Origin of the sequence: Psychrobacter halotolerans (assembly GCF_039680845.1) — a bacterium.
Taxonomy (GTDB): Bacteria; Pseudomonadota; Gammaproteobacteria; order Pseudomonadales; family Moraxellaceae; genus Psychrobacter.
This window is the reverse complement of record NZ_JBDKWD010000006.1, coordinates 57,672-173,014: the sequence shown is the minus strand read 5'-3', so window position 1 is coordinate 173,014 and position 115,343 is coordinate 57,672. Positions and strand designations below refer to the sequence as shown.

Genomic DNA, 115,343 nt, shown 5'->3' with positions numbered 1-115,343 from the left:
CGTCGCGGCTTGGCACGTTTTGAGGCGATTGTGGATGCCTGTCGTAAGCGCGCGCGTCCTATTATCATGACCACCATTGCGATGGGCGCTGGGATGTTGCCCTTGGTATTTGGGTGGGGTGATGCCGATCCGACGTTTCGGCGTCCGATGGCAGCGGCTGTGCTTGGTGGTCTTGTGACATCGACATTATTGAGCTTGGTGGTGATTCCTGTTGTTTATACTTTGATGGACGATCTGTCAGGTTGGTTTGCCAAATGGCTCACGCCCAGCAAGAAAAAAAGCGCCGCCATTGACAAATAAAGGGAACGTATAGATTTAGCGCTGTGGTAAAGCAATGGATTACCCGCACAAGGATGTGATTGACTGAGAAAATACCACCATCAAGGTCGTGTATCACAGGTCATTTATCAAAGGGCCATTTATCAAAGGGTCATTTATCAAAGGAAAGTTGTCATGCGCCTACTGTCATTTTTAAAACCATTATTCTGCTATGGTAAGCCCATGGCAGGTTTACTGGTGAGTACGTTGGCTATCGCTGCTGGACATGCTGCTACCTATCATGTAGATCCCACTCATACCAATGTCCGCTTCGCGATCGATCATTTTAAGACGTCTACCAATACGGGCGGCTTTTATAATTTAACGGGTCAGCTCGAATATGATCGGGCGGCCAAGATAGGCAATATCTCGCTTATCATTCCTTTAAATAGCTTAATGACAGGTGACAAAGCCTTTGACATAGCGCTTAAGAGCGCAGATTTTTTTGATATCGAAAAGTTTCCATTGGCGCGTTTCGAATCCACCAAATGGTATTTTCAAACGGCTAACAATCGCTCAGAAGTGACCAAAGTAGACGGTATGCTCACGCTACACGGACAGACCAATCCAGTCACGTTAACGGCCACAAAATTCAACTGCTATTTGAGCTACGTATTGAAAAAATCAGTGTGTGGTGGTGACTTTACGACGACCATTGATCGGACGAAGTGGGGCATTAGTAAGTATACTTTGTTAGGTATCACAGAAAAGGTGGATTTAACCATTCAGATTGAAGCGGCCAAGCAGTAATGGTAAAAATCGTTTATGTTTATTGAGGCATAAAGCATATAAAAAGGTCGAGACTTAATCCTAGGTCTCGACCTTTTGCTTTTATCTATGAGTGTTGACATACCATCTTGCCAGCGAGCATCCCAATAAAGCCAGTAAACACATTAATAATTAACGTTAATGGTTACCGTGTCAGAATAGCTGGCTGGTTTGACATCCGCGTTCGGGACGGTCACGTAGACAGTATGAGTTTGGGGGTTGCCACTACCTCTACCAATGACGCCATTGGTTAAGGTGTCATAGGTGTTACCATTATTGCCCCATATCGTACCCGCTGGGTTTGAGAGCAATTGGTAAGGGAGCTTATAAGTTTTACTTTGTGTGTCGGTCATAACGCCTTGACCATTGATATCGCCATTAGAGGGCGCTAATCCAATATTATAAGGCGCATCATTGGTACAGGTCATATCAATCGCTTTATTATTGCTACCTGTAAAGTTGGTTGCACTTGCTGGACGACTGCCCAGAAGGATGTCAGAGGTGGTATTGATTTTACAATCATTGACAACAGTCGCTTGTACTTTAAAGGGAAACTGGCTTTGTTGATAAGAGCCGGTTTCGCAGCCAAACGGCGTTGATTCGACATTGGATTGGTAGGCTAGTGTCGTGTGATTACCACTAAAATCACTACTATAGACCCCTTGGGTAGCAAGAGTATTACCAAAGCCTGCTAGTAAAGAGAATTTAATCACCACACTGTCTGTAACCGTTGTATCGGGAGGAATAAGGAAAGGTGGCGGTTGGTATATAGCGTCACGGCTATTTCCCCAAAGTGCGCCATTCGGCAATGTCATGGTGAATGCCAGTTTAGCGTCATTGGGTCCAGTCATATAGCGCGGGTTCAGCGAAGTGCTGTTGTCATTATTACCGACGCCAAGGCAGACCGATGCATATCTATTCGATGGCTCATTATTCGTGCAGCTATAGGTTAATGTGCCTGTAATGCTCGCATTATCAGCGTTAAAAGGCGTAATAGTGTTGCTGATGTTCACCGTATTGGTATTCATGCTTGCTGAGCAAGTAATTTCAGCTTGCGCACTAGCAATAGATAACCACAACGTGACGAGCAACCATAATAAGCTGTAACGCCATTGCAGTAATTTCATCATGGTTGTTCCTGTTGACAGATAAAAGGACCAATGAGCGGAATCTCATCACCCTGCTTGGTATAGTCAAAACGAACCGTGCAAACGTCAGCAGCAGGGGTCGTTACTTCAATAACATTGTGTTCATCGAGCGTATCTAGATATACCTCACCATCAAAACCAACGACGGTCGGGGGTGCTTCTGTGTTGGTGATTAATCGTACTTGACTGCCAAGGGGCAACGGTTGGTTATTCCTGTCTACTAGGATAACAGAGGCAGAACGCACTGGTGTGATGCCAAAAGCCACAAGGACACCCGCACGATCAGTGGGGGTGGCGTCAATACTGACCTTATCAATACGCAGATCAGCTGGCAACTCTAGTGGATCAATACCGATTTTATTATCTTGATAAGCGTTTAGCGGTGAAACCAATAATAGTCCGCGGCTATTGGTCGTACCAATAGGGCTGTTTTGTAATAAGACGGGCACATCAGCGATACCGCCTGTAGATACAACGGCAAAACCACTATTGATTTGACGAGCAGCAAAAAGCCCGCCTCCCATGCTTACCAGCGCTCCTGTCGCACTGACGTAGCTGGCGTGACTGCCACCGTTACTGCTAATACCTGCTTGTGCTTGACCATAGCGCCCAAGGTAATTTATCTCAGCAAGCCCGTCTGTACCGCTTCTTCTGCTCGCGCTATCCTCATCTAAGTTTTGCCGTGCTTGTGCCCGCCAGCCAAAGCCGCCTGAACTTGGTGCGGATCTTGACGCCTCAGCTGCAACAAGGGTGTTGTTATTGGCATGCTGTAAACTGCTGCTCAGAGAGATATTGCGATCCAGTGAGAAGGAAGCGCTCACAAAGGCGCTGTCGTTATCAGAATCATTAATGTCATGATTGTAGTTGGCGTTCACGCTTAATCTGCGGCCAAAAGATTTAGACCAGTAAGTGCTAGCGAATTGGGTGGTTCCAAACTGCGCTTGTGCCACTTGATTGTAACTGATGCCAAAACGGCCCAAAGACTGTGTGCTATAGCCCGTTGAGACCTGCTCACTGCGGCGAGCAGGGGCCAAACCATATTGCGTGCCCACATCACGGTAATCACCGTTAGTGCCCGTCGCACCTATACCAATATTGAAACGATTGTTGTTCCATGAGTAGTTTGCACTATACTGCGTGCCGCTTTGCTCCCGACCTTCACTGCTTGCTAATGAAACAAATAATATCCCACCTGCGCGGCCAAGTAGCCACGTACCCCCAATACCCGCGTTACTAAGGCCGCTTGTGACCTCAGCATGCGTTTCTGCAGTAAAGTGGTCGTTCACGCCATAACGCCACGTACCACTGGCGGCTATATCGCTACCGTAATCGAAAGAGTCGAAACCGTAGTTTTCACGCACAACCCCAAGCTCGGCTGACCAATCAGCGAGTCCGGGTTGTAGTAAACGATGGACATCGTATAAAGAAAAATTAAGGGTGGAGCTTTGTCCCAATGCATCGGTCACGACCAGCTGCGCGGTGCCCGCACCGCTGAAACTAGGTGCTGTATTAAGCTCGAACGGGCCAGCAGGTACCTCGCCACTATATTGTTTGAGACCATTGACGTAGAGCTCTACCGCTGATGGTAACGTAGCGTCGCCAAAAAACAAAGGCAATGGCGTGGTTGATCGATAGGGTTGGAGATCAAAATTGGTGCCAATTTGTAGACCGCCCAAACGCGTGGATCGTGTCCATGAGAGCGCGCCTGTAAGAATATCGCCTGCACGCACCGTCAGAAGTTTGTCAGGAAATGATCGACTCCAACTGGTATCTAAACGTACAGTACGGCTGTCCCAATCTCGACGATTATTGTCATTATTAGCTGAGTGATTGGCAGTGGTTAAGGCAGTAGAGCTAAGCACGCCGAGCTCATTAAATGCACGTAGCTCTGTATAAGCGCTAAGGTTTTTGGCGTTATTTTCAGTTTGAGTACCATAGATATTATAATTGAGCAAGATGCCGGGCGATGCGGTGGGCTTTGGACGCTTATTGGTACGCGTGCTACGGACGGTGGTGTCCAAATTGAGCATGGCTAAAGGTGCGACAAGGTTGAGTGTTTGCCGGCTAGCATTATAATCGATTTTAAGGTCAGGTAGGCTGTTTAGTGCTATGGCATCGGTGGCATCAGAAGGGAGGATAAAGCCAAGCTTTTGCAAAATTTGGGTGCTTGCCCACAGCTCATCTTCACGGTAGTAAAAATGCGTCAATCCTGAACTGGCGCCATTTAGCGTGACATCTAGATACAGGTCTAGTCCAGCCTCATCATCAGGGCTGTAGCTGTCTAAGTTGAGTTGGGAGAGTTCGTTGTCGTCAATATCTGTAGAAGCAATCTCATTCAATTCTACAGCGTGGCTGGCAGATACCGCCACGCATTGTAGAACAACTGCTTTAGCGAATTGACGTATCCATCGTGACGTCTGGTGTCGTCTGAGTACCATTCATCATAACCTTGAATTTACCACCCGATGTCAGGACAGAGGACGGTACATTCAGCGTCCAATTCATAGTGGCACCAGGTAATACATACCCCAGCAGCCCTGAATTAATCGCTGTACTTTTGCCTGCCGTGTTCACAAAGCTTAGACCAGCCAACTGCGCATGACCATTGCCACGGTTACTGACACGAAGTTTTATTTCTTTGCCATCCGGTTGCAAATGGGTACTCCATTGCAGTTGCGGGCTGGTCTTAGTAACGCCAACTGGTTGTACAAAGACGGGAAGAGAGTAGCTTAGGGCAAACTGTAACCCTGTCGTTTGGTTATCAGACTTGATTGGTAACTCATTAACCAAGACACGATAAGCATCCTCTACGGCGCCCGTACCTTGCGGTGGTGCCTTTGCCCGAATGATCCGAATCAGCTGTTTCTCACCCGGATTGATCTCAATCATGGGCGGACTGGCTAATAGCCCTCGCGATGGCGTCAGCTGATCGCCTGTGTCATCCTGCAACCACTGATACACGCGCACTTGCGCACGCACCTTATCGTTACCAGAATTACTCAGCGTCAAACCACTGGCACTCTCGCGAGCTTGTAAGCTTAAGGAGATGGGAGAAACCTGCAAGCCACTTGCCACTGCCAAACCAGACGACAGTAGCAAGCTTGAGATAAGCAAGGGTTTTGCGATATAGCGTAAGCAAAGATCTAGCATCACTATTAGTAAACGATAGAAGCAGTAATAGTATCTGTATAAGTATCTTGCTTCACATCAGTGCTGCTCGTTATTTTGGCATATACAGGATGTAAGATAGGTGTGCTTACGCCTACGCCTATACCAGCAACGCCAGTGCCTTCAGCATCAGTACCAAGGGTACCAGTATTGCCCCAAGCTTTGCCTTCTGTATTAGAGCTTAATTGATAAGTAATCTTGTCACCCAAGGTACCAGTCATAATGCCTTCACCAGTCGTGCTATCTGCGTTGCCAGCGGAGGACAGATTAACGACATACGGTGCGTCATTAGAACACATTACTGAAATATCTCCAGCAGATTGTTGACTTCCAATTTCGTCACCTGTGCTACCAGCAGCAATATCTGTAAAACTAATAGAGGCAGCAGAAGCGCTTATATCGCAGACAGAAGTAATTGTCGTTGTAACACTGAACTCTGATGAATCAGCAGCATTCGCAGAAATAGCGGTAAAGCCACCAACAGTTAATAAAGCAGCGCTGATTAGGGTTTTGTTGAATTGCATTTTATTCTCCAGTGAATATAGATCACTTAACATTGCAGTATATAAGAAGGGTATTTAGTCGATTATTGTCCGATTTTTTTAAATGATAAAACTACTTAAATTGAGAATCGACTGATATAAATTAACGACATAATCTGTTTGCCTACAAACTGTAAACTATTCGTCTTAGAATATATACCGTTTGTCGCTTTTGTTAATTCATTGTAATATAGAATTTCTTGAATTGCACGCTAAACGTTTGATTATTCATGTAAATTTTCAAAGAAATTGTAAAGCTAAAATTTTTTATATTTACAAATAGAGTGTTTACTTTTTTATAAATATAAAAGATTTTAATGATAATGAAGTATATCTTAACTGAAACGTCATTAAGCTATAAATGACAGGAGGTGGCATGACAATAAGGATTAAATCGACGAAGTTATCATCTCATTAATCGTCTTATATTCTCGATTATAGTGATCATAAGAGAGCTTTAGCTGTAATAGGATTAGAATGTTTTTAAATAAATAGGATGAATGGTTGCTCTTAAGCTTATTTTATAACTAGTAGACTTTAGTTTTATTTAAAAATATCTATCAAATGTCTAATAATTTTTTACTATCAAAATAACCAACTTTCTCGCCTCAAAAAAAACGGTGGGCATACATAAAGTACGACCACCGCCGGAGAAAACGAATAAAACAGATCAGTAAGCGATTAAACAGCAGATTTCTTATAACGCTTACGGTATATGCTACGGATGATTGGCATAAATACCATCAAAATAGCTAGGGCCCATAAAGCGATGGTGATAGGGCTGCTCCATAAGATAGACAACTCGCCTTGAGAAATCGATAATGCGCGTCTCAAGTTAGATTCCATCAGCTCGCCCAATACATACCCTAAGATCAGGGCTGATAGAGGGAAGTTTAACTTACGTAAAAAATAACCAAATACACCCAGTGCAACCATAAACACCAAGTCAAAGGTCGTGCTATGAATTGAATATACCCCAACGAAGCTGACAGCAGCGATTGCTGGTATCAATATATAGTTTGGTACATCAAGCAGTTTTGCAAATAAGCCAACCAAAGGAATATTCATCACTAACAAAATAACGTTACAGATGAACAAAGAGGCAATAAGACCCCAAACGATATCTGGCTGCTCAGTAAATAACTGGGGACCTGGCGTGATATTATACAAGGTTAGTGCACCCATCATAACCGCGGTAGTACCAGAACCGGGTACACCAAGGGTTAGCATCGGGACAAATGAACCACAAGCAGACGCGTTGTTTGCCGCTTCAGGTGAGGCCACGCCGCGTAAATCGCCGTCTCCAAACGTTCCGGTGTTACCTGCGATTTTACGTTCACTCGCGTAAGTCATGGCACTCGCGATAGTTGCGCCTGCACCCGGTAGGATACCAACGACAAAACCCATTAAACCACTACGTAGCATGGAACCCAAACTAAACGTAAATTCTTTAAAGTTTAATAAACTGCGCTTACCCTGTTCGATAACTTTGTGGCCAGTCGTGGTCTTTTCTAATAAGATCAAAATTTCGCTGACACTGAAAAAACCAATGACGATGGTCGTAAATTGAATACCATCGGATAAATTAACCGAATCAAACGTGAAACGGTAAATACCCGTAACCGCATCAACACCAACGGTCGCTAGACCCAAGCCGATCAAAGCCGCAATACCGGTTTTAACAGGTTGGTCACCAACTAAGCCGCTTAAGCAGGTAATCGCAAATACCATTAGTACGAAGTATTCAGACGGTCCAAATGAGATTGCCCATTTGGCTAATAAAGGAGCGAATAGTACCACGCCGATTGTCGCGATAGTGGCACCGACAAACGAGCTGACGGCAGACAAAGACAAGGCAATACCGGCCTTACCTTGTTTTGCCAAGGGATAGCCGTCGAGCGTTGTCATAATGGCACCAGCATCACCAGGCACATTGATAAGAATGGCAGAAATACGTCCACCATACTCACAGCCAAGATACACCGCTGCCAGTAAAATTAGCGCGCTTTCTGGTGGTAATCCAAGGGCAAAAGCAAAAGGTAATAGTATCGCCACGCCGTTGATAGGGCCAAGGCCTGGCAACATGCCGACAATCGTACCCAAAAACGCACCGATAAGCGCAATCAATAAGTTTTTTGGTGTCGATGCAACAGCGAAACCATGCATTAAAAAATCAAAAGTATCCATATTGGCTATCCTATTATCCCTGATAACAATCCGAGTGGTAATTTGACGTCTAAAAATATGTCAAACAAGATATATAAGCCAATACTGATTAAAACTGAAAAAATAAGGCTTTTAAGCGGATTACCGGCAAACAGCAAACCGACCGCAAAAGACATCAGAATAGTGGCAAGGATAAAGCCTAAGGATTCAAAGATCAGACCATAAACCAATAAGGCGAGCGCACAGAGTACTAGGTTTCTGATGATGGGTTTGCTCCACCCCAAATCAATAGGCTTGGTAAAACTGGCAGGACGAAAAGCGACGACTAAAGCACCAAACGCCAGTAAAGAGAAGATTAAAATAGGATAAGGTCGAGGACCAATTGGGTCATAAGCAATGGGGGCAACATAACCAATGGCTAAGTATATTAAAAATAAACTTACTAGCGCCATCAGCCCAGAAAACAAACGTTCCATTGTCATAGGGGCATTCCTTGAATGAGGGGAAAAAAGGCTGACAGATAGGGTTCCTGCCAGCCTTTAGAAATACCAAAACATGTAAGATTCAATTAATAAGGGGACTGATTCTTAATGTGCTTATTTGGTTTCCGCTGCAGCGTCAACAAGACCATACTCAGCAGACAACTCACGTAACTCACCAGTACGTTTATAAACGTAGGCTTCTAGCTCTTCTCCAGTCATAGAGAATGGCAGTAATTCTTGCTGCTCACGTATTTCAGCGAATTTTGGATCAGCAAGCATTTTGTCAAAGGCCTCTTTCCACCAGTTATAAGCACCTGGGCTAACGTCTGGACCCATGTAATAACCACGCACCACTGGCCAAGTCACATCATAGCCTTGCTCTTTAGCGGTCGGGATATCGGCCATAGAACCGTCCAATCTTTCATCTGCAAATACCGCTAGTACGCGTAGTTTGCCTGCCGTGGCTTGTGGCATAATCTCAGCGATACCCGCACTAACGACCGTAATATGGTTGCCCATAACCGCTGTAATGGCTTCACCGCCGCCTTCCATCGCCACATAAGTCATGTCGCTTGGATCAACGCCAACGGCTTTAGCCAAAATAGCGGTTTGCATCCAATCCTGACCACCGACACTACCACCAGCACCGAAGCTGATAGATTTTGGATCGGTTTTTAATGCTGCGACCAAATCTTTTAGGTCTTTAATGGGTGAGTCTGCATTGACGGCAATAGCGCCATAGTCAGTACCGACACCTGCCAACCATTTCACATCTTTTTCGGTGAATTTACCAAATTTACCCTGTGATAGATTGAGAATAGAACCGGTAGAAAAGGCAATGATGGCATCGCCATTGTCACGATCATTAGCCACGATTTTGTTATAAGCAACCGCACCAACGCCGCCTGGCATGTAAGTGACGCGCATAGGATCTTCCAAGATACCAGTGTCTCTTAAGCCTGCTTGCGCAAGTTTACAAGTCAAATCAAAGCCGCCGCCTGGTTTTGCTGGTGCAATACATTCTGGACGTGAAGGCGCGGTAAGCTCACTTGAGCCTTCTGCCGCTGCATCCGTACTCGCAGTTTCGTTTGCATTATTACAGGCGGTTAAGGACAGGATAGAGAGACCTAACGCTAGATAGGATAGTTTTTTCACACGACACTCCTTGTGTGTTTGTTTACGAAAAAATCAATAAAATGCGAATAGAGGTAGAAAAGTGATAGGCATAAGACCACAAGACCATCGCACCGTGACATAGCACCGTAAAAGGCACGTGCATTCACAAATTCGTGGCACTATCATTTTCAATGTTATGCAAAAGTAACAGAATATTTTAACAATGACAAGAAACATATGTATGTATGTATGAATATTATTTTGAGGCAGTCAATCAAAAAGTAAAAGAAGGCACGTTGTTGAATCGTTTAGTAGCGTCAAAATTACTGGCAAACACGCGTGTGCTTTTTTCTGTAAGGTACAAAGCATCAGGTATTTGCAGATTATTATTGATGAGCGCTCAATCAGTTAATGACTGGTTTTTTGAGATAAGTTGCGTATCGGCTGTGTCGTTCTGATAATGATGGGAGAAGAGAAGCCAGTTAATTTAGAATTTGAACAAATGGGTATTGTTACTCGTCAAGATTTGCATTGCCAGTTCCTCGTTATTGATAATGGTCTTAAACGTGGTCAGTGCTTTGGTGAAGTTGATGTGACTCTCGTTTTGGGTATGCGGCCAGTCACTTCCCCAAATTAGGCGATTGCTCATATTATGTTGTATCAACAGTTTGATAGCGTCTGTCGCATTTTGAATCCCTATCTTGTTTCCTAACCGATAATAAGCAGAGGCTTTAACCCAGTGTTGATGGGGGTCAAGCATGTCCAATAGCGCACGATACTCTTGATCTTGCACCCCTTTAATAGGATTAAATCGACCGAAATGGTCAATCACGATATCGATGGGATACTGCTTTAGCACGGGCAGTAATTGGATTAAATAGACAGGCGGCGCTTGAATCTCGACTTGCCAATGGATATCGGCCAAATTGGTTAAAAAGCTTTTCCACTGCGGATCGGTTAAGTCAGGACAAGGAACGCCAAACAGATTGATGCGTATACCAACAATGCCTTGCTTATCGAGCGCCTGCAAAGCAGGCATGTCTACGGTATTTGCCAAAACCGCAATACCTCTTAGACGCTCAGGATATTTTGAAAGGGCTTTTAACAGATAACTGTTATCGGTGCCCAAAAAACTTGGCTGAACCAATACGGCTTTATCAAAGCCATGCTGGTCGAGTTGGTCGATATAACTCTCCACGCTAGCGGTGTAATCAGGTCGATAGCGTGCAGTGGCTGGAAACGACTCGTGGTGTGAAAATACATGTGCATGGGCATCCATGTAATCCATATAAATCTCTTTTTTAGTAGCAGTTAAAACACGATTTGGATAAATAAAATCGCTATTATGCCAACAACGATATCTAAAGGTACGGCTTTAAACAACAAAATATGTAAAAGCTTATTTTTATCGATGTGTACTTGTGCTGCGCCCAATATTAGACTGCCGCCTGATGAAAAAGGCGAGATGGATGAGCTTTGAGCCCCCACAACAATACAGATAAACAAGAAAAAAGGGTTTAAGCCGGAGGCCACGGCGAGTGCTGGCACCATCGGAAATAGAGTCGGCGCTACGACCCCAAGCGTGCTGGCAAATATCGACATAATTGCGCTGATAATGAACACCAAGCTCGGTATCATCCAAATAGGAACGTTGGTACTTAACCATTCCGTTAGCTCATAAATGACACCGACCTCCACGCCAAGGCTAATCAACATACCGACGCCACAAATCATAATAAGCGTGTTCCAAGGTATTAAGGCAATCACGGTTTTTTCATCACCCAGCTTCAAAAACAAGCTGACTAAAGCGAAGAAAATAGCGATAAAACCAATATCAATGCGGGCGTTCAAAAACTCAATGGTTTCTACATTTGGTATGAGTAGATTGGTCATTGGTACAATGAGCACCGTGGCCATCATAATGAAAATCAGCATGATAGACTTTTTTTGTTTGCTATCGAAAGGTTCTGGTACGACAGTTTGAATCGCTATTTTGCTAGATTTGGCATTGATAGAACTATAAAGACCTAATAGCACCACAGGCATCAAAAAGGTAGCAGCAAATATCCCTAAACCGTAAGTGAATGTATTGTCATTTGCCACGCCCGCGCCACTCATAAGCTCTCTAAAAATGACCCCACTTTGTGAGGTAACAAAGTTAGCGCCGGCAAGCGCTCCGTAGTTCACCGATAAGGTCGCAATAATGATATTTAAATTGGTTCGTTGAGACAACAATAAAATCATCGGTGCCATAGTCGCAAGCACGGTGTAATAGCCCGCTCCTAAAGCTGCTACAATCGTGGCGGCAAAGAAAATAGCCAAAGGCAAAAATGCGGGAAAGTGTCGACATTTATATATCAAATGTTCACACAGTTTTTCTAAAGCACCATTGGCAAGAGAGAAGTTGTAGAAGAGAGTCACTGCCAAAATAACGAAGAAAATTTTGAGGGGCCACAGTTTAATAACCTCATAAGCGCTAAGCTCCATCCCAAAACAACCAATAAGGTATGAAAAGACAATCGCAAACAGGCCGATATTGATTTTGGTGGTGTAGCCCAGCACAATAGATATCACAATGGCGGCTATAATGTAGAGAGTCATAACTACTCCTTGACCTGAACTGGATGAATTTTAAAAAAATCCAAATCAATTTTTATAGATAAAAGAGCCTGACTATAATATTGACAAATGGTTGTTTGGCTTAGAAAATCACATAAGCTTTAAAAGCGGATTTGATTGAGTAGAATAATAGCAAAAAAGACCATGTGAATTAGATAATATTGCCTATAAGACCATATAAGCTTTAACATTAAACCAATACACATAAGATTTACCCAACGCTTAAGATAGAGCCATCAGCCATAAATATTAAGCATCGGCTATAAATATTAAGCCATCGACCATATACTACTTACTAGGGCCACAACCACGCTTAAAGCATTTAAGATCATGTTTAAAAGCCCTTCCATTGTGGTGAAAAAAAATGATAAAAAATTTCAAGAAATTTAAAATGCCACGCTATGAGCAAGTACGGTGGCACATTCAAACCTTACTCACCGAGAGTCAGTGGGATGAAAGTAAACCTCTCCCAACGGAACAGGAGTTTGCAGATAAGTATCAAGTATCGGTGGGCACTGTCCGTAAGGCAGTTGAGAAGCTAGTAGAAGAAGGGGTTTTGATAAAACAGCAGGGCCGTGGTACGTTTTTAAAACCACCAAACTTCCAGAGTTCATTATCAAGGTTTTTTAAGTTTCGCGGCAAAGATGCTTGTTATGTCACACCAACTGGCGTGGTCAAAAAAGTCATGCAGATTGAAGCTATTGACACAATCAATGAAAAACTAGAAATCGATAAAAACGAAGATCTCATTTATATAGAACGTGTGCGTATCGTCGAAGACGACATCATTTTGAGTGAAAAAATCTGGTTGCCTAAGCGTCTGTACGAACCACTTTTGGCAATCGATCCCAAAGATTTTGGCAATCTGTTATATCCGTTTTACTACAAAGAATGTGGACAGTTCGTCTCGTCTGCCGTAGAAAAACTGTTCTTTATAACGGGTTACAGTGATCATAATTTGGACAATGAAAAGCAAGAAAACCTAGTAAAGGTATGCCGCATCGCCAATAATTTAAAAGGTGATCCAATCGAATACAGAGAGTCATACGGGCTGGCAGAAGATTTCAGTTATGAGATTAATATTATTTAATGGCTAAAAATGATAACTTAATTCAAAACTCCCTGTTTATTGGCTGAAGTAGTCAATCTTAGTAAAAGTAAACGAGTTAATAAGAGGACAGCTTATGTCTCGTTTATATCCAGTCTCTAACAGCATCCTTAGGTTTAGAAAAGTTTTCTATCATTTTTTGGTTTTACTGGCAATTTCGATGCTGGTTTTAGCGGTTTGGCCATCACAGCTCGTTACTGTTTTCTTCTCCGCTGCGCTGTTCGGCGTTACCTACATTATGCTAACTGGTATTTATCTCGTCTGGGGCATTCGAGTTTATGACGATCGACCAGCTATTGGTCTCGGTCTTCCTTTTCTGGTGCTTGCTATTGGTCAGATAATAGGGACGCTCGTTGCTGGTATGCTCATTGAGGCAACTAACCACCTTATAACCTTTATTATATTTGCTGGGATTGGGCTCATACCAATATTTCTAAAATATAAGTCAGAAGTCAGCGTTTAATTAAAGTCATAAAATACTTCCTTATTTTCTGAATAACGTAAGGTCAATAAATAAATATTATAAAGATGAATTTTACTCATCTTTTATTCAAATTAAGTCGTTTTTATTCATGTAATGGTTCAGGCATAATTCACTCATACAACATATTTAGTTTTATCTTAATTATTAGGGTAGCGAATCATTATGAGTAAACAATTTATCTGTTCAACGTCCACCATCCGTTTTGATGAAAACTATCTTCCGGCAGACAGCACCCGTCTGACCACCAACTTTGCCAATCTGGCGCGCGGTGAGCACCGTCAAGAGAATTTGCGCAAAACGCTGAGAATGATCAACAACCGTTTTAACGCATTGGCACATTGGGACAATCCGACAGCAGACCGTTATTCTGTGGAAGTGGACATCGTTTCTGCCAACATGGACATCGAAGGCAATGGCGATGCCTTCCCTGTCATTGAAATGTTGAAAACCACCATCGTTGATCATAAAGAAAACAAGCGTATCGACGGTATGATTGGCAACAGCTTTTCTTCTTATGTGCGCGATTACGATTTTAGCGTTGTATTGTTAGAGCATTTCGATAAAAATCCAGCAACTGCGCCACCAGAGGATTTTGGTGATCTGCATGGCAAACTGTTTCAGCATTTATTGAACTCAGAAGCATACAATGCCAATTTCGATAAAAAACCTGTGATTTGCCTCAGTGTGTCAACCAGCAAAACCTATCATCGCACCACCAATCAGCATCCGGTATTAGGGGTTGAGTACAAACAGGATGAGTATTCATTAACCGATGAGTATTTTCACAAAATGGGTTTAACGGTTCGCTATTTCATGCCTACGGGTAGTGCCGCGCCGTTAGCGTTTTATTTTGCAGGGGACTTGTTGAGTGATTATACCGACCTTGAGCTGATCAGTGCGATCAGTACCATGGAGACGTTCCAAAAGATCTATCGACCTGAAATTTACAACGCCAATTCAACCGCTGGGCAAGTGTATCAACCTAGCTTGAAGTACCAAGATTATTCACTGACTCAAATCGTGTACGACCGCGAAGAACGCAGCCAGTTGGCCGTGAAGCAAGGCAAATTTACAGAAGAGCAGTTTATTAAGCCTTATCAAGACATTCTGGAAGAATGGGCGGCAAGCCAAGAAAATGACAAATATGCGGCTTAATTGAGTGACGTATAGAAAACCCCACATAAGAATGAATAGATAAAAAATTAACATATAAAAGATGAGCCAACATGACAATATTATTACCAACATCAACCGCTGGCAGTTTACCAAAGCCCTCTTGGCTGGCAGAACCTGAAAAAATTTGGTCACCTTGGAAACTAGAAGGGGATGAGCTTTTGCAAGCCAAGCAAGATGCGCTACTGGTCTCATTGCAAGAACAAGTGCGGGCAGGAGTCGATATTGTCAGTGATGGCGAGCAGACCCGTCAGCATTTTGTGACCACGTTTATTGAGCATCTCGATGGTGTCGACTTTGAAGATCGCAAAACCGTGCGTATTCGCAATCGTTATGATGCTAGCGTGCCGTCGGTGGTTGGCGATGTGAGCCGTCAAAAGCCTGTGTTTGTTGAAGATGCCAAGTTCTTACGTCAGCACACCAACCAGCCAATCAAATGGGCGCTGCCAGGCCCAATGACGATGATTGACACGCTGTATGATGGTCATTATAAAAGCCGTGAGAAATTGGCGTGGGAATTTGCCAAAATCTTAAATCAAGAAGCAAAAGAGTTAGAGGCCGCGGGCGTTGACATTATCCAATTCGATGAGCCTGCTTTTAATGTGTTTTTTGATGATGTGAACGACTGGGGTATTGCCACGTTAGAGCGCGCCGTTGAAGGCTTAAAGTGTGAAACGGCGGTTCATATTTGTTATGGGTATGGTATCAAAGCCAATAATGACTGGAAAAAAACGCTGGGTTCAGAGTGGCGTCAATACGAAGAAGCGTTTCCTAAATTGCAGCAGTCTAAGATCGACATTATCTCACTTGAGTGTCAAAACTCACGCGTGCCGATGGATTTGATTGAATTGATTCGCGGTAAAAAAGTGATGGTCGGCGCCATCGATGTGGCAACCAACGACATTGAGACGCCTGAAGCTGTGGCCAAAACGCTACGAGCTGCTCTACAATTTGTCGATGCAGACAAGCTTTATCCCTCGACCAATTGCGGCATGGCACCCTTATCTCGTCAAGTAGCACAAGGCAAATTACATGCACTAAGTGCTGGTGCAGAGATTATTCGTCAAGAACTGACGAGCTAGTCTAAAAATAAGCGATAACAAAAATTAGGACATAAACAATGATTGAAGCCAGCGATTTTAGAAATGCTATGGCGCGACTGACCACAGCGGTCAGTGTGATCACTACAAAAGGAGAGTCAGGCGTACACGGTTTTACGGCCTCCGCCGTTTGCAGCGTGAGCGATAATCCGCCAACCTTGCTGGTCTGTATGAATCAGGCAGCACGCTCGCATGGTCATTTTGTTGAAAATAAAGTATTAAGCGTCAATGTATTGGGCGCGCAGCATGAGATGCTATCTAATACTTTTGCTTCTAAATTGTGCTCCAAAGAGCGATTTGAACAAGGCGATTGGCACACATTAGTCACAGGTGCTCCTGTTTTAGCAGATGCGCTGGTCAGTTTTGATTGTGAGATTGAGCACGTTCAGGAAGTGGGCACGCACAGTGTCTTTATGTGCCGTGTGGTTGCGATCAAACATGCTGAGCAACAGGGCGGGCAAGAGGAGAGTTTGGTTTATTTTAATCGAGCGTATCATCAAGTGGGTCAAATCGAAATCGCTTAGGTCAGTGTTTTATACCTTGTCTTATTTAATTATCATTAAACGGTGAAGTGACTATCTTGTGGAACTAATCTTGTGAAAATAGTCTTGTGGAATTAATCTTGTGGAACTAATCATTTTTTTAATAATAGGGGCGGTAGCAGGGTTTGCCGCGGGGCTTTTTGGTGTGGGCGGCGGCACGATCATGGTGCCACTGTTATATATCGTTTTTACTCAAATGGACTACGGGGCTGACACGACCATGCACTTGGCTTTGGGGACGTCACTTGCGACCATTGTGGTAACGTCTATCAGCTCTTTGATGGCACATAATAAAAATGGCGCGGTCATGTGGCCTGTATTCAAAAATCTGGCCCCAGGCATGGCGCTTGGCTGTTTTTTGGGCGCAGGGATTGCAGGATGGCTCTCTGGCACGCACCTTCAAATCATTGTGGGCGCGTTTTTGCTATGGGTTGCCTTTACCATGCTAACGGGCGGCAAAAAGCGCATAGAAGCCAATGCCAATAGGTCGCTTCCTTCAACCCCGAAGCAATTAGGGGCAGGGGCGGCGATAGGTGTGGCTTCTGCCATTTTTGGTATCGGCGGCGGCAGTTTAACGGTGCCTTATCTCAATCGGTATGGTGTGGTCATGCAAAAAGCGGTTGGCACATCTGCCGCATGCGGGTTACCGATTGCCATTGCTGGTGCGCTTGGCTTTATGATTTTTGGGATGAATGAGCAAGTAAACATGCCCAATACGATTGGCTTTGTGCATATTTATGCGTTTTTGGGCATTAGCATCATGAGCTTTTTTACTGCAAAGGTTGGCGCAAAAGCGGCTCATGTATTATCACCGCAAATCCTCAAGAAATGTTTTGCGTGGCTATTGGTTGTTGTGAGCGTTTTCTTTTTGTTTAAAGGGTTGGTTTGAGGATTTGGATTGGTGTGTTTAAAAGATAGAGCTCATAAATAAGAGTGTAGTGCCTAATGCTGCGAGTCATGTATAGTTTAGTAGTCTGGTATAAGTATTTCTATTATATCAGTCTATTATGAGTGGTCTATTAATGGATTTTTGAGGCTTTTTAGCTGGTTCCGTTGGGGTATACCCTAATTAAAACTTCTTATCAATTTTACTAAGTAATTTGATTATTATATTTTGATATTGCCATTATTGTCCATGATAAACAAAAAAAGCTACGATAGAATTGAGCCTCGTAGCTTTTTAGTTGGGTTTATTTTATTTTTGAGTATCGAAAGCTCCGCCTAACCTACGTACTAATTTATATTTAAAAACAATAGTATTTAGTCTTATTTATTGCAAACTAACTTAATCAGGGTCTATGCCCCAATTCTTTTTGAAATTCAAGCCAAGGTTCAAGCTGTCCTTCAACGATACCTTCATAAGTTTCCCAATCATTCTTTAGAAAATCACAAAGTATAGGATGCATCCTATCATTTAGACCTGCCGATAAATCAACCGTTGTTAGGCTTACGTAGTTGTCTGCTAACACCTCTATGTTATAGACTTCACTTTCCCTATGTGCTATTAGGCCTTGGTAAGTACTACAGCTTGCTAAATAATAAGTTTCAACTTTATTCTCACTATAGTTTTTACCTTCATAAACACTATATATGTATATGAAGTCAGTATCATTCTTACTCAATGCTCTAATCATAATTTTAAATTCTACCCATGTGTCAAATTGAACTATGCTTTCAGTTTTTTAGTCATGAAGTTCATATTTAGAACTACTAGTTCGGTGCCTGTATAGGGAACCGAACCTTTAGCAGCGGTATTTTGGCTTTTTTCACTGATTATTTTAGATAAGTTTAGGCTTAGCACTCTCTACCCAAGAAAACGCTTCCAGTATGCGCATCCACTGTGCATCTAATCCAGCTTTTAACACCAATGGCTCACCTGTGACCGGATGGCTAAGCGCTAACGTCTGAGCGTGTAGCAGCATGCGCGTACAGTCATAATGAGTGCGGAAAAAACGCGTGTGCCGTATATCACCGTGGCTGGTATCACCCACAATATGATGAAATACATGTCTCATATGCCGACGCAGCTGATGTTTGCGTCCAGTCTCAGGTGTCAGGCGCACAAGGCTATAGCGGCTGGTGGGATGCTTTTTTGATACCGCAAATGGTAGCTCAATTTGTGCCAAACTTTGCCAGTGGGTCACCGCTTCTTGAGCAGGTTTGTCCAAGTTGGCAAACTTATCGGCAATGGCATCGGGCTTAAAGCTCAAGGCATAATCAACCACTCCTTGCTCTGGCATAAAACCGCGTACCACGGCCAAGTACTGCTTAGTCACCTCGTGTGCAGTAAAGGCTTCGGTTAGGCTGCGTGCCACCGCTGAGCTCTTAGCAAACAGCAACACGCCCGATGTCGGCCTGTCTAACCGATGTACCGGAAACACATGGCAACCGACCGCATCACGGGTGAGCTGCATGGCAAAGCGCGTCTCACCTTTATCCAGCCAACTGCGATGCACCAATAGACCTGCTTCTTTGTTAATTGCCACCAAAAATTCATCTTCATAGATGATATCTATTTGTTTAGCGGTGTCGCTTTCGCCTTCGATTTCCATGTTTTTGGTGCTCATACTGTAGATGCCACCATTGTATAGATTATCAGTATTTTACTACATCGCTGTGCACAAAAAATCCTTCGTCATCTTGTCATATCAGATGGCGAAGGATTTAGTATTGCATCATAAGATGCTGAGTAAAGACTGAGTATGATAAGTCATTAATAAAATAAAATTATATTAAAAATCAATAACTTAGATTACTCGACCGTCACTGATTTTGCCAAATTGCGTGGCTGATCGACATCAGTGCCGCGCATCACAGCGACATGGTAAGACAATAACTGTACGGGTACACTATAAACGATAGGCGCCAAAACTTCGCAGACATCAGGGACATTTACCACATGCATACGCTCTTCTGCCACCATTTGACTGGTTTCGCTGGCAAATACAAATAGCTCACCGTGACGCGCATGTACTTCTTGCATGTTGGCTTTTAACTTATCAAACATGCTGTCCTTAGGTGCCAAAACCACAATTGGCATATCTCTATCGACCAAGGCCAATGGACCATGTTTTAGCTCGCCTGCTGCATAGCCTTCTGCATGAATGTACGAGATTTCTTTGAGTTTTAATGCGCCCTCAAGAGCGATTGGGAATTGCAAACCACGACCTAAAAACAAGCAGCTGCTCTTATCTTCAAAGCTTTCGCTCATCGCCTTGATAGGGGCGTCAAGGTGTAGGCTGGCATACAACTGACCGGGCAATTGCTTTAAATCGCCAATCAAAGTGGCTAAGCGCTCGCCAGTCATACGCTCTTGAACAACGCCTACCTTTAATACCAATAGCATCAATGCGGCAAGTTGAGTGGTAAAGGCTTTGGTCGAGGCTACGCCAATCTCAGGGCCTGCAAGCGTTGGTAAGAAAATATCTGTCTCACGGACAAGTGAAGAGGTAGGAACATTACATAATGCCAAGCTCACTAAACCAGCTGGCATCTGCTTTTGAGTGTCGCGCAGCGCAGATAAGGTATCGGCCGTTTCTCCAGATTGAGAAATACAAATCACTAATGAGTTATCGACCACGACGGGATTGCGATAACGGAACTCGCTTGCCACTTCCACCGAGCAGGGCACTCGTATGAGACTTTCAAACCAATATTTTGCGACCAAACCTGCATGGTAGCTGGTACCGCAAGCAATGATCTGTACATTACGAATGCCAGACAGCTGAGACTCATGGCGCTGTAAGAAGTCGGTGCGAAGATTGGTCTTTTCGCCATTATCGATACCCATCTCAATCGTACGGGCGACGGCGTCTGGCTGCTCATAGATTTCTTTGAGCATATAATGTTTAAACTCGCCTTTATCAGCATTGTGCTGTGTGGCATCGATTTCATGTATTTGACGCTTTACTTCTACGCCATCTGCGTAAATTTGAATGCTTTTGCGCGTCAGCTTGGCAATGTCGCCTTCTTCTAGATACACAAAGCGGTTGGTGACAGGTAATAGCGCCAGTTGATCTGAAGCAATAAAATTCTCACCAATGCCCACACCAATCACAAGCGGCGAACCCAAACGCACGGTCACCAGCTCATCAGGACAATCGATGTGGACAATACCAAGGGCAAAAGCACCATGTAATAGCGGAATGACGTTGCGTACCGCTTCTAGTAAGTCATTTGTCTGCTTATAAAGATCATGAATCAGATGCGCCACAACTTCGGTATCTGTCTGTGAGGTAAACTCATAGCCTTTGGTCACTAGGTCTTGTTTAAGCTCAGCATAGTTTTCAACGATACCATTATGGACGACAGCGATCTTACCTGAAACATGTGGGTGAGCGTTGCGCTGTGCTGGCTCTCCATGAGTCGCCCAGCGCGTATGGGCGATACCTGTATGGCCATCAAAAAATTCTGGATTAATGGCAACGGCATCGACCAGCGCCTGCACTTTACCCACTTGGCGTTCGCGGTGCAGTTCACCATCACGGATCACGGTCAAACCTGCAGAATCATAGCCTCTATACTCTAAGCGTTTGAGACCTTCTAATAAGATATTGGCGATATTACGCTCAGCAACTGCCCCTACAATTCCGCACATAGTTAATCCTTTTGTTAATTTCTGATAGATGGTGCTGACTCAGATAAGTCAATCATATAAGTGAGTATTCAATATCAAAACATTCATGGTTTATAAAAACGAGGAAGCAGCACCACAAAAATTGCCGCACTGCTTAACCTTGCTAAAGCACAATGATTGACTTAGTAACCGTTTCAGTTGTTCTTTGACGAGTCCTTTTTAATCGGTCTTTGATAATCGTCCTTTTGGGTTTGACGAGCGCGGCCAAATACTAAGGCTTTAGCGTCCACGTCTTTAGTAATTACTGAACCTGCCGCGACCGTTGCAGTATCACCAATGGTGACCGGCGCAACCAAACTGGCATTGGAGCCAATGAATGCATTGTTTTTAATAAGGGTTTTTGATTTATTGACGCCATCATAATTGCAGGTAATAACGCCTGCACCCACATTAACGCCTGTGCCAACGGTAGCATCACCAATATAGCTTAAATGGTTTACTTTGCTACCTTGACCAATAATTGATTTTTTAATCTCAACGAAATTGCCGATTCTACTGTTATCAGACAATACCGTTTCAGGACGCAAATGCGCAAAAGGACCAATATCGACACCAGCACCCACTTCGGCACTATCAATCACACAATAAGGTTTGAGATGACAAGCATTGCCAATGTGGGCATTTTTGATAATACAGCCCGCTTCAATATAAACATTATCTCCCAGCGTACAGTCACCCTCGAATACCACACCGACATCGACAAAAACATCTTGCCCAGCAGTCAAGCTGCCGCGAATATCTACGCGCGTCGGGTCTGCAAACTGGACGCCGGCTTCTTGCAAATCAGCAACCAGCTTGCCTTGCCATGTGCGCTCTAGACTGGCAAGCTGTTGACGGTTATTGACGCCTTCAATCTCAAAAGTGTGCTCAGGTTCAATAGCAGCAATCGTGATACCATCGGCGACGGCCATTTTGACAATATCGGTCAGATAATATTCTTGCTGGGCGTTGTCATTAGACAGCTTGGGTAGATATTTATGCAGTAGAGCATTGTCAACGCAATAGATACCACTGTTGATCTCTTTAATATTTTGCTCATCAATATCCGCGTCTTTTTGTTCAACGATAGCAGTGATATTACCTGCATCGTCACGCTTGATACGACCGAGTCCAACTGGATTATCAACGGTCAATGTCAGCATCGACATACCATCGGTATTCGCTGTTTTTAAGGCCGTTAATGTTTGGCAGCTTACCAAGGGTACATCGCCATACAGAATAAGGCTTTGACCTTCTGTTGGTAAGTCAGACAAAGTAACTTTGACCGCGTGACCAGTACCGAGCTGTTCGGTTTGTGCAACCCAAGTGATGGAAGACTGGGCATACTGATGGGTGATTTCTGACTTTACTTGCTCACCACCAAAACCATGAACAATAATAGTTTCATAAACCGTAAGCTTATGACAGGTATCCAACACATGACCCAATAATGACTTACCAGCCAGCGTTTGCAGCACTTTTGGCTTGGCTGATTGCATACGTGTGCCTTTACCAGCCGCTAAAATAATGACAGAGAGAGGAGATTGCATAATGACTCTTATAAGTGTATCAAGTATGAATGTAACAAAATATAATATTCGATTATAGCGCAAATGTTCGCTCATAATAATTTTATGGCGTTCAAGCTTTGTAACTTAGTGTGGTCAAATGCTATAGCATATTGCTACTTGCTACGCTAAAACTCGCGAAACCATCCCCAATAAATGTAGGACGATTTAGCTCGAATCTTTACCACGTCCCGCGTGGATCATTACCATGCGAATATTGACAAGCAGTCAAATAAACCCTGTCTTGTCACTGCACAGCACCTTTTTTCTTCAATAACAGTAGGTCACTGAGGAAGTAACAAGGGTAGGCTATCAGGAACAAATATCATCACACTGATAAAAATAACCAGCCAAATAGCGGCTGCCATGATACCTGCAATAATGTCATCTAACATCACGCCAAGGCCACCAGCCACTTTTTTATCCGCCCAGCCAATCGGCGGCGGTTTTAAGATATCAAACACGCGAAACAGGATAAACGCTGTCGGTAGCCAACCCCAAAACATCGGCTGTAACAGCATCGATAAGGGGTTATCGAGTGGCGGGAATACATAAGAAAAAATATAAGATAAGGGTAATAAGGTAATCCACATTCCGGCCCATTCATCCCACACAATGTGCGGATCATCGTGTACCTGCATCAACTCAGATGTACGACCGCAGATCCAAATACCAACCAAACAAGATAAAATGGTCAGCACCAAAAAAGGAACAAACCCCAAGCTCATGAGCGGCGCGCCCACAATCAAACCACCAACCGTGCCCCAAGTACCGGGCGCACGGCGGGGTAGACCGCTGCCTAACCCGATACCAAGCCAGTAAAGCAAACGGTCAAGCACACTGGCGTTGGCGGGCAAAGGAGGGCAATCATTGGCTTTACGTATATCGGGTTTAGTGAGGTCGTGATCGGTCATAGGTTAGCCTGTGAAATGTTGGTAACCAGTAAGCGTGGGCCATGTGGAAAACGGGGTAGGGTGAGTGGGTGTGACCAGTTGGCCTTGATAATAAAGTGCAGGACGTAAATGCATAACGTCATTCTTGGAGTTGTCTAAGTTGTCTAAGTGATCTAGGTTGTCTACGCTATCTGTTATCGCAATGACATCACCGATATAAGTAACAGGGACGTTGCTGGTAGGCGGCGTAATATGAGCAGGTAAGGTAAATGCCAATTCGTAATCATCGCCGCCTGCCAACTGGCATAGTAAGCGCTCATTCAAATCAACGACTGATAAAGGCGTACTACTCGGTAGCTGCTCTAGGTTTAAACGCATGCTTACCGCGCTTTGTTGACAGATGTGTCCAAGATCTTGATACAGGCCATCAGAGATATCAATCATGGCTGTGGCACCGATTGTTGCTAAAGTAGCTCCCAATGCAATGCGCGGCGTCGGCATATGCAAACGATGCGCCAGCGCTATGCCTTCTTCGTTATCAGGGTGTTGCAAGGCATAATTGGCATCGCCAAGGGTGCCGGACACATAAACTTTGTCGCCGACTTGCGCGCCTGAGCGGTAGATGGCTCGCGTATCCGCGTCTAAAAACCCCTGCGCACTCACGCTCAGTACCAAATGATCGCTGCGCGTGGTATCACCGCCGATTAAAGTTACACCGAATAGCTGGCAGGCATGAAACAAGCCTTTGGCAAACTCGCTGAGCCATTCGCTTGTTGCCAGACGTTTAGGCAAGGCCAGTGCAAGTAAAATACTGTGCGGCGAGGCACCCATGGCAGCAATGTCTGAAACATTCACTGCCACCGCTTTATAACCGATAGCAAAGGCCAGTGTATTGATTTCATCCCAGTCAGCGCTAAAGTGGCGGCCTTGAACGAGGGTATCAATGCAGCTGACCAAACGCGCACCTGCGGGCAATGCTATCACAGCCGCATCATCACCAATGCCTTTTTCGACATCGCTTGATAGCGTCGTCGCCGCTTGCATTTGGGAAAATATACGCTCGATCAGCTCAAATTCGTTCATGATTAGTCTTGGTTTTTGGCGTCAGCGTCTTTTTTACTCGCCTTAAACTCACTGATATTGGCACTGGCTTTGCTAGCGCTATTGCGCTTGACGCTGGCATTATTGGCACTGATACGCGGCTTATTTGATGCCGTTGGTGCGTTATCGCTATCAGCCTCAATATCGGTATCAGATTTGCTTACTACGTCATCGACCGACGTGGTCTCGGGCTGTTTGGCAGGCACTTTTTGTGACGTACGTAGATTGGCCTTGGTGTCTGCTTCGATTTCAATCACGCGCAGCTCTACCGCCATTTTATCGAGTACGGCGTTAATCAATTTGTGCGCATCCGTCGCGCCAAAATGATTGTTGAGTTTCATTGCTTCATCAAGCACAACTTTGTATGGAATCTCAAAGCGGTTTTGTAACTCATAAGCACCAATCAGCAAAATCGCATGTTCAACCGTGTCCAGTTTATCGATGTCACGATCAAGATGCTGGCTGATGAGTGCGTCCAGCGCTTCAATCTGATCTGGGATATCGCGCATCATTTCATGATAGTAGCCGATATGTACGGTGTGCATGGCATTGGTCGCACGGGTACGAGCAGCGATATCATGCGGGGCATTGGCCTTCCAGCCAAGCTTACCATCGATATCGAAGCGGCGATCGGTGACGAGCCATTCGTATAGGCCTTGCAGGGCAAAGCGACGCGCCTTACGGATAGCCGTATGACTGGTCTTATAAGAAGACTCACTCATATCAAAGGTTTGATCACCCGCACTGCTGCTGGCTATACGGGTAGCTTCAGCTTGTGGATCGTTGGCTTGTGCGGTTTTCGCAGCGCTAATCGCGCGCTTGAGTTGGTCAGTCATAGGGGGTCTGTACCTAAATTTTTGAGATAATACCCAGTCAAAGCATCAATCAGTAAAGGGTCTATTCAAATGTGTTGAGACAAAATACTGTCAGAACACATATGTATTTGCTTTGCTTATTCAAGTCTTCAATGAGTATAGAAATACGGCGAAAAGTTAAAAAATAGCCAATCTTTTGATAGCTGGCTAGAGCTATTAGGTACTGTTACTCAGTGATAGCAGCACCCATAAAACCAGTAAATGCTAGTCTTAGAAATTAAACAGCATCGCTATCGTCATCGATGTCTAGCTGTGACAATACGGCAATCATTTCTAGCACGACCATCGCCGCTTCTGAGCCTTTATTGCCTGCTTTCGTGCCAGAGCGCTCAATGGCTTGCTCGATGCTGTCGGTCGTCAATACGCCGTTTGCGACTGGGATATTATAATCAATTGCCACACTGCTTAAGCCTTTAGCCGACTCGCTTGCGACAAAATCAAAATGCGGCGTGCTACCACGGATAATAGCGCCTAGCGCAATGATGGCATCAAAACGATCAGATTCAGCGGCACGCTGGGCAACCAATGGCAACTCAAACGCGCCCGGTACACGGATGACGGTAATATTGCTACCCAACACGCCGTGACGTAGTAGCGCGTCAATAGCACCATCTACCAATGACTCAACGACAAAACCGTTAAAACGACCGACCACGATACCAATACGGGCATCAGCGTTTTGATGCAAATTACCATCGATATGGGTCACGTCATTGCGTTGCTGTTGTAAATTTGACATAAAAAATCCTTTGCTGATTGGCTTTCAATAGAAGTATAGGAATAAGTGAGTGGCGAAATATAGTGATAGGTTCAAATAACTTTTTTGGTCATAAATGAGTCATCAAAAAAACAGGTATAGTCCGTCCTAAATAAAAGGGAACATACACTACGACGCGCTACTGAAATAAATTTTTCTTGCTTGCTTACTGTGTCGTTGCTGACAGAGGCTACAAAAAGTTTACTTCAGTCGCACCACATGTCTTTTATAGCGGATTTGCTATCGTTAAATGAACGAAAATAAATGGTTAGCGCTATGATAACATTTTTTCTAATTTATTGGCATTTTACCAATGTCTTATAAGCGCATCTGTATGCCTTGTGATGCCATATATTTTTTGGCTTCCATAACCGTATATTCCCCAAAGTGAAAAATACTGGCGGCAAGCACGGCATCGACGCCGCCCTCAATCACGCCTTCAGCCAAATGTTGCAGATTACCAACGCCGCCTGAGGCAATAACGGGTACATTAACCTGATTGGTGATTTGCTGCATGAGTGCTAGATCATAGCCTTTTTTGGTGCCATCACCATCCATCGAGGTGACCAATAACTCACCCGCACCCAGCTCTGCCATTTTACGTGCCCAAGCAACGGCATTAATACCAGTTGGCTTGCGGCCGCCATGAGTAAAAATCTCCCAACGCGGCATAACAATGCCATCGACGCTAATATCGTCGACGCGCTTGGCATCGATTGCCACCACGATACATTGATTGCCGAATTTTTGCGCCGCTTCGCCTACAAATTCAGGCGTAAACACTGCCGCTGAATTGATGGCGACCTTATCAGCACCCGCATTCAGTAAGTTTCTGATATCCGCAATTTTGCGTACGCCGCCGCCTACGGTTAAGGGAACAAACACGGTTTCTGCCATGCGCTCAACGGTATGATAAGTGGTATCACGCTCATCATTGGTGGCTGTAATGTCCAAAAAGGTAATCTCATCAGCGCCTTGTTCGTTATAGCGTTTGGCAACTTCAACAGGGTCACCTGCGTCTTTGATATCGACAAATTGAACACCTTTGACCACGCGGCCGTTGTCCACATCAAGACAGGGAATGATACGTTTTGCTAGCATAAAACCGCCTATTAATTCGTACAAGTACACAAAGATAGATTGCATAAAATGCTATGATACGCGTAACTATTTTACAAAACAAATGCAAAGGTTGCTTATGTGTCAACTGCTCGCCATGAACAGCAAAAATCCTGCTGACATTGGTTTTTCTTTTGCTGGTTTTCGAGCTCGTGGTGGACTGACGGACGATCACATCGATGGCTTTGGAATCGCCTACTTTGAGCCGACAGGATTGCGTCTTTATTATGACAATCGTGCGGCGATGGACTCTCCGCTTGCCGAATTGGTCAGTCAAACTCGTGTGAAAGCGGCCAATACGATTGTCCATATTCGTAAGTCAGATGACCAATTATTAAGTAATGCCCATCCCTTTACCCGCGAGATTTGGGGTGAAGCTTGGGTGTTTTCTCACAATGGCAAAATGACCATTAAAGACATCCCCGATAGCGACCCTATCAAACAAGAGATATCCAAGCAAGGTACGTCGCGTCACTATTGCCCAGTAGGTGATACCGATTCAGAATTTGCGTTTTGCTACTTACTCAATCAGCTCAAAGACCGTTTTGACGATAAGCCCGATGTGCAAACACTGTATGAGTTTTTAACGGAGCAGTGCCGATTTTTAGCGAATTATGGCTTGTTTAATTGTCTGCTGTCCAATGGCGAGTGGATGCTTGCCTATGCCGATACCTTATTGTTTTATGTTACCCGTCAAGCACCATTTGGTTCAGCGGCTCTCATTGATGTTGATGTGACGATGGATTTTGAAATGGTCAATGAGGCAAGTGATGTCATGACAATCCTTGCTACCACACCGCTTACCAGTGATGAGGACTGGCAACAGCTTGCCGTCGATGAATGCATCATTTTTGCAGATGGCGATAGGGTTTATCAAAATGTTCCAAAAACGCCTGTTTATTTGTCGATTGAGAAGGGCTTAGAAATTGCAAAGAATGCTTAATCCATTTTAGATAACTATCGATTGCATGAAGGACATGCCCTAAACTATAGAGAGTAGGTATCGTCAAAGCATCATACCGAAATTTAAAATTTGCTTATGAGCGACATAATGGTCACTATTATTACTTGCCGCCACATTTATTATTGCCCAAATTGAATGTATTATTTCAGCTTCTACTTTTACCATTTAACGATCACAAGTGAGATGTCATGTCCGTCTATACCCAGTTAACCGATGACCAATTTGCCGCCTTTTGCCAAAGCTTTGGCGTGTCGTTTGCGCGAGCTACCCCGATTACGCAAGGCATCAAAAATTCTAACTGGTTTATTGAGACGACTGATGACGTAGCGGGTGCGCCCTCTTACGTGTTTACTTTATTTGAAGAGCGTCCGCCCGCTGATATCGAAAAAATGGCGGTTATCCTCAATCAGTTAGATGGCAAACTGCCTGTCGCTGCACCACTGACGGTGAGCGCGCCGGATACTTTTAAAGCGGATATGGCTAAAGCTGATGCTACTAAAGATGGCAGTGATAAACGTTATGTGATTCACTACGAAAACAAAGCGATTACGCTTGTCCCTTGCTTGGCAGGTACGCATCCAGAGCAAACCACGCAAGCGATGTGTCATGAGATTGGCGCAGCTCTCGCGATGCTGCATGAGACCTTGCAAGCGCTGCAACCGAGCGAGCAATATGGCGTACCGTTGTATCCATGGAGCGAGGTGCGCGACCGTGAAAGCCAATTTATGCCAAGCGATGAGGCAAAATTGATGAGCGACATTTGGCGCGCTTATGCCGATTTACCGCTTGCAAGCTTGCCAAAAGGTCTATGTCATTTAGATATGTTTGCCGACAATACGCTTTGGCATCTGCAAAAAGGCGAAGCCCATCTCACAGGGCTACTGGACTTTACCGAGGTCAGCGTCGAGCATTACGTGATGGATATTGCGATTACGATTAATGATTTTTGTACCACGTGGGGCGATGCTGAGCAGGGCGAGTCGGTGAATTTTGATCGTAGTAAAATGGCTGCTTTCCTGCAAGGATACGAGTCCAAACGTCCGCTGGGTGATGATGAAAAGCGTGCCTTACCAGTGATGCTTGCCAAAGCCGCAGTGATATTTTGGTTATTACGTCTAAATGTGATTCACTATAACCGTACCGAGGGACGTACGGGTGATAACATTATGGTCAAAAACCCAGATTTGATGAAACGTCTGTCTGCTTATCATTGGTCGCACGTCGAAAAAGCACAAAATACGGTTTTTGTATTATTAAACACCTCTGCGGATACCGAGAAAAATAGTCAAATAGTAGGCATTTTTAGTAGTGTTACTCAAGCTGAGCTCGCACGAGATAACTTAAGCAATCGTAGTCATTTATCTATTAAAGCGTGTAAGCTTGATCAATTATTGTAGTCATTGCTTATTCCTCTATTTCTGTATTAAAACTATGAAGGCAACCCCATGACCGATCAAATTGATAACTGGCAAAAACTGGCGCGCTACGATACCAATATGCAAGGCGAGCTGCATGCCAATCTGCTGCGTAATAATGGCATCACGGTGTCCTTACAACCACTGAGTGTGATGCCGGGTATGAATTCAGGCATTGTACTCTGGGTTCAAGATACCGAGCTGGCACAAGCCCAGCGTATCCTAAACAGTATCGATACAGAAGGGGCAACAGCGTCCGACGAGATGTTTGATGAGTCGGCAGACGTTACTCTCAACGCGACTCTCAATCCTGCAAAAGCCAACGATAACGGCGGTACTTTATAAATGTGTCAACTCTTAGGAATGAACTGTAATACACCAACCGATATTGGCTTTAGCTTTGCAGGTTTTCGCAAGCGCGGCGGCATGACCGACAGTCATGAAGACGGCTTTGGTATTGCGTTTTTTGAGCGCGGCGAATGCGCCAATACGGATGACACAGCAAATGCGTCGACGGGACTGCGCTTGTTTCATGACAATCGTCCCAGTCATCTGTCACCTGTGGCAGATTTGGTTAATAACTATCCTATCAAAGCCATGAATGTCATCGCGCACATTCGTAAAGCGACCCAAGGACAGAATTGCTTGGCAAATACCCATCCGTTCGTCCGTGAAGTTTGGGGCGAGCAGTGGGTGTTTGCTCATAACGGGCAGATGAATAGTGAGTTTATTAAACGCTGCCAGCGCTTGCAGGACAACGGCAATGCCTCGCATTGTCAGCCCGTGGGTAATACCGATTCTGAAATGGCGTTTTGTTATCTCGTCAATCGTCTCAAAAGCAGCTTTAAAACCCGTCCTGATGACCAAACCTTGTTTAACTTTTTGACCACGCAATGTCGTTATTTATCCGCAAATGGTTTGTTTAATTGTTTGATATCAAATGGTAAATGGCAGCTAGCGTATGCTGGTAGCTTGTTGTTTTATCTCACGCGCCAAGCACCATTTGGCGAGGCAAAATTGGCGGATGATGATTTGGCGATTAACTTTGGCGATGTCACGACCGATAAAGACAAAGTGACGATTCTGGTGACCGTACCACTCACCGAAAATGAAAAATGGCAGCAGCTAGCGGTCAATGAATGTCTGATATTTAAAGATGGCGACGTGATTTATAAAGACAGCCCAAGTCAGCGCAAGTTTTTGACGATTGACGAAGGCCGCGCGATTGCACGAGCGGTTGGGGCGAGTGTTTAGTTTAAACATTTCTTGCGGGTTTATCGTTTTACAATGAGCCAAGCGCCTAAGAAATAAGAGAGGTTTTTTTTGAAAAATAGTGTCAAATATTTATTAGCATTCACTATTTTAGTCGATATCTGCCTATTTTCTTTTGTAAAAACAGAGTGTGGGACATTTCAGTTTTTTCAAGCGTTTAACTATATACTTACGCAAGTTTTTTGCTTTTTCTTACTTAGCGACATAGAGATTAAAAACGCCTTGGTTAAGATGTTTAGAGTGAATCCAATCACACTCAAAGTAGCCGCAGTATTTATACTGGTAATGAGCTTTTATCTTATCTATCTATCCAGTAGAGGCCTTGTCTTTCAAAACCCAGTGACAGCTTGCTGATGTTGTTAAAAAGATGCGACTCCAAGCAAGTTTAAGTGGCGCAATGGTTTACAAATACTCCCCACAACACCGCTTAAACTTCTCACCCGACCCGCAAATACACGGCTGCTTTTGCGTCACCGTCATTGCGACGGTCGGATCTAAAAAGTACCAATGCGCAGTATTAGTAGCTTTGTCTTTTACCTTTATGAAAGCAGACAATTCATGATGCGCCTGCAATTGGTTAGACGTATCATTGCTGGTATTAAAGTACGCTTTAAACTCAACCTGTGCGTGACGCTTGCCAAGCGTTGGCGTGTGCTGCACGATTTCTAATCCTGCCCAATCCGTCTCTTCTGCCCACGTCTTAATCGCCTTTTCATCCAGCAGTGCTTGCTGCGCGGGCAATGTAGTCTTGACAATGTAGTCTGACTTTACCAAGACAAACGCACTATAGCGCGACCGCATAAGACGTTCAGCAGTCTCCGCGCCTAACTCATCCATATTCTCATGAGAAAGAGCGTCATGATACGGCTGGCAGCACTCTTGATAGGAGAGTGGCGAGTCTACTTTTTCTATTGACGGATTGATCTGGCAAGGGCAGATTTGGGGAGCAGATGGTATAAAAAGCGACATAGCGTACTCTAATTATTCTTATTGATATTAGCAGTGCATGATGTTTTGATCGTCATGCATCATTACGGTCTTTCACGCAGCATATCTTCTATGATATCAGGCAGTATACCGACTTTTAACTGTGCCCACGGTGCTGGATCACGCAGTTGCTGCCAAAATGGATCGAAGGGCGGTGCAAGGTAGATCAATAATCCAAGAATGGTATACAGCAATAGATACCACCATTTGTCTTTAGGTTGATAGAACTTCATCGCCGTACCGGATGAGCGCTTCATTTTCATGTTGGATAAATTGACGCTATACAGCTCATCAAGTGCCAAATGCACCAGCGCTCCGCCAAACAAAAACAAACCATAAAACCAGCTGGCAGTCAGCGAAATCTGCAACACGTAATAGCTTAGACAAGTCAGTCCTAGCCCCAATATTGCCATATAAGGTACGGAATGAATAACACCGCGGTGCACCGTCATATTGGTAAAAATGGAAAAAACGGTATAACGCATAAAGCAGTAGCCTGCCAGCCACAAAGCGATCAGTGCCAGTAAGCTCAAATCATTACGCCAATGCATAATGAGGCCAAAGGCAAACACAAACGAAGTAATGTTAAAACCCAGCTTGATTGGGGTTGAATTATCGGAGTCCAAATCAGGCAACAGCCCGCCGATGGTACCAAGCGCCACGCACATTAAAAATCCCGAATCGTCAACCAACCCTGCTTTATAAACCGTTAAACTTAGCGTACCACTCACCATAAATGCGGTGTTTAAGTGGGTATTAAAATTTGCCATAGACACTCATCAATAAATAGCGCTCAAAAAGACCTTTCGAGCGGCTCATCTAGCTGTAAAAAAGCGCACCATGATACCATAGACCAGCCACACGTCTAATAGAGATAGTTCATATGACCGCGACTGATTTACCCTTAAATACCCCTTCTTCTGTCCTTAACAATGTCTCTTTTGATGATTTGCCTAGGCTGCATCACCGTTTTGCTGACATCAACTGGCAAGCGCCGTGGCTAAGCCATTTAAACCAGCTAAATTATATGAGCGATGCGGTAAAAAGCTTGAGTGAGCCACATGAACAAAACCATCATAGCGCGCGTGACGATCAGCCAATCGATATCGTCGCGGATCTATTAAACAACGCTTTACTGTTGCGATGCGATAATGCGCCAGAGGGTTTGCCCACCACCAAACCAACGCAAGACGCACAAGCGCAAACGCTCACATTCGTCTCGCAAAATGCCTTGCCCGACGGCGAAGCGTACGAGCACTTTATCGCGACGACGGGCAATATACCCACACGCGATAACTTACATGATTTGTTTAATGGCAGTATTTGGCTGACTTTCCCGAAGACTAAGGCGCTGCTAAATTATTACCATATGTTAGAAATTGCAGCACAGGGGGTTGGCGAGCGTCGAGGACGGGTACGCGATACCATCACTATATTTGATGAAAATGGGGCAGTGCTGGTCACGGCTGATGCGAGTATTGGTGAGGCGTTGATTGGTTTTGATTGGCAGGCAAGTTTGGTTAAACCGCGTGCCAAGTGGGATGACCCAAAGCAAATGGATAGGGATGCGCAAGCGGCGGTATATATCTTTGGTCATGCCTTGCTTGAACAACTGGTGCAACCGCGTAAACCCTTATGCGCCCACAGTATCGTCATTCAAGTGACCCAAGACTTTTTTGCGCTACCGTTGTCCGAGCGTATGGATGATTTGGACAATAAGATGGCCGATTATATGGATAGACTGTTGTCAAAAGATACTGTGACCCCGCGCCAACTTGCTCCATTGCCTATTTTAGGCGTGCCGCATTTTTGGTCTGAAAATGAGCATCCTGCCTTTTATGAGGATACTCATGTCTTTCGTTCAGGTCGCCGCAAAAGACCATAATTTTTAAAAAAGGATTTAGTTGTGCGTAAAACCATACCTCAATCGCTGTACACGACTGGGATAAATTTTTCGTAGCCTCTGTGACCGCAGCAAGCAAGGAAAATTGATACCAGTCGCACGGCACAATTTTGAAAGAGGTTACACTTGGACTTATTGGTCTAATGCACTGTGACGTTTACGATTGTGCCACGATTTGACAACGACTAAACGTTAACAAAACCTTATAGGTTTGTTATGGTAGAGAGAGTAATGGTCAATACGTAAAACAAACCAAAAAGACGCTGGTCTTTTATAAAACTACGTTACCTAATGAATGTTGTACATCCAGTTTTGTGCAGCCAAATTCTACGCTTATAATTTTAAGTCATGATGACTCTGCTATAGCATAGATTCATCACCCCATTAGCCACCAATCATCCGCATAAACGTCGTACGGTTTATGTTCAGATTCGATAACTTTGATAAAAACGAAGATAAGGAAGCTACCATGAGTGACATTTTTAATGTGAAAGATACGATCTCGGTCGATGGCAAGGAACACGCCTATTACAGTTTGCCCAAACTGGCCAAAACCTATGAGAATATCAGTAAACTACCGTTTTGCATGAAAATCGTACTAGAAAACCTACTACGTAATGAAGATGGTGGTCAGTCAGTGGGTGAAAACCATATCGAAGCGGTGGCAAACTGGGATGCAGGCGCTGAAGCCTCAAAAGAGATTGCCTTTATGCCGGCTCGTGTGGTTTTGCAAGATTTCACGGGCGTGCCCTCGGTCGTTGATTTGGCCGCCATGCGTGACGCGGTGGTTGAGCTCGGTGGTAAAGCGGAACAGATTAATCCGTTTATTCCCAGCGAGCTAGTCGTCGATCACTCGGTACAAGTCGATGCGTACGGTCGCGAGGATGCGCTGGATCTGAACGAAAAAATCGAATTTAAACGCAACAATGAGCGTTATGAGTTCCTACATTGGGGACGTAACGCGTTTGAGAATTTTGTGGTAGTACCGCCAGCAACGGGTATTGTGCATCAGGTAAACCTTGAGTATCTAGCGCGTGTGGTCATGGCCGCAGAAGTTGAGGGTGAGCTGACCGCGTATCCTGATACGGTATTTGGTACTGATAGTCATACGACGATGATTAATGGTATTGGCGTTCTCGGTTGGGGCGTGGGCGGTATTGAAGCGGAAGCCGCCATGCTTGGTCAACCATCCTCGATGCTGATTCCGCAAGTGGTTGGTTTTGAGCTGACAGGCAAACTGACTGAAGGGGTGACCGCGACCGATTTGGTACTGCGAGTGGTAGAGATGCTACGTGCTCACGGTGTGGTTGGTAAATTCGTCGAATTTTACGGCGAAGGTCTGCATAGTATGCCGCTTGCCGATCGCGCCACGATTGCCAATATGTCGCCAGAATATGGCGCGACCTGTGGTATTTTCCCGATTGACCAAATGGCGATTGATTATCTGCGCCTGTCTGGTCGTGATGAAGCGCAAATTGAGCTGGTTGAGCAATATGCTAAAGCGCAAGGCTTGTGGCATGATGCCGATACGCCAGCAGCAACATATTCAAGCAAGTTAGAGCTGGATTTATCGTCTGTAAAACCAGCGCTGGCGGGTCCAAACCTACCGCAGCAACGTATCAATCTGTCTGATATGCACGAGAAGTTTGGCGAAACGTTAGAGAAGATGAACAAAGACCGTAAGTCAGAAGTCGAAGGTAAAGTACGCTTTGACCAAGAAGGCGGTGAGCAAGTGCAAGCAGACAATCTCGCTGCTGAACCGAAAATCGAAGTTGATACAAGCGATGATAATGTAAAATATGAGCCTGCCAATAACGTGTTCTCAAACGTGAGTATTGATGATAAGCAGCATAAACTGCGCGACGGTTCAGTGGTCATTGCCGCGATTACGTCTTGTACCAATACCTCTAACCCAGCGGTCATGATCGGCGCAGGTTTGGTGGCCAAAAAGGCAGCCGCCAAAGGTCTAAAAGCCAAGCCATGGGTAAAAACGTCCTTAGCACCTGGTTCTAAAGTAGTCACCGATTACCTAGAAAAAACCAAACTAATGGATGAGCTGGAAAAAACAGGCTTTTATTTAGTTGGTTATGGTTGCACCACTTGTATCGGTAACTCAGGCCCGCTTCCTGAAGCCATCGAAAAAGGTATTGAGGAAAACGACTTAGTCGCCGCTGCTGTATTATCAGGTAACCGTAACTTTGAAGGCCGTATCCACTCGCACGTCAAAGCCAGTTACTTGGCATCACCGCCGTTAGTAGTGGCTTATGCGCTGGCAGGTACGGTTGATATCGACATGACGACGCATCCAATTGGTCAAGATCAGGACGGCGATGATGTCTTCTTAAAAGACATTTGGCCCACGTCAGATGAGATCAATGAGCTGATTGCGAACAACATTGACGCGGATATGTTCCGTAAAAACTATGGCGAAGTGTTTGAAGGTAGCAAAGCTTGGAACGCTATTAGCTCAGCCGACAGCCAGTTGTATCCGTGGAGCGAAGAGTCAACCTACATCAAAAACCCACCGTTCTTTGATGGCATGACCATGGAGCCAGAAGGTATCCCAGATATCAACGGGGCGCGCATTCTAGGATTGTTCGGTGATTCAATCACCACCGATCATATCTCACCCGCCGGTAATATTGATCCTGATTCACCAGCGGGCAAGTACTTGCAAGAGCGCGGTGTGATGCAAGCCGACTTTAATAGTTATGGCTCACGTCGTGGTAACGATGCGGTTATGACGCGTGGTACTTTTGCCAACATCCGTATCAAAAATACGATGATGGGCGGCAAAGAGGGCGGCTACACGTATTATTTCGAAGGTGATAACGCGACGCTACAAGATGGCGAAGAGATGCCTATCTATGATGCGGCCATGAAGTACAAAGAAGACAAGCGTCCGCTCGTGGTATTAGGCGGCGCCGAGTATGGCTCTGGCTCTAGTCGTGATTGGGCTGCTAAAGGCACGATCTTGCTTGGCGTCAAAGCGGTATTGACCAGCTCGTTTGAGCGTATTCACCGCTCGAACTTAGTGGGTATGGGTGTATTACCGTTGACCTTTAGAGAAGGTGAAAACGCTGCTACTTACAAGCTTGACGGCTCAGAAGTGCTGAGTATCACAGGCCTGGATAATGGTAATAGCAAGACTGCGACCGTCACGGCTACTCGTGCTGATGGTTCAACTGAGACCTTTGACGTCAACGTGATGCTACAGACACCCAAAGAGCGCGAATATGTGCGTCATGGCGGTGTGCTCCATTATGTATTACGTCAATTGGCGGCTGAGAGCAAAGAAGCAGGCTAGTAGTTAGTTAAGCTAAATCATAAAAAAGCCCAATCCTCTCTAAAATAGGGGATTGGGCTTTTTTATAACATATATTTTTGTCGTTACTTGAGCATTCAACCCTTCTCAGCCAATAACTTAATCCCCAACCCAATAAACACCACACCACTGATTTTATTTAATATCGTTTCAACAGAAGGGTTTTCTCGCAATTTTTTGCTGAACCGAGCGGCCAATAGTGCCAAACAAGTACACCATACTAGACCAGTACTCGCAAAGGTCAGTCCCAATATCAAAAATGACAGCGTGCCATAAGCGTAATGAGTGTCAATAAACTGAGGAAAGAAGGCGATAAAGAACAAGGCAACCTTTGGATTAAACACGTTGGTCAATACACCTTGTTTATAGATTTGCCAATGGTCGACCTTGTATTGATTGAGAGTCACTTTATCCTTGGAAAAAGTATTTGCTATGGCGTTTGATGGTTTGCTTAGTAGCATTTTTAGACCCAAATAGCATAAATAAGCGGCACCAATATATTTTACGATCATAAAAGCCATAGGGGAGCTGGCTAGCAATACGGATAGCCCAAGCGCCGCCAATAAAGTATGTATCAAACTGCCCGAAGTAATACCCAGCACAGAGTAAAGCCCCGCTTTCTGTCCTTGTGAGACACTGCGAGTAATGATATATACGCTATCTGTGCCGGGCGTCAGGTTTAACAGAACGGCAGCTAAGATAAACCCTAGATAATTTTCAATACCGAACATAGCAAACCACTTCCTTCAATACTTCATACTGTAAGCGTAGATAATAGAGAGTCCCTAGAACCTCGATATTAGCCAATATTAAATGCGTTAGCAATGATATCGATAGTGACAAAGCAGTAAAAGCAAATTTAAGACACATTTAAAATAGCACACGTCAAAAAGCCCAGTCCTCATATGAAGACTGGGCTTTTCTTTATCTAAGATAAGTCTTTTATTACTTCAACTTATACTGTCCTAGCGAACATGTTAGCGAACCTATTATCTAACGTTGTCACCTAACGTCACGATAGGCTTGTCTAAGCGATATTTTGACGCGGCACTTCTTGCACCCATTGTCGCTGCAATGAAAGTCAATAGCGTGCTGATTAACCAAAATAAACCACTGTATAGTGCCGCTTTACGAGCCACATCTTCAGCTTGTTGTAATCTCATTTCAGCTTCTTGTCTTGCATCAGCAATGGTCTGCTCAGTTTGTACTCTATATTCGTTAAATGCCTGTTGCACCTCAGTACGGACTTCGATGGCTTGCGCTTCTGTTAAGCCTTCTTGTTGTAGACGCGTGATCATCTCAGGGCCTTCTAGCGTTTGTTCAATAGAGGCCATGCGTTGTTTTGCATAGTCATCAATGTTGCGCCATGTATTGATATCCGTAAAGTCCATGTTTTGAACTTGAGTCTTAGTGCTATTTACCATGTCTTCAACCACACGGCTGGTCGCGGCAACTTGCTGTTGATCCAGGTTCTGCGTGTTTTTTGCAACCATTGCTTGGATATCTGATTCGCTAATGTCGCCTGATACGCGCTGATAAATTTCTTGCGCTCTTTGTTGTACCGTATTATTTTGTGACGCTTGACCCGCAGCAGTTGCACCAACGGTGGCGGTAGTTGCTGCCGTGCTAGCGACGGTACTAACAGTAGAACCTACCGCATTACCCGCGGTTGCCAAGATACCAGTGGCGCTGCTCAAGGTAAAAAAAGTCGTTAACAATACGATCAAAGCCGCAGTTAACATACCAGTCAAGGTGGCATCTTTTGGGTCAATGTCCGTACCATCGCCGAACAAGGCTTCTGGGGCTGAAAATTTGATCGCAAAATGGCCCGCCACAAAGGCACTGACTAAAGCCGTAATCGCGGCATAAATACCGCCAGCAATACTGGTGCCTTTTAGATCAAATGGTAAAAACGAGCTGAGCACCAAAGCAAGTGCAATCATCGCCATGACAACGATCATGCCCATGACAAGGCCGGCAAGCACACCGCGCCACGATGGACGTCGTTGGGGGGTATAAGTAGACAACATAATCCTTCCTCTTTAAGTAACTAATCTTGCATTATGTTTTTGGCATTACGATGGCTTGAAAATAAGATTGCCAGCGGCATCATGCCAAAGATGACCAATAATGAATATAAGGACAGGATAAAGAAAAACAGGCAGCATTTATAATACTGTTAAGTAGAGAAGATTAAGGATTGTGTAGAAGAATGTTAAACTAAGTGACAAGACAGACAGTATGTAAGAATGTGTAATTAAATTATGTTAAAAGTCTTTGTATTGAAGGTTAACTATAGATAAGTATTTAATAACAGACGAGTTTGAGTGATAAAACATGGCAAATTAATTTCTATAAAATGGATAAAGCGATAATATCTTATCTAAACTGCTATCATAATTTTTTAAACCCTAATATTTTAATAGAACATTTGTTTATATAAAGGTTTAAAATGAAACGGTTGGCTCATACATTCTCTTTGTCAGCTTTCGCCATTATTATCGGTATGAGTACCGCTCACGCCGAGAGGGTGTGTAAAGTCACAGATCCGACTGGCACGCCACTCAATATTCGCGAAAAACCCAATGGCAAGATCATCAATAAATTGCGTAATGAGCGTGAAGTTTATATTACAGACGCAGATTACGATAGTAGAGGCCGTCCTTGGGTCTATTTAGAAGGTTATTACCAAGGAGAGTACAGACAATGGGGCTGGGCAATTCGAGAGTTTGTCTCTTGCTATGATCGTTAGTGTGGTGGTGATAAATGAGCTGTCAGAGACTTCTAGGACAATGTTGACGGACAAAAATAACAGCCATAAAAAAGCCCAGTCACCGTATGATGACTGGGCTTTTTTATTGTTCGCTTATTAGTCTGATCTGATGCTAAGCAAAAGTGCTAATAAGTGACGCCGAATAGTGGCGTCCCCAGGGGGATTCGAACCCCCGTTACCGCCGTGAAAGGGCGGTGTCCTAGGCCTCTAGACGATGGGGACGCATAGAGTGTTATAACCAAAAAGGCTACAACGGTACTTCACAATATCAGATAGCTTATCTATTAATAATAGAGCAAGCCTTGCCTAGGTGCTGATATCGTCCTACTAGCGAGTATTTATTATCAATGTTCAGTCAGACTGAGCATTGCTATAAATAAGATGGTGGAGCTAAACGGAGTCGAACCGTTGACCCCTTGCATGCCATGCAAGTGCTCTACCAACTGAGCTATAGCCCCTCGCTAAGAGTGAGCACATTTTAGGGAAGTGACAGGGGTATGTCAACACCTATTTTAAAAAAAACCATAAACATGCAAAAAAATATGCAAAAAGCGAGTTTAACTCCCTAATGAAGCTAAATTAGCGTGGATTTTGCCTAAGAGCGATCTCTTTAATGGCTTTATCGGTATGAAATTCCTCTTCAGTGTCATCAGAAAAAATAATGACACCGCATTCAGTGGGCATATATTGACCACCTTTCTCTTGGATCGTTCTTATACCTTTAAAGCCAACAATGTCACACTCGCTCAATTTATCCAGATTATGCTTGGTATAGCGACAATAAGTGGTGTATATCCATTTCAAATCTTCAAAATCCTGCCCGGTGGTTAGGGTAAGGTTTGCTTCAAAAAGTTCTTTAACGATGTCATCATAGTATCGTTGTGCGTGTTTTAGGGTCGAAAACACGTGGTCTTTACTTTCTATCGTGACGGTTTTGGCAGCCATGTTTATTTCCAGTTAAAATTTTGATGGTATGGGAGTAGTCGTACTTACTAACAACGAAAAAAGGGTCAGAACTGGCCTGACCCTCCTCAATACGACAAGTTTAGCTAATTGAATTTTTAGCAGATAAGTTATTCAGCGTCTAAATTATTCAGCCGCCAAAAAGTCTGGTAATTCTGCCGCTTGCTTCTCTAACTTTTTCAGTTTCTTTTTACCCAGACCGCCAAGTACATCAACCGCGTGACGCAAGCGCGTCAACGTCATATCTGCGCCAATAATTGCCATAGAGTTCATGACGGGCGTCGATGACGTGCTACCAGCAATGGCGATGAAGAATGGTGCCATAAAGTCACGCATTTTGATATCTAAGTGCGCGGCGAGCCCTTTTAGCGTGGTATAGATGTTTTCTTCTGACCATGTTGGTAAGGTTTCCAGCTGCCACAGCGCCAGTTGCAGCATCTCGATGATTTGTTCAGGCGTTAGCGATTTATGCGTAAAACTTTCAGCAGTGATCTCTGGTAGATTTTGGAAATAGAAACCACCCCAGTTGACCGCATCAGAGAGCAGCTCGATACGCGGCTGAATCGCAGCTGCAATGGCAGTTAATTTATCGCTGTCATTGGCCCACGCAAGGATTTTATTTTTCAGCTCTTCAGGCGTGAGGGCGCGTAGCCATTCGGCGTTGAGCCAGTTTAGCTTTTCGATATCAAAGATTGGGCCACCCAATGACACGCGTTGAATATCAAAGCTGGCAATCATTTCTTCCAACGTGAACTGTTCAGCGTCATTGGGCATGGAGTAGCCCATACGGCCAAGATAGTTGAGCAATGCCTCAGGCAACACGCCTGCATCACGGTAGTAAGTGATCGACGTTGGGTTTTTACGCTTAGACAGTTTTGATTTGTCAGGGTTACGCAGTAGGGGCATGTGGCAAAGCGTTGGCATCTCCCACCCAAAATAGTCATACAGCAGTTGATGCTTGGGCGCCGAGTTGAGCCATTCTTCACCGCGCATGACGTGGGTGATTTCCATCAAATGATCATCGACGACGTTGGCCAAATGATACGTTGGCATACCGTCCGTTTTTAGCAATACTTGCATGTCCACTTGCGTCCAAGGAATCTCAACCGTACCGCGTAGCATGTCGTGTACTTGGCAGACGCCGTCGGTTGGTACGCGCATACGAATGACGTGTGGTTTGCCCTCGCTAACCAATTGCGCAGTTTTCTCTGGTGCTAGGTGCGCGCAGCGACCATCGTAACGTGGCGTCTCGCCATTGGCCATTTGCTCAGCGCGCATGGCATCCAGCTCTTCGCTGGTACAAAAGCAGCGAAACGCATGGTCAGCGTCGATCAGTTGTTCAGCGTGTTTTTTATAAATGTCACTACGCTCGCTCTGACGATAAGGCGCGTGTGGTCCACCAATATCTGGGCCTTCGCTCCAATCCAAACCGACCCAATGCAGGGCGTCTAAAATCATCTGCTCTGATTGCTCAGTCGAGCGCGTTTGATCGGTGTCTTCAATACGTAAGATAAACTCACCGCCATGCGCTTTGGCAAAGGCTAAGTTAAATAGGGCAATGTAAGCGGTTCCCACGTGAGGAAAACCCGTAGGCGATGGGGCGATACGCGTGCGCACTGGGCGTGTGTTGTTGGTAGCCGTCGTTGATTGAGTCGATGTTTGCATCATAAAAATCTCAGAATGTGGTGATTAAAGAAAAGGGATCAATAAAAATGTGAATAAAGAAGATGACTAAAAAATACAGGTGAAAGAATAGAAGTCAACATTGAAAAATAGCGTAAAATATCGCCTTAGTATAACAGACAGACGGGTTATTTTTAATGAAAAGCCTGTCTAGAGCTTGACTCGCTGTGTATCCTTGCGATAATAACGATAAGCGAGCCATAACTTGTTTATTTTCATCTGATTTTTTACTATTACTGGCCAATACGGCCGTCATCTACTGAGTTGTTTGTGTCCCTATCTAATTCTAAGTCAAATACTAACGCCAACCTGTCTTCACTTTCTGACGAAAATGATGCTGCTCACACTGACTCGGCGTCAGCGATAGACTCTGTTACGTCTGATACGCCAGAGTTTGTTCACGATGCGGTACTCTTACCAGAAACCGTTGCGGCAGTACTGGGCGTCAAATCCTTACCAACCACAAAAGAGGGCGCCGCTGCTCAAAACAGCTTACAGGCCAGCGGCATCTATGTGGATGCAACTTTCGGGCGCGGTGGTCACAGCCGCTTGTTATTGAGTCAGCTTGCCGATGATGCGCAGCTGATTGTCTTTGATAAAGACCCGACCGCCATTGGTGTTGCCAAAGCGCTGGCTAGCACGGACAGCCGCGTGCATGTGGTACATGACAGTTTTGCGACGTTGACGAGTAGTCTGGCGGGGCTTGGTATCACGCAAGTTGATGGATTGATGGCGGATTTGGGGATCTCCTCACCGCAAATCGATGATGGCAGTCGTGGTTTTAGCTTTATGCGTGATGGCGCAGTGGATATGCGTATGGACACCAGCCGTGGTCAGTCGGTTGCTGAATGGCTTGAGCGCGTTGATGATGAAACCTTGGCCAATGTATTATATGAGTTTGGCGAAGAACGTCACAGTCGCCGCATTGCGCGCGCCATCAAACAGATGGACAGCTATGATTCGACGCTTGAGCTGGCAGAAGTAATTAAAGTGGCGCATCCCAATTGGCAGCGCGGTAAGCATCCAGCGACACAAAGCTTTCAGGCCATGCGTATTTTTATCAACAATGAGCTGGGCGACGTTGATGATTTTTTAGAACAAAGTATTCCAATTTTGAAATCGGGTGGACAGCTGGCGGTGATTAGCTTTCATTCGTTAGAAGATCGCCGTATCAAGCAGTTCTTGCAGCGTCACAGTAAAGGGCAATATCCAGAAGATGAGAATTTGCCGATGCCGCCCAAACGTCCGCGTTACTTTAGCAAACCCAAACGCGTCGGCCCAAGTAGTGCTGAGACCAAGCAAAATCCGCGCGCTCGTAGTGCGTGGCTGCGCATGGCAACGCGGACTGATAGCGAATATTTACCGGATGCGGGACAGTAACTTGTCTGTGGATTAAGTACAGCAGTAGCAGCGACAGTAATAGAAAGTTGGTTTTTTATAGACTTGGTACGACCAAATATTTCAATGATTACGCGGCTGTTAAAAAGCTGTAAACATTATCTGCTAGGCTCGGCAATTACTTTTTTAATTGGTTTTATTGATTGATGGTGCGTATGGCTTATGAGGGTTTTATGACCCACAAACCGTTGTCGCTTTTTATATTTTAACGTTCACTTTTTGAGATCGTCATGGCAATATCTGACAAACCTGCAAACCATCGTACCGCAATGTCCCCGAATGCCGATGTTGGCGAATTATTTGTGCGCCGATTTAATGTGGTCAGTATTTATGTGGTCGTATTATTGCTACTAGCAGCGGCCATTATTTGGAGCGGGATCAAAACTGCTGAAGGCGTTCAACAATATCATCAGGATTATAAAGCCTTGCAAGACATGAAAAAACAAGAGCGCAAACTACAAATTGAACATCAGCGCTTGCTTATTGAGCAGCAGACATTTAGTGCAACCCCGCAAATTGCCAGCCGCGCTGTTGCTGATCTGGGTATGTTTTCGCCCACACTCGAAGACAAGCTGATTATCCAACCTGGGGTAGCAGGCGCCGCCGTACCTGTCGCGCCAGACTCTAATGGCTCGACTGCTGTCGCGGCCAACGATTCAGATATGATCGGTACAGAAAGAGCCAGCAATGTCCCGCCTACGGTATCTCCTGAAAACGAACCTGTTGAAGCCGAATCTGCTGCAATGAATGAGTCTGCTCCAAGCGATGCCGGCCTAACGGAGGCAGGACAATGAGCGATAAAAAATCCAATGGTGGTAAGTCTACCGCAAAAAACACGCCAAAAAAGCCTGCTGCTGGTAAAGTGACCAAGCCTCTAAGGCGGGCAAGTGCCGCCAAATCAGGACAAACCAATAGTAAAGCCGATCCCAAATCCACCAATAATCGCAAAGCCAAGCTGTTTGAGCGCCTAAAAAAGAATGATGAGGCGGGTGCCTATACCAGTGTCAAAAACGCAAAAAGCAAAAGAGGGTTTTTGGGTAAAGCGTCTGGGGCGTCTTCTCGCGGCGGCTTTGAGCAAGACAAAAACCGCTTTCGCCTGATTTGGGTCATCTCTTTGGTCATCTTGGGTCTGCTCATCTCCCGTGCTTACTATCTACAAGTCGCCAATGCTCAGTTTTATCAAGACAAAGGCAATGAGCTGATCACTAGCGTGCGTACGCAAAAATCTTATCGCGGTATGATTACGGATCGCAATAATTTGCCATTGGCCATTAGTGCGCCTTTGGCGACCGTCACCTTTAGCCCGCATGATTACGCCCGCGAGTACTATGAGCTTAAGCGTATTATCCTCACCAACCCAGATAGCCCGCAGCTGGTCGCGCGTATGCAAAAGCGCTTGGACAATATGGATTTAACGCAGTTGGCAGTCGCGGCCAATGTTTCGGTTGATGAGCTCAAAAAAGTAACCGCCATTGATCCTAGCGTCGATGTCACAGACGAAGAAGCGGTCAAGGCGGCGCTACCAAAGGGAGCAGGCTCGCATTATTTGCCCTTATTAAATAAAGTGACACCAGAGATTGCTCAAAGCGTCAGCTCGCTTGATTTTCCGGGAGTTTATGAGAAAAACTTCTTTCAGCGTTACTATCCGCAGCCGCAGCCAAACGCTCAGCTTTTAGGATTTATGGGTCAAAACTCAAAAGATCCTGAAGGCGGTTATGAAGGGCGTGCAGGCATTGAACGTCAACACGAAACTGAGCTGGCAGGCTCAGATGGTAAAGTATTGGTATTAAAAGATGCCAAACAAAACAGCCTCAAAGAAATCAAGCAGGTTGAGCCTGAAGTGGCGGGCAAAGATGTGGCATTGACCATTGATTCGCGTTTGCAGTATTTGCTTTATAAAGAGCTGGAAAAGGCGGGGCGTCTGCAAAAAGCGCGCTGGTCTACTGGTATGATCGTCGATGTACAAACGGGCGAGGTGCTGGCTTTATCAACATGGCCGTCATTTAACTCCAATAATCTGAATGAGATGACGGGTGAAAACCAGCGCAACCGAGCGCTGCTTGATGTGTTTGAACCAGGTTCGGTGATGAAGCCATTTACCGTGGCCACTGCTTTAGATTCAGGAAAATATACGCCGACCTCTTTGATTGACACTAATCCTGGCTCTATTCGCGTTCGTGGTTATACCATTCGTGATCATAACAATTTGGGCGTGATTAACTTGGCAACATTGTTACAGAAATCCAGTAACGTGGCCTCTACCAAGATTGCACTATCGTTACCACCTGACGCCATTAGTAACATGCAAAGACAGTTTGGCTTTGGTAAAAAAACCCCGCTACAGTTCCCAGGGGAAGGTAGCGGTATGATCGTCACGCCAAAAGAGAAAGAGACGGCAAGACGCGCAACCGTCAGTTATGGTTATGGTTTACAAGTGACGTTGGCTCAGGTGGCGCAAGCTTATTCAGCGTTGGCAGCAGGCGGCGTCATACATCCATTAACTCTGATCAAAGGCGATAAGCAGCCAAGCAAACGCATCATGGCTCATGATGAGGCAATGTCTATCGTCCAAATGCTAGAAAGTGTCACCGCAGATGGTGGTACGGCGAAAGCGGCGGCTATCGATGGTTACCGCGTCGCAGGTAAAACAGGGACATCACGCCGTATTAATCCAGAGGGCGGTTACTACTCTGACCAGTACCGTAACGTCTTTGCTGGTATAGCGCCTGCGTCCAATCCAAGATTGGTCGGTGTGATGCTCATCGAAGACCCACGTGGTCAGTTTTATGCAGGTCTAACCGTGGCACCTGTTTTTCATAATGTTATGAAAGAGGCACTGCGTTTATATAACGTGCCTTTGGACAAGCCATTAAAGACCGAAGCTCAGTAGGCAGTAATAGCAGGTTTTTAAGTATGTCGTTATTTAGGTTTAGCCACTCACTCTTTGATTTGTTTTAACCGTTTAGGATTTGCCAATGACCATGTCGACCTCATCGCTAAGCCATGCCAATGCTACTGTCACTTTGCAGCAATTGATGGATGCCAATAGTAGCCACATTGGTAGTTATAAAAACCGTTTGCATCAAGCACTCATAGCGATGACAGAAACTTCCAAAACCTCATCTGTACAAAACCTGCCCAATCAAAAAGACGCAATCGCTAACATTCCATTTCACCAGTTTTGTTTAGACAGCCGCAAGCTAGCGGCAGGTGATGTGTTTATCTTATTAAAAAGCCAAACGTCAAACTGTCAAAAAAGCCGTGACTATCTGTTGCAAGCCGCTAAACAGGCTGCGTTTATTTTGTCAGAAGTCGATCCTGTCGCTTTGCTTACGAGCGCCCATGTGCCTCCGCATACCCATATTGCTTTGACAGAAAATCAGCCACAAGCGGTCGCAGAGCAGCAGCTCGCCGCCTTGCCTTGTCCTGTTTTATACGTTCCCAATATCCGCGACTTTTTGGGCAATTTGGTACAAGTGCGTCTGCAATATCAGCAGCCAGTGATCTTGCCAACCGTCGTGGCAGTGACAGGTACCAATGGCAAAACCACCATCAGCCAGTTGGTGGCACAATTGACGCAATTGACAGGCATGAGCAGTGCCGTAATGGGAACAGCGGGCAATGGTAAGCTTGGCGAATTGGTTCAAGCCAGCCACACGACAGGTGATGCGTTAGCCGTCCAGCAATTCTTATATCAAATGGGCAGCGAGGGCGCAGAGCTGCTGGCATTAGAAGCAAGCTCGCATGGTCTCGATCAGCAGCGTTTGCAAGGTATGCCCGTGTCGGTCGCGATTTATACCAACTTGAGCCGTGACCATTTGGACTATCATGCCGATATGGTAGAGTATGCCGCTGCCAAGGCTAAGCTCTTTGATAAAGCCCATTTTCCAGAGTTGACCCATGCCATTATCAATCTTGATGATGAATATGCCCAGACGATGCTCGATATGGCACATGCCAGTGATTTGACCGTATGGACTTACAGTTTAGACCCCTCTAAGCCTGCTACTTTTGTGGCCGCTGATATTTACCCGAGTTTACAGGGTGTCAACATTGCACTGCGTTGTGATTTTAATGATAGTAATGCTGGAGACGTTGTTAAAGACAGAAACAGTTTTAAAGACAAAGAAGATGTTAAAGACCGAGACGTTGTTAAAGACCGAGACAGTGTTCTTATCAATGAGGCTTCTGATCATACCGAGCAAAAGATTGATAATATAAGTATCATCAGCCCACTATTGGGGCGCTTTAACGTGGCCAATTTGCTGGCGGCGCTTGCAGCGACAGTGGCTCTTGGCACAGATGTAGACAGAGCTATTGAGCGGATGGCTGCTGTTGTTCCGCAGTTACAAGGCGCTGTTGGACGTATGCAGCGCGTGCCCTCTCATGATGGCTGCTTTATTGTGGATTATGCGCACACGCCTGATGCCTTACAACAAGTTTTGGCCAGCCTTAAAACCCATTGCGACGGTCAGTTGTGGGCAGTGTTTGGCTGCGGCGGTGACCGTGACGCAGGCAAACGCCCATTAATGGCACAAGCAGGTTTGGTAGGGGCGGATCAAGTCATACTCACGTCGGACAATCCGCGTACCGAAGACCCCAATACGATTTTGCAAGACATGCAAGCGGGAATGAGTGCCGAGCAATATCAGCGAACGCACATTGAGCCTGCGCGCCAAAGCGCCATTGAGTATGCCGTTAGCCAAGCGGCAGCCGATGATATTGTGGTGATCGCCGGTAAAGGTCATGAGACCTATCAAGAGATCAACAAGGTGCGCTATGATTTTGATGACAGTGTCATTTTGCAAAATGCGCTTAAGCAGGCGGGACGATTATAAACAATAGCGGTGGTCATTCAATAACGATAATCGATTTTTAGTTTGTTTGACAACATACCCTAATCCATCCAAATATAAGAAACAAGTCATCATCATATAAGGTAATCACTATGACAGCCGATAACGATAATACCATCCAGTCACAAGGGCTGTATGTGTGGCAGGCAGACAATTTGCTTGCAGCCACACAGTCACTTGATGGACATTGGCAACGACCTGACGAGCCAGTGAGCGCAGGGCAATCTGAGCCAGCAAACAGTGCTGTCATCAGTAACCGCATTGCCACTGATACGCGTACCATAAAAACGGGTGATATCTTTTTGGCGTTAAGTGGTGACAATTTTGATGGTCATCATTACATCAATATGGCTGCATCGAAAGGGGCCGTTGCGGCTATCGTCTCTCGGCCTATTTCTACCAGCATTCCGCAGCTGGTGGTGAGTGACACCCGTTTGGCGCTTGGACTACTGGCCGCTTATCGCCGTCAGCAGCACAAGGATCTGACGGTGATTGCCATCACAGGCTCCAGTGGTAAGACCACTTGTAAAGAGATGCTTGGTAGTATCTTTGGGCGCTTAGCACCGACATTGATTACCCGTGGCAACCTAAACAATGATCTGGGTGTACCCATGATGCTGCTTGAGTTGTCCGATCATCATCGTTATGCCATTTTAGAGTTGGGTGCCAATCATATTGGCGAGATTGCCTATACCACTGAGATTGTTCAGCCTGATGTGGCGTGTATCTTAAACATTGGCACCGCCCATTTAGGGGAGTTTGGTAGCCGCGAAGGCATTTGCCAGACCAAGGCGGAGATTTACCATACGCTGAGCGATACTCAGTTTGCCATTGTTCCTGACAAAGACGATTTTACCAATCAGCTACGCCGTATCGCCGAAAAATACACGCCAAATGTCATCGGTTTTGGTAATACTGATGTGAGTGCCAGCCACTTAGACGTAGAGCCTGAGCGCAGTGAATTCAAACTGCACATCGGCAATCAAGTGCACGACATCAGTTTGCCGCTCGCAGGCGAGCACAATGTCAATAATGCTCTAGCGGCGGCCGCTTGCGCCCATGCGTTAAATATTGACGCTAAAGACATCGTTATTGGGCTTGAAAACTCGCGCCCTGCCAAAGGTCGCTTGAATAGTCAGCTACTGGGTATGCATCGTTTGATTGATGATACTTATAATGCCAATCCACATTCGGTACGCGCGGCGGCAAAAGTATTGGCCGCGCAAACGGGCATACAGATCATGGTATTGGGCGATATTGGTGAGCTCGGCGATGCGGCAGTGAGCGAACATCAGAGCTTGGGACGTACCATCGCCACTACGGGTATCGATGTGCTGCTTTGTGTGGGTGAGTATGCGACTTATACCGTCGCTGGGGCGCAAGAGATTTCGAATATTAATGCGCAGGCGTTCACGGATAAAGAGCGTTTGTTCAAGTATTTACAGCCGTATCTACAAGCTCAGCAAGCTCAGCCTTGTACGGTATTATTCAAAGGCTCTCGTTCCATGAAAATGGAAACCCTTATCAATGCGCTAGTCGAGGAGTAGGCGGTGTTAGTTTGGTTGTTTGGCTGGCTTGGTCAGTATTATACGCCGTTTTCTGCGGTTTCTTCGTTGACGCTACGCGCATTGCTTGCGGTTATTACCGCGCTTGTCTTCAGTATGGTTTTTGGCGGCCGTGTCATTAAGCATCTACGCTCGCTCAAATATGGTCAGGCCATTCGTGATGATGGCCCGCAATCACATTTGGTCAAAACGGGCACGCCGACCATGGGCGGGGTGTTGATTCTGAGCGCCATTGGTATATCTACCTTGTTGTGGGCACGTTTGAACAATCCCTATGTATGGATTTTGCTCGTGGTGATGATTATTTTTGGCGCGGTGGGCTGGGCGGATGATTGGCTCAAAATCAAATATAAAGACCCTAAAGGTTTAATCGCTCGCAAAAAGTATTTTTGGTTGTCCATAGGGGCGTTGTTTGTCGGTGTGTCTTTGTATTATATCGCCACGCTACAGCCTGATCTCAATACCACACGTGAGATGCAGGATTTGTTATTACCTATCTTTAAAGATTGGATGATTCCATTCTCGGCGGTGCCTTTTGGCATTGGTTTTATTATTTTTACGTATTTTGTGATTAATGGGGCGTCCAATGCGGTCAATTTAACGGACGGCTTGGATGGCTTGGCGATTTTGCCAGTGGTACTGGTTGCCGCTGGTTTGGGTGCCATGGCCTATGTATCGGGCGATGTGCGTTTTGCTGATTATCTGCATGTGCCTTATATTGCTTATAACTCTGAGGTTCTTATTGTCTGCGGAGCGATGATTGGGGCAGGATTGGGTTTCTTATGGTTCAATGCCCATCCAGCGCAAGTATTTATGGGCGACGTTGGCGCGCTGGCACTGGGGGCGATGCTGGGTACGATTGCCGTGATGACGCGGCAAGAGATTGCTTTTGCCATTATGGGCGGTTTGTTTGTCGCTGAAGCCTTGTCAGTCATGCTGCAAGTAGGGTCTTATAAGCTGCGCAAAAAACGTGTCTTTCGTATGGCACCACTACATCATCACTTTGAGGAAATTGGCTGGAAAGAAACCCAGGTGGTGGCACGATTTTGGATCATTGCCATTATATTGGTCATCCTTGGCTTAATGACGCTCAAACTGCGTTAAGCTAAAAACGATATTAAAAATGGATTAATATAATCAAGCCAAAAATAATCAAGCCAAAAAAAGTAGCGCATACGATCATTATGTTCTACTAAGATGAATTTATCGAAGCCTCCTTGTTAAGGTAAAAGCCGTCTCAAATATGTGAGGCGGCTTTTTTTATCTTTGCTTTTATTCCTTAGGCCGCATGAATTTTGTTAAAATGCCAACCATATTGCTACCATTTGAGATGCTTGTGTCCCTATTTATCTGTCCTCTTTGTCAATCAACCATGCACCCTGCACCCGATACGTGGCGCTGTGATGGTAGCCAAAATCCGAAGCAAACGTCTCATCCTTTTGATGTGGCGCGCCAAGGTTATGTCAATCTGTTGCCAGTGCAGCAAAAGAAATCTAAAGCGCCAGGTGACAGTCAAGCGTCTATTGAGGCGCGGAAACGGTTTTTGAATGCTGGGCACTATAAACCATTGCAAAGTTTGATTGTTCAGCAAATGCAGCAGTTATTGACTCAAACTAAAACAATAGCTGGACAAATGCATGACCCTATTAATTGGCTAGATATTGGCTGCGGTGAAGGGTATTACACGCAGGCCATGGTGCAAATGGGATCAGATATTATTGGTACTTTGATCGCAGCTGATATAAGCAAACCTGCATTGGTAGAATTGGCCAAAGTAAGCAAAGCTACTGGTAGGCTTTGGTATCAGCAAGAGACAGCCACGCCTGCTAGCAAAACTGCCATTTATCCATTGGTCACGAGCGCGGCACATTTGCCGTTACGCGCTCATAGTATGACGGGTATCAGCAGTATTTTTAGTCCTATCTTGCCCAAAGCCTTTGCGGACGTATTAACCGACGATGGCTATTTAATCATTGCCAAACCCGATGCCGGACATTTGGCATCGATGCGCGAGGCATTGTTCGATGACGTGCGCGAGCACGATTCTGATAAGTTTTTGCAAGAGCTGTCGCCTTATTTTACGTTGATTAATACGTGCCGTGTTAATACCGAGATAACCTTGTCAGCCAGTGATTTGGCGGATTTAATGACCATGACGCCATACGCTTACCGCGCCAAAAATGAGAAAAGACAAGCGCTATTAGACGCTGTTGAAAAAGAAGCGTTTAACACTGAAGCAAAATTTGTGGTTTATGTATTACAAAAAACGGCCTGAGCATCGGTTGGACAAAAATTTCCAAAGTGCAAATAGCCCGTTAATAACATAGGAATCTGAGAGAATCCGAAATCCCCCTAAGATTTATGGTTTAAAAGGTTCTAATATCCGAATCTATTAGCCAATTTGCTTATAGAGGACTTTAGTAGTAATTTTATGAGTTAAGAGGAGTATAAAATGGAAGCAACAGAATTTCAAAAATGGATCGCTGAATATTATCAATTAAGAGGTTGGTCGGATTTAGATATTTTTGTTCGTATTGGCTTTTTATCAGAAGAAACAGGAGAAGTTGCTAGAGCAATAAGAGCGCTTGAGATAGGACGAGATCGTCCAGATGAAAAAGCTGGTTCATACATTGAAAATAAAAATAATTTGATAGGAGAGTTAGGAGATGTCCTAGGCAATGTAGTTGTCATTGCCAATAAATACGATATCGATTTAGAAGAAATTTTTATAGAGCACAAGCGTAAATTGTCAAATAGATATCTTTGATTGTCTAATATTATGATTTAATTTATCGCGACTGCAGTTGGTTCAGCCAGTTATTTCAAACAATCTTACGAAACCGAGTCATCTTTATCTTTCTTAATAAAAATCTGTAATATTCAAGACGATAATCCATGCATCAGTTACGCTTTGCCAGCATAAACCACTTAGACATCACAACTGACTCTATGCCATCATAAAAGTCAATATTAATTCATTATTGATTCATTAAGCGAGTCATCATTTATGACTTTGCTTAAACCAATACATGGTTAAACCATAACTGCGTTTAAAATAATTAATGCATTGTAGGAGACTTTTATGAAAAAAATGACTATGAAAAAAACAACACCGTTGAGAAAATCGCTTTTAGTGGCACTTAGTGTTACAAGTCTGAGTGTGGCTTCTGTGACAGTTAGCCAAGCAGCTACATCGAGCGCCCCACTGAATGAGGTAGCGGCAGCCACACAAAGTAAAATCAGCTTAGAGCAAGCGTTGGCAATCGCCACAAAATCAGTAAAAGGCGATGTCATTAGCGCAGAGTACGATCAAGACGACAACACAGCAAATGGAAACTACGAGCTCAAGATCATTACCAATAATATGGAACAAGAAGTAACGGTCAATGCCAATACAGGTAAGGTCACCAAAGATGAAACAGAACGTCTAGATAAAGACGATTTGGCAGAATATGGCACCATTAGAGACGCAAAAGTGAGCTTGTCTCAAGCCATAAAAAACGCAAATCAAACCGTAAAAGGCACGGTACTTGAAGCTGAGTACGATATGGATTTTGGTAAGCCCGTTTATAAAATTGAAATCGGTAAAGGCAATCAAATTCATAAAGTTGTTGTCGATAGCGCAACTGGTAACATTACGCGTAATCAGGCAAGCGACGTTGATGATGATTAATCACTGATATCCAGACATGAAAAAACCTCCAACCACACGCAACAGTGGCTGGAGGTTTTTTATGTCTAGTGATAATTAAAGGGATTTTGAATGTATGGTTCAGAGCCCACTTACGGTTCTGACTGGATAGCCGTTTTTAATTGGCGAATGACCGAGCTTAGGAGCATCTCATCAATATCAGTCATGGCGTTTAATCCATAATCATAAGTTTTTAAGATCATCGCTTGTTGATCTTGCGACAAGTGTACGCTGATATCTCTACTGGCCACCAGATGTCTATAGTCTTGTAACGTTTTTCTGTCATTACTCATATTCAGCTCCTATTCTCATTGTAAACACAGCTTACTCATGATCAATTTAATGGCTCATATATCGCCATGCTAACCCCATTTTAGTGAAGATGTAATGACACTAACAAGTGTTTTTTGTTTCGCTATAAACCCTTCTATCTGAAAGTTTAGTGAAAGGCCACGTGGTTCAATCAACCATGGGGCGATTTTATCAATAGTAATGAAAGGATCGACGTTACACGGGGTTTATCGAGTAAACGTTACCGTGTTTGTGCCATTATTAGTAGGCTGGTTGATCGTCACCTTGCTATCTAATATATCGCCTCGGGCATTTATCTTGTAACATTCCATCGATGTGCCTTGGGGGTCAGTGTTGAGCAGCAGATTGCCTGAGGTTTCGATACAGAACCACGCGGTGTTATTGGTATCGCGCGTCAAAGACCAGTCTTGGTTATACGTTGCGATTTTTTTGCGCATGCTACTGTCAGCATATACCGTTTCCGTGATTAATTTACTAGAGTCACCAATGCTTGCCGTCTTAGGAATGGTTGTCGTCTGATTTAAGACAGCATACTTGCCTGAGCTGTCTGTAAAGCCGTGGAATACCAAAGGGTTTAGAGTAAAGTAGTTGATAGCCACCGATTGATTGGTGATTTGATTATTCACTTTATTAATGGTGTTGATCTCAGCACCTTGCACGACTTTGTTGTTGAACGTCATGCGGCCTTTGGGTGTGACTTTAATTTCTGCTGAGGCACTTTGATTACCAACGAGGGCCATCAATTTCTCACTGCGTGCTTTGGTATAAATATTGAGCATGGCCGCTTCAATGGGATATTGCGTCACCACATTGTTTTGGGTATTGCCCGTTGTCCCGCCGTTCATCCCTGTCGCACATGCGCTCAAGCCCAGTCCAGCCACCACACACAATCCCAACGTTGTTATGCCAAGTGTTTTCATGATTTGATTCCTCAGTTTGTTTAAACGAATATGATCAATATCCACTATAATCGAATTTTGGTGTATTGACATCTGCCATTCATCATAGACCCTAGTATCATTACATCACTATAACAACCAGCAATTTTTCAGCGCGTTAAGGATAAGGAATCATGTATACCTGCCAGCACTGTCTTATTCCTAGGCAAGACGATACCTGTGAAAAATGCGTCATTAATAAAAGGTTTTTACCGCTTTCTCTTTACTAACCCGCTCTAAAAAGAGCCGAACATACTGCCCAATATGATAACGAGTATGAGCGCAATGATAGGAATGACCACAGCAACGACAAATATATCTTTATATGACTCTCGATGCGTTAAGCCGCAAATAGTGAGCATGGTTATGATGGCGCCATTATGAGGTAGGGAGTCCAGACCGCCTGAGGCAAGAGAGGCGATACGGTGCATCAGTTCGGGGTCGATATTGTACTGCTGCGCCAACTGCATATAGTTTTCGCCCATAATCTCTAAGGCGATGCCCAAACCACCAGAAGCCGATCCCGTCACACCCGCTAAAACGTTCACCATGATGGCTTCTGATATAAGCGGGTTGCCCGGTGAAATGCCCATCAGGTATTGTTTGATCACCGCAAACCCTGCCAGTGTCGCAATCACAGAGCCATAACCGACCTCTGAAGCCGTATTGAAAATGGGCAGTAAAGAACCCATCGCGCCTTTGTTCAAGCTGTCTGTCACACTGTTGATTCTTTTAAAATTTAAAGCAATCACAAAAATACAAGCCAAAAACAACGATAAAATAATTGCCCAAATACCGATGACGGAACTTAAGGCTATTCCGCCAAATTGCTCATCGGCCAAATAGCTGTTATTCCACATAGGTATGATCAATTTTGAAAATGCATAGTTACCGACAATAACGATGAAAATCGGTAGCAGCGCCAGCCAAAAATTGGGTATGTCTATGCCTGAGTGAGGCGCTTTTTCATTCAACGTATGATTGCCGTAGCCTTCATTATTAGCGCTGGCAAGCTTTGATTGGCGGTGCATCCATAGCATACCGCCACCAAGCATGATGATGGCTGCAATAATACCTAGCCTAGGAGCGGCAAAGGCATCGGTCTCAAAATAAGGCATGGGTATGACATTGTGAATGGCGGGCGAGCCGGGTAATGCGGTCATGGTTAGAGTTAGGGCACCAATACAAATCGCGCCGGGTATCAACCTTTTAGGGATGTTTGTCTGCTTAAATAAAGCGGCGGCAATAGGATATATGGCAAAAGTCACAACAAAGGCGGATATACCCCCATAAGTGAGAATACAACAGGCCAGTACAACGGCTAGCAAAGCATGTTTGTCGCCCAACTTTTCAACTATATTATGAGCGATGCTATAGGCATAACCAGAATCTTCCATTAGCGTGCCAAAAATAGCGCCCAATATAAATAGTGGGAAATATTTAATCGCAAAGCCGCCTAAGCCTTGCATAAAAACTTCCGTATACATTCCCATGGTTTGGCTGCTTTCGCCACTTAAAACGACGGCTAAAATAGCAAGTACAGGGGCTAACACTAATACGCTAACCCCTCTATAAGCAAAATATATCAAAAGTGACAAAGACAACAAAATAGCCAAAATACTCATAATTTTAATTTCCTTCCATGGAAAAAATAGGCTGTTGAATATGTTTTGTGAAGCAAATGATGTTTTTAATAACAGATGCGACTCAACCTATTTTCTTTATCTAAGAAAACAGGCGTTACAAATATATGATGACTAGATGCTAAAAAAGATTGGTACTTTTGAGCTTGATTGTGCTGGAGTCACTTTGAATGGTAAAAGCAGGTTTATTGAATGTTCGTTCATCATAGCTATCCTTGGCATGAACTAAATTGACTGACACCGTCATCGTTGATGATGTCGTGAAAGGGCAGAGTAAAAAACGCCGTCCATAGCATTTTTAAAAACGATACGTTATGTATCATCTTAAAAGTTAACAGAGTGATAAATAAAGGTCAACCGATAATCTTGTTATTGACTATGCTGGGTACTAAAGATATGTGAATTCAGTAAAATGAGAAAGTTTGAAAGATAGAAATTTAATAAGCCAAAAAAAGAGACCAATCAATGGTCCCTTTTTTTAAGTTAAATCATATCTACGTTAAATTTTACGTCGGGTCATTTCACCGTTGACCAGTCTTAGAATATTGAATGGATTCTCATCCTTCAGTGCTTCTGGTAATAAGCTTTGCGGATAGTTTTGATAACACACAGGGCGCTATCATTAAAAAGTATTTTTGTTGGTTAAAGTTATTTATTGGCTAAGTAGTCAGTAGGTTTGTTCTTTCATTAAAAATTGTTTAATAAAGAATATTATTCCTTCATCATTCTGCGTTTCAATAATGACTCTTATAAGTTTATTCAACTTAGCGTCGATATTTTTACACAGTTTCGAATTGACGTCCTTACTCACTCATATAAGTTAACCTTCCAATGACATCTTGTACTGGGTAAGTAATACGCAACTTACTGTTCAATAGATCACCTTTATTATTAATTCTATAATATTGGTCGACCGTGCCATCAGGCTCACTACCAACTAACAGGTTCTCTGAGCTTGTAATACGAAGCCAAGCAGTATCTCTAGTCGCTTGTGTTAACGACCATGCTTGAGTGAATTTTTCCACTTGCTGACTTTTACTGCTGTCTGAATAGACGTTTTCTATAAGATACGTACTTGAATCGCCCACACTCACGATTTTAGGAATAGTCTCAATTTGAGTGGTTATGGAATACTCGCCTGAGTCTTTGGTAAAGCCATGAAAAACCAATGGGTTTAAAGTAAAATAATTCACACCTACTGATTTATCAACGATTTGTCCTTCGACTTTACTAAGCATGACTACTTCGGCACTTTGTACTTGCTCATCATTAAATACGCCTGTCCCTTTGGGCGTAACTGTAAACTCCGCCCCCATTTTTAGACTATAGACAACAGCAGAAAGCCTTTCGCTACGTGCTTTTGTATATATGTTAACCATTGCAGTCTCAACGGGAAAGTCAGTCACGGTTTGATTGCTATTATTACTCGTTATTCCTGTATTTATTGCTGTTGTACAAGCGCTCAAGCTTAAGCCTACCACTATCAATAATGATAAAGTCTTCATTTCTTCTTCTCGGAATATTAATAAACAAATGTTACACTACTTTGAAAGAATCGCATAATTAAATGATTGTCATTTTAAGATATTCATCGTAGACCCTGCTATCATTACTTCATTATAATTATTCGCAATTTCCCAAAGTATTTAGGAATCATCAATGTCCGCCAGCACTACTGTTACCACCAGCCAAATCAATCAAGGTGATAGATTTTAAAGAAAGTGCGGCTCTCGTGAAAAGCCTTATTGATAAATGGTATCAAAATAAAGCTAAGTCAATCTTCAATAAACGGCTCAAAACCATGCTACCCAAAGCAGTATGTGTAACGGGAACTCCTTCCTTTAAATTAAGGACGATGAAAAAGCAATGGGGCAGCTGCTCAGCCAAAGGCAACTTAATCCTCAATCTGCATTTGTTCAAAGCGCCCAAAGAATGCATTGATTACGTGATACTACGTGAGCTGTGTCATATCGCCAAGCATAATCATAGCGAGCACTTTTGGCGCTTGTTAACCCAAGTGATGCCAAACTGGAAAGAGGTAAAAGCGAGACTTGATGGGATGGCAGAGCTTTATTTGAATGCGTGAGACGAAGCTATATAAAACGTTAAGACCATTATATTGGTCTAACTACGTTGTATATGAATAACTGACCAACACAAGCCACGGGATAGGTGGGTTATGTTCGGATAGATCGGGAAAACAGTAGACATAAAAAAAACGCTAGACGCGTTATTGATAAAGGGTTCAAAGGGCGTTTAGTAGAGGGTAGGATAAGGTGGGAAAACTAGGAAGTATTGTTAGAACTGATAAGATTGGCGGTGAAGGAGGGATTCGAACCCTCGATACGCGATTAACGTATACACACTTTCCAGGCGTGCGGTTTCAGCCACTCACCCACTTCACCATTTTTTAGACGGCCCTGATTTTGGACTGGCCTAGTATAGCCGATAGCATTTAAAATGTCACGACTTACGCCTTATCTTTCTTTATTGGCAGACGCCTGCTAGGATAGCATCTACGTAATGACACGCATACACGCAGCAATAGGCATAGATGGTTGACAGTTGACATGATCAGTCTTGGTAAGCTCCCATATAGTTTTAAACGCAACCTTCTCGTGGCAGTGACGGCTGTGCTAGTCCCAATAGCCGCCATAACCTCAACGCAGGCCAATGACTTTAGCCAGTGTAGTCATTCCTTTTACGGTGGCATTTACCCCGAATTCATCAATAATAAATTAAAGAACAAGACGCAAGCGCTGTGCATGGATGGTTTTGCGGTGATGTACTCCGGCGTGTCGCGTACGCCGATGTGGTCGGCAGAATACCTAGATCGCACACGTCTACAACAAGCCAAACAGATAGACCGCGAAGACAGCTTTCATGAAGAAAGCAAATTGCCAAAGTCCATGCGCGCCTCATTATCTGACTATTCAGGCTCCGGTTATGATCGCGGACATCTATCGCCCAATGGGGACATGGCAACGCGCAGCCAGCAGTACGACAGCTTTAGTTTGGCCAATATTGCCCCGCAATCACCGCGTAATAATCGTTATATTTGGCGTAATATTGAATCAGCCACTCGCTACTTGGCTCAGCAATACGGTGAGGTTTATACCGTGACAGGTGTCGCATTCACAGACAAAAAAACCAAGCAATTGGCGAATCGCGTACTCGTACCCAGTCATTTTTTCAAAGCCGTTTATATTCCAGCGATCAATCAAGCGGGGGTTTATTATGCGCCCAATGACGAATCTGAGCGGATAGACATTATCAGCGTGGATGAGTTGGCTGACAGAATTGGTATCGATGTGTTACCGGTGCTCGATAGCGAAACCAAGGCGCAAGCATTCGAGTTACCATTAAAGGCAGGCGAGCACTCAGAAACTTCCGAGACACCAGTAGAAGAGCCTGACTGGATGCTATTGGTTTGGGCAATTATCGAATGGATATTGGCGCAACTAAAAGCGTAAAAATTTGGTCAATAAGTATAAAGCCAATAGCGTACTGTTTTAAAATGCGGTTAGAGGCTATGAGTCAGTAATAAACCATCAATAAAAGGATGACCTCATGATTGAACCCTTTGCAAACAATCATCAAAGCATGCAGATAGGCGAGCTTGTCATTGAAAATCAACAAGACAAAATTATTATGTATGGTGATATCGAGCTGACGTTGGACGCGGCAGGATATCAGCAAGCTCAGCAGCTACAGCAGCTGACAACCCGCATTGTACAAGCATTTGAAACCAATAGTCTTTATAGTAACTCTGTCACCAAGTCAAAAGAAAAAGATGACCAATCGGGTAAGGATATTGACAATCCCTTTCTGTAAGTCTTTGATATGCTTTTGTTTTCTAGAAAGGTTAAAGTGCAAAAAAATTACTAGGCAAACGCTAAAAATTGCTTATAATGAATCAAGACATCGCTTATGTCGCTTGATTCTTTAAAAGCTTATAAGCACTCACGATGATAACGGGCTATAGCATAAGTAAGATCGTGATACTTGAAGTAAAAGATTCTAGCAAGGATAAGCATAGAACATCAGAAACATAATGTTTCGGGTAATCATTGTATGAAGGGAGTCAATCTATGAAATTATTTACAAAAACCACGTTAGCGATTGCTGGTATTGGTGTAGCAAGTATGGCATTCGCCGCTGATCCATTAGCGAATACGACTTGGCAGACCTATGATGAAGGTAAGCCAAAAGGGACTGTAAAAATCACTGAATCTAACGGTGTATTAACCGGAACGTTGATTGATACCAATACTGCCAAAGGCAAAAAACACGTTGGTAAAACCATTATCAAAGGTTTGAAATCTGATGGTGGTGGCAAATATAGTGGTGGTACGATTACAGATCCTGAAAAAGCCAAAGACTATCGTATGACTGCCAGCTTAAGTGGTAGTACGCTTAACATTAAAGGCTACATCGGTCCATTCTCACGCAGTCAGCAGTGGAAAAAGAAATAAGCCGATAATGTATTTTTAACAAAACAAACTGTTATAAAAAAATCCCGCAAACTCAAAAGGTTTGGCGGGATTTTTAATAGGTGCTTATTAAGACGGAAGGTTTAAACAGATGGTAAGGTTAAAGAGAGGGTGAGCAAAGCGCTCACACATTTATCTTACAAACTCTGGGTATGCTTCCATACCACACTCTGCAATATCTCCACCTTCATATTCATCTTCTTCAGAGATACGTAAACCAATAACGACTTTGATAATTGCCCAAACAATCAAGCTGGCCACGAATACCCAAACGAAAATAGTAGCAGCACCCGCAATCTGACCGATAAAGGTTGATGCTGGGTTAGTGATTGGGACGATCAGTAATCCGAATAGACCGACCACACCGTGAACCGAGATGGCGCCAACTGGGTCATCTACTTTTATTTTGTCCAAGGCCAAAATCGACAGTACGACGATGACACCAGCGATGAGACCAAAGAGCGTGGCTTGTAGGGCAGAAGGTGTAGACGGTTCAGCAGTAATAGCAACCAATCCTGCAAGTGCACCATTTAAGAGCATGGTCAAATCCGCTTTGCCAAAGATCACACGTGCCAATAATAACGCCCCAATCGCACCACCAGCCGCAGCTGCATTGGTATTCAAAAAGACGATGGCTACTGAGTTCGCGCTTGCGATATCACCCAGCTTTAATACCGAACCACCATTGAAACCGAACCAGCCCATCCATAAGATAAGCGTACCAAGAGCAGCAAGTGGCAAGTTGGCACCTGGAATGGCACGTATCTCACCATTTGAGCCGTATTTACCTTTACGTGCGCCTAGCAGTAATACGCCTGCCAAAGCCGCAGCAGCTCCTGCCATATGTACGATACCTGAACCTGCAAAATCAGAGAAGCCCAAATCACCAAGATTATATAGGCCAAGAACATCATTGCCACCCCAAGTCCAGCTGCCTTCTAGTGGATAAATCAGCCCGGTCATAATAACGGCAAATACGAGAAACGACCACAGTTTCATACGCTCAGCAACAGCCCCTGATACGATAGACATACAGGTCGCAACGAACACCACTTGGAAGAAAAAGTCAGACGCTGCAGAATAGACAGAATCTCCGCCAAAGCCGTTTTCAGCTGAGGCTGCTAATGCGTCTTCTACAACGGTTGCACCACCTGAAATACCACTCAAAAACAAATCGCCACCATACATAATGGCGTAGCCGCATATCATGTACATGGTACAGGCGGTTGCGAAGAGTGCGACGTTTTTGGTTAAAATCTCAACGGTGTTTTTTGAACGAACAAGACCGGCTTCTAACATAGTGAAGCCCGCTGCCATCCACATGACAAGCGCCCCACACATCAAAAAATAAAAGGTGTCGAGTGCGTACTGGAGCTCAAAGATTTGATTTTGCATATTAATTCCCCCTTGAATTGATGCAATATAGCTATCGGTATGACGGTTATTCTGTGTCTATCGGTTGCCTTGCGCTTTAGATAGCGTCAGGGCCAGTTTCGCCCGTACGAATACGAATCACTTGCTCAAGCGCGGTAACGAAGATTTTGCCGTCACCAATTTTGCCTGTGCTAGCAATGCGAGTGATGGCTTCAATAGCAGGCTCGACCATCTCATCGATCACTGCCACTTCAACTTTTACTTTAGGTAAAAAATCCACCACGTATTCTGCGCCACGATAAAGTTCTGTATGACCTTTTTGGCGACCGAAACCTTTGACTTCAGTAACAGTGACACCTTTTACACCGATGTCAGAAAGCGCTTCACGTACATCATCGAGCTTAAACGGTTTTAAGATCGCAGTGATTAGCTTCATAAAAAATTCCTTATTTGTGTGATGCCCAGGTGATAGAGGCATAGTGATGCATCGTATCGTTGCCTTACTATTAGTCATTCAAGAACCGTGCCAATTTACTCAAGGGGGAAAGGTAGAATCGGACTTATCGGCGCAACAATAACGAAAATTGGGGCAAAAAATACAGGCTATGCTGTTATAGCAAACGCTTTTATTGACGCATAACTAATGACAATGACCCTTTGGCGTGAACCAACGAAAACTTTATTATAACCAACTTTTTAGGTGCTTGGGGAAGCTATCCCCTTATTTCATGTGATGATTTGCTAACCTAGTTTGACAAACTGTGATTGGGTGGCAATAAAATAAGAGTAGATAGAGAAATATCAGACAAGCAAACACACCAGCGCATGAAGTGCTATGCACATGAGGTCAATGCAACGTCAGGGCTCTGCTAGGTGTTTGTATTTAAATGAATAAAGCCGATAGCAAGGCTTGGCTTAAGCTAAGCGTAGGCCTTTGGTAGAAGTAGATAAGGCGTTTTGGTGCTGGACAGCAGTTTTTTGGTATCGCTGCCTTTTAACAATTCGCGCAGACGAGATTGACCAAAAGCCCCTGTCATCAAAAGCCCGATGTTGTTTTCAGTTTGATAGTAATTTAACGCAGCGGTAACGTCGCGGCAGTCGAGTAAGGCTTTTTTAGACTTAATACCGGCTTGTCTAAGCCGTGCATAAGCTTCACGCAGCGCATCGCAGTTTTCAGAATTTTCTTTACCGACCATGACGATATGAATGGTTAATGCTCGAACGAGCGCCGTTTTGCACAGCCAATTGAGCAACTTATGAGAAGTTGGACTATTATCGAAGGCAAATAAAGCAGTCGTAGGGGGCAAAAATGGTGCATGAGTCACCAAAATGGGGCAATGACTGACTCTAATCAGCTGACTCAGAGTGGACTTACAAGTGACATTGTGACCAATGATAATCAATTGCGCCTTGTTATCAACATAGTCAATACTTTGGCTGAGGTTTTCATGCCGGTGTAGGGTATAAGTCTTAGTTTTTTGACGCTGCTGCTCGCAATAAGTAGTGGCTTGATGGAGCAATAGCTTACCTTGCGCTTTTAGCTCGCAGTTATTTAGATGCTCTTTGGTGGTAAATTGTTCAAGCAACGTATTTTCATCATCGATGTTTAGGCAGCCAGAATAATTCACCGCTCCTTTTTGCTGTAAATTCGGGACAGAATGCAGCAATCCTACAGGCGCTTGTAAGCGAGTAGAAGCCCACAGGCTCGCTTCTAGCACGGCTTGTACGTGATCTGGGCAATCCAAGCAGGCAATCACACTATCTGGTTTTAAATTACTCATAAGAACCCATATATCAATAATAAAAAGACAGCGGCTTGGATCGAGACGTTGGCAATCATATTTATGCTTAGTCTGATGTACCAATACCGCTGTTTATTCAACGATTTATTTATGAATCATTCGCTCATGTCCACCCAGTTGGCAGACATAGCTTTACGTAATCTAGATTTAATCCAGCAAACCAATATCTCGACGATCGTGCACAGAGAAGCGATCAATCAAGGTTCGGCTGGCATGGTTGAGTCCCACCACTTTGACATCAATGCCTTCGCGTTGCAAGCGCATGACCAGCTTGTCCAAGGTATCGACGGCGCTGATATCCCAAAAGTGCGCTTGGCTGACATCAATCTGAATGCTGTCCAACGCTTCTTTGGTATCAAAACTGTCCAAAAACTGGGTGGTAGAAGCAAAGAAGACCTGTCCTTGCACGTAGTAGTAGCGGCTGTTGCTACTTTCATCATATTCACTAAATATGGTTAAAAATTGACCAATCTTATTGGCAAAAGCCAGCGCAGAGAGTAGGACACCCACACCGACGCCATAGGCCAAGTTGTGCGTCATGACGGTGGTCAAAACAGTCGCTAACATGACGATGTTAAAGGATAGCGGATGCGTTTTAAATTCACGAATAGATTGCCAATTAAACGTCCCGATTGACACCATGATCATTACCGCGACCAGCGCTGCCATTGGAATTTGGCTAACCCATTCGCTCAAGAACACCACCATAATGAGCAGTACAACCCCTGCCATCAAGGTAGACAGACGCGTTCGGCCACCAGATTTAACATTGATCATCGATTGACCAATCATGGCACAGCCCGCCATACCACCAAAAAACCCTGATACCACGTTGGCCATACCTTGACCACGACACTCACGGTTTTTATCACTTGGCGTGTCTGTCAATTCATCAACGATGGTCGCGGTCATCATTGATTCCAATAAACCGACGATGGCAAGCGCGATAGAGTAAGGCGCAATGATAAACAACGTATTTAGGTTCAATGGAATATCAGGCAGCAAAAATATCGGTAACGAATCCGGCAACTCTCCCATACTACCGACATTACGAATGTCAAGATTCATATACATCGCCACAGCGGTCAATCCCACAATACAGATCAGAGGGGACGGAATCACGCGACCAATTTTGGGAATCAGCGGGAACAAGTAAATAATCGCCAAACCGGCGGCCGTCATGATATAAACGGTCATACCGACACGCTCAGTCATGGGATTCAGCTCTGGCAGCTGAGCGGCAAATATCAATATTGCCAGCGCATTGACAAAGCCAATGACTACCGATCGAGAGACAAAGCGCATCAAATTGCCAAGCTTTAAAATGCCCATCACAATTTGAATCGCGCCGCATAATAAAGTCGCAGCTAGCAAATACTGCAAGCCATGCTCAGCCACCAAATCGACCATCACCAGCGCCATCGCTCCCGTTGCCGCCGAAATCATACCGGGGCGACCACCGACAAAGCTGATGACCACAGCGATACAAAAGGAGGCGTATAAGCCAACTTTTGGATCAACCCCAGCGATAATAGAAAAGGCAATGGCTTCAGGAATTAATGCCAGTGCCACAACCAAACCTGATAGAACGTCACCGCGAACGTTGGAAAACCACTCGTCACGTAAATTATCAATAAAAGATGTCATAAGTAAACTGTATAGAGTTAGAGGCAAAAAAAGTAATCGTTACTCATCAATAATACGATCGCGTCACTATAAAATAGTGGTTTAGTGTCTTTTGCAGCAACATGCGCTGTGTCATGTTACTGCGTTGAATTATTAAAGAGTCATAGTAAGCATATCGATTGACTTACTGATTTACTTATCGTGATCACACATACGTTCAACAACCAGTCATACGAGGATAGATGCTGCGAGATTGTTCAGAAATTGTCTAAAAGTATGGTGGAAAATAAGGCGTTTGGAAAGAACGCCGATAGTAACTTGCCGGTCAGCAATGACTTGCTGCGGTAGAGAGTGATCAATAATCTGTCCAATAAAAGCGACAGCCTGACAGACCATGGTTGCAACACAAATTGCGGCTAAGGAGATGACAATAGCGTGTCAACTGTGACAACATGGTAAACTAAAATGGGTGGATCAATACCCAGTCGTATATAGATTAGGATCGCTATTATAGCATTAGCCTTTCAATATAAAAACAGGCGCATCATAGTAGACAGTCATAAAAAATCAGTACCGAAATCTGAGCGATACCATTATGATGTTTCTCATTTTAACGGCATCATGTCGCTTTATGAGACAGTAAGTTGTTTGATGCCACCCGCCCGTTCAACAGAAGGAATAGATATGACCGCCAATACTGCAACAGATGTTTTACTTCATAAGGGCAGTGGGCTGCAAGTCGTGGTTGGTTTGGGACAATCTGGGCTATCGGTAGCGCGCTATCTGGCCAATCAAGGCTATCAGGTCGCCGTCACCGATGCTCAGCCTGCACCCAGTTTGGCCAGTCAACTGCCAACCGAGGTTGTGATTCGTCAATTTGGCGCTATTGATGCAGAGCTTTTGCAGCGAGCGGCTCGTATTATCATCAGCCCTGGTATCTCGCTTACAACCGAGGCGGTGGCGGCGGCTCGACGTGCCCACATTCCAGTGGTCAGCGATATTCAGCTGTTTTGTGAGGCTTGTACAGTACCGATAGTGGCTATTACTGGCTCTAATGCTAAAAGTACGGTCACGACATTGGTGGGACAAATGGCGGCTGATGCAGGTATCAATGTTGGGGTTGGCGGCAACATCGGCGTGCCAGCACTGACGTTATTAGATGATGATGAGATGGCGCTTGCCGTGCTTGAGTTGTCCAGCTTTCAGCTAGAAACCGTGACCAACTTGGGCGCACAGGTTGCGACGGTTCTCAATATGTCGCCTGATCATTTAGACCGCCATGGTGACATGCTGGGTTATCATCAAGCCAAACATCGCATTTTTCAAGGGGCCAAATCGGTGGTCATCAACCGAGAAGACGCCTTGACGCGACCGCTGGTTGCTGACAATCTGCCCAGAGTGAGTACAGGCATTCATGCCCCTGATAAAAATCAATATGGTCTGATCACTGATCCTGAGGGTCAAATTCATCTTGCCCGTGGTACAGAAAGGCTACTGTCGGCAGATAAACTGTTAATTAAAGGTCGTCATAATCTGCTCAATGCGCAAGCCGCACTTGCGCTAGGTGAGCTTGCAGGTTTGCCACTTGATAGTATGGTACAAACCTTACAGCAGTTCACAGGACTTGAGCATCGCTGCCAGTATGTGGCAAAAGTGAATGATATTGACTACTTTAATGATTCAAAAGGTACCAATATTGGCTCGACCATGGCGGCTATTGAAGGGTTGGGCGAGGTTTATGCGCCAAAAGACGGTAAGCTTTTATTGATTTTAGGTGGACAAGGCAAAGGCCAGCAGTTTGGTGAGTTAACGCCTTTTATCAATCAGTATGTGAGTCAAGTACTGTTGATTGGTGAAGACGCTAAGCAAATTGAGCAGCATTTGCGTGCGGCAAAAATAAGCGAAGATGTGGCTTTGCATCAGTGCCAAACCTTAGCAAATGCTTTTGCGACCATCCAGCAAGTGACTAAAAGTAGCCTATCGCAAGTACAAGCGGTACTGCTATCGCCTGCTTGTGCAAGCTTCGATCAGTATGGCGGCTACGCTGAGCGCGGCGATCATTTTAACCAGTTGGTTGATCAACTAAGCGCGTCTAAGCAGACAGTGTCCTGATCCATTCACGGTTTTGGTTATAGGACTAAAAGCAGCAGTATTTTATTGAGACGGCACACGAATCAGTATTTTGTTTATAAATGATTGTTTTGCCTATAGATTGCTGCTACTGTCAACCGTGCCTGTCTCAATAGGCAAGAGGCCATGTTTTTGCTCGATGATCGTCTTATTATCATGGTGGTGTTGGGCAAAGTGTAAGCCGCAAGCGGGCATTGTGCGTCTATTAAAATCAGGCATGACTGTGATCGTCTCTACAATGAGCCAGCTTTATTGAGCTGATTCGATTTATTTTCTATTTTTAAACGGTGGCGTTTAACAGACGCCGTGTTTTTTCGTTCGTTAGTGTATATAAAATTATGGCGCTCTCTTCTCTTTTTCGTTCCTCATCTCAACCAAAACCAGCCTCAGGATCAGACGGTGTTCTGTCGATGCCATCAGCCCGCGCAATTTTGATATCCAGTGTCGGTTGCATGATGGTGCTTAGCTTGTTGATGGTCGCTTCCGCCTCCATTCCTTTTGCCCTAAGCCGCGGCATGACAGAGCTGTATTTTTTTGATAACCAGCTACTGTATATGGCAATCGGATTGATTATTGCAGCGATCCCTTATTACGGTGTGTCGTTACGGACTCTGTATAAGACCGAAACCCAATTTATTTTATTGGGCATTACAGGTCTGTTGTTAGTTGCGACCTTATTTAGCACACCGATTAATGGCTCCAAACGCTGGCTCAACTTAGGGTTCTTTAACTTTCAGGTAGCAGAGCTGGCCAAGCTTGTCATGATCGTCTTTGTCTCTGACTTTGTGGTGCGTCGCTCTTTTGAGGTCCGTAATGGCTTAGACGGCTTTTTACGAATTATGTTGGTGGTGGCGCTGATTACCATCTTGCTACTGTCACAGCCAGATTTTGGTTCTTTCGTGGTGATTTTGGGCACTATTTTTGCGATTTTTTATATCGCTGGTGCCCCTTACAAGCATTTCTTAGCATTGGGTGCTGCTGCGGTTGGTGGCGCGGTGCTAATGGTGACGACAGCCCAATATCGATTGGTACGTGTGCTGTCGTTTATGGACCCGTTTGATGATGTTATGGACACCGATTACCAGCTGTCGCGTAGTTTGATCGCGTTTGGTCGCGGTGAGTTTGCGGGCGTGGGTTATGGGGAGAGCATACAAAAACTCTCGCATTTGCCCGAGGCGCATACCGACTTTTTATTGGCGATTACGGGTGAAGAGCTGGGATTTGTGGGCGTGAGTATGGTATTGATACTCGAGGCGCTGATTATTGGCAGTGCCATGCGCATCAGTTATAACGCGCTAAAGCGTCGACAGATGCGTATGAGCTATACCGCTTTTGGTATTGGTGTGGTGTTCATCGCGCAGACGATTATCAATGCTGGGATGAACATGGGCGCGCTACCAACCAAAGGTCTGACCATGCCATTCTTTAGTTATGGCGGCTCTTCTATGTTGATTAGCTTAGTGATGGTCGCGCTGTTATTAAAGATTTATAAAGAAAGCCCTGAGATTGAAAAAAGCCAATGCCGCTATTATTGAGTGAAAATTAAAGTTTGCTATGCCAATAGTAAAGTAATGCCAATACTGATGTAAGGCCAATAGCAAGGTAGGACTGGTATAAATTTTACTTACTTGCTGCGTATTTGGCCCATTAGAACCTTCGAAAATCCATTCCCGTCGTACATAACGTTGATAGGAATAATGGTTTTAATAAAGGACTTTAATAAATGGCTTTTGGTTTTTAATTGTTAAAGCGTCGCTAATAGCGGCGCTTTTTTATATTTATTAGTCTGGCGAGTTTAACTGCTGTTTGCCTTGAAGCGGCGTATTGTCCCATTGCGCAATCGCTTGCTTGAGCATATTTGCGGGCGTGTCTTTATCGACCGCAGGTTGTTGTAATAACTGCAAGGCGGTAGTAATCAAACGGCTTGGATCACGTGTATCAATAGGCTGAGCCAAATTTTGCTTAGAGAGCTTTTGTCCATCTGGGTTACATATCAATGGCAGATGATACCAATGATCGATAGCGGGCAGGTGAGCGGCCTGTAGGATACTGATTTGCGCGGTGGTCATGGGTAAAATGTCCAAACCGCGCATGATGTGTGTGACTTTTTGCAAACCATCATCGATACTGGCGGCCAAGATATAGTTAATCATGCCATCTTGACGACGCACCACCATATCCCCCAATGTCTGCTGAGGATTGTCCCATTGTATGCCTTGAATGCCATCGTTAAAACCAATGTGATAGTCTGGCAGCTGTATGCGTAGCTTATGCTGTTGTCTGTCCAGACTTGCGTTAACGCAGTGACGAGGGTAGCGTACCCTATTTGGTTGTAACGGATTAATGTCTTCGTTATGGTGATGCTTCTCTTCCTCGTGCGCCCAATACCGCTCCAAATCTTTGCGTGAGCATTGACAAGCATAGGTTAATGGACGCAGGGCGCCGGATAAGTAGTCATTATAAATATCAATACGCTCAGATTGATAAATAACATCGCCATCCCAGTGCAACCCAAGCACTTCTAAATCCATCAAAATCTGCTCAGTAAACTGTCTGTCACAGCGTTCAGTATCGGTATCTTCGATACGTAGTAGCCACTGACCACCGATTGATTTGATGTGGCAAAAGCTAGCAAGAGCGGTCGTTAATGAGCCAAGATGTAACTCTCCTGTGGGGGAGGGAGCAAAGCGGCCGATGGGCTGAGGTATGGTTTGGGTTGGCATAAAACGGTGGCTCGTTATCTTGGCTTAGCGATGCGAATGATTAGAAATAATATCACTGCTACTCAAAAAGGGGTAGCACGAAACGCAACAAGCGACCAATAACATGGTCGCTTGTGCTTACGTCAATAGGAGGTGTTTTAAGAATGTCTATCCTAGACGGTTTTCTTAGGCGCCTTGATTTTGACGTTCTTTGATTTCAGACAAGGTCTTACAGTCGATACATTGGGTCGCGGTGGGACGAGCTTCAAGACGACGAAGTCCAATCTCTACGCCGCAAGTCTCACAAAACCCATAATCTTCATTGTCTATTTCAGCGATAGATTTATCGATTTTACGAATGAGTTTACGTTCACGGTCACGGGTACGCAAAGCCAATGCAAACTCTTCTTCTTGAGTAGCGCGGTCATTAATATCTGGCATGGCGCTTGATTCGTCTTGAATATAAGTTTTTGTGCGATCCGCTTCGCCAATTAGTTGGTTTTTCCAATCCAATAAAATAGACTTAAAGTGATCTAGTTGCGCATCAGACATGTACTCTTCGTCTGCGGCGGGCACATAGGGAGTAAATTTAATATCACTCGGATTTGTGGTTAAGGTGCTCATATGGGTATCCTAATTTTCTCAAATTAATTCAATAAAACGACGTAACAAAAGACAAGATGCTCTCAATTTACCAACGCTATAATTTGTCCCTTTATAAAACGTTTTACCACTTGGTGACACAAGTAACACAGCTGATCTAATAGTACGTTATTTTGGTATGCTTACATCGACATAGCCACACTCGTCTATATTGCTATCTATTTTTTTATTTAAATGGCATTGTCTAAATAATGCTACAAATTGCTGACATAAAAACTTAGACTGGTAATCGATTTAGCCATCCTAGCTATTATAGTTTTACCCAACACTAGGGACTACTTGCTTTGCTTTATAAGTTGTATCATTGTTTCTAATAATAATGAAGTGATTTTTCAGACTGACGTTATTTTTACTTCGCCATTCCTCACAAATTAAACCAAGCGCTCATTCGTCAAAGGTATAGCTGACAAGGCTTGCAGGTGTTGCTATTGCCGATAATTCTAGGCATCAAGTATCCAGTCTTTCAACCCAGCTTGCAACCTTTCCATTGTTGGCTAATTGCAACCAGCGATAGCCAGGTCGTACATTTTGAGCATAAGCGAAATCGTCTTCGAAAGGTTGAAATTGATAGCAAGTAGAGGGCGTACTATAGACAGTGACCCCTTGACGATAACGGACTTGCTCTTGGTGAACATGACCGCTAATAATCACTTTTAGCTGCTCAAACGCTGCCATATGTTGCCAAAAATCTTCCGTATTTTCTGCTTTATGACTATCAATCCAAGCGGAGTCTACGGGTATGACATGGTGGTGGACGGCAATTAAGGTAGGTTTGTCACAGACGCTCAGTCGCTCGCATAACCAGTCAATATCAGTAGGGGTGATTTCACCTGCTACTTTGCCTGTGATAGAGGAGTCTAACAACAACAGCTGCCAATGATCAGTGTCTATGACATGTCGGCTGAGCAGACGTGGGTCAGCCGGCTGAGCGATCAGCGTACGCTGCATAAATGGCAACTCGCTATTGTCTTCTTCTGTGACATCATGATTGCCAGCAATACACACAAAAGGAATGCCGGTGGCTTGCAATACTGCAAAAATATAATCGTAGAGGGCGGTCTTAACTTGGCTGACCAAATCACCCGTGACCATGATTAAATCACAGCGAATATCAGTATTTAGTGCCTGCTGTAAGACCGCTTCAAAGTTGCGTTGACAAACTGTTAACTTACTAGCGTCACCATTTATCGCGGCTGGGGGTAATGATAAATGCAAATCCGTAATCTGTAATATATTTATTTGCTCATCTGCTGTCCTGATTTGGTTGACTGGATAGCTTGGCATGGGATAAGTCCCTCAATGAATCAAAACAGTAAATATTTCTAGAATATATAGCCAGTCCTAAACAAAAAAGATGCGCCTATGATCATGCGATACTGGCAACCATTTTCCTTGTTTGCTGTGCCGTTGCTGACAGTGGCGGCGCAAAATGGTCGCCAGTATGGCTGTATCTCTTTTATTGTAGATCGACTATATAACTAGGATGCGAAGACATGTCCTCAATTCAATCGATGACCATTTAAATGGAGTAAAGATAGCTAATTTTTTTCAAACAGCTGGATAACACTTTAATGTTATCTGTACTATTTTTCTTGTTTGACGGCAATCTATTTTATTTTTATTACTGCGTTTAAAATGATAACACGCCCTAGTCATTGGTTTTTCACAGTTTATTATTACTTATCGCTACCACTTATTACTACCATGGGTACGCTTATTGATTGATGCTATTAAAAAAATGGCTCAATCATTGTTAATATCATTAGAGAAAATTTATAACATAAAGTCCATTAAAGCTCTAGTACTATTAATAAAATAAAGTTTAATAAAACAAAGTTGAACAAGTAAGCAGATTAAGACAATGTTATTTTGCCCTATATAGTCGTTAATCACGAGCCGACCAAAATTTCATGGCAATCAGTTTGGAGAAAATAAGCGCCACGAAAAATAAGATAGCCAAAATCAATACGATTGAAAGCCCTGTCTGAATATCGAGCCAAATACTACCCCAAACGCCTAAAGTGACCCCAAGCTGGGCAATAAGTAGTGAGATAATAACCATTTGCTTTGGCGATTTTGACCATAAGCGTGCGGTTAGGGCGGGCAAGACCAGCAAACCACTGATTAACAAACTGCCGACCGCTTGCAAGGCTATCGCACAAAATCCTGCCAGCACGCCCATAAAAAATAACCGCTGCCGTGTTGGATTAACGCCTTGAATACGCGCCAACGCTTCATGGGTAGCAAGCTTGATTTGTGCTGGCCATATATAGGCGAGGAACCCCAATCCAACGACCACGCTACCAGCCAGTAAGGGCAAATCGGCCCAATCGAGCTCGAGCAGATTCCCAAATAAAAATCCTAATACATTGGCTTGATGGTCAGTCAGCTGAGTCAAGGTTAATAAGCCCAAGCACAGCAAGGATACCGCAACGACTGCCAAGACGGCATCCGCTGGCAGACGCTCATCATCAATCAATACCAAGCCTAGCACCACCACAACGCTGACAAACACAATGCCAATGCCCATCGGCAACTGCCACCATACTGCTAGTGCTACGCCAAGTAGGGTGCCGTGTGCCAAAGCATCAGCAAAAAATGCCATGCGGCGCCACAATACCAAACAGCCTAAGGGCGCTGATAATAGCGCTAGAATACTGCCCGCAATCCAAGCAGGCGCAATGATGGCTAACCAAGCGGTCATAATACATATCCGTAATATTTTTTAGAAAGGCGCAAAGCGATATTGGTGTTCAATACACTTGGCTTTAAAAGAGAGGGTTTAATAACTAAAGTTCAAGCTCGCTTGGGGCGCGATGTTTACAAGCATGCGGCTGATGTACATAAGGCTGTTCGTAATAATGACCAAACAGTTTTTGGAACTCTGTACTAATGGCAAGCTCGCTTGGTTGTCCCTCGCAGCAAATATGCTTATTGAGACAAATTACTCGTCGACTGCCTCGCATCACCCAATGCAAATCATGGGAGACCACGAGCATGGCACAGCGTAAAAAGTCTGGTAGCTTATCGATGAATTGATATAGCCAAACCTCCGTATCAGGGTCAAGCCCTTGCATCGGTTCATCTAAAATCAATAAGTTGGGTTTGTCTAACAACGCGCGCGCCAGCAATACTCGCTGTGTCTCACCACCTGATAAGTGCAGCATTTGCCGCGACATCAAATGCGTCAATGACAAGTTATCAAATATAAATTGGCGCTGCTCAGGCGTTAGGCGTTTTTTGTCTGCCTGACCCAGTAAGTCACTCACCCTCAGTGGCAATATCGGCGGTATGGCAAAGCGCTGCGGCACGTAGCCAAGCTGTAATGGCTGATGGGATTTGATACTGCCTTTAGTCGGATCAATCAAACCTAAGATGAGCTTGACCAAGGTTGACTTGCCCGCACCATTGGGCCCCACAAGACTGACTGTCTCATTGATAGCAATATTGATATCAATATGTGACAGTAAGCGCTGCTGACCAATATGGTAGCTCACGTTTTGCAAGCTTAACAACGGAGTGTTGTCATCGCCAAATTTAGTATCGTCCAAGTTAGCACCATTCACGTTAGCACCACTCAGGTTAGTATCAACAAAAGAGCTAGGTTGTTGGTTTGAAAATGCTTGAGAGTCTTTCATAAGTTTACAGCGGCTTCATTAAAAAGTAATAAAAAGAGAGCGCATTAACAGCTAATAACGCTAGCTTGATTGTTATGATTGACACGCCTGACACAGACCACTCAACTCAATGACACTTCGTGCTACGACAAATCCAACGTCTTGTTCAGCAAAGCTCATCATCTCTTGTACGGGTAAGCTACTACACTCTTGTACACGCTGGCATTGCTCACAGATCAAAAACGCGGCCGTGTGCTGCGCTCTTGGGTGACAGCAGGGCACATATGCATTGATAGAAGTCAGTTGATGAATCAGGCCCTCACTCAATAAAAATTCTAAACTGCGATAAACGGTTGGTGGTGCCACGTTTTTAGGCGCTTGTTCTTTGCGTGCTGACGTTTTCGGCAGTTGCTTTGACGACTGTTGCTTTGACGACTGGACTTGCGAGTCAGATTCGGACAAACGTAGCTTTTGCAGCTCAGTTATCAAATCGTAGGCACCAATAGGGTGGTTGGCTTCTAATACCAACTGATATATTTGTTGACGCAAGGCGGTAAAGCGTGCGCCACTTAAGCTACATTGTTCTTGGGCCGCTGCTAAGCGTTCAGCAACATCATGAGGCGTAAAGTCTTGCACATCATGCAAATGGTCGCAGACGGGTAAACTGGTGGACATATTGCAAGCTCCTAGAAATAAAATGGCTCGCCGTATTATAGTGTTTTTTGCTTTATCATAGTAATCTTTATTGTTATAGTATAACATAATAAGGTAAAAAGCAGACAAGCTTTTTTAAACCATCTATGCATGTCGCCATTACTATTCAAAATGGTTACCCAAATAAGTTGCTAAGTTGCTAAGCTACATTGAAACCCTCACTCATACTTCTGGTATCCAAACATCAAAGAATCCACTATGAACTCAGTTTTTACATTTCCTGCCCGCTCAATCAAGCTATCAAAACGTCTACTAATGACTGCTGCTCTAGTGTTAGGCGCTTCAGCTTTAAGCGCTCAAGCAGCAACAGTTAGTGTCAGTAATCACCCAATGGCGCTGCTTAGCCAAGCCATCACCGAAGGTACGCCAGCGGCCAAACAAATCTTACAAGCTGGCGATGTGGGGCATCATGGTAGTATCAGTCCAAGCGATAAGAAAACCATTCAAGACAGCAAGTACGTGGTTTGGTTTGGTGATGCCTTAGAAAATAGTCTGACAGGAAGCCTACAGACCGCGCCTAATGCCATTGCGTTATTCGATTTCAAAGCGTTTAATCGCCATCCCCGTCGCGATATTACGGGTGCCCCCATTGCAGGCACGCTCGATCCGCATATTTGGCTCGATCCCGAAAATGCCAAAGCCATTACCCGAGCGCTAGCAGTGATTCATAGCCATGCCAATCCTAAATATAAAGCTACTTATCAAGCGAATACCGAAAAATTTGCTCAACGTATGGATGCAGCCGTCGCTCAAGTTCAAAAAAATACCCAAAAAAATCGTCCTTATTGGGCCTACCACGATGCGTATCAGTACATCGAAAACGCCGCACACATAAAGCTGGCTGGCAGCTTAAGCCCAGACCATCATTTGTCTCCAAAAGCCAGTCAATTGCGTTGGCTGAATGAGAACCGCCCCGCCAAACAGATGTGCTTGATCAATCAAAGTACGGCTGCAAAAGGTCTACTTGCCAAGCTACAACCTGTCAGTACCACGGTGCAAATTGAAGACATGAGCGACAGTCAAGACTTTGTCGAGGGATGGACAAAAATGGCACAGCAAATCAATACTTGTATCGACGGTCAGTAGAATTAAACACAACGGCTAAGCAAATAAGTGTTACCATGCCCAAAACTAGCATACCCAAATCTTATGCCTTTCAAAGTGAATACCTTTAGGTAAGCACTTTGAAGCAATGTTCTAAAGACAGGTATGACTTGGGTTTGGTCATGATTTTGTGCTATATGGTTGACAAATTTCATATTATGCTTGCTTAAAATCATTATGCTCCTTATAATGAATAGCGTTTTATTTTGGCTAAAAGGTGATACCTGTAGGGAATAAGATATCTTAGGATAAAGTATCCTAATCATGTTACCTTATCTCAAGGCTATAGGAATACCGATGACCAAGCCGGCTAAACGCACACAAAAAGATAAAATTAGCGTCTACATTAAACGTCAAGCTTGGATATTATTTATCCTGATTTTGACGGTTTGGGCAATAGATACAGTTTGGCTGAATAGTAGTCAACTGCTTGTAGCAAAAAGTACTGCTATCGGTGCGCTACTGAGCTTTGTCACCCAAGCGATATTTGCTTTTTTTATTTTTTGGTATACGGGTTATCGCGCACGTCATCATATTGTTAGCCAGTTGTACCGAGGTCAAATGGCAAAATGGCTATTGACCGTGTTTGGTTTCGCACTAATTTTTATTACCGTACAACCCCTATCAGCGCCTGCGCTGTTTATCGGTTTTATGGTAATGCAAATTAGTCACAGTTGGATGTTGTGGCATATACGCTAGTGTTAATAGATAATCGCTATGCATGTAGTGAGACAATTGATTAATGACACTAGCAAGTCACCCTGCCGTCTAACTTCTCCATGACTATTTTTACAAAGTCGAATTTTTACAAAGTCAATGCTTAAAGACTGTTTTAAACAGTTCAATGATTTTAGAAACACTGGGTGATCGTTTATAGCAACTGTATCATACGATAACGAAGCAATTGGATAGTATTAATTTATTTGTCTTTGATCATTTTATTTGTCTTTAATAACTTCATTTATCTGTAATAACTGAGTTATGACAATTTAATGTTAATAACAAAGCCATATTGTTAAATACTATTTATAACTAACTTATTCATACAGTGGATAAAAAATCATAATTGACTTTACACGAATACCACGCTGCATTAATATAAGCGGCTCAATATTTTGCCTATAAGCGCTAGAACGGCGTACTAACTGTAAATACACAGTATGGGGCAAACACACAAATAATAATTTTGCGTATATATGCAAGGGCTATTACTGAATTATCATAAGCCCTTTTTTGATAGCTAAAATTTATTTTATGCCATCAAATTTGCACTAGTAATAGAACTATGGGTTGGATGTTATTGGTTATATGACGGTTTTAACAAACTACTTGCTTACTAATTAGTAAAGTCGGTAGCAGCGTTAAACGTCATCAAATGACAACCATATTTTTGGTAGTTGATTAAATCGTTGATTAATAAGAAGCTTACATTATGGCAGCCGAGCAAACATCATCAGAATATATCTCTCACCACTTAACGAATTGGACGTACGGCTATCTGCCGGGCGAAGGTTGGAAAGTTGCCCATACTGCTGAAGAAGCAGGCGCAATGGGGTTTAACGCTATCCATCTTGACTCTATGCTATGGTCAATTGGTCTGGGTATTTTATTTTGTACCATCTTTTGGATGGTTGCCAAAAAAGTAACATCAGGCGTACCAGGCAAGACTCAAGCAGCGGTTGAGATGATCGTCGAGTTCGTTGATAGTAACGTTCGTGATTCATACAGTGGTACTTCAAAATTGATCGCGCCATTAGCGCTGACTATTTTTGTTTGGATTTTCTTAATGAACTTGATGGATTTAATACCCGTTGACTTCATTCCAGGCATCGCCGGACAAGTAGGCGCTGCGATGGGTCATGATCCACATCATGTTTTCTTTAAGATTGTTCCAACCACTGACCCTAACATCACGCTTGGCATGTCCTTTTCTGTTTTTGCGCTGATTATCTTTTATAGCATTAAAGAAAAAGGTTTGGGCGGTTTTATTGGTGAATTAACATTACACCCATTTAGCGCCAAAAATCCAATCGTACAAGCGATTTTAATCCCCATCAACTTCATTTTAGAAGCCGTTACTCTGATTGCAAAGCCTGTATCACTTGGTTTGCGTCTATTTGGTAACATGTATGCTGGGGAGTTAATTTTCATACTGATTGCTCTAATGCCGTTTTGGATTCAATGGGCGTTATCGGTACCGTGGGCTATCTTCCACATCTTAGTTATTACACTTCAAGCGTTCGTATTTATGATGCTGACGATAGTTTACATGTCGCTTGCATCATCAACTGAACATTAATTAGACATTCAATAGGTAAATGAGGATACATCAATGGATCCAGTATTAGGTGGTTACACAGTTATCGCAGTAGCGCTACTTATCGGTCTTGGCGCACTTGGCACAGGTATTGGTTTTGCTATTCTAGGCGGCAAATTCTTGGAAGGTGTTGCGCGTCAGCCAGAGCTTGGCTCACAATTGCAAACTCGTATGTTCATCGTAGCAGGTCTTCTTGATGCTATTCCGATGATCGGTGTTGGTATTGCTATGCTATTGTTGTTCGCTAACCCTCTAGCAGGTTAATCCGAAAGCTCAGTTGTAAATGTTTGGTATTCGGAGTTTTTCTATCAAATATAGTCAAAATTTGACTGCCAAACATGATCAATGAAACTGATTTTTCATTAACAAAGAGGTGATCACGTGAATATCAATTTTACCCTCGTCGGTCAAGCCATTGCTTTTGCAATATTTGTGATTTTTTGCATGAAATTCGTGTGGCCACCATTGATCGGTGCCATTAATGAACGTCAGCGTAAAATTACGGAAGGCCTGAGTGCTGCAGAAAAAGCAAAAGCTGATCTGGCAACCGCGGAGCAAGATGTTCAGAATGAACTTGATCTTGCAAAGACCAAAGCTGCTGCTTTAATTGAGCAAGCGAACAAGAGTGCAAATCAGCTCGTTGAAGATGCCAAAACGCAAGCCCAAGCGGAAAGCGAACGTATTCGTCAACAAGCTCAAGCGTCTATCGACCAAGAAATCAATCAAGCGCGTGAAGTATTACGTGCCCAAGTTGCTGAACTGGCTGTACTTGGTGCAGAAAAGATTTTGCAAGACAAAGTCGATGTGCAAAAACATGCCAGTATGTTAGACCAACTGGCGGCGAAGCTGTAATTGTGAGGATATAATGGCTGACTTATCAACATTAGCACGACCGTACGCTAAAGCCGCGTTTGACTATGCCAACGAAAACGGGGTAGTAAATGAGTGGGAAAACTTCTTATTTATTGCCGGTACCGTTGTCGATGACAAGTCTTTCAGTACTTGGCTAGACAATCCAGCTGTTTCTGCTGAGCATAAGTCAGCTGCTTTGGTCGATCTTTATGATACACAAATAGCTAGCGCTAACGATTCTGCTTTTAAGCAACTATTGAATGAGAATCGCGGAGTTCGCTCTGACAGCGAGACCAGCTATCCAAAAGTATCAGTAGCACTTAGTAACTTCGTTAAACAGTTATCAGAACAAGAGCGTCTGGCGCTGCTTCCTGAAGTTTATGAGCATTATCGCCGTCATAAGGCAATAAGCTTAAAGCAGCTTGACGCATATGTGACCTCTGCATACCCATTGACCGACGCTCAGCGTGAAATGCTTCAGACGCGTCTTGCCACATCACTAAATGCGAGTGTGGTGATTCATGAGTCGGTTGATCCAAGTCTATTGGCAGGCGCTACCATCAAAGTCGGTGATAAAGTCATTGATGATTCAATGCGCGGCAAGTTACAACAGTTAAAAACACAGCTAACTGCCTAATGCCATTCATCAGCGCAGCCATATAGAATCTGCGTGAACGTAAGAGCATTTAAGTCAGTGGGCGGGTTATCATAAATTAAAGGAAACAAGGCAATGCAACAATTGAATCCAGCGGAAATCAGTAACCTGATTAAGCAGCGTATTCAAGACCTTGATGCGGGTGCAACTGCAAAGAATGAAGGCACGATTGTCAAAGTATCTGACGGTATCGTGCAGATTCATGGTCTTGAAGATGCCATGTACGGCGAAATGATTGAGTTTGAAGGCGAAATCTATGGAATGGCGCTTAACTTAGAGCGTGATTCTGTCGGCGCGGTAGTACTTGGTGATTACCTAAAGCTGCAAGAAGGTCAAAAAGCCTATTGTACTGGTCGTATCCTTGAAGTACCAGTAGGTCCTGAGCTGCTAGGCCGTGTTGTTGACGCCTTGGGTAATCCTATTGATGGCAAAGGTCCTATCGATGCCAAAATGACGGATAAAGTCGAAAAAATCGCGCCAGGCGTTATCGACCGTCAATCAGTAGATCAACCAGTAATGACAGGCTATAAAGCCGTTGATACTATGATTCCAATCGGCCGTGGTCAGCGTGAGCTTATCATTGGTGACCGTCAGACGGGTAAAACCGCGATGGCTATCGATGCGATCATCGCGCAGAAATCATCTGGTATTAAGTGTGTGTATGTGGCAATCGGTCAAAAACGTTCGACCATTGCTAACGTGGTACGTAAGCTTGAACAATCTGGTGCCCTAGAATATACCACTGTCGTGGTTGCTTCTGCCTCAGAGCCAGCGGCACTACAGTACATCGCACCATATTCAGGTTGTACGATGGGTGAATACTTCCGTGACCGTGGTGAAGACGCACTGATTGTATTTGATGACTTGTCAAAGCAAGCGGTCGCTTATCGTCAAATTTCACTACTATTACGCCGTCCGCCAGGCCGTGAAGCTTATCCTGGTGACGTATTCTATTTACACTCACGCCTACTTGAGCGTGCATCACGCGTCAATGCTGATTACGTAGAAAAATTCACGAACGGTGAAGTGAAAGGCAAGACAGGTTCTCTAACCGCACTACCTATCATTGAAACCCAAGCGGGTGACGTATCAGCATTCGTACCAACCAACGTGATCTCAATCACCGATGGTCAGATTTTCTTAGAATCAAGCCTATTTAACTCAGGTATCCGTCCAGCCGTCAACGCTGGTATCTCGGTATCTCGTGTGGGCGGTGCTGCTCAGACTAAGATCATCAAAAAGCTATCTGGTGGTATTCGTACGGCCCTAGCTCAGTATCGTGAATTGGCTGCATTCGCCCAGTTTGCCTCAGATCTTGATGACGCAACTCGCGAACAGCTTGATCACGGTGAGCGCGTTACTGAACTTATGAAGCAAAAACAATATCAGCCAATGTCAGTTTCTGAGCAAGCGGCTGTTATTTATGCGTCAAACGAAGGGTTCTTAGCGGACGTGCCAGTTGAAAAAATTGGTTCTTTTGAAGAAGCTTACTTACGTTACATGCATGATGAACAAAGTGAATTGATGCGTGAGATTGATGACACTGCGAACTACAATGATGATATCGCAGGTCGTTTAAAGTCAGCTTTAGAGACCTTTAAACAAAATCACAGTTATTAATTTAACGGGTTAAGCCGATTTGGTTATGGCTTTCTTTGATAGCTGATAAGGTGGCGCGTTGTCTGTCCAGATATTTGCGCCACTGTTTTAACCATTAGCGGTATTAGATCGCGTAATGCACAAAATATAAAATATTATTCTGTAAGACATATGATGTATATTAAACGATTGTTGCATGCGCCAATGCTTTTTAACCCTCTTATATTGGAATCATTATGGCAAGCTTAAAAGAGATACGTGCCAAAGTCACCAGTATTAAAAGCACCCAGAAAATTACTCGTGCCATGCAAATGGTGGCGGCAAGTAAGATGCGCCGTGCCCAAGAGCGCATGGAAGTGGGTCGCCCGTATGCTGATAGTATGCGCCGGGTTATTTCACATTTGGTGCACGCCTCATCAGATTATAAGCATCCGTATATGGTATCGCGTCCAGTCAATAAGGTTGGCTATATTGTCATTACCTCTGATCGCGGCCTAGCGGGTGGTTTGAATATTAACTTATTCAAAGCTTTAACGAAAAATATCCAGCAGTATCAAGACCAGTCTGTACAAGCTGAATTTGCAGTCATTGGTGCCAAAGGCGTCAGCTTTTTCAAAAACTTTGGTGGCAAAGTGACCTCAGCGGTGACAGATTATGGTGATAAACCAACGTTTGAGCAATTGAACGCTCCTGTTCAGGCGATGCTTGAAGATTACAGCAACGGTAAGTTAGACCGTATTTACGTGGTATATAATCAATTCATCAATGCTATGACGCAAAAACCAACGGTCAATCAGTTGGTGCCTTTACCAGAAGGTTCGCTTGATGAAGAAGAAAGCGGTATACAGACAGAACTGAGCTGGGATTATATCTACGAGCCTGATATCAAAACGTTGATTGATGAATTGCTTGGCCGTTATATTGAGTCGATTGTTTATCAAGCGGTAATGGAAAACATTGCCTCTGAGCAGTCCTCGCGTATGGTTGCAATGAAAGCGGCAACAGATAATGCTGGTGACCTTATTAACGATTTACAGTTGGTTTATAACAAGCTGCGTCAAGCGGCGATTACCCGAGAAATCTCGGAAATCGTTGGCGGTGCTGCTGCTGTTTCATAATTGACTACACCTATATATAGAAGTTCAAGGAGAACGCAATGAGTAGCGGTCGTATTGTACAGATTATTGGCGCGGTTCTTGACGTTGAGTTTAACCGTAACGAAGTTCCTCAGATTTTTGATGCCTTGCAAGTTGATGGCACTGAAACCACACTAGAAGTACAGCAACAGCTCGGTGATGGCATCGTACGTACTATTGCGATGGGTTCAACCGAAGGTCTAAAGCGTAATCTACCTGTTACCAATACTGGTGCACCTATTTCTGTGCCTGTTGGTATTGGTACGCTAGGTCGTATTATGGATGTTCTTGGTCGTCCTATCGATGAAGAAGGTCCTGTCGTGGCTGATGAGAAATGGACCATCCACCGTGATGCGCCAAGCTACGCAGAACAGTCAAACAGTACTGAATTGCTAGAGACGGGTATTAAAGTTATCGATCTACTTTGCCCGTTTGCTAAAGGTGGTAAAGTTGGTCTGTTCGGTGGTGCTGGTGTTGGTAAAACCGTCAACATGATGGAATTGATCAACAACATCGCTCTGAAACACGAAGGTTTATCAGTGTTTGCAGGTGTGGGTGAGCGTACTCGTGAAGGTAACGATTTCTATCACGAAATGCAAGAAGCAGGCGTTGTAAACACTGAAGACTTTAGTAAATCTAAAGTTGCGATGGTATATGGCCAGATGAATGAGCCACCAGGTAACCGTCTACGTGTTGCGCTGTCTGGCTTGACCATGGCTGAATACTTCCGTGATACCAAAGATCCTGCTACTGGCAAAGGTCGTGACGTATTATTGTTCGTTGATAATATCTATCGTTATACACTAGCAGGTACGGAAGTATCAGCACTGCTTGGCCGTATGCCATCAGCGGTTGGTTATCAGCCAACACTTGCTGAAGAGATGGGTTTATTACAAGAGCGTATTACCTCAACTCAGTCAGGCTCAATCACCTCAGTTCAAGCGGTATATGTACCAGCGGATGATTTGACCGATCCATCACCAGCCACAACCTTTGCTCACTTGGATGCCACTGTTGTATTGAGCCGTGATATCGCCTCGCAAGGTATTTACCCTGCGGTTGATCCACTCGACTCAACCTCTCGTCAGTTAGATCCACAAGTCATCGGCGAAGAGCATTACAACGTTGCTCGCGGGGTGCAGGTCGTCTTACAGCGCTATAAAGAGCTAAAAGACATCATCGCCATCTTGGGTATGGATGAGTTATCAGAAGAAGATAAACTAGTCGTTTATCGTGCTCGTAAGATTCAGCGCTTCTTATCTCAGCCTTTCCACGTTGCCGAAGTCTTTACTGGCGCACCTGGTAAATATGTTGCACTACGCGATACCATTGCTAGCTTTAAAGCAATCATCGCAGGTGAGTACGATGACCTACCAGAGCAAGCATTCTACATGGCTGGTGGCATTGATGAAGTAGTCGCCAAAGCAGAGAAAATGAAATCTACTGCAGCATAAGTGGTGTTAGCATTTGCTAAAGGGCAGGTAGGTGATAAAACGCCTATCTGCCAGTAGGTATAACGCATTGCAGTTTTGATTGTGTTTTGATCGTGAGGAGTTAAGTATGGCAACGTTACAATGTCGCGTCGTAAGTGCTCGTGAAGAGTTGTATTCAGGCGAAATTAGCATGTTAATAGCTACTGGCACCGAAGGCGAGATTGGTGTATTGCCAGGTCACACACCGCTTATTACTTTGCTAAAACCGGGTGCGATGCGCGTACAAACACCAAATGGTGAAGAAGAAGTGATTTATGTATCAGGTGGTGTGTTAGAAGTACAGCCTAAAATGGTGACGGTATTGGCGGACACGGCTATGCGTGCAGACAATCTTGACGAAAGCAAAATCGTTGAAGCGCGTAAAAAAGCAGAGCAGATGCTGGTCAATCAATCTGATACCGTGCAAACGAATGCTGCTTTGGCATCGCTTGCAGAGTCAGTAGGACAGCTACAAACCATCCGTAAGTATAAAAACCGTGCTTAGTCTGATCATTTAAAATGTTTGAGATGAGGTTAAACCTTATCGAAGATACTCAAAAACAGTCCATCATGGGCTGTTTTTTTATGGGCGTTTTTTATACTGTTATTTTCTCTCTTTTCTTTAATCGTTAGATTGCAGGGTTACGTTTTTATATTAATCTTATTAGGAACTACTCTATGGTTTTTGTTTATATGCTATTAGCAAACTATTATTAGGAAGTTTTTAAAAATGTGGCTGGCGACAAGAAGAATATGTCGTTATATTAGATAAGGTAGAGCGTAAATGTCGAGTAGGCAGGACAATTATTATTAAGATAGCAATCGTTAGATTTAATTGCTCCTACCTATTTAAACAGTGAAAGGGTTTAAAGAGCTATCTTACTCACTGTTATTGCCTAAAGCGCATAATATTCGGACGTAAACTAAAGTTTTAATGAGGGTAGTTTATAGGTTTTGTTAACGACTATAAGCTATAGTATAGGAAGCTGTATGTTTAATAGTATACTATGCTACCAAGTTTGTAACAGCTATACGAACATCAATTGTACCAGTCTATGGTGCTATTAATTTTACCGCTCTTACTTTTACTGCTTTTAAATTAGATGTATTAGAGGATATAACAATGACAACGACTGAAGAAGACAACACCCCCCGAATCTTAATTGTTGAAGATGATGAACGTCTGGCCATGTTGACCCAAGATTACTTGGTCAAAAACGGCTTAGAAGTAGCAATTGAAACTGACGGTAACCGTGCAATTCGCCGAATTGTTAATGAACAGCCAGATATGGTCGTGCTTGACGTCATGCTTCCTGGTAGTGATGGTTTGACTGTATGCCGTGAAGTTCGCCCGCATTATCAAAACCCTATTTTAATGTTGACGGCACGTACTGAAGATATGGATCAGGTACTGGGTCTTGAGATGGGTGCTGATGATTATGTAGCAAAACCGGCTCAGCCACGTGTATTACTTGCTCGTATTCGTGCTTTATTACGTCGCTCAGAAAACGCACCATCAGAAGATGTGCCGCAGCGTTTAGAGTTTGGCGAATTGGTGATTGATAATGGTGGTCGCTCAGTTAATCTAGGTGATGAGTTGGTTGATTTCACCAGTGCTGAATATGATCTTTTATGGTTACTTGCGTCTAATGCGGGGCGTATTTTATCGCGTGAAGATATCTTTGAGCGTCTACGCGGTATCGAATATGATGGTCAAGATCGTTCAATTGACGTCCGTATTTCTCGCATTCGTCCAAAAATTGGTGATGATCCAGAAAATCCAAAGCGTATCAAAACGGTACGTAGTAAAGGCTATCTATTCGTCAAAGAAGGCAACTAAGACTAATTTGCGCACGCAATAGTTCATTGGTTATCATCGTAAAACAAAAAACCAGCCTATAAGCTGGTTTTTTTTGGCTAAATTTCAATTTTTAAACTTAAATGCAGCGTTATGTGGTTTAATTGAGCGATTATTATGGCTGTTGACCAGATATGTATGACGCAGATGCGATTTGACGACATGAGCCTATATCAATCAAAGTACAGCAGCAAAAATAATCTTTATTTAACAGTGCTCAATATTATTTATAATGTAGCCGTTTAACGGCAAAATAATAGCAGCAGTTTTTATTCATCAAGTTGGTCACGGCACGTATGTCATTAGTTTCTTCTTTAAAGCACAGTATTTTCGTTCGCATCTATGCTGGACTACTTATAGTCTGCTTATGTGTGGCATTGTTTGCCCAACTATTGATGGATACGATCAATAAAGAACGCGTGCAGTCTTACCGTGAGAGTATGGCAAACGGGGCCTTTCATTTGGTGAGCGAAGGGCTTGCTCATCAAGAGAGTGAAGAGCAGCGTGAGTACTGGCTGTCAGATGCCAGTAGTTTGTTTGGCTCAAAATTTAGCATCGTACCGATTGATGAGGTAGATTTTAACGCCAGTGAGCTGCGTCGTTTTGAAAATGGCATTACGGTCGTTCGCTATGTCAGTCAGCCTGTTTATGCGGATGTCTATTATCGCCTGCCAGACAATCAAAATGTGTTGACGGCAAGGATATCGCAAGTGACGGAGCAGCAAGTTCGGGCAATCGCTGTATTCTTGCTAGATGACTTGTCCTACCACATGACGTTATCTGATAAGCGTGCCCGTTTGGCTGAGTTAGAAGAAAAATTCACCTTTCCTCTAGAGTTAAAAGCAGCAAATTCATTAAACCTAGATACCGACCAAATGGCACGTTTACGCCGTGATGAAGTGGTCATTTCATTACAAGACACCAATAGCAGCAAGACGAACTCAGCCATCAAAGTCGTTGTCCCTTCTGAAATCAATGACATGGCCATTTTAATTGGCCCTATACCTTTGTTTAACTGGTTTCCGCTTAATCTTATTATCAGTATGATTCTGATTAGTATGTTCCTAATCAGTCTGGGCGTATACGCGCTTATTTTCCCTCTCGAGCGCAAACTGCAATTGATTCAGGTTGGTGTTAATGAAGTGAGTAAAGGCAATCTTGATATTCAAGTGCAAGTCATCGGACAAGATGAGATTGCGCGTCTATCAGCGACCTTCAATGCCATGACCTCACACATTAAGCGTCTGATTGAATCGCAGCGAGAGTTGACGCGTGCGGTATCGCATGAGCTGCGTACCCCTGTTGCGCGTATTCGGTTTGCGGTAGATATGCTTGCAGATACGGATGATGAAGACTCGCGATTCATGCAGCGTGACTATATCGATGAAGATATTGAGGCACTGAATGGTTTGATTGATGAGATCTTGACCTATGCCAAGCTTGAAGAAGGATCGCCCAAGTTAGATTTGGAGCCTGTGAACCTCAGAGAATTGTTAGATCAGGTCGAACGTGAGACCAATGCACTTGGCAAACCGATCAAAATCGTGACGAAACTACCAAACACTAAAGTCACTGCCATTGCAGATCGCCGCTATTTACACCGTGTTATTCAAAACCTTGCTGGTAATGCACTGCGCTATGCAGAAACGACGATTATCATCAGTGCTGGCGTCAAAAAAGGCAATGCTTTTGTCAGCGTTGAAGATGATGGTCATGGTATTCCTGAGGCGGATCGTGAAAGGGTTTTCATTCCATTTTCCCGTTTGGATGACAGCCGTACGCGGGCATCTGGTGGCTATGGTTTAGGTTTGTCTATTGTGTCTCGTATTGCCTTTTGGTTTAATGGGGGAATGGCAGTAGATGAGAGCCAAGAGCTTGGCGGCGCTCGATTTGTCATGACGTGGCCCATCAAACCACTGACGCAAATTCTTGCTGCTGATGAATTGACACAAGAAAAAAGCGAGCGTGATTTCGACACTAAATAAGGTGAGCTTATCAATCACAGTTATTTTTTGGGTAGGAGCGTATACTTGAGTCAATCAGCAGATTGCTGGTTACTGCTTATAATGGTTATTGCTTATACTGGTTGATGATTAAACATAAACGATTCTTTTTGAAAAGAGTACGGCGCTACTAGGACAAGTTTGTGAAGCCTTTGCCACACTTGCGAGTAGCCAGTGAGAAAAACTGAACCCGTAGGCCATAGTGACGGTACGTAGCCATTTTGGTTTGGATTGCCTATAAACCAAGTATAGAGTCTTTAATCAGTCTTTAGATAAAGGTCGTTTTGATAAATAGGAGGGTAAAAGATGCCATATTTATTTGGCGGTTTGGTGATTTTGAATGCCATCACTTTGGGTTACTATCTATTCTTGCAGCAGCCCCCGATGACTCAAACCCTAACGGCGGCGAAAAATGATATCAGCCAGCCGCTCGCTTTTACTAATAGCGCTAAGTATCTTCCGCCTATTATTGGCACTAAAGATTAGTTTTTATTGATTATCAGGGTTGCCACAGAACTTTTCTTAACTACTCATTTCCAGTATTACTTAACCATTGTCAGAGACTGAGGGTTCTTCGGTTTCTGCCGCGATGGTTTTATCACCTGCAACTTTAGAAAGTAAAGGAATGCGTACACATACCTGCAAGCCGCCCTCGGGGTGGTTGATCGCCTCAACAGTACCATGATGTAATCTTGCAATACGGTCTACAATGGCGAGCCCCAAACCACTGCCTTGAGTGGTACGCGCGGTTTCACCACGCTCAAACGGCTGCATAATACGCTCCAATTGATCTTCTGCAACGCCGCTGCCACAGTCGCGTACACATATCAGTAGCTGCTCTTGCGCTTCCTTATCGACGACACTTTCACTGACCACCTCATGGTCTTCTTCTACAGCCGTTTCTATAAATGTGGGCACAACCGTCGCTGATAGATAAATTGGTGGCTCACCATAACGCTTTGCATTGTTGACCAGATTGATAATCAAACGTTTGATAGACATAGGGCGCACAGGCACCACTTTATGACACTCTGATTGATAAACGAAGGCCATTGGCGCGAACTGCACCATGATTTCATTAAAGATGGTGTCCAAATTGGTCAGGCTGACTGGCTCATCGGAGCCATCTTTCATAAACGAGATAAACTGCTCCAAAATGGCATCCATATCTTCGATATCGTAAATTAATCCTTCTCGAAAAAAGTCATCTGGCAACATCTCAGCGGTCAAACGCATGCGCGTTAACGGAGTGCGCAGATCATGCGAGATACCAGCTAGCATGATGGTTCGCTCTTTTTGTGCTTGATTAAGAGTGGTGAAAAGACGATTGAATGCGGTATTTACCTGACGTATTTCTGTTGGGCCTTTTTGTGTCGGCAGGGTGGTGGCATGACCCAAACGAATATAGTTGGTCGCTGCCCGCTGTAAGTAGCGAAGCGGGCGATTCAACTGCCGCGCCAATAGAATGATGGTCAGTAAGGATAAGATTGGCAAACCAATCAGAAACAGTATCAACAGTCCGGGACTGTACTGTGAATAGTAAACCACTGGTTCACGAATCCAAAAACTGTCATCTCGGCTGTCTTGTACCCAAAGCTGCGGTGTGGGTTTAAATTTAAAATACACTTCCACAGGTCGACCCAACTGCGCGCCAATCTCACGTTGCAACACATCGGTAAAAAGCCCTACAAATGCCTTATCAGAGACTTCTGGAAAGTCATTAGGGTTATTGACCACCACCACATGAGAATGGCGATAGATCCACTGACTGACCTCGGGACGCTCTTGCCAATCTTGTTTGGCACTAATCATCAATCGCAGCTCGCTTGTCAAATAGCGCGCATGGTTTTTAAGCTCGGGCAGATAAAGACTGCGCCAAAAAAACATGATCGATAAGCCCACACTGATCAGCACAATAAAAGAGACCATCAAGGTGGTCAGCCAAGTGTTGGAATAAGAACGTGCAAGTCGACCTTTACGACGTGGTGGTGATTTTGGTGTGGTCATATCAATCCAACATGTTGAAAAATATTTTATAAAGTTTCGGTAGAAGCATTCTGCTGGTTTTTAGTGTATATGGTCAGCCTTACGGGCATCCATACCGCCGTTTTGCTATGGGTTTTAGCATTGATTGCGCCAAGACTCTATTGTGCCAAGTCTATATTGTGCCAAGACTACATAGAGTAGCATACTCTATCTCTCATACTGATGGCTTTAAAGTAGCGAGCAATACTCAGATCGTTAAATGAATTTTAATCCAATAGTTCCCAAGACTTTGACTTGGTCATTCAGCAAGACACAATTCGCTTAATAGATGAGGTAAAGAGCAGGTGTTATGAGCAATTGGGTTTTACATCGATAGGCATTTAAGCTATTGTTAATAAATAATTAAATAAGCACAGTTTATGTTTTCAATAAATCTAGACTGTGATATAATTATGCCCTTTTTGGTATACCTGCGAAAGAGAGAATTCACATGGTTGTTATTCGTTTAGCACGGGGCGGTGCCAAGAAACGCCCATTTTATCAAGTAGTTGTTGCTGATCAACGCCGCGCGCGTGACGGTCGCTATATTGAAAACATCGGCTTTTTTAACCCACTCGCTAAAGAGTCTGAAGAAGGCGTACGTTTGAATATGGAAGCGTACAATGCGTGGATCGCAAAAGGTGCACAACCTTCAGATCGCGTTGCTTCTTTGGCAAAAGCTTACAATAAGTCTGCTGCGCAAACTGAAGCCACTGCTTAAGTTGTCGTTGCTGTTACTAAGATGCTGATAGTACGATTATGAGTATAACTTAGTAGACTTTAGAACACATAGCGTAACTGGTATAACCAGGGTACGCCATTAACTGTTTATCGCTTTTGACTCAATTGTTTTTACAATTGCTGTTTTAATCAACGTTGTATTAATCATTGTTAGGTTAGCCGTTATGTCATCCACTCCAAACGCTAGTGCCCTTATGAAAATTGGTCAGCTTAAGAAGCCTTATGGCATCAAAGGCTGGCTTTGGGTGTTTAGTGACACGGACGATCGTACGGCAATATTCGACATGCAGCCGTGGTGGATGAAAACCGCTACAGGCATGAAACCTTTAACTGTTAAAGCGTGGCGTGAGCAAGGAGTAGGAATTGTGGCTCAGTTTGAGCAGATTCCTGATCGTAACGTTGCTGAGACTATGAATGGTGTTACCGTTTGGGTCGAACAAAACGTCTTGCCTGAAACAGCAGAAGATGAATATTATTGGTCAGATTTGGTCAGCTTGCGCGTTATTAACGAGCAGGATGAATATTTAGGCACGATCACTGAAATGTTTGAAACTGGCGCCCATGATATTATGCGGGTGACAGCAAATTCAGACAGTTTGGATAATGAAGAGCGCCTAATTCCATGGCACAAGCAAACGGTGATAGAAGTCGATATGACTGAAAAAACGGTTCTTGTTGCATGGCCAAGTGATTATTAACAAGTGATTATTAACAAGTGATTATTAAACAAGTGATTGTTGACAAGTGATTATTGATACCGCTTTTGGCTTGTAGTCAGGTGGCATGGATATTCACACCGATTGTTTTAGCCTCAATGCAAGTAGACATCAGATGTATTTTGCCGTCATTAGTATTTTTCCTGAGATGTTTGCCACGATTCGTGAGTTTGGAATCACGGGACGGGCAGTGACTCAAGAGCAAGTGACGATTGAATGCATTAATCCACGTGATTATACCACTGATAACTATCGCCGTATTGATGAGCGCCCTTATGGTGGCGGTCCTGGAATGGTGATGATGGCTGAGCCGTTGTCAAAAGCCATTGAGGATGCACGCTTGCGTGCCAAGCAACACGGCTGCCGTATCGATAGCGAGCATTGTCCGGTGATTTATATGTCACCACAAGGGCAAACGCTTAATGAGAGTAGTGTGGTCAGTATGACTGATTACGATGGCATGATTTTATTGTGTGGTCGTTATGAGGGTATTGATGAGCGCTTACTGTCACAATACGTCGATATGGAAATATCATTGGGTGATTATGTATTGACCGGTGGTGAGCTACCAGCAATGGTGCTTATGGATAGTATGATACGTCGTCTGCCTGATATCATGGGTGATGACAAGTCAGCTGAGCAAGACTCCTTCGTGGATGGCTTGCTTGATTGTCCACATTATACTAAGCCACATGAGTTTGCAGGTATGGCTGTGCCGGAAGTATTGCTTTCGGGCCACCATGCCAATATCGCTAAGTGGCGCTTTAGTCAGCAAGTCAGTCGTACGCAAGCGCGTCGTCCAGATTTGTGGCAAGCGTTTACCCCAACGGTAGAGCAAGCAAAATGGCTCAAAGCATTGGCAAAAGCAGATAAAAACTCGCTTTTATAACACGGGTTTTGATAAACAGTTAAGCAATAGAATTTTGAGCAATATTAAAACGAGTCATAGCATAATGGCCGTTGGTTATAACCCATTTACGTTTCATCTCACTATAAAGAGATGCGATTAATTATTACAAACAGGTGATATGCGTTAAGCCTCTATTATCTAATGTGAGGAGATAACTCTCATGAGCAACAAGCATCCATTGGTTCAGGTCATCGAAAACGCTCAATTGCTTGAGCGTCCAAACTTTGCACCCGGCGATACCGTTGTGGTTCAAGTAAAAGTACGTGAAGGTGAGCGTGAGCGTCTACAGGCTTTTGAAGGCATTGTAATCGCTAAGCGTAACCGCGGCGTAAACTCAGCGTTTACCGTTCGTAAAATTTCAAGCGGTGTCGGTGTTGAGCGTGCATTCCAATTGCATTCGCCAATCATTGATAGCATTGAAGTGAAACGCCGTGGTGCTGTTCGCCGTGCGAAACTATACTACTTACGTGAGCGCTCTGGTAAATCAGCCCGTATCCGCGAAAAGCTTCCTGCTCGTTCAGTTGCTCAGAAAAAAACTGACGCTGGCGTACCTGATGCTGTTGATACTGCACCTGGTATCTAAATATCGGTATCTAAATATCAGTATTTAAGCAAATGCTTGCCTCCCTTAGCCGATCGTCTAATTTTACGATTGGCTAAGCGTAAGGTGATAGTAGATACAAGCCCTTATTCATAGGTTTATTTATAAATAAGCGGGCCATACCAAAAAAGACGAAACCCCAATCTATGCGCAAGCGAGATTGGGGTTTTTGTTTGCATAGGTTTATCTTTTGCTCAAGCAGTCAATACCACTACATAAGCCTTGTCCGTCAAAACGTGTTCTCTAGGTTTTCTATACGGCTGCTTTGGTCTTTGGATTTGCTGTATTTACGCAATCGAATGTATAAGGTTTTGGTGACAGTGGCAATGATCTTTTGTTGCTCATCAACGATCTCAGTCTGATATTCACGAAATACTGCTTCACCGTCTTTTGCCAGCTCTTGAATCGTCGTGAGCTCAGCGCTGGGAATTTTTATCCGAGTCGTGACCTTGCTGTTACCCGGGGCGATGAACTCGATATGCGAGCTTTTATCCCATACCACGTAACTGCTGCCCAGTTGGTGCATCAGCATGAGCATATAAAATGGGTCCACCATTGAGTACAAGCTGCCACCAAATTGAGTACCGACAATATTTTTATTAAGACTATTTAGTCCCATACTGACCACGCATAGTCCCTGATCCAGATCAATATGATCAATTTTTATGCCAGCACCAACGTAAGGCGCGTACGTATTGATGCGCAGCTTTAGTAAATGCGGTGTCAGCAGTGGCATGATATTCTTTTTGGCTTTGCGTTTTAATGTCTCAAAGTTGATGGGTAATAAACTCATAAATCAATCCTATTCTCTTTTTTTAATCTTTTTTGTTTGCCATTGGCGAGACGTTTCGCGAATATCAAAGCATGATATATAAGAAAAACATTTACCATAATAAAAACTACAAAGGTCGCTGGTCTTAAAGAACGTCTCAACAGAGTAACGGCAAATTTAAAAATATTTGACCTATTATAGCGCTACTTGTCATGGACTGAGCAGTGTTATAAACAGACATAAACGATTAGGGCGTGTTTGATTATTCAACCATGGCACTGACAGAGACGATTTTTTAGACAATTCGAAGATAAATAGAGTAAGTATAGTTATTCTATACGTCTATTTTTATCGATGAAGTGGCAAAAAAGCGTCCTGTCCTTTCAGGCTGATGCTAAAATTATCTCATACTGCGTTATCACTCTTGCTAAGGCATGAGCATTATCTTCGATTGATGCCTTGTCTGAAACAATGTTAGCAATCAGCAGTGCCTATTTGTGAATTGGCAACACGCCCTAATACGTTATTTCAGCTATGCTCATACTAATTTATTAACCGCTTGTGTTCTAGTACTACGTTGTTGAAATAGAAGTCATTTAAGCTTTTTAAATGAAGGCGATAAACTTTACGTTATGATTTATACCAGTACACATAGATGAATTACATCAACCGAGCAAAAGTGTTGATAGCCGTGATGCCTATCTGAACCATGAACTCCAAATCATGCAGCAAAGACGCTGGCGTACCAACTTACCGTTTCGTGATTATCGTTTTGAGTATGAAGACACGATCCCTGCGATGGCCGCAATTATTAGTAAAGTAGTTTTGCGTGGGCGGAAAGCATTGGCATGGCACATATTGCTTTTGTGATGATTCTGCTTATCATTTTACTCTATGCGTTGTTAGAGAACTTCCAAAAGCGTTGGCTGGCGGTTCCGCTTAGCTGTGTGCTAGGCGGCGTTGCTTTTGCCATGGGCGCACCATTCGCTTTCGAAACGGTGCTAGGACTGCCAAAAATGAGTCGCTGGGTTATCCCTGTTATTACGTTTGTGGTATTAACGGGCGTCATGGCGCTTGATAAATGTTTCATTGGCTTGCAAAATTAGCCATGTCGCCCCATAAATAGTGGTATTCCTCCCGTTTTGAGAGTAAAAAATTCTATGGTCACTGTTCCAGTATCAAACCCCGTCGATGACAAAAAAGTTCGTCTGAAGCATCTAATCAAACGTTTGCCGAATTTGCCAGGGGTTTATAAAATGCTGGGCAAAAATGGCGATATCTTATACGTTGGTAAAGCCAAATCGCTAAAAAGCCGCGTCAACAGCTACTTTGCTAAGACTATTGATCATCCAAAGACACGCGCTTTGGTGGCTCGAATTCACAACATCGAGACGATTATCACGCGCAGTGAGACAGAAGCGTTACTGCTTGAGCAAAACTTGATTAAAGAGTATCGCCCGCCTTATAACGTGCTGCTGCGTGACGACAAATCCTACCTTTATGTGTTTATCTCAGCAGATAAGCCTTATCCACGCTTGGCCTATGGACGCGGTAAAGGCAATCATCAAAAAGGTCGGTTTTTCGGGCCTTTTCCCTCGGCTCATGCGGCCAAAGAAACGCTGGTACTGATGCAAAAGATGTTTCAAATGCGTCAATGTACCAATACCTTTTTTAAACAACGTCAGCGTCCTTGTCTTGAGTATCAAATCAAACGTTGCCGTGCGCCTTGTGTGGGCCTTGTGTCACCTGAAGAGTACGCAGAAGACGTTAACAATACCATTCGCTTTTTGAAGGGCGATTCTAGCGATATTCACAGTGCGCTGATTGAAAAAATGGAAGGGGCCGCTGAAGCGCTTGATTTTGAAAAGGCGGTATTCTATCGCGATCAACTCTCCATGCTGCGGGAAGTGCAAGCGCGGCAAGCCGTTTATACGGTACAAGGTGAGGCCGATGTGATTGCTATGTCTAGTCAGGCAGGCATGACGTGTGTCAACGTATTGACTGTGCGCGGTGGACGGGTATTGGGTGGTAAAAATTACTTCCCAGATGTCGATAGCAGCGAGCCATTGGCGCACAACTTATCGGCCTTTATTACCTCATTTTATTTTCAGGTGACGGATGACTTACCAGCAGAAATCATTTTAAGCCATGAGCTACCGGATCAAGAGGCGGTGAGTGAAGCTCTAGCAACGCATTTTGGCAATAAAGTCGTGATCAAAACCAACGTGCGTGAGCATCGCTCAGAATGGCTGGATTTGGCAAAACTAAATACCAACAATGCGCTAAAAACCAAGTTGGGCGATTACTTAGAGCTGCATGCACGCTTTGGTGCGTTAAAAGACGTCTTGGCTGACGTCACGGATCGCACCATTGATCGGATTGAGTGTTTTGATATCTCACACACCATGGGCGAGGCGACCATCGGTAGCTGCGTGGTCTTTGATCAAGGCGGCTCGCGCAGGCGCGATTATCGTCAATATGCCATACATGATATTCAGGGCGGTGATGACTATGCTGCGATGAAACAAGTATTGACGCGGCGTTATAAAAAACAGCCACTGCCGGATTTGTTGCTCATCGATGGTGGTAAAGGTCAGCTGGGAATCGCAAAAGAGGTGCTAACAGAACTGGGTATTTTGGGCGACACGCTACTTATCAGTGTGGCAAAAGGTGAGGGGCGTAAAGCAGGTCTTGAGGTATTACATTTTATCGATCATGAGCCGCTCGACTTACCTATGGATAGCAAGGCGCTGCATTTATTGATGCATATTCGCGACGAGGCGCACCGTTTTGCGATTACGGCGCACCGTAAGAAGCGTGACAAGCGTCGCTCATCGTCCGTGCTAGAAGTCATACCGGGGCTTGGTGAAAAGCGCCGCCGTGATTTACTCAATCACTTCGGCGGTATGCAGCAGTTGCTTGGCGCATCCCAGCAAGAGTTGGCAGGCGTGCAGGGCATTGGGCCTGTACTTGCTAAGACGGTTTATAAAGTACTGCACGAGTAGATTAAGCACGACATTATGACGCTCAACAGGAATAAATTTTTCTCGCGTGCTGTACCACAGCAGACAGAGGCTACAAAAAATTTATTCCAGTCCCGCTCTATTCTTTTTATATGGACCTAGCTATATCATAAGCAATAATGCTGCTTGTGATAGCTCCTTTTTTTTAGCAAATGAGCCGATATCATTCAGCCACTTTTTTTTGATAAGTCACAAATTTAAAATCCAAATTACTTTTGTCATCGTGCATCTGCTCAGATTCTGAAGCAATGGTGAAATTGTCTGACAGTTCTGGAAAAAACGCATCACCATCAGCAATATCAGTATCGATATGCGTGAGTTCAATACGATCGGTATACCGCATCGCTTCCTTGAATACGCGCTCACCGCCGATCACCCAAATGGTATCAAGATGCGCACCATGAGCAAGGCTGGCCGCTTGCGTTAAGGCATCGTCTAAATTGTGTACCACATAAGCGTTGTCCCGACCAGCCAGTCCTTGTTGCTCAGCATAGTCTAACTGAGTACTAATGATAAAGCTCACACGTTTGGGTAAAGGCTTGCTGCCCATCGACTCAAACGTTTTGCGACCCATGATGACGATACCTTGTATATCGCTATCGTTTGGTTTAGTCGTCATCTTCTTAAAATGCTGTAAATCTGCTGAAATATGCCACGGCAGATCGTTGTTCTTACCGATACAACGATTGCTACTCAACGCAGCGATTTGGGCGACCTCAGTGTGGGCATAACTCATAACATGTCCTTATTGTTTTCTTTCAGAATGCAGTAAATATTTTTTATATTGGATCCACTATACAGCGACTTTTGCTTTAATCGCAGGATGTGATTCATAACCATCGACACGGATATCTTCGTAGGTAAAGGCAAAAATGTCCTTAACGTCTGGATTGAGCGTCAATGTTGGTAGCTGATAAAGCGAGCGTGTCAGTTGTAGCTCAACTTGCTCGCGGTGGTTTTGATAAATATGACAGTCGCCGCCCGTCCAGATAAACTCACCCACTTCTAGTCCGCAAACTTGCGCGACCATATGGGTCAATAGCGCATAACTTGCGATATTAAATGGCACGCCTAGGAATAAATCTGCCGAACGCTGATACAGCTGGCAGGAGAGCTTACCGTCTGCCACAAAAAACTGAAAGAGAGTATGACAAGGCGGCAAGGCGACTTGTTCGGCCTCGCTTGGATTCCAACCTGACACGATCAAGCGGCGTGAATTGGGATTGGTTTTTATTTGCTCAATCACTTGCGTAATTTGGTCAACGCCATCGCTATGATAGCTGCCATCGTCATCTTTACTGGCTCCATAGTTACGCCATTGATGACCATAAACGGGACCTAAATCGCCCTCAGGACGGTTGAAACGTGCGGTTTGCTCAGCGGTTGCCCATTCATTCCAGATGCGTACGCCATTTTTTTGCAAATAATCGACATGGGTGCTGCCGCTTAAAAACCACAATAGCTCATAAACGATGGATTTGAAATGGACTTTTTTGGTCGTTAATAGGGGAAAGCCAGTTGCCAAATCGAACCTAAGCTGCGCGCCAAAGTGACTTAGCGTACCTGTACCCGTACGGTCGCCTTTTTCAGTGCCTTCGCTCAAAACTTGCTGGAGCAGATCCAAATAGGCCTGCTCATTTTTGTTGCTAAGAGGTTTGTTATTAGGGGTGTTACTATTCATAAAAATGCTCTTCTACGCTGCGACAGCGTATGACTAATACAGTAATTGATTAAGACGGCGCTTAGAAAAATATAACGCTTAGAAAATTATAATCTTTAAAACATGGCGGGATAAATAGGCTTAATAAGCCGCTTGCTTACCCCAATCGTAAATGCCGCGCTTGTAAGCGTAACCGATCAAGAACAGACCAATAAGAATCATCGGGGTGCTCAATATCTGACCTTTGGTCATCCAACCTAACAATATGAATCCTTGGTCAACGTCTGGCTGACGGAAAAACTCAATGATAAAGCGGCTAACACCATAACCCAACATAAAGACACCCGTCACTGCCATGCGCGGACGCGGCTTTGATGAGTACCACCATAAGAACAGAAACAACAAGAAACCTTCGGCAAAAGCTTCATACAGTTGTGATGGGTGACGAGGCAATAAGTACTGACCATTGACCTCAGTCATAATGTCTTGCAGCGCAGGATTGGCTTGTAATTGTTGCGCGTCAAACCCGGCGGCTTGCGGAAAGTAGGTGAGCCAATTGTAGCCACCATCAGAAACACGGCCCCATAGCTCGCCGTTGATATAGTTACCAATGCGTCCAAACAATAAACCTGTCGGTACGCAAGGCACGATAAAATCGAGCACTTGAAAGGGGGTCTTTTTATACTTGCGAGCAAAATACAGCATCCCCAGCATGACACCGATTAGGCCGCCATGGAATGACATACCGCCTTCCCACACTTTGAAAAGATAGGCGGGGTTTTGTAGCAGCTCACCGAATTGATAAAACAATACGTAACCGATACGGCCGCCTAAAATGACACCAAGTGCCCCAAAAAACACCAAATCGGACACCATATCTGTCGTCCAGCCCTCACGCTTGGTGCTGCGATACCATGCCAGACCGTAAGCGGCAGCAAATGCCAGTAAATACATCAGGCCATACCAATGGACTTCGACAGGCCCAAGTGCCAAGGCGACAGGATCGTACTGAGGATGAATCATCATAAGGGTGTCATAATATTGATAATAAGATGTTGCTCATGATAGCAAATTTCATGCGTCGGGCATACATTATTGCTATAACGCCAATCACTAGGCATTGATGGTTTAGAGCATTAGTCTTGTAGGCAAACGTTAAGTTGTTAAGCAGAAGCTATAATAAATGAAGTAGGGCGTGTATTTAATGATAGGCGTCATAATAGGAAAATTTTTGTCATGATAACGGATGGTTCTTGGTTCTTGGTTCTTGGTTCTTGGTTCTTGGTAGTGGGTAGTGGGTAGTGGGTAGTCTAAGGTAGATAGGAAAGCCTGACTACTAGAACTACTAGAATGCTGTCACTACCAAGTAGGTATTATTGATGATAATCAGATAGCGACCAATTCTTGTACGTTGTTTTCGACCATGCTGTCGCCTGAACCTTGCGAAACTACCTTGCCACGTGAGAGCACCGTGTAGTTATCAGCCAGATCTTCGGCAAACTCATAGAACTGCTCGACCAGTACAATGGCCATGTCACCTTTGTCAGCCAAGTCGCGAAGGACGCGGCCAATATCTTTGATAATGGAGGGTTGAATGCCTTCGGTTGGCTCGTCTAAAATAAGGACAGTCGGCTCGGAGGCTAGCGCACGAGCAATGGCAAGTTGCTGCTGCTGACCACCGGATAAATCGCCGCCACGACGGTGTTTCATTTCATCAAGGACTGGGAAAATATCATATAAATGCTTGGGTACTTGCTTGGCCTTACTGCGTGGAAACTTAGCCATACCAATCAAGATATTTTCTTCTACGGTCAATGTCGAAAATATATCGCGACCTTGTGGCACATAAGCCAGCCCTGCTCGCACACGCTGCTCGGGTGAGAGTTTGCTGATATCTTTGTCATTGAGCAAAATCTCTCCTGATTTGATTGGCAGTATGCCCATCAAGCATTTGAGCAGTGTGGTCTTGCCCACGCCATTGCGCCCAAGTACGACGCTGCATGCGCCTACGGGTGCTGTGAATGAGACGTCTCGTAAAATATGACTGCCACCGTAATATTGATTGATGCCATTGACTTGTAACATGACGATCTCCTAATCTTTTAATTATTTTTAACATTTGCATGGTTTAGCGGTTTATTATTGACTGGCGATGTATTGAGTTAGTGCCCCAATTATCGACCCAGCTATCGACCTAAATAGGACTCAATCACCGCTTCATTGGCTTGCACTTCTGCCAAAGTGCCTTCTGCCAATATCGCCCCTTGTGCCAATACCGTGACTTTTTCGCTGATAGCATCAATAAAGGTCATGTCATGCTCGACCACCACTAAGGTGTGATTTTTCTTAAGACGCAGGCACAGCTCGGCAGTATGCTCGGTTTCGGCATCCGTCATACCCGCCACAGGCTCATCCAGTAAAATAAGCTTGGGACTTTGCATGAGGAGCATACCAATCTCAAGCCACTGCTTTTGACCATGAGAGAGTAAACCAGCCGGCTTGTTGATCCTGTCAGTTAAACGGATTTGCTGAAGGGTGGCGTCGAGGGTATCGCGCGTGTCGGCATCGAGTTTGTTGAACAAGCTTTTGACAACGCGTTTGTCTTTCGGTGCGGCAAGTAACAAATTATCCATGACGGTAAAGTTTTCAAATACGGTAGGCTTTTGAAACTTACGCCCGATACCCGCTTCAGCGATTTCTTCGGTAGATAGACTGGCAAGATTGTGCGTCTGACCAAAAAATACACTGCCTTCGGTAGGGCGAGTTTTACCAGTGATGACATCCATCAGCGTGGTTTTGCCCGCGCCATTGGGTCCGATAATACAGCGCAGCTCACCCTCCTCAATATAGAGCGACAGATTATTAAGTGCTCTAAACGAATCAAACCAAACGCTCACCTCTTCTAGATATAGCGCAATACCATGGCTAAAATCGGCGCCTGCTGGCTTTGGGTGGCTGCGGCCAGTACCGCCATGAGTACGCCCATACTCATTAACTGGCGGTTCAGACGGTGTTGATTTATCAGTTAGCATTACTGTTTCTCCTTTTTAAAGCGATCGAACAAGCCCATAATGCCATTGGGTAAAAACAACGTGACCACGACGAATAGCCCGCCTAATATCAATAGCCAAAACTCAGGATAAGCGACCGTAAAGTAGGTTTTTACCGCGTTCACCACGCCCGTTCCCAAAATTGCGCCAATCAAACTTCCTCGACCGCCAGTCGCGACCCAAACGGCCATCTCGATTGAGTTGACAGGGTTCATCTCACTTGGATTGATAATGCCGACTTGCGGCACATAGAGTGCCCCTGCGATACCAGCGATGACGGCGGATAATACCCAAGCAGATAGCTTGTACCATAGCGTGCGATAGCCCAAATACTGTAAGCGGTTTTCGCTATCACGAATCGCGCCCAGTACGCGTCCATAAGGTTGATTCATCAAATAACGCAGACCCAGGTAAGACACGAGCAGCGCTAAGGCAGTGACAAAGCACAGCACCGCACGAGTTGAGGCAGCGGTAATGTCATAGCCTAAAAGGGTGGTAAAACCAGTAAAGCCATTATTGCCACCAAAGCCTGTCTCATTACGGAAGAAGAGCAGGGCTGCTGCATAGACCATGGCTTGGGTGATGATAGAAAAATACACCCCTTTGATTTTGGAGCGAAAGGCGAAAAAACCAAAGATAAAGGCAATCACACCTGGTACTAAGACTACCAAGGTCATCGCCCACCAAAAGTGCTGCGTACCTGCCCAGTACCATGGCATCTCAGTCCAGCTCAAAAAACGCATAAAATCAGGCAGTCCATCGCCAGCAGTCTCACGGGTTAAGTACATGCCAAACGCATAACCACCCAACGCAAAATACAAGCCATGCCCCAAGCTTAGGATGCCAGCATAGCCCCAGACAAGGTCTAGTGCCAATGCCACCATTGCCAGCGCCATTATTTTGCCAATGAGCGTGATCCAGTAGGCTGAGAGATGAAAGGGTGAGGTTTCCGGCATCAGATGCAGCCAAGGCAGTATCAGCAATACTGCAAAGCACAAACCAATTAAAACGGCACTACGCCTTGTATCAGACAATAATTTGGTCAGTATCATAGCGCTCTCCTTATTCGACAAAGCGGCCTTTGAGGGCAAATAAACCTTGTGGCCGCTTCTGAATAAACAGAATCACAAGAACCAACAACACAATCTTGGCCAATACCGCGCCAATACCAATCTCAAGCACCGTACCGCTAACACCCAGTCCTAAGGCGGCTAGTACCGCGCCCCATACTTGCCCGACTCCGCCAACGACGACGACCAAAAAGGTATCAATAATATAGGTCTGACCCAGATCAGGACCCACGTTGCCCACTTGCGCAAGCGCACAGCCAGCCATACCCGCCAGCCCAGAGCCTAGACCAAATGCCATCATATCGATGCGGGCAGAAGGGATACCGACAGCACGTGCCATTTGACGGTTTTGGGTGACGGCGCGTATAAACAAACCAAAACGGGTCTTGTTGAGTAAGTACACCAGTAGCGCCACGACGAGGACCGTAAACACGATAATGGCAATACGGTTATAAGGCAGCACTAGGCTGGATGACACTTGATAGGCGCCGCTCAGCCACGCCACATTGCTGACTTCAACGTTTTGTGCGCCAAAAATCATCCGTACCAACTGCATTAGAATGAGACTCACACCAAAGGTTGCCAACAAGGTTTCCAGCTCACGACCATATAAGGGCCGAATCACAATACGCTCAATAACCATGCCAATGACCGCGCTGACCAAAAAGGCAGCTGGAATAGCAACAAGCAAATACCAGCCAACCATATCTGGCATGTAAGCTTGGAAGAAATTTTGCACCATATAGGTGGTATACGCGCCAATCATAATCAGCTCACCATGCGCCATGTTAATCACGCCAAGCAAACCAAAGGTAATCGCAAGGCCAAGCGCAGCGAGCAGTAAAATACTGGCCGTACTCATGCCTGTGAAAATATGCCCTGTCCATGTGCTTATCTTGATACGGCGCGCCACCCTGTCTCTGGCATCGATAAGCGCCGCTTCGAAGGTAGGATCTATATTATCCGCTGCGAGCGCAGACTCGATATCGACCAATACTTGCGGGCTATCGCTATCAGCGAGTAGCTTTACCGCTACAATCTGAGTGGCTAGGTCACCATTTTTAAAGTCTATACGCGCTTGTAGGGCGGCCAATGCTTTTTTAACTTTAGCATTGTCTTCGTTTGTTATAGCGGCTGTGATAATGGCTGGATCGACTTGATCAATGTTATTAGCCAGAATATTTACAGCTTGCAGGCGCTGTGCTGGCTTGTCAGACTCTAGCTTTACCTTGGCCTGCCCAAAAATCAGCGCGGAACGTAAGGCATTGGTCAATGTGACTTGTGATAAGTCACTTGGCCAATCGGCCGTTTCTTTTTTGTCAGGATAGGTAAAAAGCTGATCCTCTGCGTTGAGCAAATAAGTCTGTCCACCGTTGCCTTGATACAGCTCATCATTGGCAATCAACTCGACTAGACTGTCTAAACTCTCAATCGATCCTGGCCAATCATTTAGCATGGCTTGGCGCTGACTAAAATCACCTGCTACGAACTGGGGGATTGCATCACCTGATGCGGCAGTCGAGGTTTGTGAAGGAGTAGTCAGTGATTGCTCATTATTGGTGCGTAGCGTACCACTACCATCAGTCATCGACTCTGAGGTGATAGTGGCGATATTTGTAGATTGAGCATCATTATCAGCGTGATTGTCAGCGTGTGCGGTGGTGCTTAAGATCGCCATAAACAAGATAATCAATGCAAGCAGCGGTAGCGGCACAAACATTGACATACGAGTCGTGTTCTTCACTGCTACTGCTACTGCTTGTTGCTCGTTATCATTTTTGGACAATATTTGTCCTAAAAATGGACGTAAAGTATGGTGCGGCATATACGGCTCCCTGTTTTTACAGACAACAAATTCTTGTCTTTTATCACTTAGCCTAGTAAGTAATAGAAGTCTTAATAAGATTTGGAGATGCTTAAAATGTTGAAAATAAATGTGGAAAGTAGGCGCGGATACGTTTATTTATATCGTCTATCCAGCTGCCCACTATCCATGCGCTTTTCAGCATCCATTTATTTAGGGAACCGTTTATTTAGGAATATACTCGCTCCATGGCTGTGCTTGGATGACTTCTTGGGTTTTATAAATAATGTCAAATTGACCATCGGTACGAATTTGTCCAATCATCACAGGCTTCCATAAGTGGTGGTTTTCCTCATCCATTTTTAGGGTGTAGCCAGAAGGTGCGTCAAAGGTTTGTCCCGCCATGCTAATACGTACTTTATCGACATTGGTGGTGCCTGCTTTTTCAACGGCTTGTTTCCACATATTGATACCCACATAGGTGGCTTCCATCGGATCATTGGTCACGACTTTGTCAGCATTCGGCAATTTTTTGTCCAGTGCGTATTGCTTATAGCGTTTGGTAAAGTCGCTATTGGTTGGGTTTTTGATCGACATAAAGTAGTTCCATGCCGCCAAGTGTCCTTGTAATAAGCTGGTATCAATACCGCGCAGCTCTTCTTCACCGACTGAGAACGCCATGACTGGAATATCTGAGGCCTTGATACCTTGGTTGGCAAGCTCACGATAGAACGGCACGTTTGAGTCGCCATTGATGGTAGAGATCACCGCGGTCTTTTTGCCTGTTGAGAATTTCTTAATATTAGAGACGATGGTTTGATAGTTGCTAAAACCAAATGGTGTGTACTCTTCCATGATGTCTGCATCAGCCACGCCTTTTGATTTCAAAAACGCTTTCAAAATCTGATTGGTGGTGCGTGGATAGACGTAATCGGTACCCAATAACACAAAGCGCTCTGCACCGCCGCCTTCTTCGCTCATCAAATACTCAACCGCTGGAATGGCTTGCTGGTTGGGCGCTGCGCCAGTGTAAAAAATATTTTCTGATTGCTCTTGGCCTTCGTACTGTACTGGATAAAACATTAAGCCGTTTAGCTCTTCAACCACTGGCAATACTGACTTACGCGATACCGATGTCCAACCACCAAAAATCACATCAACTTTATCTTGAGTGAGCAGCTGACGCGCTTTTTCAGCAAACAATGGCCAGTCAGAGGCAGGATCAACAACCACAGGCTCTAGTTGCTTACCGAGCACACCACCATTGGCATTGATCTCATCAATGGTCATCAAGGCAGTATCTTTTAGAGAAGTTTCAGAGATGGCCATGGTGCCAGATAGGGAATGCAAGATGCCCACTTTGATCGTGTCGCCATCAGCGGCAGGAGTGGTCGTGGTTTCTGTCGCGGTTTCGGTTGTTGTCTCTGTTGATGTCGCGGTTTCGGCAGGCTTTTGACAGCCAGCAAGACTCAGGCTGCCAACGATGGCAATCGCTAGTAACGAAAAGCGTGATTTGATTTTGCCGTGGAAGTGAGAGTCAACAAATTGAGGATTGGCTAAAGTGGGTAACGAAAACATGGACATCTCCTAAATAGACACAAAAGATAAAATATTGCTCCTGAACGCTTATTAAGGGTTCAAGTTCCGTGCCAAGTTAAAAAAGTCAATAATCAGGTCACAATTGAGTAATAATTAACTATTATTTAAGATAATCGTTAATTTAGTGCATTATCATCAATAAACTGCACCATAAAAGGGATATAAATAGAAAGATGCCATGATTGATTTCACTTCTAAGGAAAGATGTATGAACGCACACCCAACGCATGGGTCTGGCCTAACGGATCCTGCACGCATATTAGCGCCGCTCAGCTCAATGACCCGTTTCGCTGTACTGCCACTAATATTCGGTGGTAGTACCGTATTAGGGCTATCTGGCGCACAAGCAGCAACCAGTAGTATCGAGCAAGTGACTGTGTATCAGGGACTGGCAAGCGTCACACGTTCGTTGCCTCTTACAGGCAGTGGCGAGCAAACCGTTGTATTTTCTTGCCTGTCACCTTATATGGATAAAGAAAGTCTCAGCGTACAAGCGATGGACAATGTCAATGTTGGTGAAATCAGTATTGAAGAATTGACAGGGGAGCAAGCCGCCCAGTGTCAGTATCAAGGTGACGCTAAGGTGCAAACACAGCAAAATACCCTAGCCAGTATCAATGCTGAATTAGAAGCCGCGCGCTTGGCAAAAGCCTATTTGCAGAATTTGACCAAAGTCACGCAAGTTAATATTGACGGAACTATCGCCAACAACGCACGCGATATAGAGACGCAGGCCGCCAGTCTTAACCAAAAGATTTTGGAGATTCAGCAGCGGCAGGCAAGTGCACAAGACGCACTGAATCAGATCATGGCAGGTAGCGCAACATCAGTCTCTAACAATGTGACACAGGTAAGCGTACGCACTGTCAGTCGCTCGCCAAGCACGCTCAAATTGCATTATCAGGTGCAAGGCGCAGGTTGGGAACCCACGTATCAAGCGCGTCTAAACACCAATAGCGAGCAGCTAAATATCACTGCCTCTGCGATCATCGCCCAGCAAACGGGTGAGAACTGGACCAATGTTCCTGTGACCCTCAGTACTGCAAATCCTAATCAAAGTGCGACAGGGCAACTGCCTTATGTGCCGCGCCTATCGCTATATGAAGAAAATCAAAATGTTCAGTATGTACCACCTATGTCGGAGGCTATGCCTGTTGTATTGGTATCTGGAAGAGAGAGCTATAGCGATGCTGTTGCTGAAGCACCGCTACCAAGTTTTGCCGTTAGCAGCCAAAACAAAAACGGTATTATTGAGTATCGCTTACCGCAGCTAGTGACGATTCCGAGTGGCGGTCGACGAGTACGTACAGTGATTGGCGAGCAGTCTGGTAGCAGTAAGCTGTGGGTTCGGAGTACCCCGAGCGTGGAGACAGCTGCCTATTGGTATGCGTCGGCGCCGTTCTTGACCCCAGATTGGGTAGATGGTTCATTACAGCTGTACCGTGACGATAACTATGTGGGTCAGTCGCGTTATAGCTATCAGATGCTAAAAGAGCAGGGGATTGGCTTTGGTCGTGATCCAAACACGATGGTGAAAGCGCTAATCAATGAAGACAAGCAGGGTGAAAAAGGCGTGCTAAGCCGTACGCAAACCTTAACGACCACCAAAGCTTATCAATTTACCAACCAGCATAACCGCCCTGTGCGCTTACAAGTATTGGGGAGTGAGCCCATCAGCCGCGATGATAGCCTGAAAGTTGCGGTCACTCATTCGCCGCCTGTCACTGAGCGCAATTGGAATGATAACCAAGGCATGGTAGCGTGGGAATTCGACTTACCGAGTAAACAGTCACAAGTGATACGCTCGACTTCTCAAATCAGTTATCCTGCCAATAAGCTATTGGATGGCAATCCATAATTGATGTTTTGTTAGCCAATACGCTATAAACAAAGTCTTTTATCTTTGCTAAAAAGTACTTGTACAACAGATTTTTATAAAAGGAATACTATGTGTATTGTCGCCATTGCTTGGCAATTATTTGATGAGCTGCCATTAGTGCTATTGTCCAATCGTGATGAGTTTTTGCAGCGTCCGACTAAGCCATTGCATCAGTGGTCTGATCAGCCTATCTACGCAGGACGTGACAGTCAAAGCGGTGGTACTTGGTTGGGCATTCATCAAGCACAGCAGACAGCTCTGCAACAACAAGAGTTTAGACAACAAAACGGACGCTGGGCGGCGGTATTGAACTTTCGTGACGGTGTACAGGCCAGTAATGATGAGCGCTCACGCGGGGCGTTAGTGACAGAGTTTTTGACAGGCACATTAAGCCCAATGGATTTTGCCCGTAACATCCAGCTGCAAGCGTATGCGGGTTTCAATCTTATTATTGGTGATACGGCGCAAGCCGTTATCGTCAATAATCGCGGCCATGCGCCCACTCCCTTGTACGCAGGACTACATGTCATCTCAAACGGTCAACCGGAAGACAGTTGGTTTAAAACCGAGCGTTTACGTGGCAGACTACGCCAAGAAGTATTGCCATTGATTGCAGAAGATAGCGCCCCTGAATACTGGCAAGCCGCCGCTTTTAATGTGTTGTCCGATCATACACAAGCGCCAGCGGATCGGCTGCCTGATACTGGCATGGCGACTGAGCTTGAGCAGGTGCTGTCTTCGGTTTATATCGAACCGGTTGCCCTAGGTCGCGGGGTAGATAACGTACCCACCTATGGAACGCGCACCCAAAGTATTTTGACATTGACTAAAGACGATGAGGCAAGCTCAAGTGTAGAGGCTAAGATAATAAGTCGCGAAAGCCAAAGTCTATAAAAGAAAAATAAACATAAAAAAATGCCCACGACACCTGCTAAACCTACTAGCAAATGGCGTGGAAATCTATTATGTTGTCAAACCTCACTCCACTAACAAGTGATTGTTTTGTTCAGGGATAATCAACTCTTGCTTTAGGGGAAGTTCACGTACCAGCTCTTGTAGAGCGCGACGATATACTCCGCGTTTAAAATGAATCACTTGTCCGAGTGGATACCAGTAACTGACCCATTGCCAGTGATCAAATTCTGGTTTACCCTCATCAAAGCGGATGTGTTGGGTATTCGGCTCATCTAAGCGCAGCAAAAACCATTTCTGTTTTTGCCCAATACATAAAGGGTGCTGTCCGTGACGCACATAACGTTTTGGCAGACGATAACGCAACCAATCTTGCGTGACTGCCAGTAAATCTACGTGACGCGGATGCAGGCCGACCTCTTCCCAGAGCTCGCGATACATCGCATCCATCGGCGTCTCCCCGCGGTCGATACCGCCTTGGGGAAATTGCCAAGCGTTGTGACCAATACGTTTTGCCCACAGAACTTGCCCTTGTGTATTTGCCAAGATGATGCCGACATTGGCGCGAAAGCCGTCTGCATCTATCATGACCAAACCTTTTTAATTTGTTTAAAACAGTGCTTATTCAAACCAAATATCGCGACAGCAATCATAATTATTATAGGGTGATTATTATCGATATCTGATAAGAATAAGATTCATTACCGTCATTAAACCAAGAAACAAGCAAAATGTGTAACAGTATTTTGCTATAAAATGTTTCACGAGTTTATCCGTTTAAAATCAGTCATTTATAATTAAACTTTTGTTAATTATTTTGCTAAAAATTAATAAAGATAAATTGACATTGTCGTAAGTGTTTGGGCTTACAAGATGCAGTTAGCTACCCAAACCCTATTTATAAAAGACAAATAATTTGCAAAAGAAAACATCAGTCGCTAATTACTTATTAAACGACTAGGTTTCTAATGACTAAGTTTTCAATGACTAAGTTTTCAATGGCTAAGTTTTGAGACAATGGCTCTATAAAACCTCGCTTTGGCTTATGCTACACTAGAGCAGTTTCCGAATTAGATAGGCCAACCTCTTAACGCTAATAAGCGGTCAAGCTCACAAAATTACGAGCATTTTTTAAAAAACATACATAATATATTATAGAAGGATCATGCAAAATGTCAGAATCAAAAGCAAGCGTTACTTGGCAAGAGAATAAAGCGTTTATGGGCGTCTCGCCATCAGGACATAATGTACAAATGGATGGCGGTAAAGAAAAAGGCGCCAGCCCCATGGAGCTCATCTTGTTGGGTTTGGGTGGGTGTGCCAGTTATGATGTGGTATCGATTTTGCAAAAATCGCGTCAAGAAGTACAAGATGTACGTTGTGAGCTGACTGCACAGCGCGCTGATGCCGTACCAGCGGTATATACCGATATTCATCTGCACTTTATTGTGACGGGTAAAGATATCAAGGACAAACAAGTCGAAAAAGCGGTAAACCTGTCTGCAGAAAAATACTGCTCGGCCAGCCGCATGTTGGCGCAAGGCGGGGTGAATATTACTCATGATTTTGAAGTTATTGCAGGGTAGGGGCAAGGATACTTATGAATGCAATCTTTGGATTGGTCTCTGATACCGCTGCTTCTGCCATTTGGGCAATGGTGATAGCAAGTCTATTACCAGTAATGATGGCAATGTTGGCGAAAGTAGTTGGCGGCTTTAATATGGCTGACAACTCGCATCCGCGTGACTTTTTGCAAAATACGACAGGAATGGCGGCACGTGCCAATGCAGCGCAGCAGAACAGCTATGAGACGTTGCCTGTCTTTTTGGCTGCCGTTTTGGCTGCTATGTTGTTCTTCGTTCCGCAATTGATTATTAACACGCTGGCTTGGCTGTATGTGTTGATTCGCATTGGCTATTGCGCCGCTTATATTACCAATTTGGCGACGTTTCGTTCCATACTTTGGGTGTTATCTATTGCTTGTTGTCTGATGTTGTTTTACTTAGCAATCCGTATTAGTACTTAATGCTAAGACTACAGTAAAGTCTGATTTTATAGAAAAACGTTAAGAAAAAGCAGATGATGGTTATCGGACACTGGCTTGCAGTGCGGTAATGATCGCTGCTTTATTTTTTTCTCGTTTGATATCGTTCCACAGTATTTGCGCCTCACTATAACCTTTAGTGAGCATCCCAAGCCACTGCTTGTAACGTCCGACTAAGACCACCTCGCTTTTCGCTTCGCCTTGTAAAAATTTGATTTGATGCCCAATCAAATCTTGCCACAACAGCGTTGCTGTATCTTCTAATTGTCTATTATCAACGTGAACCAAGTCGCTTTTAAACATGTCATTTTGAATCATGTGCTGATCGATATGAGCAATCAAATCGGGACGAGTAACCGCGCCGCGCCCCAGCATGAGATGCCTTGTTCCTGCCTGCACCATGCAATTTTGCGCTTGCTCTGTGTTCCAAATCTCGCCATTGGCAATCACGGGAATATTAAGCGCATTAAAATTCTGAACTTTATCCCAATAAGCAGGCGGCTTATAGCCTTGGGTTTTGGTGCGGGCGTGAATGGTCAGCCAATCAGCGCCACTACTATCAATGGCACCGCGAATATCGTCTATGCGGCTGGTATCGGTGTAGCCCAAACGAATCTTCGCTGATACAGGAATATTGTCAGGGACGGCGCGGCGCACGGCGCTGATAATCTCGTACATGACTTCAGGTTCATCCAATAATACCGAGCCACCGCGATGGCTATTGACGGTCTTGGCAGGACAACCAAAATTGATATCAATGGCAGGCGCGCCAAGCTCACAAGCGTAAGCGGCGTTTTCTGCCATTAGTTGTGCCTCACTACCAAGTAGCTGCACATGAATCGGCGTGCCAGACGCGGTCTTGGCGTCATGATGTAGCTCAGGCACATATTTATAAAAGACATGAGCTGGCAAGACATGTTGGGTCACGCGAATAAACTCGCTCACTGACCAATCATAGGGACGGCCTAAGTCTGACGCAATTTGCGTTAAAATTTGGCGCATCAATGGATCGGTCAAGCCTTCCATGGGGGCGAGTAGGCGGACGGGATTGGCGAACCGTTGGCGTATGGCATTTTTACGTGCTTGAAATTGCTGAGTGTTATTCATGGTGCGGTAATCATTATTAGAAATGGAAGAACGGTTGACCGAAGATCAAATGAAGGCAGAGTATTAGGATAAAGGATTGGTACAAAATTTTCTTGCTTGCTGTGAGGTTTAAGAAAATTAAGTATTGCCAAAAACCACCTTTTTCCCCGTCTGTAATCCTGATATCAAGTCTTTAATGTTGTGAATGTCCAAGTTGCTTTGGGCGCGTGTGCAGGCGACGTAGAGCAAGCGCAATTCTTCTGGACTTATCTTGACCGCGTTGGTGGTGACATCATAATAAAAGTCATCGTCCAGTTGCACTTTACCCCACTCAAGCCCTTTGGCTTTATGCGCCGTTGAGATGACATAGTCGGCATTCTCGATACGGGTAAGGCTATTGACTGCTTGCGTCAACACATTGGTGCCATGATCATCGACCAGTTTGACCAAGGTTTTTAAGTCGCTGCCCTCGTTGGTTTCCGAGTATTCTTGTACATCGCCCCAATTATAGAAATAGGCAAGCTCAGGCACGCCATAAGCCGACTTGCCATTTTTTAAGTTCTCCGCAGCTTGACAGAATTTGAGCATGCGATCGGTATCGGCTTGTAGCGCCACGCGGTGTCCAAGTTTTAAACCTGTCAAAAGCTGCGCCATGGCAGCGGCATTGGTACGGCACAAGATAGCGTCTTTTTTGCTATGCACCATGCCTTTATCCGTAGAGGACTGTTTATTGGGGTTGCCTTTTAGGGGCACGTCTTCCTGCAAGGCTTTCAATAAGGTATTGGCCACTTCTGCAATCGGTTCACCAAAGCGAAACGACTGCGTCAATAAGGTTTGCGGTAGCGGTAGCTTTTTCATGGCATTCACCGCACCGCGCCATTCGTAAATCTGCTGATGCGCGTCGCCCACATAAATGACTTGTCTTGGCTGCTGCGTCAAAATCCCCATCATTAATGGGTCAGCGTCTTGCGCTTCATCAAATAATATAAAATCAGCAGGAATGCTGGGCTTAGACAAGGCCCAAAGCTTAAGATAAATATCATGCCCAATGCCAGCCGGGTGGCGTGCATCAATCGATTGTAGCCAACGTTGTTCAACGGCAGGGTAGAGCATCTCGCGCAGCTGCTCGGCATCCGATTCATCGAGCCAACTGGGAAACAATATATGTCTTGGCGCAGGATAGCTGGCATGGGTACTACAAAAATTACTCACCGCATCACTGACGAAACGCGACAGTCGAGCAGGCGTCAAGGTGATGTACTTATTGACCCCATCCATTTGCCGACGGACTTGTACCGGTTGTAAGCCCAAATCATCGCCTAGACGCTTGGGTGAAAAGCGTGGCAATGAAAGCTTGGCGGTAATATCGCGAGCCACATGACGGTAAGCAAGTGAATGGAAGGTACGGCACTCTACATGGGGCGGAAACTTCTGCCTTGCGTCATTGGCAATCGCTTTGTTAAAGGCCAGATATAGACCACGTCCGCGCAGACGCTCACCGATTAATTTGAGCGTCGTTGTTTTACCAGCACCGGCATAGGCAACTACTTTGAATGACTTATGATCCATGGCCATATTAAGCGCGCTCAGCTGCTCATCGGTGGGGTCACTCATATAAGCGGGCATAGATGCGGACATAATAAGGCTACCTAAAGGACAAAAAATGATGAAAAACAACGGCGGTAAAAAAAGCCACTGCATAAACAATGGCTGTTGGACGCTGATCGTGGTCAGTGATGACAATAAGCGCTAAGCTCACTGGGATAAGAAAAAATCATGATGAATTAAAACATGATTTTTTTCTATTGAATAGGCCTACTTAACATCAAATAAGAATATTAAGCGTTCTATTGCTTGTTGGTCGAGGCAAAAATAGGGGTAGGCGCTTCTTTGATGAGGATTTTGGCCAGCAATAAACCAAGCTCAAACAATAACCACATCGGAACGGCCAGCATCAGCATCGAGACACCATCGGGCGGCGTGA

The 115,343-nt window shown here is 44.4% G+C and carries 104 protein-coding genes, 3 tRNA genes and 2 pseudogenes (2 of these 109 cut by a window edge); 53 read left to right on the top strand and 56 right to left on the bottom strand.

The features are described 5' to 3' along the window. Together AAJP47_RS11945 and AAJP47_RS11940 are read left to right on the top strand one after the other, a co-directional pair. Positions 1 to 300: the 3' end of an efflux RND transporter permease subunit gene (locus AAJP47_RS11945; protein ID WP_346718141.1), read on the top strand. The gene continues 2,796 nt to the left of window position 1, outside the view; the window shows 300 of its 3,096 coding nt (coding positions 2,797-3,096); its start codon lies off the left edge, out of view; it ends in the stop codon at positions 298 to 300. A gap of 153 nt (positions 301 to 453) precedes the next feature. After that, positions 454 to 1,068 (top strand): YceI family protein, encoded by a 615-nt coding sequence (locus AAJP47_RS11940; protein WP_346718140.1) that lies wholly within the window; start codon positions 454 to 456, stop codon positions 1,066 to 1,068. Between the two features lie 143 nt (positions 1,069 to 1,211). Here the strand turns inward: AAJP47_RS11940 and AAJP47_RS11935 are convergent, their stop codons facing one another. From AAJP47_RS11935 to AAJP47_RS11895, 9 genes are all read right to left on the bottom strand, one after another. Next, positions 1,212 to 2,216 carry a Csu type fimbrial protein gene (locus AAJP47_RS11935; RefSeq protein ID WP_346718139.1) on the bottom strand — a complete coding sequence of 335 codons (1,005 nt, stop codon included), beginning with the start codon at positions 2,214 to 2,216 and terminating at the stop codon, positions 1,212 to 1,214. Continuing rightward, positions 2,213 to 4,672 carry a fimbria/pilus outer membrane usher protein gene (locus tag AAJP47_RS11930; RefSeq protein ID WP_346718138.1) on the bottom strand — a complete coding sequence of 820 codons (2,460 nt, stop codon included), beginning with the start codon at positions 4,670 to 4,672 and terminating at the stop codon, positions 2,213 to 2,215. The genes AAJP47_RS11935 and AAJP47_RS11930 overlap by 4 nt, the downstream gene beginning before the upstream one ends. Continuing rightward, positions 4,623 to 5,384: a fimbrial biogenesis chaperone gene (locus tag AAJP47_RS11925; protein WP_346718163.1), complete on the bottom strand. Its 762-nt coding sequence runs from the start codon at positions 5,382 to 5,384 to the stop codon at positions 4,623 to 4,625. Before AAJP47_RS11925 ends, AAJP47_RS11930 begins: the two co-directional genes overlap by 50 nt. A gap of 5 nt (positions 5,385 to 5,389) precedes the next feature. Continuing rightward, entirely contained in the window at positions 5,390 to 5,926 is a 537-nt protein-coding gene (locus tag AAJP47_RS11920; protein ID WP_346718137.1) for a spore coat protein U domain-containing protein, read from the bottom strand. Positions 5,927 to 6,625: 699 nt separating this feature from the next. Next, a complete protein-coding gene (locus AAJP47_RS11915; RefSeq protein WP_346718136.1) occupies positions 6,626 to 8,131 on the bottom strand; it encodes a tripartite tricarboxylate transporter permease in 1,506 nt (501 codons plus the stop codon). A gap of 5 nt (positions 8,132 to 8,136) precedes the next feature. Then, positions 8,137 to 8,592, bottom strand: a complete 456-nt coding sequence (locus AAJP47_RS11910; protein WP_346718135.1) for a tripartite tricarboxylate transporter TctB family protein — start codon at positions 8,590 to 8,592, stop codon at positions 8,137 to 8,139. A gap of 114 nt (positions 8,593 to 8,706) precedes the next feature. Continuing rightward, positions 8,707 to 9,747 (bottom strand): Bug family tripartite tricarboxylate transporter substrate binding protein, encoded by a 1,041-nt coding sequence (locus AAJP47_RS11905; RefSeq protein WP_346718134.1) that lies wholly within the window; start codon positions 9,745 to 9,747, stop codon positions 8,707 to 8,709. A gap of 448 nt (positions 9,748 to 10,195) precedes the next feature. Further along, positions 10,196 to 10,996 carry an amidohydrolase family protein gene (locus AAJP47_RS11900; RefSeq protein WP_346718133.1) on the bottom strand — a complete coding sequence of 267 codons (801 nt, stop codon included), beginning with the start codon at positions 10,994 to 10,996 and terminating at the stop codon, positions 10,196 to 10,198. 23 nt (positions 10,997 to 11,019) lie between these two features. After that, the gene (locus AAJP47_RS11895) at positions 11,020 to 12,309 is read right to left on the bottom strand and encodes an SLC13 family permease (RefSeq protein WP_346718132.1); all 1,290 of its coding nucleotides are present in this window, start codon (positions 12,307 to 12,309) and stop codon (positions 11,020 to 11,022) included. A 382-nt stretch (positions 12,310 to 12,691) separates the two neighbouring features. Here AAJP47_RS11895 and AAJP47_RS11890 point away from each other — a divergent pair, with 382 nt between their 5' ends. The 6 genes from AAJP47_RS11890 (at position 12,692) to AAJP47_RS11865 (ending at position 17,623) form a co-directional block, all read left to right on the top strand. Further along, a complete protein-coding gene (locus tag AAJP47_RS11890; RefSeq protein ID WP_346718131.1) occupies positions 12,692 to 13,417 on the top strand; it encodes a GntR family transcriptional regulator in 726 nt (241 codons plus the stop codon). 94 nt (positions 13,418 to 13,511) lie between these two features. Continuing rightward, positions 13,512 to 13,898, top strand: coding sequence for an MFS transporter (locus AAJP47_RS11885; RefSeq protein WP_346718130.1), 387 nt, complete (start codon positions 13,512 to 13,514; stop codon positions 13,896 to 13,898). A gap of 183 nt (positions 13,899 to 14,081) precedes the next feature. After that, on the top strand, positions 14,082 to 15,074 hold the full coding sequence (locus AAJP47_RS11880; RefSeq protein WP_346718129.1) for a DUF1852 domain-containing protein: 993 nt from the start codon (positions 14,082 to 14,084) through the stop codon (positions 15,072 to 15,074). A 71-nt stretch (positions 15,075 to 15,145) separates the two neighbouring features. After that, on the top strand, positions 15,146 to 16,174 hold the full coding sequence (locus tag AAJP47_RS11875) for a methionine synthase (protein ID WP_346718128.1): 1,029 nt from the start codon (positions 15,146 to 15,148) through the stop codon (positions 16,172 to 16,174). Positions 16,175 to 16,212: 38 nt separating this feature from the next. Continuing rightward, positions 16,213 to 16,716 carry a flavin reductase gene (locus AAJP47_RS11870; protein ID WP_346718127.1) on the top strand — a complete coding sequence of 168 codons (504 nt, stop codon included), beginning with the start codon at positions 16,213 to 16,215 and terminating at the stop codon, positions 16,714 to 16,716. 100 nt (positions 16,717 to 16,816) lie between these two features. Continuing rightward, positions 16,817 to 17,623: a sulfite exporter TauE/SafE family protein gene (locus AAJP47_RS11865; RefSeq protein WP_346718126.1), complete on the top strand. Its 807-nt coding sequence runs from the start codon at positions 16,817 to 16,819 to the stop codon at positions 17,621 to 17,623. Between the two features lie 400 nt (positions 17,624 to 18,023). Here AAJP47_RS11865 and AAJP47_RS11860 read toward each other — a convergent pair whose 3' ends face one another. The 9 genes and pseudogenes from AAJP47_RS11860 to hisF form a co-directional block, all read right to left on the bottom strand. Then, the gene (locus tag AAJP47_RS11860) at positions 18,024 to 18,368 is read right to left on the bottom strand and encodes a hypothetical protein (protein WP_346718125.1); all 345 of its coding nucleotides are present in this window, start codon (positions 18,366 to 18,368) and stop codon (positions 18,024 to 18,026) included. 144 nt (positions 18,369 to 18,512) lie between these two features. Continuing rightward, complete coding sequence (gene truC / locus AAJP47_RS11855; protein ID WP_346718124.1) at positions 18,513 to 19,301, bottom strand: tRNA pseudouridine(65) synthase TruC; 789 nt, start codon at positions 19,299 to 19,301, stop codon at positions 18,513 to 18,515. Between the two features lie 185 nt (positions 19,302 to 19,486). Further along, on the bottom strand, positions 19,487 to 21,331 hold the full coding sequence (gene glmS, locus AAJP47_RS11850) for a glutamine--fructose-6-phosphate transaminase (isomerizing) (RefSeq protein WP_346718123.1): 1,845 nt from the start codon (positions 21,329 to 21,331) through the stop codon (positions 19,487 to 19,489). Between the two features lie 173 nt (positions 21,332 to 21,504). After that, positions 21,505 to 22,899 carry a bifunctional UDP-N-acetylglucosamine diphosphorylase/glucosamine-1-phosphate N-acetyltransferase GlmU gene (gene glmU, locus AAJP47_RS11845; RefSeq protein ID WP_346718122.1) on the bottom strand — a complete coding sequence of 465 codons (1,395 nt, stop codon included), beginning with the start codon at positions 22,897 to 22,899 and terminating at the stop codon, positions 21,505 to 21,507. Between the two features lie 302 nt (positions 22,900 to 23,201). Further along, positions 23,202 to 23,831 (bottom strand): phosphatidylglycerophosphatase A family protein, encoded by a 630-nt coding sequence (locus tag AAJP47_RS11840; protein ID WP_346718121.1) that lies wholly within the window; start codon positions 23,829 to 23,831, stop codon positions 23,202 to 23,204. 3 nt (positions 23,832 to 23,834) lie between these two features. Beyond that, positions 23,835 to 24,893, bottom strand: coding sequence for a thiamine-phosphate kinase (gene thiL / locus AAJP47_RS11835; RefSeq protein ID WP_346718120.1), 1,059 nt, complete (start codon positions 24,891 to 24,893; stop codon positions 23,835 to 23,837). A gap of 11 nt (positions 24,894 to 24,904) precedes the next feature. Beyond that, a pseudogene (gene nusB, locus AAJP47_RS11830) lies at positions 24,905 to 25,747 on the bottom strand (transcription antitermination factor NusB); the annotation flags it as partial. A 256-nt stretch (positions 25,748 to 26,003) separates the two neighbouring features. After that, complete coding sequence (ribH, locus tag AAJP47_RS11825; protein ID WP_346718118.1) at positions 26,004 to 26,525, bottom strand: 6,7-dimethyl-8-ribityllumazine synthase; 522 nt, start codon at positions 26,523 to 26,525, stop codon at positions 26,004 to 26,006. A gap of 336 nt (positions 26,526 to 26,861) precedes the next feature. Further along, positions 26,862 to 27,644, bottom strand: a complete 783-nt coding sequence (gene hisF, locus AAJP47_RS11820) for an imidazole glycerol phosphate synthase subunit HisF (protein ID WP_346718117.1) — start codon at positions 27,642 to 27,644, stop codon at positions 26,862 to 26,864. 97 nt (positions 27,645 to 27,741) lie between these two features. Here hisF and AAJP47_RS11815 point away from each other — a divergent pair, with 97 nt between their 5' ends. The 4 genes from AAJP47_RS11815 (at position 27,742) to AAJP47_RS11800 (ending at position 31,295) form a co-directional block, all read left to right on the top strand. Further along, the gene (locus tag AAJP47_RS11815) at positions 27,742 to 28,605 is read left to right on the top strand and encodes a class II glutamine amidotransferase (protein WP_346718116.1); all 864 of its coding nucleotides are present in this window, start codon (positions 27,742 to 27,744) and stop codon (positions 28,603 to 28,605) included. 209 nt (positions 28,606 to 28,814) lie between these two features. Continuing rightward, positions 28,815 to 30,023 carry a homoserine kinase gene (locus AAJP47_RS11810; RefSeq protein ID WP_346718115.1) on the top strand — a complete coding sequence of 403 codons (1,209 nt, stop codon included), beginning with the start codon at positions 28,815 to 28,817 and terminating at the stop codon, positions 30,021 to 30,023. Between the two features lie 48 nt (positions 30,024 to 30,071). After that, positions 30,072 to 30,386, top strand: coding sequence for a hypothetical protein (locus AAJP47_RS11805; RefSeq protein WP_346718114.1), 315 nt, complete (start codon positions 30,072 to 30,074; stop codon positions 30,384 to 30,386). Then, the gene (locus AAJP47_RS11800; RefSeq protein ID WP_346718113.1) at positions 30,387 to 31,295 is read left to right on the top strand and encodes a class II glutamine amidotransferase; all 909 of its coding nucleotides are present in this window, start codon (positions 30,387 to 30,389) and stop codon (positions 31,293 to 31,295) included. It begins immediately after the preceding gene. A 420-nt stretch (positions 31,296 to 31,715) separates the two neighbouring features. Here AAJP47_RS11800 and AAJP47_RS11795 read toward each other — a convergent pair whose 3' ends face one another. Beyond that, positions 31,716 to 32,282 carry a YchJ family protein gene (locus tag AAJP47_RS11795; protein ID WP_346718112.1) on the bottom strand — a complete coding sequence of 189 codons (567 nt, stop codon included), beginning with the start codon at positions 32,280 to 32,282 and terminating at the stop codon, positions 31,716 to 31,718. Positions 32,283 to 32,344: 62 nt separating this feature from the next. Then, positions 32,345 to 33,070, bottom strand: a complete 726-nt coding sequence (locus AAJP47_RS11790; protein ID WP_346718111.1) for a metal-dependent hydrolase — start codon at positions 33,068 to 33,070, stop codon at positions 32,345 to 32,347. Positions 33,071 to 33,183: 113 nt separating this feature from the next. Between AAJP47_RS11790 and AAJP47_RS11785 the strand changes: the two genes are divergently transcribed. After that, a complete protein-coding gene (locus AAJP47_RS11785) occupies positions 33,184 to 34,185 on the top strand; it encodes a DUF3025 domain-containing protein (RefSeq protein ID WP_346718110.1) in 1,002 nt (333 codons plus the stop codon). Between the two features lie 487 nt (positions 34,186 to 34,672). Continuing rightward, a complete protein-coding gene (acnA, locus tag AAJP47_RS11780; RefSeq protein ID WP_346718109.1) occupies positions 34,673 to 37,510 on the top strand; it encodes an aconitate hydratase AcnA in 2,838 nt (945 codons plus the stop codon). Between the two features lie 95 nt (positions 37,511 to 37,605). On the opposite strand, the gene AAJP47_RS11775 is transcribed toward acnA, so the two are convergent. Beyond that, positions 37,606 to 38,259: a LysE family translocator gene (locus AAJP47_RS11775; protein ID WP_346718108.1), complete on the bottom strand. Its 654-nt coding sequence runs from the start codon at positions 38,257 to 38,259 to the stop codon at positions 37,606 to 37,608. A gap of 258 nt (positions 38,260 to 38,517) precedes the next feature. Then, the gene (locus tag AAJP47_RS11770; RefSeq protein WP_346718107.1) at positions 38,518 to 39,558 is read right to left on the bottom strand and encodes a hypothetical protein; all 1,041 of its coding nucleotides are present in this window, start codon (positions 39,556 to 39,558) and stop codon (positions 38,518 to 38,520) included. A 422-nt stretch (positions 39,559 to 39,980) separates the two neighbouring features. On the opposite strand from AAJP47_RS11770, the gene AAJP47_RS11765 reads away from it, so the two are divergent. Then, entirely contained in the window at positions 39,981 to 40,280 is a 300-nt protein-coding gene (locus AAJP47_RS11765; RefSeq protein WP_346718106.1) for a hypothetical protein, read from the top strand. A gap of 167 nt (positions 40,281 to 40,447) precedes the next feature. On the opposite strand, the gene AAJP47_RS11760 is transcribed toward AAJP47_RS11765, so the two are convergent. The 4 genes from AAJP47_RS11760 to gltX all read right to left on the bottom strand — a co-directional run bounded on the left by AAJP47_RS11760 (position 40,448) and on the right by gltX (position 42,932). Next, positions 40,448 to 40,523, bottom strand: a tRNA-Glu gene (locus AAJP47_RS11760). Between the two features lie 160 nt (positions 40,524 to 40,683). Further along, a tRNA-Ala gene (locus AAJP47_RS11755) sits at positions 40,684 to 40,759 on the bottom strand. 121 nt (positions 40,760 to 40,880) lie between these two features. Then, a complete protein-coding gene (locus AAJP47_RS11750) occupies positions 40,881 to 41,246 on the bottom strand; it encodes a hypothetical protein (RefSeq protein WP_346718105.1) in 366 nt (121 codons plus the stop codon). 144 nt (positions 41,247 to 41,390) lie between these two features. Next, positions 41,391 to 42,932, bottom strand: coding sequence for a glutamate--tRNA ligase (gltX, locus tag AAJP47_RS11745; protein WP_346718104.1), 1,542 nt, complete (start codon positions 42,930 to 42,932; stop codon positions 41,391 to 41,393). 378 nt (positions 42,933 to 43,310) lie between these two features. Between gltX and rsmH the strand changes: the two genes are divergently transcribed. The 9 genes from rsmH to AAJP47_RS11700 all read left to right on the top strand — a co-directional run bounded on the left by rsmH (position 43,311) and on the right by AAJP47_RS11700 (position 54,439). After that, positions 43,311 to 44,327: a 16S rRNA (cytosine(1402)-N(4))-methyltransferase RsmH gene (gene rsmH / locus AAJP47_RS11740; RefSeq protein WP_346718162.1), complete on the top strand. Its 1,017-nt coding sequence runs from the start codon at positions 43,311 to 43,313 to the stop codon at positions 44,325 to 44,327. A 248-nt stretch (positions 44,328 to 44,575) separates the two neighbouring features. After that, a complete protein-coding gene (ftsL, locus tag AAJP47_RS11735; protein ID WP_346718103.1) occupies positions 44,576 to 45,139 on the top strand; it encodes a cell division protein FtsL in 564 nt (187 codons plus the stop codon). Next, the gene (locus AAJP47_RS11730) at positions 45,136 to 47,235 is read left to right on the top strand and encodes a peptidoglycan D,D-transpeptidase FtsI family protein (protein WP_346718102.1); all 2,100 of its coding nucleotides are present in this window, start codon (positions 45,136 to 45,138) and stop codon (positions 47,233 to 47,235) included. Before ftsL ends, AAJP47_RS11730 begins: the two co-directional genes overlap by 4 nt. Before the next feature lie 85 nt (positions 47,236 to 47,320). Further along, positions 47,321 to 49,183, top strand: a complete 1,863-nt coding sequence (locus AAJP47_RS11725) for a Mur ligase family protein (protein ID WP_346718101.1) — start codon at positions 47,321 to 47,323, stop codon at positions 49,181 to 49,183. Positions 49,184 to 49,293: 110 nt separating this feature from the next. Next, positions 49,294 to 50,748, top strand: a complete 1,455-nt coding sequence (locus tag AAJP47_RS11720; protein ID WP_346718100.1) for a UDP-N-acetylmuramoyl-tripeptide--D-alanyl-D-alanine ligase — start codon at positions 49,294 to 49,296, stop codon at positions 50,746 to 50,748. 3 nt (positions 50,749 to 50,751) lie between these two features. After that, on the top strand, positions 50,752 to 51,870 hold the full coding sequence (gene mraY, locus AAJP47_RS11715) for a phospho-N-acetylmuramoyl-pentapeptide-transferase (RefSeq protein ID WP_346718099.1): 1,119 nt from the start codon (positions 50,752 to 50,754) through the stop codon (positions 51,868 to 51,870). Positions 51,871 to 52,054: 184 nt separating this feature from the next. Further along, positions 52,055 to 53,041, top strand: coding sequence for a putative RNA methyltransferase (locus AAJP47_RS11710; RefSeq protein WP_346718098.1), 987 nt, complete (start codon positions 52,055 to 52,057; stop codon positions 53,039 to 53,041). Positions 53,042 to 53,218: 177 nt separating this feature from the next. After that, entirely contained in the window at positions 53,219 to 53,533 is a 315-nt protein-coding gene (locus AAJP47_RS11705) for a MazG nucleotide pyrophosphohydrolase domain-containing protein (RefSeq protein WP_346718097.1), read from the top strand. A gap of 315 nt (positions 53,534 to 53,848) precedes the next feature. Continuing rightward, positions 53,849 to 54,439 (top strand): PepSY domain-containing protein, encoded by a 591-nt coding sequence (locus AAJP47_RS11700; RefSeq protein WP_346718096.1) that lies wholly within the window; start codon positions 53,849 to 53,851, stop codon positions 54,437 to 54,439. 110 nt (positions 54,440 to 54,549) lie between these two features. On the opposite strand, the gene AAJP47_RS11695 is transcribed toward AAJP47_RS11700, so the two are convergent. The 4 genes from AAJP47_RS11695 to AAJP47_RS11675 form a co-directional block, all read right to left on the bottom strand. Then, positions 54,550 to 54,750, bottom strand: coding sequence for a hypothetical protein (locus tag AAJP47_RS11695; protein ID WP_346718095.1), 201 nt, complete (start codon positions 54,748 to 54,750; stop codon positions 54,550 to 54,552). Between the two features lie 225 nt (positions 54,751 to 54,975). Continuing rightward, positions 54,976 to 55,689, bottom strand: coding sequence for a hypothetical protein (locus AAJP47_RS11690; RefSeq protein WP_346718094.1), 714 nt, complete (start codon positions 55,687 to 55,689; stop codon positions 54,976 to 54,978). 254 nt (positions 55,690 to 55,943) lie between these two features. Continuing rightward, the gene (locus tag AAJP47_RS11685) at positions 55,944 to 57,335 is read right to left on the bottom strand and encodes a GntP family permease (RefSeq protein WP_346718161.1); all 1,392 of its coding nucleotides are present in this window, start codon (positions 57,333 to 57,335) and stop codon (positions 55,944 to 55,946) included. An 818-nt stretch (positions 57,336 to 58,153) separates the two neighbouring features. Further along, positions 58,154 to 58,855 (bottom strand): hypothetical protein, encoded by a 702-nt coding sequence (locus AAJP47_RS11675; RefSeq protein WP_346718093.1) that lies wholly within the window; start codon positions 58,853 to 58,855, stop codon positions 58,154 to 58,156. A 197-nt stretch (positions 58,856 to 59,052) separates the two neighbouring features. Here AAJP47_RS11675 and AAJP47_RS11670 point away from each other — a divergent pair, with 197 nt between their 5' ends. After that, on the top strand, positions 59,053 to 59,436 hold the full coding sequence (locus AAJP47_RS11670) for a M48 family metallopeptidase (RefSeq protein ID WP_346718092.1): 384 nt from the start codon (positions 59,053 to 59,055) through the stop codon (positions 59,434 to 59,436). 228 nt (positions 59,437 to 59,664) lie between these two features. Here AAJP47_RS11670 and AAJP47_RS11665 read toward each other — a convergent pair. Next, a tRNA-Ser gene (locus tag AAJP47_RS11665) sits at positions 59,665 to 59,755 on the bottom strand. Positions 59,756 to 59,908: 153 nt separating this feature from the next. Between AAJP47_RS11665 and AAJP47_RS11660 the strand changes: the two genes are divergently transcribed. The 3 genes from AAJP47_RS11660 to AAJP47_RS11650 all read left to right on the top strand — a co-directional run bounded on the left by AAJP47_RS11660 (position 59,909) and on the right by AAJP47_RS11650 (position 61,825). Beyond that, positions 59,909 to 60,823: a DNA/RNA non-specific endonuclease gene (locus AAJP47_RS11660; RefSeq protein ID WP_346718091.1), complete on the top strand. Its 915-nt coding sequence runs from the start codon at positions 59,909 to 59,911 to the stop codon at positions 60,821 to 60,823. 97 nt (positions 60,824 to 60,920) lie between these two features. Next, positions 60,921 to 61,184 carry a hypothetical protein gene (locus tag AAJP47_RS11655; RefSeq protein ID WP_346718090.1) on the top strand — a complete coding sequence of 88 codons (264 nt, stop codon included), beginning with the start codon at positions 60,921 to 60,923 and terminating at the stop codon, positions 61,182 to 61,184. A gap of 257 nt (positions 61,185 to 61,441) precedes the next feature. Continuing rightward, positions 61,442 to 61,825: a DUF2147 domain-containing protein gene (locus AAJP47_RS11650; protein ID WP_346718089.1), complete on the top strand. Its 384-nt coding sequence runs from the start codon at positions 61,442 to 61,444 to the stop codon at positions 61,823 to 61,825. Positions 61,826 to 61,975: 150 nt separating this feature from the next. On the opposite strand, the gene AAJP47_RS11645 is transcribed toward AAJP47_RS11650, so the two are convergent. From AAJP47_RS11645 to AAJP47_RS11630, 4 genes are all read right to left on the bottom strand, one after another. Further along, entirely contained in the window at positions 61,976 to 63,238 is a 1,263-nt protein-coding gene (locus tag AAJP47_RS11645) for an ammonium transporter (protein ID WP_346718088.1), read from the bottom strand. A 76-nt stretch (positions 63,239 to 63,314) separates the two neighbouring features. Then, complete coding sequence (locus tag AAJP47_RS11640) at positions 63,315 to 63,653, bottom strand: P-II family nitrogen regulator (RefSeq protein ID WP_010197981.1); 339 nt, start codon at positions 63,651 to 63,653, stop codon at positions 63,315 to 63,317. A gap of 484 nt (positions 63,654 to 64,137) precedes the next feature. Continuing rightward, positions 64,138 to 64,998 (bottom strand): universal stress protein, encoded by an 861-nt coding sequence (locus tag AAJP47_RS11635; RefSeq protein ID WP_346718087.1) that lies wholly within the window; start codon positions 64,996 to 64,998, stop codon positions 64,138 to 64,140. A gap of 168 nt (positions 64,999 to 65,166) precedes the next feature. After that, a complete protein-coding gene (locus tag AAJP47_RS11630; protein ID WP_346718086.1) occupies positions 65,167 to 66,666 on the bottom strand; it encodes a SulP family inorganic anion transporter in 1,500 nt (499 codons plus the stop codon). A 663-nt stretch (positions 66,667 to 67,329) separates the two neighbouring features. Between AAJP47_RS11630 and murD the strand changes: the two genes are divergently transcribed. Further along, the gene (murD, locus tag AAJP47_RS11625; protein ID WP_346718085.1) at positions 67,330 to 68,757 is read left to right on the top strand and encodes a UDP-N-acetylmuramoyl-L-alanine--D-glutamate ligase; all 1,428 of its coding nucleotides are present in this window, start codon (positions 67,330 to 67,332) and stop codon (positions 68,755 to 68,757) included. 93 nt (positions 68,758 to 68,850) lie between these two features. Here the strand turns inward: murD and AAJP47_RS11620 are convergent, their stop codons facing one another. Continuing rightward, positions 68,851 to 68,994 carry a hypothetical protein gene (locus AAJP47_RS11620; RefSeq protein WP_346718084.1) on the bottom strand — a complete coding sequence of 48 codons (144 nt, stop codon included), beginning with the start codon at positions 68,992 to 68,994 and terminating at the stop codon, positions 68,851 to 68,853. Positions 68,995 to 69,185: 191 nt separating this feature from the next. On the opposite strand from AAJP47_RS11620, the gene ftsW reads away from it, so the two are divergent. Then, positions 69,186 to 70,310, top strand: coding sequence for a putative lipid II flippase FtsW (ftsW, locus tag AAJP47_RS11615; protein ID WP_346718083.1), 1,125 nt, complete (start codon positions 69,186 to 69,188; stop codon positions 70,308 to 70,310). Between the two features lie 246 nt (positions 70,311 to 70,556). Here ftsW and gluQRS read toward each other — a convergent pair whose 3' ends face one another. The 6 genes from gluQRS to AAJP47_RS11585 form a co-directional block, all read right to left on the bottom strand. Next, positions 70,557 to 71,498 carry a tRNA glutamyl-Q(34) synthetase GluQRS gene (gluQRS, locus tag AAJP47_RS11610; protein ID WP_346718082.1) on the bottom strand — a complete coding sequence of 314 codons (942 nt, stop codon included), beginning with the start codon at positions 71,496 to 71,498 and terminating at the stop codon, positions 70,557 to 70,559. A gap of 165 nt (positions 71,499 to 71,663) precedes the next feature. Beyond that, complete coding sequence (dksA, locus tag AAJP47_RS11605; RefSeq protein WP_346718081.1) at positions 71,664 to 72,101, bottom strand: RNA polymerase-binding protein DksA; 438 nt, start codon at positions 72,099 to 72,101, stop codon at positions 71,664 to 71,666. 486 nt (positions 72,102 to 72,587) lie between these two features. Continuing rightward, positions 72,588 to 73,424: a metallophosphoesterase gene (locus tag AAJP47_RS11600; RefSeq protein WP_346718080.1), complete on the bottom strand. Its 837-nt coding sequence runs from the start codon at positions 73,422 to 73,424 to the stop codon at positions 72,588 to 72,590. A gap of 601 nt (positions 73,425 to 74,025) precedes the next feature. After that, positions 74,026 to 74,844 (bottom strand): metal ABC transporter permease, encoded by an 819-nt coding sequence (locus tag AAJP47_RS11595; protein WP_346718079.1) that lies wholly within the window; start codon positions 74,842 to 74,844, stop codon positions 74,026 to 74,028. 85 nt (positions 74,845 to 74,929) lie between these two features. Then, a complete protein-coding gene (locus AAJP47_RS11590) occupies positions 74,930 to 75,778 on the bottom strand; it encodes a metal ABC transporter ATP-binding protein (protein WP_346718078.1) in 849 nt (282 codons plus the stop codon). A gap of 72 nt (positions 75,779 to 75,850) precedes the next feature. Continuing rightward, the gene (locus tag AAJP47_RS11585) at positions 75,851 to 76,432 is read right to left on the bottom strand and encodes a transcriptional repressor (RefSeq protein ID WP_346718077.1); all 582 of its coding nucleotides are present in this window, start codon (positions 76,430 to 76,432) and stop codon (positions 75,851 to 75,853) included. A 237-nt stretch (positions 76,433 to 76,669) separates the two neighbouring features. Between AAJP47_RS11585 and AAJP47_RS11580 the strand changes: the two genes are divergently transcribed. From AAJP47_RS11580 to AAJP47_RS11520, 13 genes are all read left to right on the top strand, one after another. Continuing rightward, positions 76,670 to 77,557 carry a metal ABC transporter solute-binding protein, Zn/Mn family gene (locus tag AAJP47_RS11580; RefSeq protein ID WP_346718076.1) on the top strand — a complete coding sequence of 296 codons (888 nt, stop codon included), beginning with the start codon at positions 76,670 to 76,672 and terminating at the stop codon, positions 77,555 to 77,557. A gap of 315 nt (positions 77,558 to 77,872) precedes the next feature. Beyond that, complete coding sequence (locus AAJP47_RS11575) at positions 77,873 to 78,274, top strand: ATP synthase subunit I (RefSeq protein WP_346718075.1); 402 nt, start codon at positions 77,873 to 77,875, stop codon at positions 78,272 to 78,274. A gap of 733 nt (positions 78,275 to 79,007) precedes the next feature. Then, the gene (atpB, locus tag AAJP47_RS11570) at positions 79,008 to 79,874 is read left to right on the top strand and encodes a F0F1 ATP synthase subunit A (RefSeq protein WP_346718074.1); all 867 of its coding nucleotides are present in this window, start codon (positions 79,008 to 79,010) and stop codon (positions 79,872 to 79,874) included. Between the two features lie 33 nt (positions 79,875 to 79,907). After that, complete coding sequence (gene atpE / locus AAJP47_RS11565) at positions 79,908 to 80,156, top strand: F0F1 ATP synthase subunit C (RefSeq protein ID WP_010197960.1); 249 nt, start codon at positions 79,908 to 79,910, stop codon at positions 80,154 to 80,156. A 117-nt stretch (positions 80,157 to 80,273) separates the two neighbouring features. Further along, entirely contained in the window at positions 80,274 to 80,744 is a 471-nt protein-coding gene (locus tag AAJP47_RS11560; RefSeq protein WP_346718073.1) for a F0F1 ATP synthase subunit B, read from the top strand. A 13-nt stretch (positions 80,745 to 80,757) separates the two neighbouring features. Further along, positions 80,758 to 81,381 (top strand): F0F1 ATP synthase subunit delta, encoded by a 624-nt coding sequence (locus tag AAJP47_RS11555; RefSeq protein WP_346718072.1) that lies wholly within the window; start codon positions 80,758 to 80,760, stop codon positions 81,379 to 81,381. Positions 81,382 to 81,474: 93 nt separating this feature from the next. Beyond that, positions 81,475 to 83,019 carry a F0F1 ATP synthase subunit alpha gene (gene atpA / locus AAJP47_RS11550; RefSeq protein WP_346718071.1) on the top strand — a complete coding sequence of 515 codons (1,545 nt, stop codon included), beginning with the start codon at positions 81,475 to 81,477 and terminating at the stop codon, positions 83,017 to 83,019. 215 nt (positions 83,020 to 83,234) lie between these two features. Beyond that, complete coding sequence (atpG, locus tag AAJP47_RS11545; RefSeq protein WP_346718070.1) at positions 83,235 to 84,116, top strand: F0F1 ATP synthase subunit gamma; 882 nt, start codon at positions 83,235 to 83,237, stop codon at positions 84,114 to 84,116. A 38-nt stretch (positions 84,117 to 84,154) separates the two neighbouring features. Next, a complete protein-coding gene (gene atpD, locus AAJP47_RS11540) occupies positions 84,155 to 85,588 on the top strand; it encodes a F0F1 ATP synthase subunit beta (protein ID WP_346718069.1) in 1,434 nt (477 codons plus the stop codon). A gap of 106 nt (positions 85,589 to 85,694) precedes the next feature. After that, a complete protein-coding gene (locus AAJP47_RS11535) occupies positions 85,695 to 86,111 on the top strand; it encodes a F0F1 ATP synthase subunit epsilon (protein ID WP_346718068.1) in 417 nt (138 codons plus the stop codon). Between the two features lie 618 nt (positions 86,112 to 86,729). Next, positions 86,730 to 87,446 (top strand): response regulator, encoded by a 717-nt coding sequence (locus tag AAJP47_RS11530; protein ID WP_058023509.1) that lies wholly within the window; start codon positions 86,730 to 86,732, stop codon positions 87,444 to 87,446. Positions 87,447 to 87,760: 314 nt separating this feature from the next. Further along, entirely contained in the window at positions 87,761 to 89,449 is a 1,689-nt protein-coding gene (locus AAJP47_RS11525) for an ATP-binding protein (protein WP_346718067.1), read from the top strand. Positions 89,450 to 89,773: 324 nt separating this feature from the next. Then, a complete protein-coding gene (locus AAJP47_RS11520; RefSeq protein WP_346718066.1) occupies positions 89,774 to 89,953 on the top strand; it encodes a hypothetical protein in 180 nt (59 codons plus the stop codon). 60 nt (positions 89,954 to 90,013) lie between these two features. Here the strand turns inward: AAJP47_RS11520 and AAJP47_RS11515 are convergent, their stop codons facing one another. Beyond that, positions 90,014 to 91,474 (bottom strand): ATP-binding protein, encoded by a 1,461-nt coding sequence (locus AAJP47_RS11515; RefSeq protein ID WP_346718065.1) that lies wholly within the window; start codon positions 91,472 to 91,474, stop codon positions 90,014 to 90,016. Between the two features lie 469 nt (positions 91,475 to 91,943). Between AAJP47_RS11515 and rpsP the strand changes: the two genes are divergently transcribed. The 4 genes from rpsP (at position 91,944) to rplS (ending at position 94,442) form a co-directional block, all read left to right on the top strand. Continuing rightward, on the top strand, positions 91,944 to 92,213 hold the full coding sequence (gene rpsP, locus AAJP47_RS11510; RefSeq protein ID WP_346718064.1) for a 30S ribosomal protein S16: 270 nt from the start codon (positions 91,944 to 91,946) through the stop codon (positions 92,211 to 92,213). A 184-nt stretch (positions 92,214 to 92,397) separates the two neighbouring features. Next, positions 92,398 to 92,931 (top strand): ribosome maturation factor RimM, encoded by a 534-nt coding sequence (gene rimM, locus AAJP47_RS11505; protein WP_346718063.1) that lies wholly within the window; start codon positions 92,398 to 92,400, stop codon positions 92,929 to 92,931. Positions 92,932 to 93,064: 133 nt separating this feature from the next. Then, positions 93,065 to 93,838: a tRNA (guanosine(37)-N1)-methyltransferase TrmD gene (gene trmD, locus AAJP47_RS11500; RefSeq protein ID WP_346718160.1), complete on the top strand. Its 774-nt coding sequence runs from the start codon at positions 93,065 to 93,067 to the stop codon at positions 93,836 to 93,838. Between the two features lie 181 nt (positions 93,839 to 94,019). Then, positions 94,020 to 94,442 carry a 50S ribosomal protein L19 gene (gene rplS, locus AAJP47_RS11495; protein WP_346718062.1) on the top strand — a complete coding sequence of 141 codons (423 nt, stop codon included), beginning with the start codon at positions 94,020 to 94,022 and terminating at the stop codon, positions 94,440 to 94,442. A gap of 247 nt (positions 94,443 to 94,689) precedes the next feature. Here rplS and AAJP47_RS11490 read toward each other — a convergent pair whose 3' ends face one another. Continuing rightward, positions 94,690 to 95,253, bottom strand: a complete 564-nt coding sequence (locus AAJP47_RS11490; protein ID WP_346718061.1) for a DUF4442 domain-containing protein — start codon at positions 95,251 to 95,253, stop codon at positions 94,690 to 94,692. 618 nt (positions 95,254 to 95,871) lie between these two features. Here AAJP47_RS11490 and AAJP47_RS11485 point away from each other — a divergent pair. Next, a pseudogene (locus AAJP47_RS11485) lies at positions 95,872 to 96,254 on the top strand (DUF3360 family protein); the annotation flags it as partial. 138 nt (positions 96,255 to 96,392) lie between these two features. Beyond that, positions 96,393 to 98,237, top strand: coding sequence for an excinuclease ABC subunit UvrC (gene uvrC, locus AAJP47_RS11480; RefSeq protein WP_346718060.1), 1,845 nt, complete (start codon positions 96,393 to 96,395; stop codon positions 98,235 to 98,237). A gap of 181 nt (positions 98,238 to 98,418) precedes the next feature. Here uvrC and AAJP47_RS11475 read toward each other — a convergent pair whose 3' ends face one another. From AAJP47_RS11475 to urtA, 8 genes are all read right to left on the bottom strand, one after another. Continuing rightward, the gene (locus AAJP47_RS11475) at positions 98,419 to 98,991 is read right to left on the bottom strand and encodes a dihydrofolate reductase (protein WP_346718059.1); all 573 of its coding nucleotides are present in this window, start codon (positions 98,989 to 98,991) and stop codon (positions 98,419 to 98,421) included. A 57-nt stretch (positions 98,992 to 99,048) separates the two neighbouring features. Then, complete coding sequence (locus AAJP47_RS11470) at positions 99,049 to 99,936, bottom strand: thymidylate synthase (RefSeq protein ID WP_346718058.1); 888 nt, start codon at positions 99,934 to 99,936, stop codon at positions 99,049 to 99,051. A 120-nt stretch (positions 99,937 to 100,056) separates the two neighbouring features. Further along, positions 100,057 to 100,941, bottom strand: coding sequence for a prolipoprotein diacylglyceryl transferase (lgt, locus tag AAJP47_RS11465; RefSeq protein ID WP_346718057.1), 885 nt, complete (start codon positions 100,939 to 100,941; stop codon positions 100,057 to 100,059). A gap of 360 nt (positions 100,942 to 101,301) precedes the next feature. Then, entirely contained in the window at positions 101,302 to 102,000 is a 699-nt protein-coding gene (gene urtE, locus AAJP47_RS11460) for an urea ABC transporter ATP-binding subunit UrtE (RefSeq protein ID WP_346718056.1), read from the bottom strand. Positions 102,001 to 102,101: 101 nt separating this feature from the next. Beyond that, positions 102,102 to 102,947, bottom strand: a complete 846-nt coding sequence (urtD, locus tag AAJP47_RS11455; RefSeq protein WP_346718055.1) for an urea ABC transporter ATP-binding protein UrtD — start codon at positions 102,945 to 102,947, stop codon at positions 102,102 to 102,104. Continuing rightward, complete coding sequence (gene urtC, locus AAJP47_RS11450; RefSeq protein ID WP_346718054.1) at positions 102,947 to 104,017, bottom strand: urea ABC transporter permease subunit UrtC; 1,071 nt, start codon at positions 104,015 to 104,017, stop codon at positions 102,947 to 102,949. The genes urtD and urtC overlap by 1 nt, the downstream gene beginning before the upstream one ends. A 10-nt stretch (positions 104,018 to 104,027) precedes the next feature. Beyond that, entirely contained in the window at positions 104,028 to 105,623 is a 1,596-nt protein-coding gene (gene urtB / locus AAJP47_RS11445; protein WP_346718159.1) for an urea ABC transporter permease subunit UrtB, read from the bottom strand. Between the two features lie 441 nt (positions 105,624 to 106,064). Further along, on the bottom strand, positions 106,065 to 107,417 hold the full coding sequence (gene urtA, locus AAJP47_RS11440) for an urea ABC transporter substrate-binding protein (RefSeq protein ID WP_346718053.1): 1,353 nt from the start codon (positions 107,415 to 107,417) through the stop codon (positions 106,065 to 106,067). 229 nt (positions 107,418 to 107,646) lie between these two features. Here urtA and AAJP47_RS11435 point away from each other — a divergent pair, with 229 nt between their 5' ends. Both AAJP47_RS11435 and AAJP47_RS11430 read left to right on the top strand, forming a co-directional pair. Next, positions 107,647 to 109,296: a DUF4139 domain-containing protein gene (locus AAJP47_RS11435; RefSeq protein WP_346718052.1), complete on the top strand. Its 1,650-nt coding sequence runs from the start codon at positions 107,647 to 107,649 to the stop codon at positions 109,294 to 109,296. A 90-nt stretch (positions 109,297 to 109,386) separates the two neighbouring features. Then, the gene (locus AAJP47_RS11430; protein WP_346718051.1) at positions 109,387 to 110,211 is read left to right on the top strand and encodes an NRDE family protein; all 825 of its coding nucleotides are present in this window, start codon (positions 109,387 to 109,389) and stop codon (positions 110,209 to 110,211) included. 84 nt (positions 110,212 to 110,295) lie between these two features. Here the strand turns inward: AAJP47_RS11430 and AAJP47_RS11425 are convergent, their stop codons facing one another. Then, the gene (locus tag AAJP47_RS11425; RefSeq protein WP_346718050.1) at positions 110,296 to 110,817 is read right to left on the bottom strand and encodes an RNA pyrophosphohydrolase; all 522 of its coding nucleotides are present in this window, start codon (positions 110,815 to 110,817) and stop codon (positions 110,296 to 110,298) included. A 584-nt stretch (positions 110,818 to 111,401) separates the two neighbouring features. Here AAJP47_RS11425 and AAJP47_RS11420 point away from each other — a divergent pair. Both AAJP47_RS11420 and AAJP47_RS11415 read left to right on the top strand, forming a co-directional pair. Then, positions 111,402 to 111,815, top strand: coding sequence for an OsmC family protein (locus AAJP47_RS11420; RefSeq protein ID WP_346718049.1), 414 nt, complete (start codon positions 111,402 to 111,404; stop codon positions 111,813 to 111,815). Positions 111,816 to 111,829: 14 nt separating this feature from the next. Further along, positions 111,830 to 112,255, top strand: a complete 426-nt coding sequence (locus tag AAJP47_RS11415; protein WP_346718048.1) for an MAPEG family protein — start codon at positions 111,830 to 111,832, stop codon at positions 112,253 to 112,255. A 60-nt stretch (positions 112,256 to 112,315) separates the two neighbouring features. Here the strand turns inward: AAJP47_RS11415 and AAJP47_RS11410 are convergent, their stop codons facing one another. From AAJP47_RS11410 to tatC, 3 genes are all read right to left on the bottom strand, one after another. Continuing rightward, positions 112,316 to 113,380 carry a tRNA dihydrouridine synthase gene (locus AAJP47_RS11410; RefSeq protein ID WP_346718047.1) on the bottom strand — a complete coding sequence of 355 codons (1,065 nt, stop codon included), beginning with the start codon at positions 113,378 to 113,380 and terminating at the stop codon, positions 112,316 to 112,318. Between the two features lie 117 nt (positions 113,381 to 113,497). Then, positions 113,498 to 114,997 (bottom strand): UvrD-helicase domain-containing protein, encoded by a 1,500-nt coding sequence (locus AAJP47_RS11405; protein WP_346718046.1) that lies wholly within the window; start codon positions 114,995 to 114,997, stop codon positions 113,498 to 113,500. 209 nt (positions 114,998 to 115,206) lie between these two features. Further along, positions 115,207 to 115,343, bottom strand: the final stretch of a protein-coding gene (tatC, locus tag AAJP47_RS11400; protein WP_497198726.1) for a twin-arginine translocase subunit TatC. It continues 601 nt past the right edge of the window; the window shows 137 of its 738 coding nt (coding positions 602-738); the start codon falls outside the window, past its right edge; its stop codon occupies positions 115,207 to 115,209.

Bases quoted from the DNA above. Each gene is read 5' to 3' on its own strand.
- AAJP47_RS11940 (WP_346718140.1), top strand. From the start codon at position 454: ATGCGCCTACTGTCATTTTTAAAACCATTATTCTGCTATGGTAAGCCC.
- AAJP47_RS11935 (WP_346718139.1), bottom strand. From the start codon at position 2,216: ATGATGAAATTACTGCAATGGCGTTACAGCTTATTATGGTTGCTCGTC.
- AAJP47_RS11930 (WP_346718138.1), bottom strand. From the start codon at position 4,672: ATGGTACTCAGACGACACCAGACGTCACGATGGATACGTCAATTCGCT.
- AAJP47_RS11925 (WP_346718163.1), bottom strand. From the start codon at position 5,384: ATGCTAGATCTTTGCTTACGCTATATCGCAAAACCCTTGCTTATCTCA.
- AAJP47_RS11920 (WP_346718137.1), bottom strand. From the start codon at position 5,926: ATGCAATTCAACAAAACCCTAATCAGCGCTGCTTTATTAACTGTTGGT.
- AAJP47_RS11915 (WP_346718136.1), bottom strand. From the start codon at position 8,131: ATGGATACTTTTGATTTTTTAATGCATGGTTTCGCTGTTGCATCGACA.
- AAJP47_RS11910 (WP_346718135.1), bottom strand. From the start codon at position 8,592: ATGACAATGGAACGTTTGTTTTCTGGGCTGATGGCGCTAGTAAGTTTA.
- AAJP47_RS11900 (WP_346718133.1), bottom strand. From the start codon at position 10,996: ATGGATTACATGGATGCCCATGCACATGTATTTTCACACCACGAGTCG.
- AAJP47_RS11895 (WP_346718132.1), bottom strand. From the start codon at position 12,309: ATGACTCTCTACATTATAGCCGCCATTGTGATATCTATTGTGCTGGGC.
- AAJP47_RS11890 (WP_346718131.1), top strand. From the start codon at position 12,692: ATGATAAAAAATTTCAAGAAATTTAAAATGCCACGCTATGAGCAAGTA.
- AAJP47_RS11885 (WP_346718130.1), top strand. From the start codon at position 13,512: ATGTCTCGTTTATATCCAGTCTCTAACAGCATCCTTAGGTTTAGAAAA.
- AAJP47_RS11880 (WP_346718129.1), top strand. From the start codon at position 14,082: ATGAGTAAACAATTTATCTGTTCAACGTCCACCATCCGTTTTGATGAA.
- AAJP47_RS11875 (WP_346718128.1), top strand. From the start codon at position 15,146: ATGACAATATTATTACCAACATCAACCGCTGGCAGTTTACCAAAGCCC.
- AAJP47_RS11870 (WP_346718127.1), top strand. From the start codon at position 16,213: ATGATTGAAGCCAGCGATTTTAGAAATGCTATGGCGCGACTGACCACA.
- AAJP47_RS11860 (WP_346718125.1), bottom strand. From the start codon at position 18,368: ATGATTAGAGCATTGAGTAAGAATGATACTGACTTCATATACATATAT.
- truC (WP_346718124.1), bottom strand. From the start codon at position 19,301: ATGAGCACCAAAAACATGGAAATCGAAGGCGAAAGCGACACCGCTAAA.
- glmS (WP_346718123.1), bottom strand. From the start codon at position 21,331: ATGTGCGGAATTGTAGGGGCAGTTGCTGAGCGTAATATCGCCAATATC.
- glmU (WP_346718122.1), bottom strand. From the start codon at position 22,899: ATGCAATCTCCTCTCTCTGTCATTATTTTAGCGGCTGGTAAAGGCACA.
- AAJP47_RS11840 (WP_346718121.1), bottom strand. From the start codon at position 23,831: ATGACCGATCACGACCTCACTAAACCCGATATACGTAAAGCCAATGAT.
- thiL (WP_346718120.1), bottom strand. From the start codon at position 24,893: ATGAACGAATTTGAGCTGATCGAGCGTATATTTTCCCAAATGCAAGCG.
- ribH (WP_346718118.1), bottom strand. From the start codon at position 26,525: ATGTCAAATTTACAACAGCAACGCAATGACGTGACCCATATCGATGGT.
- hisF (WP_346718117.1), bottom strand. From the start codon at position 27,644: ATGCTAGCAAAACGTATCATTCCCTGTCTTGATGTGGACAACGGCCGC.
- AAJP47_RS11815 (WP_346718116.1), top strand. From the start codon at position 27,742: ATGTGTCAACTGCTCGCCATGAACAGCAAAAATCCTGCTGACATTGGT.
- AAJP47_RS11810 (WP_346718115.1), top strand. From the start codon at position 28,815: ATGTCCGTCTATACCCAGTTAACCGATGACCAATTTGCCGCCTTTTGC.
- AAJP47_RS11805 (WP_346718114.1), top strand. From the start codon at position 30,072: ATGACCGATCAAATTGATAACTGGCAAAAACTGGCGCGCTACGATACC.
- AAJP47_RS11800 (WP_346718113.1), top strand. From the start codon at position 30,387: ATGTGTCAACTCTTAGGAATGAACTGTAATACACCAACCGATATTGGC.
- AAJP47_RS11795 (WP_346718112.1), bottom strand. From the start codon at position 32,282: ATGTCGCTTTTTATACCATCTGCTCCCCAAATCTGCCCTTGCCAGATC.
- AAJP47_RS11790 (WP_346718111.1), bottom strand. From the start codon at position 33,070: ATGGCAAATTTTAATACCCACTTAAACACCGCATTTATGGTGAGTGGT.
- AAJP47_RS11785 (WP_346718110.1), top strand. From the start codon at position 33,184: ATGACCGCGACTGATTTACCCTTAAATACCCCTTCTTCTGTCCTTAAC.
- acnA (WP_346718109.1), top strand. From the start codon at position 34,673: ATGAGTGACATTTTTAATGTGAAAGATACGATCTCGGTCGATGGCAAG.
- AAJP47_RS11775 (WP_346718108.1), bottom strand. From the start codon at position 38,259: ATGTTCGGTATTGAAAATTATCTAGGGTTTATCTTAGCTGCCGTTCTG.
- AAJP47_RS11770 (WP_346718107.1), bottom strand. From the start codon at position 39,558: ATGTTGTCTACTTATACCCCCCAACGACGTCCATCGTGGCGCGGTGTG.
- AAJP47_RS11765 (WP_346718106.1), top strand. From the start codon at position 39,981: ATGAAACGGTTGGCTCATACATTCTCTTTGTCAGCTTTCGCCATTATT.
- AAJP47_RS11750 (WP_346718105.1), bottom strand. From the start codon at position 41,246: ATGGCTGCCAAAACCGTCACGATAGAAAGTAAAGACCACGTGTTTTCG.
- gltX (WP_346718104.1), bottom strand. From the start codon at position 42,932: ATGATGCAAACATCGACTCAATCAACGACGGCTACCAACAACACACGC.
- ftsL (WP_346718103.1), top strand. From the start codon at position 44,576: ATGGCAATATCTGACAAACCTGCAAACCATCGTACCGCAATGTCCCCG.
- AAJP47_RS11730 (WP_346718102.1), top strand. From the start codon at position 45,136: ATGAGCGATAAAAAATCCAATGGTGGTAAGTCTACCGCAAAAAACACG.
- AAJP47_RS11725 (WP_346718101.1), top strand. From the start codon at position 47,321: ATGACCATGTCGACCTCATCGCTAAGCCATGCCAATGCTACTGTCACT.
- AAJP47_RS11720 (WP_346718100.1), top strand. From the start codon at position 49,294: ATGACAGCCGATAACGATAATACCATCCAGTCACAAGGGCTGTATGTG.
- AAJP47_RS11710 (WP_346718098.1), top strand. From the start codon at position 52,055: ATGAATTTTGTTAAAATGCCAACCATATTGCTACCATTTGAGATGCTT.
- AAJP47_RS11705 (WP_346718097.1), top strand. From the start codon at position 53,219: ATGGAAGCAACAGAATTTCAAAAATGGATCGCTGAATATTATCAATTA.
- AAJP47_RS11700 (WP_346718096.1), top strand. From the start codon at position 53,849: ATGAAAAAAATGACTATGAAAAAAACAACACCGTTGAGAAAATCGCTT.
- AAJP47_RS11695 (WP_346718095.1), bottom strand. From the start codon at position 54,750: ATGAGTAATGACAGAAAAACGTTACAAGACTATAGACATCTGGTGGCC.
- AAJP47_RS11690 (WP_346718094.1), bottom strand. From the start codon at position 55,689: ATGAAAACACTTGGCATAACAACGTTGGGATTGTGTGTGGTGGCTGGA.
- AAJP47_RS11675 (WP_346718093.1), bottom strand. From the start codon at position 58,855: ATGAAGACTTTATCATTATTGATAGTGGTAGGCTTAAGCTTGAGCGCT.
- AAJP47_RS11655 (WP_346718090.1), top strand. From the start codon at position 60,921: ATGATTGAACCCTTTGCAAACAATCATCAAAGCATGCAGATAGGCGAG.
- AAJP47_RS11650 (WP_346718089.1), top strand. From the start codon at position 61,442: ATGAAATTATTTACAAAAACCACGTTAGCGATTGCTGGTATTGGTGTA.
- AAJP47_RS11645 (WP_346718088.1), bottom strand. From the start codon at position 63,238: ATGCAAAATCAAATCTTTGAGCTCCAGTACGCACTCGACACCTTTTAT.
- AAJP47_RS11640 (WP_010197981.1), bottom strand. From the start codon at position 63,653: ATGAAGCTAATCACTGCGATCTTAAAACCGTTTAAGCTCGATGATGTA.
- AAJP47_RS11635 (WP_346718087.1), bottom strand. From the start codon at position 64,998: ATGAGTAATTTAAAACCAGATAGTGTGATTGCCTGCTTGGATTGCCCA.
- AAJP47_RS11630 (WP_346718086.1), bottom strand. From the start codon at position 66,666: ATGACATCTTTTATTGATAATTTACGTGACGAGTGGTTTTCCAACGTT.
- murD (WP_346718085.1), top strand. From the start codon at position 67,330: ATGACCGCCAATACTGCAACAGATGTTTTACTTCATAAGGGCAGTGGG.
- AAJP47_RS11620 (WP_346718084.1), bottom strand. From the start codon at position 68,994: ATGCCTGATTTTAATAGACGCACAATGCCCGCTTGCGGCTTACACTTT.
- ftsW (WP_346718083.1), top strand. From the start codon at position 69,186: ATGCCATCAGCCCGCGCAATTTTGATATCCAGTGTCGGTTGCATGATG.
- gluQRS (WP_346718082.1), bottom strand. From the start codon at position 71,498: ATGCCAACCCAAACCATACCTCAGCCCATCGGCCGCTTTGCTCCCTCC.
- dksA (WP_346718081.1), bottom strand. From the start codon at position 72,101: ATGAGCACCTTAACCACAAATCCGAGTGATATTAAATTTACTCCCTAT.
- AAJP47_RS11600 (WP_346718080.1), bottom strand. From the start codon at position 73,424: ATGCCAAGCTATCCAGTCAACCAAATCAGGACAGCAGATGAGCAAATA.
- AAJP47_RS11595 (WP_346718079.1), bottom strand. From the start codon at position 74,844: ATGACCGCTTGGTTAGCCATCATTGCGCCTGCTTGGATTGCGGGCAGT.
- AAJP47_RS11590 (WP_346718078.1), bottom strand. From the start codon at position 75,778: ATGAAAGACTCTCAAGCATTTTCAAACCAACAACCTAGCTCTTTTGTT.
- AAJP47_RS11585 (WP_346718077.1), bottom strand. From the start codon at position 76,432: ATGTCCACCAGTTTACCCGTCTGCGACCATTTGCATGATGTGCAAGAC.
- AAJP47_RS11580 (WP_346718076.1), top strand. From the start codon at position 76,670: ATGAACTCAGTTTTTACATTTCCTGCCCGCTCAATCAAGCTATCAAAA.
- AAJP47_RS11575 (WP_346718075.1), top strand. From the start codon at position 77,873: ATGACCAAGCCGGCTAAACGCACACAAAAAGATAAAATTAGCGTCTAC.
- atpB (WP_346718074.1), top strand. From the start codon at position 79,008: ATGGCAGCCGAGCAAACATCATCAGAATATATCTCTCACCACTTAACG.
- atpE (WP_010197960.1), top strand. From the start codon at position 79,908: ATGGATCCAGTATTAGGTGGTTACACAGTTATCGCAGTAGCGCTACTT.
- AAJP47_RS11555 (WP_346718072.1), top strand. From the start codon at position 80,758: ATGGCTGACTTATCAACATTAGCACGACCGTACGCTAAAGCCGCGTTT.
- atpA (WP_346718071.1), top strand. From the start codon at position 81,475: ATGCAACAATTGAATCCAGCGGAAATCAGTAACCTGATTAAGCAGCGT.
- atpG (WP_346718070.1), top strand. From the start codon at position 83,235: ATGGCAAGCTTAAAAGAGATACGTGCCAAAGTCACCAGTATTAAAAGC.
- atpD (WP_346718069.1), top strand. From the start codon at position 84,155: ATGAGTAGCGGTCGTATTGTACAGATTATTGGCGCGGTTCTTGACGTT.
- AAJP47_RS11535 (WP_346718068.1), top strand. From the start codon at position 85,695: ATGGCAACGTTACAATGTCGCGTCGTAAGTGCTCGTGAAGAGTTGTAT.
- AAJP47_RS11530 (WP_058023509.1), top strand. From the start codon at position 86,730: ATGACAACGACTGAAGAAGACAACACCCCCCGAATCTTAATTGTTGAA.
- AAJP47_RS11525 (WP_346718067.1), top strand. From the start codon at position 87,761: ATGTCATTAGTTTCTTCTTTAAAGCACAGTATTTTCGTTCGCATCTAT.
- AAJP47_RS11520 (WP_346718066.1), top strand. From the start codon at position 89,774: ATGCCATATTTATTTGGCGGTTTGGTGATTTTGAATGCCATCACTTTG.
- AAJP47_RS11515 (WP_346718065.1), bottom strand. From the start codon at position 91,474: ATGACCACACCAAAATCACCACCACGTCGTAAAGGTCGACTTGCACGT.
- rpsP (WP_346718064.1), top strand. From the start codon at position 91,944: ATGGTTGTTATTCGTTTAGCACGGGGCGGTGCCAAGAAACGCCCATTT.
- rimM (WP_346718063.1), top strand. From the start codon at position 92,398: ATGTCATCCACTCCAAACGCTAGTGCCCTTATGAAAATTGGTCAGCTT.
- trmD (WP_346718160.1), top strand. From the start codon at position 93,065: ATGTATTTTGCCGTCATTAGTATTTTTCCTGAGATGTTTGCCACGATT.
- rplS (WP_346718062.1), top strand. From the start codon at position 94,020: ATGAGCAACAAGCATCCATTGGTTCAGGTCATCGAAAACGCTCAATTG.
- AAJP47_RS11490 (WP_346718061.1), bottom strand. From the start codon at position 95,253: ATGAGTTTATTACCCATCAACTTTGAGACATTAAAACGCAAAGCCAAA.
- uvrC (WP_346718060.1), top strand. From the start codon at position 96,393: ATGGTCACTGTTCCAGTATCAAACCCCGTCGATGACAAAAAAGTTCGT.
- AAJP47_RS11475 (WP_346718059.1), bottom strand. From the start codon at position 98,991: ATGAGTTATGCCCACACTGAGGTCGCCCAAATCGCTGCGTTGAGTAGC.
- AAJP47_RS11470 (WP_346718058.1), bottom strand. From the start codon at position 99,936: ATGAATAGTAACACCCCTAATAACAAACCTCTTAGCAACAAAAATGAG.
- lgt (WP_346718057.1), bottom strand. From the start codon at position 100,941: ATGATGATTCATCCTCAGTACGATCCTGTCGCCTTGGCACTTGGGCCT.
- urtE (WP_346718056.1), bottom strand. From the start codon at position 102,000: ATGTTACAAGTCAATGGCATCAATCAATATTACGGTGGCAGTCATATT.
- urtD (WP_346718055.1), bottom strand. From the start codon at position 102,947: ATGCTAACTGATAAATCAACACCGTCTGAACCGCCAGTTAATGAGTAT.
- urtC (WP_346718054.1), bottom strand. From the start codon at position 104,017: ATGATACTGACCAAATTATTGTCTGATACAAGGCGTAGTGCCGTTTTA.
- urtB (WP_346718159.1), bottom strand. From the start codon at position 105,623: ATGACTGATGGTAGTGGTACGCTACGCACCAATAATGAGCAATCACTG.
- urtA (WP_346718053.1), bottom strand. From the start codon at position 107,417: ATGTTTTCGTTACCCACTTTAGCCAATCCTCAATTTGTTGACTCTCAC.
- AAJP47_RS11435 (WP_346718052.1), top strand. From the start codon at position 107,647: ATGAACGCACACCCAACGCATGGGTCTGGCCTAACGGATCCTGCACGC.
- AAJP47_RS11430 (WP_346718051.1), top strand. From the start codon at position 109,387: ATGTGTATTGTCGCCATTGCTTGGCAATTATTTGATGAGCTGCCATTA.
- AAJP47_RS11425 (WP_346718050.1), bottom strand. From the start codon at position 110,817: ATGATAGATGCAGACGGCTTTCGCGCCAATGTCGGCATCATCTTGGCA.
- AAJP47_RS11420 (WP_346718049.1), top strand. From the start codon at position 111,402: ATGTCAGAATCAAAAGCAAGCGTTACTTGGCAAGAGAATAAAGCGTTT.
- AAJP47_RS11415 (WP_346718048.1), top strand. From the start codon at position 111,830: ATGAATGCAATCTTTGGATTGGTCTCTGATACCGCTGCTTCTGCCATT.
- AAJP47_RS11410 (WP_346718047.1), bottom strand. From the start codon at position 113,380: ATGAATAACACTCAGCAATTTCAAGCACGTAAAAATGCCATACGCCAA.
- AAJP47_RS11405 (WP_346718046.1), bottom strand. From the start codon at position 114,997: ATGTCCGCATCTATGCCCGCTTATATGAGTGACCCCACCGATGAGCAG.